Below are 111,355 nucleotides of genomic sequence, written 5' to 3' on the forward strand. Positions count from 1 at the left end.
CTTTGCGCCGCACCGGCGCGGTCATCGCGCGAGGGCGTACGCGCCCTTTCCGTTGGAGATCATTTGCCTATGGTCCCCTACCTCGCGACCGGCACGCAAGAGGGGCACCGCGTTGGTAGGGTCCCCCAGGTCACAGCCTTCCCCTCAGTGCGGAGTCGCAATGATCATTTTTGGTGTGTCGGTCTTCTACATCTTCGGCCTGATCGACACCGGGCAGTTCCACTGCCCGCATTGCGGCGGCGACCGGGAGTACGAGCACCGGACCGCGCGCCGGTTCTTCACGCTCTTCTTCCTGCCGGTGATCCCGCTGGACAAGGTCGGCGAGATCGTCAAGTGCAAGACCTGCGGCACCAAGTTCGACCCCATCGTGCTGCGCCGGGCGACCACCGCACAGCTCGCCAGCGCGCTTCCGGCGGGCATGCGCGCCGCCGCCGCGCTGGTGCTCCGCGCCGGCGGCGCCAACGACGCCGCGATCCGTGCCGCGGTCAACGCGGTCCACGAAGCCGGGGAGCCGGGCTACGACGCGACGCAGTTGATGGCCGACGCCCAGCAGCCCACCGAGCTCGCTGTCGAGCCGCTGCGCGGCCTGGCCGCCAACTTCACCCAGGACGCGTGCGAGCGCCAGTTGGCCAACGCGGTCCGGGTCGCCCTGGCCGACGGCCCGATCAACGCGTCGGAGCGCGAGGCGATCGGCTGGATCGCCGGGCAGCTCGGCATGACCCCGGCCCACGCGACCGGCGTCATCTCCACGGTCGAGCAGTCGATCAACCGCTAGCTACAGGTCGCGCACCTCGATCACCCGCGTCGTCGGGGCGGCCTCGCCGATCGCTTCGCGGTGGGCGAGCCGCTCCGGGTCGACCATGAAGGACTCGATGCCCGCGCGCGACGTGAAACGGATCAGGTGCACCTCGGTCGTGCCGTCGGTGCCTCGGGTCCGGCGTTCGAGCGTGCCGCCGTGCCGGCCGAGCAGGGCCAGCACCGCGTCCTCGTAGCGCTGGCCGGTCTCGGCGTGGTCGTCGACGAACTCGACGAGGGCGGCCAGCAGCACGCCGGTCCCGGGGCGCTCCAACCAGACCTCCCCGGGCCAGCCGGGCTGGTCGGCGTCCTGGTCGTGGTGGTGTGCGAAGCCGTGGCGTGCGTAGAAGGCGGCGGCGCGGTCGTTGCCTGCCAGGTAGGACAGCCGCACCGGGCGCCCGCCGGCCCGCTCGACCAGCGCGGACAGCAGCGCCGAGCCCGCTCCCGTGCCCTGCGCGGAGGGCCGCACGTAGAGCTTCCAGAGGATCGGCACCGGACCGCGCAGGTCCACGTTGCCGACCCCGACCACCTCGTCGCCCTCCGCCGCGACGAGTGAGACGGTTGCCTCCAGCGAGCGCGTGATGGCCTCCGGCGACCACCATGTCGCCAGGCCGTGTGCGATGTAGTCCTGACCGGCGAACGCGTACGTCGCCGGCCACGTCTCGTGGCCGACCGCGATGATCGCGGCGACGTCGTCGAGCCTGGCCTCTCTGATCTCCATAACGACCCAGCCTGCGGCACCGGCCGGGTCAGATCAACAGCCCGCCCGTGGCGCGGATGTTCTGGCCGGTGATCCAGCCCGCGTCCGCGTGGTCAGGAACGCCACCACCGCGGCCACGTCGTCGGGCCGGCCGAGCCGCCCGAGCGCGGACCACGTGGCCGACTCCGCCAGCTCCTCCGCGCTGTTGTGGGCCCGCAGCAGATCGGTGTCGGTGGCGCCCGGCGAGACCGTGTTGACGGTGATCCCGCGCGGGCCCAACTCGCGCGCCGCCACCGCCGTCACCTGCTCGAGCGCGGCCTTGCTCGCGCAGTAGAGGACGTTGCCCGGAGCCGGCACGATCGTGTTGATGGTGGAGATGTTGACGATCCGGCCGCCGTCGCGCAGCAGCGTGGAGCCGCGCGCGATGGCCAGCAGCGGGACCTTCGTGTTGGCCGTCATCGCCCGGTCGAAGTCTTCGGCGGTGACGTCGGCGATCGCCGCGGGCACGATCAGGCCCACGTTGTTGACGAGGATGTCCAGTCCATCATGGACAGGCGCGAACATCGCGTCCAGGCAGGAGACGTCGGTCTGGTCGGCCCGCACCGCGACCGCGCCCGGGCAGCGCGCGACCACCTCGTCAGCGGCCGCCTTGTCCTTCTGGTAGGTGAAGACGACGCGGTGGCCGGCCGAGGCCAGCCGCTCGACGATGGCCCGGCCGATGCCACGGGAGCCGCCGGTGACGAGTGCGGTGGAGGTCATGTCCGGGCACGTTACGCACCGGACAGCGGCTGGTATTGAACGATTGCGCACAGCTGCGCGGGGGTCAGCCCGGCCAGCGTCCGCGCGGCGCGGGTGAAGTGTGGCTGGTCGGCATAGCCGGCGGCGGTCGCCGCGCCGGCCGGGCCGGCACCGTCGGCGAGCAGGTTGAGCGCGGCCTGGAAGCGGAACACGCGCGCCAAGGTGGCCGGCGACAGCCCGATCTCCCGGCGGAAGCCGACCTCCAGCGCCCGCCGGCTGACGCCGAGCCGATCGGCGAGCGTGCCGACCGGGATCGGCGGACCCTGGAGCCTTCGCCAGGCGGCCTCGACGAACGGTGCTGGCCCGGGATCGCCCAGCCGGCTCAGCAGGACCTCGTCGAGCAGCGCGAAGCGGGCCGGCCACGTCGGCGCCGCCGCCAGCCGTTCGGCGAGCGGGGCCGCCCGCGGCCCGAGCACGTCGTGCCAGTCGACGATCTGTCCGGCGAGCGCGCTCATCGGGAGTCCGAACAGGACGGACACGCCGGCGGGTGTCAGCCCGACGCCGACGCCGACGCCCCAGGTCGTCGGCCCGTCGACCGCCGCGTCGGCGCGTGGTCCGCTGAACAGGGTGAACGAGCCGTCGAACGAGATCACGAGGGTCGCCGAGGGGACGGGAAGCAGGCGGTGCGCGACCGGCCCGCCGTCGTGCGACGCGAATCCGCCGTAGCAGAGCACGTACGGCCGCAGTCGCGGGTCCGGCCGGCCGGCAGCCGCACGGCACGCCGCGGCGGGCGGGTGCAACGGCACCGAATGAATCAGCGGCACCGATCCATCATCGCCGAGCCTCCAGCGCGTACGCCACGGCCGAACCGAGGTTGTCCGCGGTCCCCTGGGCCCAGGCCTCGGGGTGCAGGCGGGCGTCCAGCTCGGGTCCGCCGCCGTCCGGCCACGCCGGCACGTACGCCCGCATCCAGGCGGCGCCCGTGACGGTCTGCAGCTTGCGGGCCGCGGCGACCAACCGGACCGCCCGTTGCGTCGCGCCGGTTCGGGCCGCGAGGTTGGCCATCGCCTCCAGGAACAGGCCTGCCCCGGCCTCGTCGCCGACCTGGGCCGAGACGCGCAGGCCGGACTCCAGGGAGGTGGCCGCGGTATCCGCGTCGCCGCCGGCGAGCGCCGCGACGGCCAGGCTGTAGAGCGCGACGACCTCGCCGAGATGGTCGTTGGTCTTGCGGGCCAGCCGCAGGCCGTCGGCGAACTGTGCGGTGGCGGCCGCGAAGTCGCCTTCGCCGAGCGGCACCAGGCCGAGCCGGGTGTAGTAGAGCGCGATCATCCACTCTTCGCCGAGTCGCTCGCTGATCTGGCGGGTCTCCTCCAGCAGCTCGCGGGCCAGGTCGTAGTCGCCGCGGGCGAGGGCGAGCTGACCCAGCATGCCGGCCGTCCGCGCGGTGGCGTCCTCGTCGCCGATCTCGCGCAGCAGCGGCAGGGCCCGTTCGAGCTGCATCCGGCCCCGGACGAGCTGCCCGGTGATGAACGACATCGCGCCGTCGCCGAAGATCAGGCGCGCGTACGCCTTCGGGGACAGCGCGTCCGCCTTCTCCAGCACCCGTTCGATGTTGCGCGCACCCTCGTCGCTGCGGCCGCGCAGCCACCACAGCGCCCAGACCACCCAGCCCAGCCGGACCGCGTCCTCGAGCTGGTCGGTGTCGATGAACCAGGTCATCGCCGCGCGCAGGTTGTCCTGCTCGCCCTCGAGCAAGTTGAGCGACTCGGGGTTGGCCGCCGTGCGGCCCAGCGGCGGAGAGGTGCGCTCGGCGAACTCCAGGAAGTGCCGGGCGTGCCGGTCGTGGGTGTCCTTCCAGTCGCCGAAGTCCCGAAGCTGCTCGAGGGCGAAGTCGCGGATGATGCCGAGCATGGTGAACCGCGGCTCGCGGTCGCCCGTCTCCTGCTTGACCAGGCTGCTCTCGACCAGCGAGGTGAGCGCGTCCAGGCCGGCGTAGCGCGCCGGCACCCCGGCGACGGCGCGGGCGGCGTCGAGGTCGAAACCGCCGGCGAACACGCCGAGTCGGGCGAACAGCTCCTGCTCGCGCCGGGGGAGCAACTGGTAGCTCCAGGCGATGGCGTCGCGCAGCGTGCGCTGGCGGGTGGGCAGGTCGCGGGCGCCACCGGTCAGCGTGCCGAGCCGGCTGGTCAGGCGGTTGAGTAGGGCCTGCGGGGTGAGCACCCTGACCTTGGCGGCGGCGAGCTCGACGGCCAGCGGCAGGCCGTCGAGCCGGCGGACGATCTCGGCGATCGCCACCGCGTTCTCCGGGCTGACGGCGAAGTCGGCCTTGACCGCGCGGGCGCGTTCGACGAACAGGCGGGCCGCGCCGTCGCGGCGGACCGCCGCCGTCGGGTCCTCGTTCAGCGTCGGGACGGGCAGCGGCGGCACGGTGAAGACGTGCTCACCGGTCAGCCGGAGCGGGACCCGGCTGGTCGCCAGGATCGTGACGCCGGACGCGGCGCTGAGCACGGCACCCAGCACGGGTGAGGCCTCCGCGACGTGCTCCATGTTGTCGACGACCAGCAAGAGCGAGCGGTTGCGCAGGTAGGTGACGAGGTCGTCGATCGGGGGACGGTTCGGCACGGTACGCAGCCCGAGCGACTGCGCCAGCGCGGCGGGCACCAGGTCGGGGTCGGTGACCGCGGACAGGTCGACGAACCGCACGCCGTCGGCGAAGGTGTCGCGCAGCTCGGAGCCGAGCTCCATCGCCAGCCGGGTCTTGCCCACACCGCCCGGGCCGATCAGCGTGACCAGCCGCACGTCCCGGTCGGTGAGCAGTTCGCGCAGCGCGTGCTGTTCGCCGGTGCGGCCGAGCAGCGGGTTCGGCGGGATGGGCAGCTCGTCGCGGGGCAGCGGCTCCGGCTCGGCCTGCTGGGCGGGCCGCGGGTTGAACCGCTCGGTGAGCAGCAGCGCGATGTCCTCGCCGACCACCCGGCGCAGCTCGTCCGCCGAGTGGAAGTGCCGGTAGCTGACCCGGGCGTCGTCCCGGATCCGGTCGAGCAGCGCGGTCAGCCGGGGGTCGCGGTTCGGCGCCGGTGACTTGACGTAGATCAGCTTCGGCAGGTGCCCGGACATCCGGTACTCGTCCTCGAGCCCGGAGATGCTGGCGTCGGGACCGAGCCAGCCGTAGCTCTCCCAGTAGACGCCGATGAAGAGCTGGCTCTGCTCCAGGTACGCGCGGTAGACGTCGCGCGGCGCGTGCGGGCGGGCGCCCAACTCGAACATCACCGGGACCAGGCGCATCCGGGAGATGGCGTCCCGGACGGCGAGCCGCTCAGGCTCGAGCTCTTCCAGCGTCGACGAGACGAAGACCCGCAACCGGCGGTCCGGTGTGTGGATCACGTTGCGCGCAGCGGACACAGGCTCGCCTGAGCTTGCCATGAAAAACCATCACTTCCCCCCGTACGGTCACCGAAGGTACCTGCCGTGACCGCCAATTCGTAGAACGGTCCTGGGGGATCACGCGTGAGAGCGCTCCCATAACGATATGGGAACGCTCCCATCGATTGGTATTGACGTCGGCGAAACCTGTCGGCAATCTCGTGGGAGCGCTCCCGGGAAATGGTGGAACACGACGCATCCGGGTTTCGCCGACCAACCCCACCACTTGCATCTCCTGACCTGAGAGGGGTCCTGGATGAGCGTCAGCGGACGCGGAAGCAAGCTGGTCGCGCTCGCCGCAGTTACCGCACTCGTGCTCGGAGTCACTGCCTGCGGCAGCGACGACGGCGACAGCGGCACCACTGCCGGCGGCAAGCCCGACAAGCTGGTCCTCGAGACCTTCAGCGAGTTCGGCTACGACGAGCTGGTCAAGCAGTACGAGAAGGACACCGGCATCAAGGTTGAGCTGCGCAAGACCGCCCAGCTCAACGAATACCGTCCCAAGATCGTGCGCAGCCTGGCCACCGGCAAGGGCATCGCCGACGTCGTCGCGCTGGAAGAGGGCATCCTCAACGAGTTCAAGACCAACCCGGCCAACTGGGCCGACCTGACGCCGCTCGTCAAGGACCACAGCACCGAATACCTGCCGTGGAAGTGGGAGCTCGGAAAGGCCGGCGACGGCCGGCTGATCGGCCTGCCCACCGACGTCGGCAGCCTCGCGGTCTGCTACCGCACCGACCTGTTCAAGGAGGCCGGCCTGCCGGTCGAGCGGGACGCGGTCACGGCGCTCTGGCCGGACTGGCCGGCGTTCATCGAGACCGGCAAGAAGTACCGCGACAAGACCGGCAAGGGCCTGCTCGACTCGGTCACCACCGCGTCCAGCGCGATCACCATGCAGATCGGCGGTGACATCTTCTACGACGCCGAGAACAACATCGTCGCTGACAAGAGCGCGTCGGTGAAGCAGGCGTGGGACATCTCGCTGCAGATGGTCGACGCCAACATCACCGCGAAGACGGCCACCTGGTCGCCGGAGTGGAGCGCGGGCTTCAAGCAGGGCACGTTCGCGGCGACGTTCTGTCCTTCGTGGATGCTCGGCATCGTGCAGGACAACTCCGGCCCGGAGAACAAGGGCAAGTGGGACGTCGCCGGTGTGCCCGGTGGCTCCGGCAACTGGGGTGGCTCGTGGCTCGCTGTGCCTGAACGAGGGAAGCACAAGGCCGAGGCCGCCAAGCTCGCCGAGTACCTGACCAGCGCCACGAGCCAGGTGGCGGCATTCAAGCTCAAGGGCCCACTGCCGACCAACCTGGAAGCGCTGAAGAACCCGGACTTCCAGTCGTACACGAACCCGTACTTCAGTGACGCACCGACGGGCAAGATCTTCGGCGGCAGCGTCGAGGGCATCAAGCCCGTCCACCTCGGCCCGAAGCACCAGGCCGTGAAGGAACAGGCCATGGAGCCCGCGTTGCGGGCGTACGAGAACGGCGAGGCGAACGCCAAGGCCGCCTGGGACCAGTTCATCAAGGACGCCGCGACACAGGGCGCCTTCTGACGGATCCCGACCGGAAGGGCCCTTCTGTGCGAAGGGCCCTTCCGCACGGTCGCCCGGGTTCGAAGGTCCAGAAAGGACACGTCCATGGCTCTCGCCACGCCAGCACGCCCGGCGGCGCCCGCACAGACGGGGCCGCCCCGGCACCGGACCACCGGCAGCGCCAAGCGCGCCCGCTGGGACATGAAGTACTCGCCGTACCTCTACATCGCCCCGTTCTTCATCGTGTTCGGCATCTTCGGGCTCTACCCGATGGTCAAGACCGCCTGGATGTCCCTGCACGACTGGGACCTGATCGGCGAACACACCTTCATCGGCTTCGACAACTACGTCGAGCTGATGAAGGACGACTACTTCTGGAACGCGCTCGTCAACACGCTCGGCATCTTCGTCGTCGCGACGGTCCCGCAGCTCATCCTCGCGCTGTTCCTCGCCAACCTGCTCAACCGCACCCGGCTGCGGGGCAAGACGTTCTTCCGGATGGCCATCTTCGTACCCAACATCACCTCGGTGGCGGCGGTGGCGATCGTCTTCGGGATGCTCTTCCAGCGTGACTTCGGCGTCGTCAACTGGCTGCTGAGCTTCGCCGGTGTCGACGCGATCGACTGGGACGCGCAGCGGTGGAGCTCGTGGACCGCGATCGCGTTCATGGTCGACTGGCGGTGGACCGGCTACAACGCGCTGATCCTGCTGGCCGGCATGCAGGCGATCCCGCGCGACCTCTACGAGGCGGCGGCGCTCGACGGCGCCAACCACTGGCGGCAGTTCTGGCGGATCACCCTGCCGATGCTCACGCCCACGTTCGTCTTCGTCGTGCTGCTGTCGACGATCGGCGGCCTGCAGCTCTTCACCGAGCCGCTGCTGTTCGGCAACGGCAACATGCGCGGTGGCACGCAGCGGGAGTTCCAGACGCTCGCCATGTACATGTATGAGAAGGGCATCAACAGCTTGAACACAGCCGGATACGGAGCCGCGATCGCCTGGGCTCTCTTCGTGCTGATCGGCATCATCGCCGCGATCAACCTGGCCGTCGTCCGCCGTACCGTGAAGTGAGGGAGCCCACGATGGTCGCGGCCTCCGCCCGCCTGTGGAAGACCAGCCCGCTGACGTACATCGCGCTGGTCATCGCCGTTCTGGCGTCGATCTACCCGTTCTACTACATGTTCGTCATCGCCACCCGCAGCCTGGACGCCATCAACTCGGTGCCGCCGCCCTTCACACCGGGCGAGGCGTTCGGCGCGAACTTCCAGCGGGTGCTCGACAACGAGAACGCCAACTTCTTCAAGGGCGTCATCAACTCGGTCATCGTGTCGACGGTCGTGACCGTCGCGGTCGTGCTGACCGGCACACTGGCCGGGTTCGCCTTCGCCAAGCTGCGGTTCCGCGGCCGCAACGGGCTGCTGCTCGCCATCGTCGTGACGATGATGGTGCCGACCCAGCTCGGGCTGATTCCGCTCTGGTCGATGATGCAGGACCTGGGCTGGTACGACACGCTGTACGCCGTCACGGTGCCGTTCCTGGTCAGTGCCTTCGGCGTGTTCATGATGCGTCAGTACGCGACCCAGGCCGTCTCGGACGAGCTGATCGAGGCCGCACGCGTCGACGGGTGCAGCACGTTCCGGATCTACTGGAACGTCGTGCTGCCCGCGTTGCGTCCGGCGGCCGCGGTGCTCGGCCTGCTCACCTTCATGGACACCTGGAACCAGTTCCTCTGGCCCTTCGCCGCGCTGACCAACGAGAACCCCACACTCCAGGTCTCGCTGGCGTTCCTGTCCTACGCCTACTACACCGACTACTCGCAGGTCTTCGCCGCGACCGCGGTCGGCACCGTCCCCCTGTTGCTCGTGTTCATTCTCTTCGGCCGTCAGATCGTCGGCGGCATCATGGAAGGCGCCGTCAAGTCGTGACCACGTTCCCGCCGGACTTCCTCTGGGGCGCCGCCACCGCGGCCTATCAGATCGAAGGAGCGGCCACGGAGGACGGGCGTACGCCCTCGATCTGGGACACCTTCAGCCACACCCCGGGCCGCACCGCGGGCGGCGACACGGGCGACGTCGCGTGCGACCACTACCACCGGTACCGCGACGACGTGAAGGTGATGGCCGACCTGGGGCTGCGCTCCTACCGGTTCTCGCTGTCGTGGCCGCGGATCCAGCCGGGCGGCACCGGCCCGGGCAGCCAACGGGGTCTGGACTTCTACCGGGGCCTCGTCGACGAGCTCTTGGAGAACGGCATCGAGCCGTGGGTGACGCTCTACCACTGGGACCTGCCGCAGGAGCTGGAGGACGCGGGCGGTTGGCCGTCCCGCGACACGGCGCGCCGGTTCGCCGACTACGCGGCGCTGGCCCACGAGGCGCTCGGCGACCGGGTGAAGTTCTGGACGACGTTCAACGAGCCGTGGTGCTCGGCCTTCCTGGGCTACGGCTCGGGAGCGCACGCACCGGGTCGCACCGACCCGGCCGACTCGGTGCGGGCCGCGCACCATCTGCTGCTCGGGCACGGGCTGGCGCTCCAAGCTGTCGAGTCGGCCGGGATCACGCTCAACCTCTACGCGATCTCGCCGGCGTCGTCGTCCGACGCCGACCTCGACGCGGCTCGGCGGATCGACGGGCTGGCCAACCGGATCTTCCTCGACCCGCTGTTGCGCGGTGCGTACCCGGCGGACGTCGTTGCCGACCTGGCCGAGGTGAGCGACATGTCCCACGTACGCGATGGGGATCTGTCGATCATCTCTTCGCCGTTGTCCGTGCTCGGCGTCAACTACTACAGCCGGCACGTGGTCGGGGGACCCGTTGGCGGGGTCGAGCCGTCGCCCTACTGGCGGAAGCAGACCTGTTGGCCCGGCAGCGAGGATGTCCGGTTCGTCACCCGTGGGTACCCGGTAACCGATATGAACTGGGAGATCGACGCGCCCGGTCTGGTCGAGACGCTGACCAGGTTGCACGCGGAGTATCCGGCGGTGCCGCTGTACGTGACGGAGAACGGTGCCGCGTTCGTCGACGAAGTGGTCGACGGCGAGGTGTCCGACCCCCAGCGGGTGGCGTACTTCGACGCCCATCTGCGCGCCTGCCACGAGGCGATCGCCGCCGGGGTGGACCTGCGGGGCTACTTCGCCTGGTCGCTGATGGATAATTTCGAATGGGCGTGGGGCTACACGAAGCGTTTTGGCATGATCCATGTCGATTACGCGACGCAGCTCCGCACGCCGAAGACGAGCGCCAGGTGGTACGCCGACGTGATCCGACGTAACGGACTGGCCGCAGAATAAGGCCGCCTGCGGAGGAGTAAACGATGACGACCCAACGAACCCGGTCTCTAGGCCGGCCGACCCTCGACGCGGTTGCCGCGCGGGCCGGGGTCGGCCGTGGCACCGTCTCCCGGGTCGTCAACGGCTCGCCGCAGGTCAGCCCGGAAGCGCGGGCGGCGGTGCAGGCAGCGATCGCCGAACTCGGCTACGTGCCCAACCGCGCTGCCCGCGCCCTGGTCACCCAGCGCACCGACTCGGTCGCCCTGGTGGTCTCGGAGTCGGAGGAGCGTGTCTTCGGCGAGCCGTTCTTCGCGGCCATCGTGCGCGGCGTGAGCTCGGGCCTGCTCGACACGTCGATGCAGCTCTGGCTGGCGATGGCGCAGTCGCCGGCCGAGCGCGAGCGGATCGAGCACCACCTGACCAACCAGCACATCGACGGCGTGCTGCTGCTGTCGCTGCACGACGCCGACCCGCTGCCCACCCTGCTGGAGCAGCGCGGCCTGCCGGCGGTGCTGGGCGGCCGCCCGGCCCGGATGCTCCAGCCCGACGCCCAAGAGGCGTACTACGTCGACGTCGACAACGCCGGCGGTGCCCGGCAGGCGGTCGAATATCTGTTCGGCCGTGGCCGCCGCCGGATCGCCACGATCGCCGGCCCGCAGGACATGGGCGCGGGCGTCACCCGCCTGGCCGGCTATCGCGAGGCGGTCGCGGCCACCGGCGCCCAGGTCGACGAGAAGCTCATCGCCTACGGCGACTTCAGCGAGGCCAGCGGCACCGCGGCGATGCGCCGGCTGCTCGAGGACCACCCGACCCTCGACGCGGTCTTCGCCGCTTCGGACCTGATGGCGTACGGGGCGGTGCGCGCCCTTCAGGAGGCCGGCCGTCGGGTGCCGGAGGAGGTGTCGGTGGTCGGCTTCGACGACGCCCCGATCGCCCGCCAGGCGAACCCGGCGCTGACCACGGTGCACCAGCCGATCGAGGAGATGGGCCGCGAGATGGCCCGGCTGCTCGTCGCCCGCATCCGCCGCGAGGAGATCACCCAGCCGCACGTCGTGCTCGACACCTGGCTCGTCGAACGCGAGAGCGCCTAGGGTTCTTGGACGTGATCAACGTCCGCGAGTACGACCCGGCCTGGCCCACTTACGCGCAGCGCGCTCTCGACGAGGTGCTGGGCGTGCTGCCCGGCCTGCTGACGGCGATCGAGCACATCGGCAGCACGGCGGTGCCGGGGTTGGCCGCCAAGCCGGTGATCGACCTGATGGCCGCGACGGAGTCGCTGTCCGCGGTGGTGTCGGCGTCGGACGCGCTCGCCGCGATCGGCTACCAGCGGATCGAGCCGAGCATGCCTGGGCGGCTGTTCTACCGCCGGGAGGGCGAGCCGGTCGCGTACCACCTGCACATCGTGACGGCGGCTTCCTGGGACACGCGCAACCAGCGGATCCTGCGTGACCACCTGCGCGAGCATCCGGAAGACCGGGAATCCTACGGCCGACTCAAACACGACCTGGCCGCCACGGACGGCGACGCCTACACCCGAGCCAAAACCGCCCTGATCCAGCGCCTGGTCGACAAAGCCCGCACCGCCCGCAGCCTGCCGTTGGTGGACGTCTGGGAGGAGTGATCTCAGAACCGCAGGGCGGCGGCGAGGCGGTGGATGATCGCCTCCTCCGTGGCGTTGGCGACGTCGTCCGGTGGGGCGTGTTCGGTGATGGCCGCGCCGACCACGTTGTCGATGCCCGCGAGCAGGTCGGCCAGCCGGTCCGGCGTGACACCGTCCGGTTCCGGGTAGCCGACCGAGGCGAACGTGGTCGGCTCCAGCACGTCGAGGTCGACGTGCACGTACACGGGGCCGGTGAGGCCCTCGACCGCGTGTTCCAGATCGGCCACGCCGTAGCCGCGGATGCCGGAGCTCCGCAGGTAGGCGTGCTCGCTGCGGTCTCCGGCCCGGACGCCGGCGATGACCACCTGCTCGGGGCGCAGCGGGTCGGCCGGGACCAGCGGATCCGGGCCGTCGCCGAGCAGCGTGCGCAGCACCATTCCGTGGAACGAGCCCGACGGCAGGGTGCGCGGTGTGTAGAGGTCCGGATGCGCGTCGAACCAGAGCACGGTGAGATCGTCGCCGTAGCGGGCGCGCGCCGCGGCGATCGGCGCCAGGTCGACGCCGCATTCGCCGCCGGCGGTGAGCACCGGGCCGTCGATGCCGGCCAGCGCAGTTCGGGTCAGCGCCAGGTTGTCGACGAGCACATCGAGCGCACGTACGCCCTGGTCGAACTCGCCCGGGTCCGCCCGGACCGGCACCGTGACCACGGCGTCTGCCGAGACCTGCGCCGCCGTGCGGTGCGCACCCACTGCCAACCGACGCGCGCCCGCGGCACTCGACCCCTGCCACTGCGGCACGCACAATGCCGTCACCATCCAGCGACGCTACCGCGAACCTACGTTTCTCTCGGCAGGTCGAGCGCGGCCAGCCGGGTCAGCACGCCGACGACGTGCGCGAGGTCGTGCCAGACGTAGACGCCCTCGTCCGGGTCGCGGCTCAGCAGCTCACGAACGGACTCGACGTCATCGACGAGATCCCCGACGGTGACCTTCGGGGGTGCGTCATCGAACCGGTAGGCCTCGCCCGGTGAGACCGTCCAGTAGACGCCTTCCGCCAGGTCGACGTCCGGCCCGTGCTGTCGCTCGACCTCGGTCAGCAGCAGGTCGAGCGCGGACCTCAGGTCTGCGACGGACACGACGGGCGTCACATCTGGGCTCGCCATTCGTCGGCCAGCATCGCGAAGTCGAGCTCTGTGCTCCATTCGCCCTTGAACCATTCGCTGTGCACCAGGCGGGCCTCCTGGCGCAGGCCCAGGCGGCGCAGGACCTTGGCCGACGGCTCGTTGCGTTCGTCGATGCGGCCGACGACGCGGTGCAGGCCCAGGTCCTCGAAGGCCAGTCGGAGCAGGGCGCGGGCGGCTTCCGTCGCGTACCCGTTGCCCTCGAAGTCGGGGTTGATCACGTAGCCGATCTCGCCGCTGCGGTGGGTGCGGCTGTGGAAGAACAGGACGACGTCGCCGACGAGTTGGCCGGTTTCGGCCAGCTCCGCGCCCAGCGCCAGCACCTGGCCCTCGTCGGTCAGCGAGGTGAGGGCCCACTGCGAGGCCAGCCGGTCGGCGATCACCTCGCGGTCCATCGGGGCGAAGGGCACGTAGCGGCAGACGTCCGGCCGGCTTCGGTAGGCCAGCAGCGCATCGGTGTCGTCGGCGGTCAGCGGGCGCAGCAGCAGGCGCTCCGTCCGCACCGGGTAGGTCGGGTGCAGCTCGAGCTTCGGTTCATCCAGCACCAGGCCATGGTGCCAAGCCCGAACCGGGCTCGCATCCTCGATACCGTCGTCGTCCGGTACCGCCTGAAATTCTCTTATGTGCGGGGAAACCGCGCTCCTGGCAGACTTCGGCCGATGCTTGACGAAAGCGTTCCGGCCAACGAGACCACCGTCCCGCTGCTGCCCTGCCTCGCGCCCGACGAGACGCTGGCGTTCTGGCGGGCCCTGGGGTTCGTGACGATCTGGGAGCAGCACAAGCCGTACCTCTATCTGGCGTTCCGGTGGCGCGGCGTCCAACTGCACTACGGGCGGGCGGCCAGCGGCGTGGACCCGGCCGAGGAGACCACCGGCGGTGCGCTGGTGATGGTCGACGAGGTCGCGCCGTACCACGCGGAGTTCGCCGCCGCGATGCGCAGAGCACACGGCAAGGTGCTGGCTAAGGGGCTGCCCAGGATCACCCGCTACCGGGCCGGTGCCTCGCGGTTCACGATCATGGACCCGTCCGGCAACTCGATCGTCTTCATCCAGCGTGACGAGCCCGCGGAGCTCGAGTACGGCGGCGACAAGGCACTGCAGGGGCTTGCCCGGGTGCTGGACAACGCACGGATCCTGCGCGAGTTCAAGGAGGACGACAAGGCCGCGTTCCGGGCGCTGAACTCCGGGTTGCGCCGCCACGGCGACAGCGCGTCGAGCCTCGAGAAGGCGACCGCGCTGGCCCAGCTCGTCGAGCTGTCGACGGTGCTGGACGAGCCGGTGGCGCAATGGGGCGCGCGGCTGCGAGAGCTCGAACTGAGCCCAGCGGAGAGAAAAAGCGTGAGGTCGGCCGTCGCCGACCCCACGCTGCTCGACGGGTGGCTCAGTTAAGCGACCACTTGCGCAGTTCGCGGCGGGCCAGGGACGCGCGGTGCACCTCGTCCGGACCGTCCGCGAGGCGCAGCGTGCGGGCCGAGGTCCAGAGCGCCGCGAGCGGGGTGTCCTGGCTGACGCCGGCCGCGCCGTGCGCCTGGATCGACTTGTCGATCACCCACTCGGCCATCGACGGCGTCGCGATCTTGATCGCCTGGATCTCGGTGTGCGCGCCCTTGTTGCCGACGGTGTCCATCAGCCACGCGGTCTTCAGCACCAGCAGGCGGGCCTGCTCGATCCGCACCCGGGACTCGGCGATCCAGTCGCGCACCACGCCCTGCTCGGACAACGGCTTGCCGAACGCCGCACGTGACGCCACCCGGCCGCAGAGCAGTTCGAGTGCCCGCTCCGCCATGCCGATCAGCCGCATGCAGTGGTGGATCCGGCCGGGGCCGAGGCGGGCCTGGGCGATGCCGAAGCCGTCACCCTCCGCGGCGATCAGATTGTCCGCGGGTACGCGTACCCCCTCGAAGGAGATCTCCGCGTGCCCGCCGTGCGTGCCGTCGGTGAAGCCGAAGACCGTCATGCCGCGCTTGACCGTCACACCCGGGGTGTCGCGCGGGACGAGGATCATGCTCTGCTGCTTGTGGCGCTCGGCCGACGGGTCCGTCTTGCCCATCACGATGAAGATCTCGCAGCGGGGGTCCATCGCGCCCGACGACCACCACTTGCGGCCGTCGATCACGTAGGAGTCGCCGTCGCGCCGGATGGTCGTGGCGATGTTGGTCGCGTCGGACGAGGCCACGTCGGGCTCGGTCATGCAGAACGCCGAGCGGATCGTGCCGTCCAGCAGCGGGCTGAGCCAGCGGGCCTGCTGTTCCGGCGACCCGAACTCGGCCAGCAACTCCATGTTGCCGGTGTCGGGCGCGGCGCAGTTGAGCGCCTCGGGCGCCAGGTGCGGACTGTGGCCCAGCAGTTCGGCCAGCGGCGCGTACTGCAAGTTTGTCAGGCCGGCGCCGTGTGACCCGGGCAGGAACAGGTTCCACAGGCCGCGCCGGCGGGCCTCGGCTTTGAGGTCTTCCATGACCGGCGGCCGGGTCCACGGGTTCTCGGCCTGCTCGACCTGGGCCGTGAAGACCGCCTCGGCCGGGTAGACCTGCTCGATCAGGAAGTCGTTGACCGCCTCGTGCAGTTCGCCGGTGCGTTGATCGAACCCGAAGTCCATCAGCCCTCCACGGATGCGAGTGCGGCGAGCCCGTGCGCGGTGAGCGGAGCGGCCATGTCGGCGAACCGCTCGAAACCCTCGCCAACGGTCTGGCCGAGTGTGAATCGGTAGTAGATCCCTTCGGCGATCACGGCCAGCTTGAAGCAGCCGAGCGCCACGTGCCAGTCGAGGGGGCCGACGTCGACGCCGCCGGCCGCCACGTACCGATCGATCAGGTCGGCCCCGATCGGGAAGCCGGCGCGCGGGCCGATCCCGTCGGAGACGACGCCCGCGGCGCCGGCCGCGGCGGCACCGCCGAGCACGTCCCAGTAGGTCAGCAGCAGGCCCAGGTCGGTCAGCGGGTCGCCGAGCGTGGCCATCTCCCAGTCGAGCACCGCGTGGATGGCGCTGCCGTCCGGCGCGACGATCAGGTTGTCGAGCCGGTAGTCGCCGTGCACGATCGCGCCCGGCCCGATGGGCTCCGGGATGGTCGCGGCCAGCCGGTCACGCAGGGCGTCCACATCGGGCAGCGGGCGGCTGCGGGACTTGTCGAGCTGACCGCTCCACCGCCGGACCTGGCGGGCCAGGAAGCCGTCGGGGTGGCCGAAGTCGCCGAGACCGACCTCGTCGGGCTTGACGGTGTGCAGCGCGGCGAGCGTGTCCATCATCGCGAACGCGAGGTCGCGGCGGCGCTCGGCGCCCAGCGGGTCGGTCTGCGTGTGGCTGCGGAAGACCGCGCCGTCGACGCGGCGCATCAGATAGAACGGTGCGCCGATCACCGTCTCGTCAGGACAGAACCGGATCGTCTCGGGTACGGGAACCGGCGTCGACGCCAGCGCGGAGATCACCCGGAACTCCCGGCCCATGTCGTGCGCGGTGGCCAGCACGTGGCCCAGCGGTGGCCGGCGCAGCACGAGGTCCTCGCCGGCCGCGACCACGTGATAGGTCAGGTTCGATCGACCGCCGGGAATCAGCGTCGCGGACACCGGGGTGCCCAGGTAGCCGGACAGACTACGCAGATCGAGCCCAGCCGGCCCCTCCTCGGTCATCTGAACAGTTGAGGGCACGCCGTTCACGGTGTCAAGCCGAGGTTGTTGCGGGCGGGACATGGCTCGGCAACAGGGACGAAATGGTCAGCCGGCAGTCTTGTGTGTGCAAGGCAAGCACGGTAGTGCGAGCGAGGGAGACGGGATGTTGTTGCGGTTGCGGGTGACCCTTCCCGACCGGCCCGGGGCGCTCGGCCAGGTGGCGCGCACGCTAGGCGTCTCCGGTGCCGACATCGTCCAGGTCGTCGTGCTGGAACGGATGGGTGGCCGCGCCGTCGACGACTTCACCGTCGTCTGGCCGGGCAGCAACCGGCTGGAGCGGCTGCGGGCCGGGCTCGGTGCGATCCCGGGCGTGCACGTCGACGGCATCTGGCGGGCGATCGGCGCGCCCACCACCAGCGGCCACGACGCCGAGCTGCTCGGCCAACTCGCCGCCAACCCGGCCGACGGCCTGGCCACCCTGGTAGACGCCGTACCGGGGTTGCTGGCTGCCGACTGGGCCGCCGCCGCAGTGGTGCCGGCCGACTGGGCGGCCCGGGCCGGTTCGGCTCCGGGTGCGGCCCCGGCGGTCGCCTGCGCGAGCTGGCGGACGCCGGAGCCGCCGCCGCTCCCGGAGATCACCCCGCTGCGGGCCCGACCTCTGGACGGACCACAGGGCATGCGGTACGCGGCCGCACCGTTCGGCCGCGCCGGCCTGGTGCTGGTGACCGCCCGGGGCGAGGGCGAAGAACTGCCCGCGGCCGCGTTCCACATCAGCGAGGTCGACCGGCTGGCCCAGCTCGTCCGGGCCGCCGCCGCGATCCTCGGCGACCGGCTCGACCTGGTGGCCGCGCCGCCGGTCACCGCCTAGCAATCGGAAGGAGGACGGCATGACATTTTGGCGGATCCGCGCGACGGTCGACGACCGTCCGGGCTTCCTCTCCGTGCTGACCGCGAGCCTCGCGCTCAAGGCGGTCAACATCCTCGCCGTCCAGGTGCACACCACCGAGGCCGGCGCCGTCGACGAGTTCCTGGTCGACGCACCACACGTGATGACCGAGGCCGACCTGCGCGCCGCGGTCGAGCGGGGCCGCGGCCGGGACGCCTGGATCGCGCCGGCCGAGGCGCAGGGCCTGGCCGACCAGCCGACCCGGGCATTCGGCCTCGCGGCCCGGCTGGTCCGCGACCCGGACGCGCTCGGCGACGCCCTCCGGTCGTTGCTCGACGCCGACACGGTCACCTGGCGGCCGGCCGGACCGAGCCGTGCCGGCATGCGCACCGACGCGATGGTGCTGCCCGACCCGACCGGCGGCCGCTATGACGTGCTCAGGGCGGAACCCGACTTCACCCCGGCCGAGTACGCACGAGCGCAGGCGCTGGTCGACGTGGCGGCCGCGGCGGCAGCGCGGTCGGCCGACACCGCCACGCTGCTGTTGCCCGACGGAGCGGAGCTCACGCTGCGACCGGCGACGCCGGACGACCTGCCGGCCTTGGTGGCGATGCACGAGCGCTGCTCGGCGGGCACGCGGCGGCGCCGGTACCTGACCGGCGACGGCGTGCCCGGCCCAGCACAGTTCGGCCGGCTGCTCGACCCGAACCGGGTGCGGACCCTGCTCGCGGCCGTGCCGGGGGTCACGTCCGTGGATACCGTCGTCGCGATGGCCAACCTGGTCGTGGAAGGCTCACTGGCGGAGCTGTCAGTGGTCGTCGAGGACGGTTGGCAGCGCAGGGGTGTCGGCACGGCGCTGGTGCGGCGGGCGTTGGCCCACGCCGAGCGGCTCGGCTGCGCGGCGGTGCTGGCCCACACGACCGCGGACAACGTGGCCATGGAACGCACGCTGCGGCGGCTCGGCCACCCGGCGCCGGTGCGGCGCGACGGTGCGGTCGCGAGCACGACGGTGGCCCTGCGAGATGGAACTTCGGCGTCGACCTGACGTCGAGAGATGCTCCGACGGAACCGGTACTGGTGCAGGACCGGGTACGACGGGGGTAGGGGATGGGTCAGGGTCCCTTCCCGTGGGACGGCGGGAAGGGACCCCACATCGCGGGCGCGATGCCGATTCGGCATCGCGCCCGCGTGGCGCTTTTCAGCAGGCTCTGTTCACGCATAAAAAAGGGGGCGGATGCGCCCACATCCGCCCCCTCGTGTCCTCCGCTGCGCGTAGTCGCGCGCGGCTCCACGGACAGCGCTGAGTTTAATGCCCGATAACACCTATGCGTCCCGGCCGAAAGGCCAAAGGCGCTGGTACCACCGTGTGACCGCGACCGCCGGTGTGGCGCCGGGTTACGCCGTCCCGGTTCTTGCCCGCACGCGTAACAAAGGCACACCGAACGCAGCGGGGCGGAAATCGGGCGCACGAATGGGTGATCTCGGATTAGCCTTTCAGGAATGACGACGTTGACCGGCGCGCTGGTGCTCCTCCGGCCCGCGACCGATGCCGACATCGCGCCGCTGGCGGTGATCCGGTCGGCCCCCGAGGTCACCCGCTGGTGGGGTGACGAAGAGGACTACCCGGCGGCGGTCGCCGAAGACCTCGAACGCACCTTCGTCATCGAGGTCGGCGGCCGCATGGTCGGCGCCGTGCAGACCTACGAGGAAGACGACCCCATGTACCGGCATGCCGGCATGGACATCTACCTCGAACCGTCCTCGTACGGCCGGGGCATCGGCACCGACGCGGTCCGCACGATGGCCCGGCACCTGATCAACACCGTCGGCCACCACCGCCTGGTGATCGACCCGGCTGCCAACAACGCGGCCGCGATCCGGGCGTACGAGAAGGTGGGCTTCCAACGCGTCGGCGTGCTGCGCCGCTACGAGCGGGGTCCGGACGGCACCTTCCACGACGGGCTGCTGCTCGACCTGCTGCACGACGACCTGATCGACTGAGATCCGGTGCCAGCTTTTGACCCGGCTCCCCGGGTTGTGGTGAAGTGCGCGGCGTGAGCGACGCGTGGACCGGCCCGGTTCTGGTCACCGGCACCGACAGCGGGGTGGGCAAGACCATCCTGACCGCGGCCGTCGCCGTGGCCGCGCAGTCCGCCGGGCTGCGAGTGGCCGTGATCAAGCCGGGTCAGACGGGCGCCGTGGTCGGCCAACCGTCCGACGTGGACACGGTCCGCCTGCTGGCCGCGCCCGCGACGGCCCGCTCCCTGGCGTCCTACTCCGAGCCGCTGGCGCCGCTGACCGCGGCCCGGATCGCGCAGGAGGAGCCGCTCGAGCTCTACGCCGTGGTCGACGCGGTCCGCGCGGAGGTCGAGAAACACGACGTGGTGCTGGTCGACGGCGCCGGCGGCCTGCTGGTGCCGATGGGGCTGCGCCCGTCCGGCGAGCCGTGGACGATGGCCGACCTGGCCGTGTCGCTGGGCGCACCGGCGGTCGTGGTGGCCCGGGCCGGTTCGGGCACGCTCAACCACATCGCACTGACCCTGGAGGCGCTGTCCCGACGGGCGGTGACGGCCGGCGTGGTGCTCGGCGCCTGGCCGGCCGAGCCGGAGCTGGCGCACTGGTCCAACCTGACCGATCTGGTCGACAACCTGGTCGGCGTGCTGCCCGACGGCGCCGGCTCGATGGAACCGGGGGTGTTCGGCCGCTCCGCGCCCGGCTGGCTCACCCCGACCCTGCACGGGGTGCTCGACGACTGGCGCGCCTGGGCGGAGAACATCGACTGATGACCGACCTTGCCGACGCGTTCGTCCGGCTCCACGCCCGCCTGGCGCCGGTGCCGCTGACCCCGGAGATCGTGCTGCACCAGGCCGACGAGCCGATCGGGCTCTGGGAGCTGACCGAGGGCCAGTTCCGCAGCGAGCAGCCGCCGCCGTTCTGGGCCTTCGCCTGGGCCGGCGGTCAGGGGCTGGCCCGTTACGTGCTGGACAACCCGTCGGTGGTGGCCGGGCGCCGCGTGCTCGACGTGGCCTGCGGCTCGGGCCTGGTCGGCATCGCCGCGGCGCTGTCGGGCGCCGCCTCCGTCCGCGCCGTCGACATCGACCCGCTGTCGATCGCGGCGGTCAGCGTCAACGCGGCCGCCAACGGGGTGACGGTGACCGCCGACCTGGCCGACATCCTCGACGGCCCGGCCGACGCCGACGTGGTCCTCGCCGGCGACGTCTTCTACAGCCAGGCGTTCGCCACCCGGATGTTCGGCTTCCTCCGCCGGGCTCGCAAGGCCGGCGCGGACGCCTACGCGGGCGACCCGGGCCGCGCCTTCCGCCCGGGCGCCGCCGGCACGGAGGTCGCCTCCTACGAGGTCCCCACCACCATGGCCCTGGAGAGCGTCACCACAAAACAGACCTCGGTCTGGCGCCTGCCCTAGGCGGATGGCCTGATCAAGCGGATGCCGTTGACCGGGGCGCGGACCATGGACATGAGCGCGGCCGGAGCCTCGTCGAGGGTCAGGTTGTCCGTGACGAGCTCGTCCGGGCGCAGGGTGCCGGCTTCGATGAGGCGGAGCATCTCCGGGTACGCGTGTGCCGGCATGCCGTGGCTGCCGAGCAGCTCCAGTTCGTAGGCGATCACCCGGTCCATCGGCAGCGCCGGGCGGCCGGTCACCGCCGGCAGCAGGCCCACCTGGATGTGTCGGCCTCGGCGGCGCAGGCACTCGATCGAGGTGACGCAGGTGACCGACGAGCCGAGCGCGTCGAGCGACAGGTGGGCGCCGCCACCGGTGCGGTCGCGGACCGCGGCCGCCACGTCGGCGGGGCCGCCGGTGATCGCGGAGGCGTCGATGACCTCGGCGGCGCCGGCGCGGGCGGCCAACTCCAGGGCGCGCGGTGCGATGTCGACGGCGACCACGCGGGCTCCCGCCGCGGCGGCGACCATGACGGCGGACAGGCCGACGCCGCCGCAGCCGTGCACTGCCACCCACTCGCCGGGCGCGACGCGTCCCTGGTGGACCACCGCGCGGAAGGCGGTGCCGAACCGGCAGCCGAGGCTGACCGCGGCGGCGTCGCTGACGGTGTCGGGCAGCTTCACCACGTTGACGTCGGCGTGCTCGATCGCCACCAGGTCCGCGAATGAACCCCAGCGGGTGAAGCCCGGCTGGCTCTGGTTCTCGCACACCTGCTGATCGCCGGCCAGGCAGCTCGGGCAGCGCCCGCACGCGCAGATGAACGGCACCGTGACGCGGTCGCCGGGGTGCCAGCGGGTCACGCCCGTGCCGATCTCGGTGATCACGCCGGTGAACTCGTGGCCCGGCACGTGCGGCGTCACGATGTCGGGGTCGTGGCCCCGCCAGCCGTGCCAGTCGCTGCGGCACAGCCCGGTCACGGACACCCTGATCACCGCACCGCCCGGCGGCGGTGCCGGGTCGGGCACCTCGCACACCTGGGGCGGGGACCCGAAAGCTTCGTAGTACACGGCACGCACGCGGTCAGGTTACGCCGCCGAAATCCACCTCGGGTTACGACCAAAGGCAGCAATAAGCTTGTCCTGCGATGGGGCATTGGTCGGCACCTCGACCGCCTCGGCGATGGCGCCGCTGTCGCGGTAGCCGTCCTCGTTCGCCGGGAACCAGGCCGCCACCTCGCGGACCAGGTCGTCGTCCAGCTCACGGTCCTGGTCGGTCGCGGACGCGATGTCCCAGCCGTGCACGACGTGGTCGGCGAGCAGTTGCCGGACGTACTCCTCGGCCGGTGTCATGCCGAACGACAACTCCACGGTGCGGGACAACGCACCCGGCGCGCGCACCGCCGCCACCGACTCGGCCGAGGCGGCCTGGGCCGCGCCGACCGGGTCCGCGCCGAGCAGGTCACCCTCGAACCTGCTGCCGACCGAGCCCAGGCTGGCGCCGTTGATCAGCGGCACCGACCAGCGGTCCTCGTAGACGAGGTGGTTGACCAGGTCACGCACGGTCCAGTCGGTGCACGGCGTGGGCGCCGACCACTGGTCGGGTCGGATCCGCGCCACCTGGTCGGCGAACCCGCGCAGCGCCCGCTGGTACGCGACGGTGAGCTCCATGAGGCCGATTCTGCTGCCGGGCGCCGCGCCGGGTAGGCGGATCGGCGAACTCAGACACTCAGGTGGCGTACGCGCTCCCAGGCGGGATCGGCCCGCACCGTCATCTTGACCTTGCCTTCGCGCCACGACGACACGATCGGCTCCAGCACGTCGGCCGCGTTCGGCCGCTCGGCGTAGAGGTGGTAGGTCCGGGTGCCGTCGGAGGTCTCGTGCGCGACCAGGATCGGGCCATCGGCGTACGCGAAGATCCGGTCCTCGAGCTCGTGCAGCGCGGCCAATGAGCCCTCCGCCGGCAGACCCGCCTCGGTCGTGTCCCGGAACGGCACCACCAACTCGACATGCGTGTCGGCGGCCGGCCAGCGGGCGGCCTTCAGCGGAACCTGGACGGTGGCGATCAACGGCCGGCCCCGCCGCTCGCCGCTCAGCAGCGCCCACTGCCCGGACAGCTCCGCCGCCCGGGAGTTGACGAGCTCGGCCAGCGCGGTCGCGGTCAGTGCCGGCGCCGGCCCGGTCGTCGCGTCGATCGCGCCGACCCAGATCTCCACACCGTCCTCGCCGAGCAGCCAGTCGAGCGCGAGGAACGTCACCTGGAGCCGGCCCTCCTCGGGCAGGTCGGCGAAGGCCGGGTGCCACACCCGCACGTCGACGGCGTGGTCACCGACGTCGGCGGCGAACCGCAGCGCGGTCAGGTCGAGCATGTGCCCGTCGAACTGGAGTTGGGCCTCCAGCGCCTTCGGGCTCGGTTGCCGCGCGGAGGCGTACCCGAAAGTGTCGTCGGGTTCCGGACTGGCTCGGCGCCAGCGTTCCGCGGTGGCCCGCAGCGACCGGTCGGCGTTGGACGTCACCACCAGCAGGTGCCGCGACCGGGTGCCGGCGCTGAACTCCCAACCCAGGCCCGCGTCGATCGCCGAGACGAGCCGGTTGATGTCGTCGACCACGCCACCGTCCCAGCGGCCGTCGGCGATCGCCTTCTCCACCTCGGGCCGGGCGGTCGTCCACCACGACCAGAACGCCTCGATCGCGGCCGCCTGGCCGTCCATCTTCTGCCGCCGCTTGAAGATCACGCCGGACCTTATCGCGGACGAAGTGCGCCGCGTGCCCCCCAAGCGACCAGGGCGCCGACCGCGACGACGCCGACCGCGCAGGCGCCTGCGACGAGGAGACCGTCGGGCGTGCCGAGCACCGGTTCGAGCGCCGTGCCGGCCAGCGCCGAGCCGGCCGCGAAGCCCAGGTAGACCGCGGTGTTAGCCCAGGTGAACGCCTCCGCCCGGGACTCGTCGGGTGTCAGTTGGGCCACCAGCGTGAACTCGAGCGTGGTGGTCGGCGCGATGAACAGGCCGGCGAAGAGCAGCAGCACGGCGAGCGACCACAGGTTCTGCTGGAGCAGGATCACGCCGAAGCCGACGACGTTGCCGAGCATGAGGATTCCGTACTGGCGCCACGGCGGGGTGCGGAACGTCCGGCCGGCGTACCAGAGACCACCGGCGATCGAGCCGGCGCTCCACACCGCCACCAGCAGGCCGGCCTGGTCGGCGTGGCCCTCCATGGCCGCGTGAGCGGGGATCGCCACCTCCATCAGGCCGTACGCGACGGAGGCCAGCCCCGCGACGGCCAGCACCACCAGCATCCCGCTCGACCGCACGGGGCTCACCCGGCGGCGCGTGGCCGGTGGTGCGGGCCAGCCCCGGCGCACCGGCGGCGCGGTGGCGAGGCCGATCGAGCCGGCCACGGTGACCGCCGCCGCGACCAGCGTTGCCGCGTACGCGTCGGCCAGCGCGGTGATGAGGCCGACCAGCGCGGGGCCGACCACATAGGTCAGCTCGATCGCGATGGCGTCCAGCGCGAAGGCGGTGTGCACGTGCTTCGGTGCGATGCGCGGCAGGACGGCCCGGGTGACGGGGTCGATCGGCGGGTTGACCGCGCCGGCCAGCCCGGCCAGCAGGATCGCCGTCCACGCGGGAGCGCCGGCCCGCAGCGCCAGCACCAACGCGACCAGCAGCGCCGCCTGGACCACACCGCACCAGACCAGCACGCCGACGGCCCAGCCGCGGTCGGCCAGCCGGCCCAGCACCGGGCCGACCAGCGCGGTCAGGGCCGAGTTGGCGGCCGTGGCCAGGCCGGCGGCACCGTACGAGCCGGTGCCCGCCGCGACCACCAGCACGAACAGCAGCGTGAGCATGCCGATCGGCAGCCGGCCGACCAGGGACGGCACGGCGATCCGGACGACACCGGGGGTGCGGAGCAGGTCGCGGTAGCGACGTAGGGCGTGACCCACTCCCGCTCAGCCGGCGAGGTTACGCAGTTGCAGCAGCTCGTCGACGGCGCTGTCGAGCAGGTCGCCGGGGTGGTCACGGAGGATCCGGGGGGTGGCCAGGAGCGTGTCGTGCCGGCCGGGCGGGCCGGCCAGCACGGGCCAGAGGCCGACGTTCGCGCAGTCCTCGGCCGCCTCCGCCGCCCAGCCGGGCGGGTCCACCATGGAGACGAAGGCGCCGTTGTCGACCGACAGGATCAGGTGGCTGGCCACCAGCGCCGTGGTCAGGGCGACCTCGTGGCCGTCGGCGCCGGCCCGGGTGCGGTTCTCCACCCAGACCCGCAGCCGCAGCGCCGGGCGGGGTGCCGGCACGGGCTGGGCGCTCACGTTGAGCATCGCGCACAGCGGTCGTCGGTGCCGGACCACCTGGCCGACCAGGGCGCGGCGGGCGTCGTGCAGCTCCGTGCGGTCGAAACCGCCGGGCACCCGGATCGTGTGCCGTGCCCCGGCGCCGCACAGCGTCGCCTCGTCGACGTCGAAGAGGATCTCGTGCTCGACGGGCTCGTCACAGGACGCGATCGCGCTGCCGTCGACGCCGAGCGAGCCCACCGGCTTGAACCGTCCGCGGTCGGGCAGCCAGCGGTAGACGGTGCGGCGCTGCACCTGCAGAAACCGTAGGAGCACGCGCAGCCGTACGCCCGGTTCGGCCTCGATCAGGCACTCGGTCTGCGCGGTGGCCGACAGTGACTCGTCGCCGGCCGCGAGATCCGCGGGCATCAACATGCCGAACTGCCACCGGTTGGGATCCCGGTGGCTGGTCGCCCGGTAGGGGCGGAGCACCGGACCGGCACGGAGGACCGTGTCGGCGACGATTCGCGCCGCGTCGATGTCCATGAGCGCTGCTGCACCTCGGCTTCTTTGCTGGGCCTGGAGCTGGCGGATCCCACGGGGCAGCGCGTGGCGGTGCTGACGTCATCGGGCAAAAGCGATCATGTCGCCGTTTTGGCCAGCATATGCCCGGTACGGCTTGCCGCTCAAGGCCGCTGTCCCGTGTCGCCCGGACGGCCGTTCACTCGCATGGATGACCAGCGCTGTCACCGCTTGCGGCACTCCGTGAAGCCGCGAAAACTAACCCTTCGCCCCCAACATTCGTGGAAGGCGGCGATGGCTGTGAGTGCGCCCGACGACCTGTCGAGTGACCGCACCGCCGAGCGGGCATGGATCTGTGCCCGCCGGATCCGTGAGCGCCGGCGCCAGCTAGACCTGACCCAGTCCGATCTGGCCGACCTGCTGGCCCGGCGGGGCCTCGCGCTCACCAACCGCACGGTGAGCGCGATGGAGAACGGCCGCAGACTCGACCTGGGCAAGCTGCCGGATCTCGCCGGGGCCCTGACCTGCTCGGTCACCTACCTGCTGGGGCTGACCCGCGACCCGACCCGCTGGGATCCGGACTAGAACACGACCACCTGCCGGGTCGTGGTGGCGGCGGCGAGTGTGTCGAAGCCGGTGTTGATCTCGTCGAGCCGCAGCCGCCCACCGAGCAGCAGGTCGGCCGGGAGCAGCCCGGCCCGGTAGAGGGCGATGTAGCGCGGGATGTCCCGGCGGGGCACGGCGCCGCCCAGATATGACCCGCGCAGGGTGCGTTCCTCGGCCACCAGGGAGACCGCCGGGATCGACAGGATCTGCCGGGGATCCGGCAGCCCGACCGTGACCGTGGTGCCGCCGCGCCGGGTGGCCGCATAGGCCGTGGCGAGCACCGCGGCGCTGCCGACCGCCTCGATCGCGACCTCGGCACCGCCGTGGGTGAGGTCGCGTATCGCGTCGACAGTGTCCGGACCGCCGGTCAGCGTGTGGGTGGCGCCGGCGGCCATGGCGACGGCGTGCTTGGCGGTCACCGGGTCGACGGCGATGACCGGATGGCAACCGGCGGCCCGGGCGCCCATCACCGCCGCGAGGCCGATGCCCCCGAGGCCGAACACCGCCGCGGCGGTGCCGGTCCGGGCCCGTGCGGTGTTGACGACCGCGCCGACGCCGGTGAGCAGGGCACAGCCGAACAGTGCCGCCCGGTCCAGCGGCAGCGACCGGTCGACCGGCACGAGCGACTCCGCCGCCGCGACCGTGTACTCGCTGAACGCGGAGACGCCGAGATGATGGTGCACCTCGCGACCGGCCCGCCGGAACGGCCGTTGCCCGCGCAGCAACGTGCCGGCGGTGTTGGCCGCGGCACCGGGCTCGCACAACGCCGGCCGCCCGGACTGGCACGGCGGGCAGCCACCGCAGGCGGGCACGAACGCGAACACGACGTGGTCGTCGACGCGCACACCGCGTGTGTCCGGGCCGACCTCGACCACCACGCCGGCGGCCTCGTGACCGAGCACCATCGGCAGCGGTCGTGGTCGGGAGCCGTCGATCACCGACAGGTCGGAGTGGCAGAGGCCGGCGGCGCGGACGCGGACGAGCACCTCGCCGGTGCCGGGTGGGCGCAACTCGAGATCGCCGACGGTCAGCGGTCGGCTGTGCGCGTAGGGCCCGGGTCGGCCGCTTTCCTCCAGGACGGCCGCGCGGGTCGTGATCACAGTGGGCAACTACTGCGCATGGCCACCGCCAGTGGATGGAACGACATTTCATTTGGACGCTAGGCAGGACATCGTTCCATGTCAACAGGTCGCGCGTGGGTTCCGTCGACGGCCGACAATCCCTTGTGGACGCTCGGAATCCAACTCTTGACAGAGCATTGTCCGCCGCGAATGATCCCGGGTCACAACATGAAACGAAGTTCCATTCGACTCGGTCGTGCTCTCTATCTCCGCTCACCTGGGGGCAGCAATGCGCCGTGTTATACCGCTTCTAGCCATTGCCACGCTGCTGGTCGCCGCCGGTGGCTGCGGCAACGACAGCAAGTCCGGCGATGCCGGTGATGCCCGGTCCAAGACCCTTGTCTACGGGGTCAATCTCAAGTCCCAGGGTCCGTGGGACCCCCACGTGGGTGCCGTCGGCCTCGACCGTGTGGTGAACCGGGCCGCCTACGACACCCTCGTCGCGTACGCCGGCACGGACTACGCCAAGGTCGTCCCCGACCTGGCCAAGGAGTGGACCGTCGCGCCCGACGCGAAGACGTTCACCTTCACCCTCGACCCCGCGGCCACGTTCGCCACGGGCCGCACCGTCACCGCCGAGGACGTGCGGTGGAGCTTCACCCGGTTGAAGAATCTCGCCGGGCCGCCGTCCTATCTGGCCGGCCCCATCGAGTCGGTCACCGCGCCGGACCCGGCCACCGTGGTCGTCACGCTGAAGAGCCCTGATGTCTCGTTCCTGCGGCAGTTCGTCGACGGAAATTTCTCGGTGCTCGACAAGGAGACCGCTACCGCGAACGGCGCCACCGACGCTGCCGACGCGGCGAAAACCGACACCGCGACCAACTGGCTTTCGGCCAACAGCGCCGGGTCGGGGCCGTACAAGATCGAATCCTGGAGTGCCGGCTCCCGGTTGGTGATGGTGAAGAATCCGAAGGCCTGGCGTCCGACGGCGTTCTTCGAAAAGATCATCCTGCAGGACGTGCCGACGCCGGACGCGCAGCTCGCGGCCTTGAAGCGCGGCGAGATCGACCTGACCCAGGCACTCGGGAAGAGCCTGCTGGAGCCGCTCGAGTCGGAGAGCCGGCTGCAGGTCGCCGGATCGCCCGGCCTCACCTGGTTCCTGCTCGGCATGACCCGCGCGCCGAAGACCGACCCCAACCTGGCCAAGCAGCAGGTCCAGGAGGCGATCCACCACGCGCTCGACTACGAGGGCATCGGCCAGCTCGCCGCCGGCGTGCAGCAGTGGTACGGGATGATCCCGCCGTTCATTCCCGGCGGGGTGGCCGAGCAGGAAGCGCCGAAGCAGGACGTCGACAAGGCCAAGCAGCTGCTCGCCGCCGCCGGACTCAGCGGCGGCTTCGACACCGAACTGTGCACCACGACCTCGACCGATCACCAGCCGTCCGCACTCGACCTCGCCCAGAAGGTGCAGGCCGACCTGAAGAACGTGGGCATCCGGGTCAAGATCGATGGCCAGGAGAACTCAGCGTTCCTGACCAAGTACCGGGCCGCCGAGTGCAAGATGGTGCTCACCATCGACGGGCCGGCCTTCCCGGATCCCTCGCACATCGTGCCCTACCTGCCTGACGGCGCCCGGGCGCTGCGGATGGGCTGGTCGAGCGAGAACCCTGGCTGGGACGGCGCCGGCTATTCGGCGGCGGCCAAGGAGGCACTGACCCAGACCGACGAGACGCGACGGGTCCAGCTCTGGCACGACATCGCGGCGGGGATGAACACCGACGGGCCGTGGGTCGGCCTCGCCTCGGTGCCCTACAGCTTCGCCGCCGACGCCCGGATCAAGGGCCTCGACCAGGCCACCAACCAGGTCACGTTGCTGGACATCGCGGCGCTGCGCCGTGACTGACCAGGTGGTCACCCCGGCGCCGCCGGACGGGGCGGCCGCCGACACCCGGCGCCCGCTTCGTCGCGGGCGCCGGGGTGGCCGCCGCCGGTCGATCACCCGCAGGCTGGTCACGCTGCCGTTCCTCCTGCTCGGCATGACCTTGCTGATGTTCCTGATCAGCAGGTTCCTGCCCGCCGACCCCGCCGTCGCGTTCCTCGGCAACAACGGGGCCGACAACCAGCAGGCCGTCGACGCGTTCAACGCCAAGTACGGCCTCGACCGCCCGCTGTGGGAGCAGTACTGGATCTACCTGGATCGGCTCCTGCACGGCGACCTCGGCACCTCGATCTCCACCAGCCGCCCGGTTGCGGACGAACTCGCCGCCGCCTTCCCGGCGACGCTGGAGCTCGCCGTGGCCGCCCTGCTGGTCTCGCTGCTCATCGGCATCCCGCTCGGCATCCTGGCCGCGGCCCGCCGCTCCTCGCTGTTGGACCGGCTCACCGGTGGGTTCACCCTGCTCGGGGTGTCGATGCCGCCGTTCGTGTTGGCCCTGCTCGCGCTCCAGGTGCTCTACCTGCGGCTCGGCTGGGTGGCCGGGCCGGGCCGGCTGGACCCCTTCCTCGACCCGCCACCAACGGTCACCGGCGTCATGACGGTCGACGCCCTGTTGGCCGGGCAGCCGGCCGTCGCGCTCGACGTGCTGCACCACCTGGTGCTGCCGGCAGTGGTGCTGGGGATCATCCACGGCGCCTTCTTCGCGCGGGTGGTGCGCTCCACGATGGTCGACGCCCTGCGCGGCGACTTCGTGCGGACCGCCCGGGGCAAGGGCCTCCCCGGGCGGCTGATCGTCGGCCGGCACGCGTTCCGTTTCGCGCTCATCCCGACGCTGAGCCTGGTCGGCCTCACCTTCGGCGAGCTCTTCGCGGGCGCCATCACGGTGGAGACCATCACCGGCTGGCCCGGCGTCGGGCGCTACATGTACAACGCCGCGACCAAGCTGGACTTTCCGGCCGTGATGGCCGGCACGTTGCTGATCGGCGTCGCGTACGTGCTGGTGAACCTCGTCGTCGACCTGCTGTACGGGGTCGCGGACCCGCGGGTGGAGGAGGCGTCATGACGCGCACGGTCGAATCGGCACCGGGGCTGCGGCTGCTGCGCCCGGTCTCGCCCGGCCAGTGGGTGGGCTTGTCGATCATCGCGGTCTGGATCCTGCTCGCGATCCTCGCACCGCTGGTCAGCGCCGACCCGCTGGCGCAGGAGACCGCCGAGCGCCTGTCGGCGCCGAGCCTCGCCCATCCGTTCGGCACCGACCAGCTAGGCCGCGACGTGCTGAGCAGGGTGCTGCACGGCGGGCGGGCCACGCTGCCCATCGGTGTCACGATCGTTCTGTTGGCCACCCTGGTCGGCGTGCCCCTGGGCGCGCTGGCGGGTTTCGTCCGTGGCTGGCTCGACGAGGCCGTGATGCGGTTGGCCGACCTGTTGTTCGCGCTGCCGGCCCTGGTGCTCGCGCTGGCCATCGCGGCGGCCCTCGGGCCGAGCGTCAGCAGTGCGGTCATAGCGATCGCGGCCGTCATGTGGCCCCGCTACGCCCGGTTGGCCCGTGGCCAGGTGCTCACCCTTCGCCAGCGCGAGTTCGTGCTCGCCGATCGCGCGACCGGTGCGTCACCCGCGCAGGTGCTGTGGCAGACCGTGCTGCCGAACGCGGCACCCGTGGTCACCCTGGTCGCCGTGCTCGACCTGGGCACCGCGACGTTGGCGGGCGCCACGTTGAGCTTCCTCGGCCTGGGCGTCCAGCCGCCGACACCGGAGTGGGGCGCGATGGTCTCCACCGCCGTGCAGACGCCGGAGGCCTGGTGGGCGAGCCTGTTCCCCGGCTTCGCCCTGGTCTCCTTCGTGGTGGCGGTCAACCTCTACGGCCAGGTGTTCGACCGGAAAGGGCTGGGCCGATGACAACCGAGCCGTTGCTGCGGATCAGCGAGTTGACCGTGGACTTCCCCGGCGGGGTGCGCGCCGCCCGCGGTGTCAGTCTCGACGTCCACGCGGGCGAGACGCTCGCCGTGGTCGGCGAGAGCGGTTCCGGCAAGAGCGTCACCGCCCTGTCGGTGCTCCGGCTGCTGCCCGAGGAGGCCCGGGTGACCGCGGGGGTGATCGAGTTCGACGGCGTCGATCTGCTCAGCTGTCCGCCCCGGCGGCTCAACGAGTTGCGCGGCGGAGCGATCGGGATGGTCTACCAGGACCCGCTGACCGCGTTGAACCCGGTGCTCCCGATCGGCCGGCAGATCGAGGAGGCGATCCAGCGCCATCTCGGGCTGCGCCGGCGGGCGGCCACCCGACGCGCCGCGGAGCTGTTGGACCTGGTCGGCATTCCGCAGGCGGCGCGCCGCCTGCGGGACTATCCGCACCAGTTCAGCGGGGGGATGCGCCAGCGGGTGGTGATCGCCATGTCGATCAGCTGCGACCCGCGCCTGATCATCGCGGACGAGCCCACGACCGCGCTCGACGTCACCATGCAGGCGCAGATCCTGCACCTGCTCCGCCGGCTCCGCGACGACCTCGGCACCAGCCTGATGGTGATCAGCCACGACGTGGGCGTCGTGGCCGGGCTGGCCGACCGGGTCGCCATCATGTACGCGGGCCGGGTCGTCGAGAGTGGCTCGGCAGCGGACGTGATCGGTGCGCCGAACCACCCGTACGGTCGTGGATTGCTCGCCTCCGTGCCCCGCCTGGACGCGCGGGCCCGCACCCGGTTCGCCGCGATACCGGGCACTCCACCCGATCCGACCGCGCTGCCGGACGGTTGCGCCTTCGCGCCGCGCTGCCGGCACGTAGTCGACCGGTGCCGGGATGCGGATCCACCGCTGCTCGACGCCCACGGCGGCCGGCTCGTCGCCTGCTGGCGCCATGCCGAACTGGCCGAAGTGACACCGGAGCCCGCGGGAGGTGCCCGATGACCACCGAGGACCCGTTGCTGTACGTCCGCGGGGCGGCCGTCTCCTACCGGACCCGGGCCGGCACGGTGACCGCCGTCGACGGGGTCGACCTCACCGTGCGGCGCGGCGAGATCGTCGCTCTGGTCGGCGAGAGCGGGTGCGGGAAGAGCTCACTCGGCCGGGCCGTCCTCCGGCTGGAGCCGTTGGTCGGTGGCGAGGTGCGGTTCGGCGGCGTCGACCTCGGCACGTTGTCCGGCGCCCCGCTGCGGCAGGTCCGGCGCCGGTTGCAGATGGTGTTCCAGGACCCGCAGTCCTCGCTGGACCCGCGGCGCACCGTCGGAGCGATCGTCGAGCGGCCGCTGCGGGTGCACCGCGTCGGCACACCGGCGCAGCGGCGCGAGAAGGTGGCGATGACGCTGGACCTCGTCGGGCTCGGCACCCGTTATCTCGACCGCTATCCCGCCGCGCTCAGCGGCGGGCAGCGCCAGCGGGTCGGCATCGCCCGGGCCCTGGTCCTCGACCCCGACCTGCTGGTCTGCGACGAGCCGGTGAGCGCCCTGGACGTCTCGATCCAGGCACAGATCCTCGAGCTCCTGCTCGACCTGCGCGAGCGGCTCGGCCTCGCTCTGCTGTTCATCGCGCACGACCTGGCGGTGGTGCGACACCTCGCCGACCAGGTCGCGGTGATGTACCTCGGCCGGATCGTGGAGCGGGGCTCGGTGGACGAGATGTTCGCGCGGCCGAGGCATCCGTACACCCAGGCGCTGCTGTCCGCCGCCCCGGTGCCCGACGTCGCGGTGGAGCGGGCGCGCACCCTGCCGCTGGCGACCGGTGACCTGCCGGACCCGCTGTCCCCGCCCTCAGGCTGCGCGTTCCGCACGCGCTGCCCGCACGCCCGGCCGGTGTGCGCCGAGGTCAGCCCGGCGTTGGTCAACGATGTCGCCTGCCACCGGCAGGACGAGCTGCCGCCGTTCGTCAGCCATGCCAGCCACACTGGAGGATGAAATGGTCGAGCCGCCCGTGGTCACCGTCTTCGATCCCTTGCCGCACTTCACCTACCGCGAGGAGCGGGCGATCCTGGAGGCGGGCGGGGCCCGGCTGGTCGTCCCGGCCGACGAATCCGAGGCGAGGGCCGCGATCGCCGACGCCGATGTCGTCGTGGTGACCGGCCGGCGGCGGTTCACCGCGGTCGACGTCGCCGCCCTCACCCGGTGCGTCGGCGTGCAGACCTCGAGCGTCGGTGCCGACTACGTCGATCCGAGCCTGCACGATCGCGGCATCCCGCTGCGGACGGCGGCCGGCTACTGCACCGAGGAGGTCAGCGACCACGCGATCGCGTTGCTGCTCGCGGCCTGGCGGCGGATCCCGATGCTCGACCGTGCCGGGTGGACCGGAAGCGCTGCGCTCACCGCGCCGCTGCGGCGCCTCCGCGGACGTACGGTCGGCGTCGTCGGCCTGGGGCGGATCGGCCGTGCGGTCGTCGCGAAGGCGCGCGGGCTCGGCCTCGATCCGCTCGGGCACGACCCGTTCCTGACCGCCGCCGAGGTCGCGCCCACGCCGCTGCTCGAGCTCGACGCGCTGATCGCCGCGGCGGACGCCGTGGTGTTGTGCGCGCCGGCGACGTCCGCGTCCCAGCACCTGCTCGATGCCCGCCGGCTCGCGTTGGCGCGGCCTGGCCTGGTCCTGGTCAACGTGGCCCGCGGCGCGCTCGTCGACGAGGCGGCGCTGGTGGCCGCGCTGGACAGCGGTCAGGTCGCCGTGGCCGCGCTCGACGTGCGGGCGACCGAGCCGCCGCCGGACGACGACCCGCTTGCCGGGCGGCCCGACACGATCCTCACGCCGCACGCGGCGGCGAGCTCCGTCGAGGCGGTCTCGGAGCTGCACGAGTGGACGGCGCGCGGCGCGCTCGACCTGCTGCGCGCGGCGGGACGGGGGTAGCCGCGAGTGAATCTCACGTGTGTCGCAACGCGGGCGGCTGGCGCGGCCCACTGATACTGGCTCCATGATGGGCAAGTCGCACGCGCTCTCGGGCGCGGTTGGTTGGTTGGGCGGGTGTGCCGGGCTGGTCGCGGCCGGGCATCCGGTGGCGCCACTGTCGATCGTGGCCGGTGCCGCCGTCGCGTCCGGCTTCGCGCTGTTGCCCGACATCGACCACCCGAGCTCGACGGTCTCCCGCACCCTCGGCCCGATCACCCGGCTGATCTCCCAGGGTGTCTCCGCCGGCGCGGCGGCGTTCGGCAAGGCCACCTGTGACCACTGTGAACGCCGGCCCGGCCAGGGTGGACACCGGTTGGTCACGCACACCGTGCCCTTCGCGATCCTGGTCTTCCTGCTCACGGCGCTGGCCGGCCGGTACGGGGGCGTGACCGCCAGCATCGTGATCGTCGGCTTCGCGGTCTGGCTGGCGACCCACTCCGCGCTGCGGTCGCACACCCGCGCCGAGATCGTCGACGCGCTGATCCCGGGTCAGGTGCGTGGCAAGCGGGCCCGGAAGTTCACGGCGGCGCTCGGCTCGATCATCGCGGCCACCGCGATCGCGTTCGCGGTGCACCACTTCGCCGAGCCGGGTGCGAGCTGGTGGTGGGTGGGCATCGCGGCCGGTTGGGGCACGCTGGCCCACACACTGGGGGACTCGATCACCCACTGGGGCAGCCCGCTGTTCTGGCCGGCCAGGATCCGCGGCTGCACCTGGCGCACGGTGGGCACGCCGAAGTGGATGCGGTTCCGGGCCGGCGGCCCGGTGGAGCGGTGGCTGATGGTCCCGGGCATGGCGCTGATCGGCCTGGGCGCGGCCTATCTGCTGCTGGCGCCGGTGGCCCGGGGCTATTTCGGGTAGCTCGCGCCGTTGAAGTTGACGCGCAGCGTGTAGAGCGACGTCGTGGCGGTGATGAACAGGTGGTTGAGCTTGGGGCCGCCGAACGTGAAGTTGCTGACGATCTCGGGCACCAACAGCTTGCCGAGCAGGTCGCCCTCGGGTGAGAAGCAGTGCAGGCCGTCGTGGGCGGCGGCCCAGACCCGACCCTTGGCGTCGACCCGCAGCCCGTCGAACGAGCCGTTGTCGCACGTGGCGAACACCTCGCCGGCCATCAGGTTGGTGCTGTCGGCGACGGTGAACTTCCGGATGTGCTTGAGCCGCGTGTCGGCGATGTAGAGGGTCTGCTCGTCGGGGCTGAACGCCAACCCGTTGGGGCGCTCGAAGTCTTCGGCGGCGACCCGCACCTCGCCCGACGGGTCGACCCGGTAGACGTGGCAGCCGTCGATCTCGGGCTCGGCCTGGTGCCCCTCGTAGTCGGTGGTGATGCCGTAGCTCGGGTCGGTGAACCAGACCGTGCCGTCGGCCCGCTCGACCACGTCGTTCGGGCTGTTGAACCGCTTGCTGCGGTAACGCTCGGCGAGCACGGTGATGGTGCCGTCGGGCTCGGTGCGGGTCACCCGGCGGTTGCCCTGCTCGCAACTGATCAGCCGGCCGGCCCGGTCGACCGTGTTGCCGTTGATGTAGCTCGCCGGCTGCCGCAGCACACCGACCGCGCCGGTGGTCTCGTCCCAGCGCAGCACGCGGTCGTTGGGGATGTCGCTGAAGACCAGGTAACGCCCGGCGGGGAAGTAGGCCGGACCCTCCAGCCAACGGCCGTCGCCGAACAGCCGCTCCAGGAACGCGTCGCCGTCGGTGCGGCCGAACCGCTCGTCGAGGGACTCGAAGCGAGCCGGGACCCGATCAACAACCCGCCGGACGTCGTGTGGCGTTAGCATAAGCAGACCGTATCCTGTTCGGTGTTAGTTGTGAACGGCCGGATAGAAGTCGGACTCTGGATGGATCAGGCGGATGCCATTCTGCTCGCCGAGTTGCAGCGCGACGCGGCGCAGCCCTACACCGCGCTGGCCGCTGCCGCCGGCTTGTCAACGGCGGCGACCCATGAGCGGGTACGCAAGCTGCGCGAACGCGGTGTCATCCGGCGCACCACGATCGAGGTCGACCCGGCGGCGGTCGGCAACCCGGTGCTCGCGTTCGTGCTGGTCCGCAGCGAGCGCTGGGTCGGCGACGAGGACACCCGGGCCGCCCTCGCGGCGATCGAGGAGATCGAGGAAGCCCACGTGATCGCCGGCACCGCGTCGCTGCTGGTCAAGATCCGCACGGCGGGCACCACGGAGCTTCAGGACGTGCTCCGCCGGCTGCACGAGGTGGGCAGCACAGAGACAATCGTGGTGCTGGAGTCGTTCTTCGCACGCCCCGTCCGCATCACCCGCCCCTAGCTGGCCGGAAGTGGGGGTGTGCGGGGGTCCCCGCCTGAAATGCTGAAATCATGGCAGAAAATGGGGTACGTCCGCCTGAGCCCTCTCCCGACGGTCACGAGCAGAACGGCCGTGGCAACGGGCACCGCGAGACTCCCATCGCGCACCACGACGACGTGTTCCTCGACATCCCCAAGCTCGAGGTGGACAAGATCGAGATCGACGTGGCCAACCTGCGGGCGCGGGTCTCGCTCAACGCCGAGGTACTCAGCCTGCTGAGGCTCAACGTCGGCGTCGACGCGGCGATCGACCAGGTCCACGTGAGCATCCAGGGTGTGGAGGCGCAGGCGCAGCTCAAGGTCCGCCTGGAGAACGTCGCCCACATCATCGACCGCGTGCTGACCACGCTCGACAACAACCCGGAGATCATCAAGCCGCTGATCGAGGGCGCCGGCCAGGCGGTCGGCGCCGTCGGCCGAGGCACCGGCGACGCCGTGCGGGAGGTCGGCGGTGGCGCGGGCGGGGCGGTACGGGAGGTCGGCGCGGGCGCGGGCGGCGCGGTGCGGGAGGTAGGCGCAGGCGCCGGCGGCGCGGTCCGGGACGTGGGCGTCGGCGCGGGCGAGGCGGTGCGGGACGTCGGCGGTGGCGCGGGCGAGGCGGTGCGGGACGTGGGCGTCGGCGCGGGCGGCGCGGTGCGGGACGTCGGCGGTGGCGCGGGCGAGGCGGTGCGGGACGTGGGCGTCGGCGCGGGCGGCGCGGTGCGGGACGTCGGCGGCGGTGCCGGCGAAGCTACCCGCGACGTGGGTCGGGGTGCGGGCGAGGCGACGCGCGAGGTCGGCGGCGGTGCGGGTGAGGCCACCCGCGACGTGGGCCGCGGTGCGGGCGAGGCCACCCGCGACGTGGGCCGCGGTGCGGGCGAGGCGACGCGCGAGGTCGCTGGCGGCGCGGGCGAAGCGGTGCGGGACGTCGGTGGCGGTGCCACCGGAGCGACCCGCGACGCAGGCGGCGGTGTCGGCAGCTTCAGCGACTCGGTTGGCGAGGGCGCCGGCGACGCGGTCCGGGACGTGGGTTCGGGCGCAGGCAAGGCGACCGGCGAGGTCGCTGACACTGCTGGCAAGGCAGCCGGCGATGTCGGCGGGACCGCGGGGAAGACGGCCGGGGGAGTCGGTGAGGCCGCTGGCGGTGCGACCGGCGATGTCGCCGGGACCGCGGGGAAGACGGCCGGGGGAGTCGGTGAGGCCGCTAGTGGTGCGACCGGCGACGTCGCCGGGACCGCGGCGAAGGCGGTGGATGGCGTCGGTGAGACCGTCGGCGACCGCTCGGTCGGGGAGAGCGCCGACGCGGATGACCTCGGCGCACGGGCGCGGGAGGCTGGTAAGCAGGTGACGGATCACGCTGCGGAGGCCGAGTCCGGCGACGGCGACGACCCCGACATCTCCGCACAGTCGACGGTGGCGGCCGAGCACGAGGAAGAGCGGGAGCGGCCCGACAACGGCAACGGACGTCCCCGGCCGCGGCCGGGACTGCCCAAGCGTAAGCCCCGACGCTGGTAGCGCCGGGGCCCGGGACGGCGCGGGCTATGCCTTGGCGCCGGCCTTCTCCTTCTCCTTGCTGCTCTTCTCGTCCTCGTCGGACGCGTCCGGCTCGTCGGCCTTGCCCTCGGGCTCGGCGCCCTTGTCGGCCTTGCCTTCGGGCTGCTCGGCGCCCTCGTCGGCATCCTGGTCGTCGGAGCCGCCGTCCTGCTGCACCACCTGGCTGTCGCGGATCTCGCCGCGCCAGCCCTTCACGTCGTCCGGGTTGAGGATCGTCTCGCGCATCACGTGCCGGACGAAGTGCTTGAGCTCCAGGCGGGCCCGGCGACCCGGCGCGCGCCAGAGGTTGCCGGTCTGCTCCATGAAGCCCTGCGGGTGATATTCCAGGACCACCAGGATCCGGGTGAGGTCCGGCGTGACCTCATGGAAGGTGACGGTGCCGTCGACGGATCCCTTGTCACCCTTGGAGGTCCAGACGATCCGCTCGTCCGGCACCTGCTCGGTGATCGTCGACTCCCAGGTGCGGTGCGACCAGAAGACCTGGGCCTTCCACTTCATCTTCTCTTCGGACTCCTGGTCGATGTCCTCGACCTTCTTCATGAAGCTCGGGAACGTCTTGAACTCGGTCCACTGGTTGTAGGCGACCGTCACCGGCACGCCCACCTCGATCGACTCGACGATGTTGGTGACCTTGAGCGAGTTCTTCCCGCCGCTCTGCTTGCCACCGCCCTTGCCGAACGCCTGCTTGACCTCTTCCTTGCCCCCGGTCATCCCGGCGCCCAACGCCGCCTTCACCGGGGAGTCGCCCTTCTGCAGGCTCTCCATGCCCTTGGCCAGCGCCGCCTGGCGGGGGCCGCCTCCCTCGCCGCCGGACGCGGACTCGGTGAGCCTGTCCGTCAGGTCGCTCACCTTCTCGTTGACCGTGGCCTTCGCGCGGTCGGCCACCGCTCCGGCGATGTCCTTCAGTCCTTCGACCAGCTTCCCGCTGATCGTGCCACTGCCGTTTCCGTTTGAACTCTGGCTCACTTGTCATCCCCTCCGGAGCTGCCCTGTCGCATCGCCGCGGCCCGCTCGGCGAGCCGCTCGCCGATCCGGTCCGCGGACTTCGTGACAGCGCCGATCGCGGCCGTCCGGCCAGCGCCGCCGAGCTTGCCCAACAGCCCCGACTTACCGCCGCCGCCGCTCTGGTCGCTCTCGCCGCTGCCGCCGCCGCGCATCAGGCGTCCGCCCGCGGCACCGGCGGCCAGCAGGGCGGCGGCCCGCAGCTTGTGCGACCGACCCAGCACGTAACCGGCGCCGATCGCCAGCGCGGCACTCCCACCTGGCTTCATGATGTTGCCTCCGTCTTCACGTCATCCCAGAGGGCGTACCCGTGATCCATCCGGCAAAACCAATTAGCGGCTTTTGTCGGTTACGGGAATGTTGAGGCGACGGGGTACCGTGCGCGGGTGCCGCGTACCGCCGTCGTCTTCGACCTGTTCAACACGCTCGTGCCGGGCGCCGACAAAGCTCGCGACCGGGGGATCGAGGAGATGGCCGAGGTCGTCGGCGTCGATCCGGCGGCGTTCGTCCGGGCATTTCACGAGAGCTGGCCGGACCGGCTCGTCCGCTGGGACCCGGCCGAGACGGTCCGCATCCTGGCCGCGCGGCTCGGCGCGCACCCGTCGGACGCCGCCGTGGCCGAGGCCGTCCGGATCCGGTGCGAACTCGGCGCGCGGCTGCTCGCCGACGTCAAGCCGTCCACCCTCCACACGCTCGACGCGTTGCGGGCCAGCGGGTTTCGACTGGCCGTGCTGAGCAACACCACGGCCGAGACCACCGACCTGTGGCCGGCGACCGCGCTGGCCGAGCGGTTCGACGCCGCCGTCTTCTCACCCGAAGTAGGGGTGGCCAAGCCGGATCCGCGGATCTACGAGGCCGCCGCCGACCGGCTGGGCGTACGCACGCGCGACTGCTGGTTCGTCGGTGACGGCGCCGACGGCGAGCTCGCGGGCGCGGCGGCGGTGGGCATGGCGGTGATCCGGACGACCGAGTTCCAGGACACCGACCCGACCTGGCCGGGGGAGCGCATCGCCGAGCTCGCCGAGTTGGCCACGGGGCTTTACAGGAACAGTTAACAGTCCTAATAATTGGGCATCCATCGATATGTGGAGGCCCGAATGCGTCGTACCAGATCGATCGTCATGGGTGTGGTCGCGGTCCTGGCCGCGGCCGGCGGCGCCGTCGCGGTCGCCGGCAGCGCCGCTGCAGCCGGGCCCACGGCCACCTTCACCAAGGTGTCCGACTGGGGTTCCGGGTGGGAAGGGCGCTACACGGTCGCCAACGGCGGCACGAGCGCGATGACATCGTGGACGGTCGCCTTCGACCTGCCGGCCGGTGCCAACATCAACACCTTCTGGGACGCGGACCTGACGCGGTCCGGGCAGCGGTTCACGTTCCGCAACAAGTCGTGGAACGGCTCCGTGGCGCCCGGTGCCTCGGTCTCCTTCGGTTTCAACGGGTCCGGCACCGCGACGCCGGCCAACTGCACGCTCAACGGCGCCTCCTGCGGCGGTGGTGGGCCGACCACGCCACCGACCAGCAACCCGCCGACCTCCAACCCGCCTAACCCGACCGTCCCGGGCGCACCCGGCACACCGGGCATCACCGGCACGACGAGCAGCTCCATCTCGTTGAGCTGGGCCGCCGCCTCCGGCACCGTCACCGGCTACCGGGTGTACGAGGGCAGCACCGTGCGCGCCACCGTCACCGGCACCAGCGCCACGATCAGCGGGCTCGGCGCCAGCACCACGCATACCTACACCGTCGGGGCGTACAACAGCGTCGGTGAAGGCCCGCGCAGCGCGAGCGTGACCGGCACGACCGGAACGACCACCCCGCCGCCGACCGGGCTGCCGAAGCACGCGCTGATCGGCTACCTGCACGCCAGCTTCGCCAACGGCTCGGGCTACCTGCGGATGGCCGACGTCCCGGCCGACTGGGACATCATCAACCTGGCCTTCGGCGAGCCGACCAGCGTCACCTCCGGCGACATCCGGTTCCAGCTCTGCCCGGCCGCCGAGTGCCCGGGCGTCGAGACCGAGGCCGAGTTCATCGCCGCGATCCGGGCCAAGCAGGCGGCCGGCAAGAAGGTGCTCATCTCGATCGGCGGCCAGAACGGCCAGGTGCAGCTCACCACGACCGCCGCCCGCGACCGCTTCGTGAGCTCGGTCGCCGCCATCATCGACCGGTACGGCCTCGACGGGCTGGACATCGACTTCGAGGGGCACTCGCTGTCGCTGAACACCGGCGACACCGACTTCCGCAACCCGACCACGCCGGTGATCGTCAACCTGATCTCCGCGGTGCGGACCCTGAAGCAGCGGTACGGCTCCCGCTTCGTGCTCACGATGGCGCCCGAGACGTTCTTCGTGCAGTTGGGCTATCAGTACTACGGCTCCGGGCCGTGGGGCGGGCAGGACCCGCGCGCCGGCTCGTACCTGCCGGTGATCCACGCCCTGCGCGACGACATCACCGTGCTGCACGTGCAGGACTACAACTCCGGGCCGATCATGGGGTTGGACAACCAGTACCACAACATGGGCGGCGCGGACTTCCACATCGCGATGACCGACATGCTGCTGGCCGGCTTCCCGGTCGCGGGCAACACGGCCAACGTGTTCCCGGCGCTCCGCGAGGACCAGGTGGCGTTCGGCGCGCCGTCGTCGGTGAGCGCGGGCAACGGCTACGTGGGGCCGGCGGGCGTGCAGCAGGCCGTCAACTGCCTGGTCAGGGGGCAGAACTGCGGCGGCTACACCCCGCGCAGCGGCACCAACCCCAACTTCCGGGGACTGATGACCTGGTCGATCAACTGGGACCGGTTCTACAACTGGGAGTTCCGGCTCAACCACGAGCCGTTCCTGAACTCCTTGCCCTAGCTCACTGTTCACCCAACCCGCGCTCAGGAAACACGTGGTGTTCTCCGCCTTCGGTGATCTTGACCGACGGCACGCCAAAATCAGGAGGACACCACATGGGAACCCACCATGGGCACCACCACCACCACGACGAGGTCGAGATCAGCGGCAGTGACCTGCCCGCCGCTCTCGACCTGTCGACCCCCGACGAGGAACTGCGTCCGGCGGACCGGAGCCGGCGCACGTTCCTTCGTCGGGCCGGCCTGCTCGGCGCGGGCGTAGCCGCCGCCGGGGCGTTCGCGGGCGCCGGCCTTGACGCCGGCGCGGCCGCCGCGCACGGCAAGGACGACGACAAGCACGACGACCACAACCACGACGAGGGCGGCAGCTTCAAGTGGCTCGCCGGTGACCACCACATCCACACGCACTACAGCGACGACGGCCTCTACCGGGTGATCGACCAGGTGCAGCACGGCCGGGCGTACGGCCTGGACTGGATGGTCATCACCGACCACGGCAGCAACGCGCACGCCAAGATCGGTGTCGACAAGGTCAACCCGGAGATCCTCGCGGCCCGCGAGGCGTTCAAGGACACCCTGGTCTTCCAGGGCCTCGAGTGGAACATCCCGGCCGCCGAGCACGGCACCGTGTTCGTGCACCCGGGCAAGAACGAGCTCTCGGTGCTCAAGCAGTTCGAGAACGACTACGACGCGAACGTCAACGGCACCGGGGCGTCGACCCCGGGCAACGAGGCGCTCGCGATCGCCGGCCTCAACTTCCTGACCGACGCGGTCAAGCGCCGCAAGGTCGAGCACGCGCTGTTCCTGGCCAACCACCCGGCCCGCAACGGCATCGACTCGCCGCACGAGATCCGTGGCTGGCGCGACGCGGCCCCGGGCATCGCGATCGGCATGGAGGGCGCACCGGGTCACCAGGCCGGCGGCATCTCCAAGGACAACGGCGGACCGGGCGCGGCCCGCGGCTCGTACGGCAACAGCCCGTCGGCGAACTCGTTCCCGTACCCGCTGGAGAGCTACCGCACCTGGGGCGGCTTCGACTGGTTCACCGCGACCGTCGGTGGCCTCTGGGACAGCCTGCTCGCCGAGGGCAAGCCGTGGTGGATCACCGCGAACTCGGACGCGCACACCGTGTTCCTGGAGACGGCGGTCCGGGGCAACAAGGACTTCAACGAGCTGGGCTACTGGGCCGACCCGGTGCACGGCGGCAAGGTCACCAGCACCTACGTCGACTTCTTCCCCGGCTACTACAGCAAGACGCACGTCGGCGCGGCGAACGACTCGTACCTCGCGGTGATGGACGGCCTGCGCCTCGGCCGGGTCTGGGTGGACCACGGCGGCCTGCTCGCCGGGCTCGACATGCGGGTCCGCAAGGCCGGCGACCGCTCGAAGGACGGCGGCACCCCGCTCGGCGGCACCATCAGCGTCAAGAAGGGCACCGCGCTGGAGCTGGTCGTCTCGATCGACCTGGCCACGCTGCCCAACTGGGCGCAGTTCGTGCCGAAGCTGTCCCGGGTCGACGTCATCACCGGCAAGGTGACCGGCAAGCCGCAGGACAAGGACATCTTCACCGCCCCGAACACCCGGGTGGAGAAGTCGTTCGAGGTCGGCACCGGCCAGAAGAAGGTCACGTTCACCTACGCCCTCGGCCGCGCCGACCACTCGTACTACGTGCGGGTCCGAGGCACCGACGGCAACCGCACGGCGCCGGGCTACCTCGGCACCTCGGTCGACCCGCACGGCCCGGCGATCGACGTGGTCGGCAACTCCGACCCGTGGTCCGACCTGTGGTTCTACACCAACCCCATCTGGGTCGAGACCCACTAATGAGTGACGAGGACTTTGCAGTCCTCCCGCAGGTGGAGGCCGCTGGCCTCCACCTGCGGTCCGGTCTCGTCGGATTCGACCGCGGCGACAGCGATGTGCGGGCGGCGGAGCACTGGTTCGCCGAGCTGCTCGGCGACCAACGGGACCGCGTCGTCGCCTGCACCCACCTGTTGCGCGTGCCGAGCCCGCACGTGGCGTTCAGCATCGCGCTGCCGTCGGGGGTCGAGGTGGACCTGCCACCCGTCCCCGACGGCCTCGCGGCCGCGGCGGCCCTGGCCCGGGAGGAACACCTCTCGGGCCAGGGCGGCCGGGCGTTCGCCTATCCCGGGCGCGACGCCTGCGTCGGCGTGCTGAGCGTCGCGGAGCTCCTGTCGCGCAGCGCGATCGAGCGGGTCACGGTGATGGGCGGAGCGCCCGCTGCTGCGGACACGTTGATCGAGACCCGCGACCACGTGCGTCCCTTGTGGATGGCGGGCAAGTTGACCCTGGTCACCCTGCCGCACACGGACGGCAGGATCGCCCCGTTCGAGATGCCCGAAGAGATCCCCTGCTGCGCTTTGCACTAGCTCTATCCACCGATCGGTTGATCGGAAGAATCCACCGCGACCGGCCGCCGGAGCGCTAGCTGGTCGGTGCCCGTCCGGCGTTCCCGCGCCGAGGCTTAGTGGCATGACAGCGGTGATCGAAGTGCAGGAGTTACACAAGAGGTACGGCGACAAGGTCGCCGTCGACGACGTCTCCTTCCGGGTCGAGGAGGGGGAGATATTCGGGATCCTCGGGTCGAACGGCGCCGGGAAGACCACCACGGTCGAGTGCGTCGAAGGGCTGCGCCGGGCCGACCGGGGCACGATCCGGGTGTTCGGGCTCGACCCGGTGCGCGACCGCGCCGAGCTGACCCAGCGGCTCGGCGTCCAGCTCCAGGGTGCCCACCTGCCCGAGAAGCTCCGGGTCGGCGAGGCGCTCGAGCTCTACCGGTCCTTCTACCGGCGCCCGGCCGATCCGGCGACGCTGATGGCGGCGCTGGGGCTCGACGGCATCCGGCAGACCCGGTTCGGCAAGCTCTCCGGCGGCCAGCAGCAGCGGCTCTCGATCGCGCTGGCGCTGATCGGCAACCCAAGGGTCGCGGTGCTCGACGAGCTCACCACCGGGCTCGACCCGCGCGCCCGGCGGGAGACCTGGCGGCTGATCGAGGACGTCCGGGCCGGCGGGGTCACGATCCTGCTGGTCACCCACTTCATGGACGAGGCCGAGCGCCTCTGCGACCGGGTCGCCGTGATCGATGCCGGCCGCGTGGTGGCCCTTGACACTCCGGCCGCACTGACCAAGCGGGCCGCCGCCGACCTCGGCGCCCCGCGGGCCACGCTGGAGGACGCCTTCGTGGCGCTGACCGGGGAGAACGCCGATGTCCACTGACACCCTGCGGCGGCTCACCGCCACCGAGTTCACCCTGTTCCTGCGCGACAAGATCGGGCCGATCTTCGGCGTGCTGTTCCCGACCACTCTGCTGTGCGTGTTCGGCAACATCGACTTCTTCACCGATCCGGCCAACGGCGTCGACGGGCAGCCGCTGCTGTACACGTACACGCCGATCCTGGTGGGTTTCGTGATCGCGATGTTGGCCCTGAACACCCTCCCGCCGACGCTGGCGAGCTACCGGGAGCAGGGCGTGCTGCGCCGGCTACGCACCACCCCGGTCGGCCCGGCCCAGGTCCTCGGCGCCCAGTTCGCGATCTGCCTCGGCACGGCGCTGGTCTCGGTCGTGCTGCTGCTCGCGGTGGCGCGACTCGGGTTCGACGTGCCGCTGCCCCGGCAACCGGTGGCGTTCGCGCTCAGTGCGGTGCTCGCCGCCTTGGCCCTGATCGGCGTCGCGGTGCTGGTCGCCGCGGTCACCCCGACCGCGAAGGCGGCCAACGCGATCGGGTCCGTGCTGTTCTACGTGCTGATGTTCTTCGCCGGGCTGTGGTTGCCGATCGAGGCCATGCCGCCCGCGCTGCGCCACGTGAGCGAGGCCACACCCCTGGGCGCGGCCGTCCAGGCGCTGGCCGACTCCACGGAGGGCCACTGGCCGCCGGCCTGGCGGCTGCTGCTGCTCGCCGGGTACGTGGTGGTGACCGCGCTACTCGGTGTCCGCCTCTTCCGGTGGGAGTAGGTTCCAACAATGCCGAACGCCATGCCGTGGGAGGACGTCGAAACCCGCGAGATGCGCTGGGTCCCGTACGCCAACGTCGCCCCGTACGTGCTCCTGGCGATCCTGGCCGGCATCAGCCCGCTGCTGGCCGACTCGGCCCGCGACACGCTGCTGATCACCGGGCTGTGCGTGCTGGCCGCCGTTTGGGTGCTGTGCCTCTACACCCTGCGGCCGGCCTGGCGCGTACGCCCGGTCCTGATGGCGGTGTTCTTCGTCGGGTTCCTGGCGATCCTGCTGACCCTCGTCGTGATCGCGCCCTGGTTCGGGTTCCTGACGCCGGCCGGCTACTTCTTCGCGTTCGGTGTGCTGCGGTGGCCGTGGCGGGTCCCTGGGGTCGCCGCGGTCGCCGTGGCGGCCGGCATCGCCCAGGCCTCCGGCATCACGTTCGACTCCGGGCAGGGAGTCATCTGGTACGCGGCCATCATTCTGATCAATGCGGTGCCGATGTGCGCGTACGCCTGGATCGACTGGACCAGCGACCAGGAGCGGGAGGAACGCCGGCGCGCGTTGACCGAGCTGAGCGAGGCCAACGCGCGGCTGGAGGCCACGCTAACCGAGAACGCCGCCCTGCACGAACGCCTGCTGACCCAGGCCCGGGAGGCCGGCGTCCACGACGAGCGGCAGCGGATGGCCGGGGAGATCCACGACACCCTGGCGCAGGGGCTGACCGGCATCATCACCCAACTCCAGGCGGCCGAGCAGGCGGCCGCGGAGGCCGACCGGTGGCGGCGGCACCTGTCCGCCGCCACCGACCTGGCCCGGGAGAGCCTGCGGGAGGCCCGCCGGTCGGTGCACGCGCTGCGCCCCGAGCCGTTGCGTGATGCGAGGCTGGCCGGCGCACTGGCCGGGGTCGCCCAGAGTTGGTCGCGCCGGCACGGCATCGCGGTCGAGGTGACCACGACCGGCACCGAGCGGCCGATGTCGCAGGAGGCGGAGCTGGCGCTGTTGCGTACCGCCCAGGAGGCCCTGGCCAACGTCGCGGCGCATGCCGGCGCCCGGCGCGTCGGCCTGACACTGTCCTATCTGGACGAATCGGTGGCGCTCGACGTGCGGGACGACGGGTGTGGGTTCGACCCGGCGCTGCCACCGGTGTCGGCCGGCGGCTACGGCCTGGTCGCGATGCGGCAGCGGATCGAGGGGCTGTCGGGGACCCTGCAGGTCGAGTCCGAGCCACGGTCCGGCACGGCGATCTCGGCGGCGGTGCCGGCATGATCACGCTGCTGGTCGTCGACGACCACCCGGTCGTACGCAATGGTCTGTCGGGCATGTTCGCCAGTGACCCGGACTTCGAGGTGGTCGGCGAGGCCGGCGACGGCGACGAGGCGGTGCGGCTGGCCCGGGCGCTGCGGCCCGACGTGATCCTGATGGACCTGCGGATGCCTGGCACCGACGGGGTCACCGCGATCGCCTCGCTTTCCAGGCTCGGTGTCGAGAGTCGGGTGCTGGTGCTGACGACGTACGACACCGACAGCTACGTGGTGCCGGCGATCGAGGCGGGAGCGACCGGCTACCTGCTCAAGGACGCACCGCGCGACGAGTTGCTGCGGGCGGTGCGGGCGGCGGCGCGGGGCGAGTCGGTGTTGGCGCCCGCGGTGGCCGGCCGGCTGATGAACCGGGTCCGCGCACCCGGCGCGGGGCCGCTCAGCCAGCGCGAGCTGCAGGTGCTCGAGCTCGTCGCGGCCGGGAAGAACAACCGGGAGGCGGCGGCCACGCTGTTCATCAGCGAGGCGACCGTCAAGACGCACCTGCTCAACATCTACGCCAAGCTCGGCGTGGGGGATCGGGCGGCCGCGGTGGCGGAGGCGTTCCACCGCGGCCTGCTTACGCCCAAGGGGTAGTCAGGTCGGTGCGTCGCCGCCTCCTGGGGGAGAGGCGACGGCGCACCCGGTGGTCGCTCGGCTTTGCGGAGAGAAGCGACCGCCGACAATGGGTACGAGCGGCGGTCGCGTGGGGTTCATCCGGCTTAGTAACTGAAGGTCGTAGCTCCCTCGTCGCCGATCCACTCCCACATCGGCACCGTGCCGCCGATGTCGGCGTTGTCGATCAGGTCGCCCTTGTCGAGCTTGCGGGCGTCGAAGCAGATCGGGCAGACGAGCAGCTTGCCGCCCGCCGCCGCGTACCGCCGGGTCAGGTCGGCCAGCGGCGGGCAGCCGTCACAGGCCACGCCGACCGCGATGCCGTCCAGGGCCAGCCGGGTGGCCTCTTTGGTCAGGAACATCAGCGTCGGGCGGCCCGACTCGGCGGCACCGACCGCGACCAGGAACGCGACGGTGACCTTCTCCGGGTCTTCCAGGCCGGTGGTCAGGCTGACAACGGCTTTACCAGGCATTTCTTCCTCCTCGGTGTGGTTCTGGCTACACGCTAGGCAGCCGGACCGTCCGAGGAATGGGGAGAAATCCCTAACTTGTGTGCGCGGGCCGCCGCCTGGCCCCGGCTGGTCACACCGAGCCGGGCCAGCACGGCCGACACGTGGTGGTCGACGGTCTTCGGCGCCAGCCGCAGTCGCAGCGCGATGTCGGCGTTCGACATCCCGTCGGCGATCAGCCGGAGCACCTCGGCCTGGCGCGCGGTCAGACCGGCCGGGTGGTCGGCGGTCGTCTTCCTCGGACCCCGGGGAATCTTTTCGATGCCTCGTTGGCGCAGGTCGGCGCGCAGCCAGGCGGCCGCCTGCGTGGCGCCCAGCGCGTCGAGGCCGCGGACCGCTTCCGTGGCCGCCGTCCGGTCGCCCAGTCCGAGTGACTCGATTCGCAGAAACTGGCCGCCACGCCCTTCCCATTCTGCGGCGGCTTGACGCCAGTCGCCTTCGATCATCCGGCGGTACGCGGTGAGCGCGTCGGCAGGCGCATGGGCACCGCCGCCCGCCTGCCAGAGCCGGAACGCCAACTCTCCACTGTGGGGAGCGGCGTGCTGCCCGGTCGCGCGGTCGAGGGCAGCGCGCACCTCCTCGGCCGCTCGCTCCGGCTCGCCGTACCACCGGAAGTGTTCGGCTCGTGCGCTCTTGGTCGGGGCGACCCATTGCATCTCGCGGGCCGGACCCGCGTGGCGGTCGGCCTCGTCGAGGTGCGCGCGGGCGCTTTCTCGCTCGCCGCGGGCGCCGTGGATGCGGCCGAGGACGACCAGCGCCGGCACCCGACCGACGCCACCCTGCGCGGGGAGGCGCAACGACTCCTCGGCGTCGGCCAGCGCGCCGGGCCAGTCGCCGGACTGGAGCTTGACCCCGGCCCGGGTGCCCAGCAGACATTGCAGGTAGCCGTCGAGATCCTGGTCCCGGGCGTACGCGACGGCCCGGTCGAGCGCCGGCCCGGCGTCGGTGAACCGGGCCTGTTCGGCGAGCCCGCCCGCGAGGTTGAGCAGCGCCCTGGTCGCGTGGTCCGCATATTTGTGTGCGGCCGCCTGTGAGTGCGCCTGCTCCAGGGTCTCCTGACCGCCGGGACGTTCGAGCTGCATCTGCGAGCTGCCCACGTTGATCGCGGCGTGGATCGCGGTCTCGTCGTCGCCGAACTCCTCCGCGAGGCTCCGGGCCTTTTCGCCCAGCTCGATCGCGCCGACGAAGTCGTAGTCGAGCATCCGCAGCTGCGACAGGTTGCTGTAGGCCATCGCCAGCTCCCGGCCGGGCTTTTCGGCAGCCAACACCGCGACGGCGTGGTCAGCCGCCGTGCGGGACTCCGCCGAGTCGCCCGCCCACCAGGCGATCCGGGACAGCCAACGCCAGCCGGCGCCGAGGGGTTCCGGATCGCCGAGCTGTTGCCGGATCGCGATCGCCTCGCGTCGGGGGGCCAGGCCGTCCTTGGCGGTCCCGGCGAGGTAAGCCGCGACCGAGTAGCGCTCCAGCAGTTCGGCGCGTTGGGCCGGCGGCAGCCGGTCGGCGTGCGCGGCGGCGGCCCGGTAGTGGTCGGCCGCTTCGCGCCGGGCACCCTGCCTGGCGGCCGCCGCTGCGGCGATCCGGCCCCAGCGCAGCACCGCGTCGGCGTCGCCGGCGCCTCTCGCGTGGTGGACGAGCCGGCCGGGGTCGGCACCGTCGTGCTCCGTCAGGGCCGCCAGCGCGATCGCGTGCAGCGCGGCGCGCTGCCGTGGGGCGAGGGAGTCTTCGACGGCCGTGCGCAGCAGCTCGTGCCGGTAGGCGACGCCGTCGTCCGTCGGCACCAGGACGCCGGCGGCCACGCAGGAGTCGATCTGGTCGTCGCGGCCGACGAGCAGTGCTTTGTCGGCCCTTCCCGGCACGACGGCGACGAGCCGGGCCAGGTCGCCGGCCGCTTCCGGCAGCGCACGGATGCGGTCGAGGATCAGGCCGCGTACGGTGTCCGGCGCCCGGTCGCCGGCCGCGCCGAGCAGTTCGGTGAGCAGCAGGGGGTTGCCGCCGGTCAGGGCGAGCACGGTTTGGGCGTCTCGGCCGGCCTTCGCGGCTTCTTGCTCCACCCGAGCTGCGGACAGCACGGCGAGGTTGATCCGGGTGCCGCGCAGGGCGGCGATCACCCGGTGCAGGGGGTGTCCGGCGCCCACCTCGTCGTCGCGGTAGGTGACCACGAGCAGTGCCCTTTGCTGGCCCATCCGGCGGCCGAGCAGCACCAGCAGGTCGAGGGTCGCCTCGTCGGCCCAGTGCGCGTCCTCGACGACGAGAACTTTTCTGACCACCGGGTGGTCGAGATCGTCGAGCAGGGCGGCGAGGAGCTCCTCCGGGGGCGCGCCGGCCTTGAGCCGGTCGGCCAGCGGGCCGCCGGTGTGGCGGGCGATGTCGTGCACGGGACCGAGCGCCCGCGGGGTGACCAGCGGGTCGCACCATCCCCAGTGGAACCTGACGCGGCCGCCGGCGCGGCGGGCGAACTCGCCCACCAGCGCGGACTTGCCTACGCCGGCCTCACCCGCGACCAGCGCGACGCGGCCGCCGGTCGCGCTGGACCGCAGCAGGTCGTCGAGCACGGCCAGCGGGGCGGCCCGCTCCCACAGCTCCACCTGCCGATTTTCCCACCGCGGGGCGTGGTCGGTCATCCACCGTCCCGGTCCTCCACGAGTTGCAGGAGGCCGTGCGTGAACCAGAGTCGCTTGTTGGCCGTCTCCACCAGCCAGCGGGCCGGCACGTCGGGATCTCTCTGGCGCGCGTCGGGCCAGCGGTCCAGGGTGTCGGCTACCACGCAGGACCAGGGCTCGGGTGCCTCGGGCAGGACCGGCCGCGGTGCGTCCTTGGCGCGGACCAGGGTGCCGTCGATGACCACGTTGGCGGCGCCGATGATCGCCTGCCAGCGCAGGTCGGGCCAGAGCGGCAGCCGCCAGTGGAGGACGGTCGCGGTGACGTCGCCGACGCGTACCGCCTCCTGGTGGTCCTCCGGTCCCAGCACCGCGTGCAGCAGATCCAGTCCGCGCGGCGCTCGTGCCGAGTGGAGCATCGTCTGCCAGCGGTTGAACGCGTTGAGGTAGTCGGCCTTGGTGGCGCCGAGCCGGGTGTACGCGTCCTTGACCAGCTCAGGCTGGTAGTCGGCCATCCGCCTCAGCAGCGTGAGAGCGAACTCGCGGCGCGCGAACCCGTACACCCGGTCGACGCTACTAGCTGGTCAAACAGAAGGGGTGGCCCTCCGGGTCGGTGAGCACCACCCACGTGTCGCCGGGTTGGAAATCGGGCTTGCCGGCGCCGAGCTGTAGTGCGCGCTCGACGCCTTTCGCCAGGTCGGGGACGCTGAAGTCGAGGTGGGCGTGCTTGGCCGGGTCGGGCCAGCCCGGCCCCTGGTAGTCGGCGACGCGCTGGAAGCCGAGCTTCGGGCCGTTCTTGTTTTCGAGGTAGTGGAAGTCATCGTCCTGGTAGCCGGGAGCCCAGCCGGTGAGCTCGGCGTAGAAGCCGGCCAGCTTGGCGGGGTCGGCGGTGTCGATGACGATCGCGGCGAGGTTCATGCGTCCCAGCGTGCTGCCGTGGGTGGCCTGCGGGCTTGAAAATCCTTGCCCATTCTTGTCGTACGGCCGTCGTAGCGTGCTCACATGCAGACGGGGCGCACGCTGGCCACGGGGCCGGGTTTCACGGTGGGGGTGGTGACCTGCACCGACGACCACGCGGGTTGGTCGCCGGTGGAGTCGACCCGCGCGCACGCCGTTGTGCTGCCCCGCCGGGGCCTGTTCCGCCGCATGGTCGACGGGGTGGGCGTCGACCTGGACCCGACCGTGGGCTACCTGTCTGTGCCGGCGGCGGAGGAGCGCTTCGCCCATCCCCACGGCGGCGACGTGTGCACGGCTCTCTCGGTGTCCGCCGCGCTGTGGCGGAGCGTGGCGGGTGATCGGCGGTCGCGGTCCGCGATCTATGTCGACGGGCGCCTCGACCTGGCCCATCGCCGCTTGCTCCGGGCGGCGTCGGGTTTTGACCGCGACTATCGGCTGGTGGAGTCGCTGGTCGCGCTGCTCGGGCTGGTGGCGTCCCGGTCGTCGGCTGCGCCGGTGCCGGCCGCCGGTTTGGGGTCGGCCGCCGACCGCCTGTTGGTGGCGCGCGCCCGTGCGGCGATCGCCGCCGACGACCCGGCGGCGCGCGGGCTGCTGCCGCTGGCTGGGTTTCTGTCCGCGTCGCCTTATCGGTTGAGTCGCGTGTTCAGCCGGGAGATGGGGGTGTCCTTGACCCACTACCGCAACCGGGTGCGGGTCGGCCGCGCCCTCGATCGCCTGTCCGGGGGCGACACCGACGGCGCGCGCCTGGCGTCGGACCTGGGCTTCGCCGACCAGGCCCACCTATGCCGCACCATCCGCACGCACGTCGGCCACACCCCCACGGAGGTCCGCATGCTGCTAACCCACTAGCAGCCCGACGCGGCTACGGCATGCTGCTCGCCGACCGGCTGGTCCGCGACCGCAAGCTACGCGTCGAGCCGCCTCGACCGTGCCGAACCGGCGGCGCAGGCAGCCCATAGGTCGCTACAGGCGAAGCCAAAGCCGGTGGCGCAGCCAAGGCCGCCAGCAGGGCTGGATGGTGCCGCAAGGTGACAGCCAATCCGTGCCCGCGGTCCGAGCGAAACGGGATCGCCGATTCCGGCCCGAGATCATCTCGGCGCTGTCCGTCGGTGCTTCGGTTATGGCGTTGGCTGTGTTGCCGGCGTGGGGCTCAGGCGGCGGGTGACGACGTGGAGGGCGTAAAGGGCGTAGCCGACCAGGCAGGCGGCCAGGATCGGGTGCACGAGCAGCGCGAGCAGGCCGGCAAGGCCGATCACGCCCGCCGAGGCGGCGACCATGCCTGGCCCGGCGCCGGCGGCGGCCTTCGCCGCCGATCGCCAGGCTGCCGCGCTTGCGGCGGTGCCGAAAGGCGCCTCCGCCGACCCGTCGTTGCCCGTGTTCGCTGGCGGGGCGGTGAGCGCGTTCGGGGTTGACACCGCGACCGTTGCGGCGAGACCTCCGCCGAGGGCGACCAGCGCGAGCGCGGCGTAGCCGCACGCCGCCGCGGCGATCACGGCGGTCAACCCGACCACGACCGCACCCCCAGGCACACGGCCGTTGGAGACGGCGGCGAGATCGACGGTGACCAACCACGCCGCCGCCAACACGGCCGCGGTCGCCAGCGCGCCGGGGAGCAGGGTGCGCCGGAAGACGCGCCAGCACGTACGCGGACCTGGCCAGCGGTCGTGGGTCAGGAACTCGTGCACCGCGAAGCTGGCGGTGGCGAACGCCGCGCCGGTCGTGAGGACCGGCAGCGACGTCGCCACCATCAGTAGGCCGAGCACCGCTACGTCGGTGGCGACGCGTACGGTGTCGCGCCAGTCGGGTTTCATCCCTTGATGCCGCTCGTGTTGATTCCTTCTACCAGTAGGCGTTGGAAGGCCACGAAGAACAAGAAGACCGGCACCAGCGACAGCAGCGACATCGCGAACATCGGGCCGACCGCGCTCTCGCTGGTCGAGTCGATGAACAGCGTCAGTGCCACCGGGACCGTGTAGTCCTGCAGGTCCGACAAGAAGACCAACTGCCGGAAGAAGTCGTTCCAGGTCCAGATGAACGAGAAGATCGCTGTGGTGACCAGAGCCGGGCGGCTCAGGGGCACGATCACGTGGGCGAACACCGTGTACGGCGACGCCCCGTCGATCTTCGCGGCCTCGTCCAGTTCGTAGGGGATGCCGCGCATGAACTGGACCATCAGGAAGACGAAGAACGCCTCCGTGGCCAGGAACTGTGGCACCAGCAGCGGCAGGTAGGGCCAGTCGCCGCCGACCCAACCTAACTGCTTGAACAGCACGTACTGCGGGATGATCAGGACGTGGCCCGGCAGCAGGAGCGTGCCGATCATGACCGCGAACCAGACCTTGCGCATCCGGAACCGCAAGCGCGCGAATGCGTACGCCGCCAGCAGGCACGAGACCGCGTTGCCGACGACGGTCAACAGAGCGACCATCGCGCTGTTGGCGAAGAACCGGCCGAAGCTCACGTCGAAGTTCTGCCACCCGTCGCGGAAGTTCGCGGGCGTAAAAACATCGGGCCACAGGCCGATGTTCGTCGCGATCTCCTCGCGCGACTTGAACGACGTGCCCAGCATCCACACCAGGGGATAGAGCACGACGGCCAGGATGAGCACCAGGACCACCAAACGCCAAAAGCGCCTACTCATCAGCGGTCCTCACCGTCGGCGTAGTGGACCCAGAACCGGCCCGTGCTGAACAGCAGCACCGTGATCAGCGCGATCGCCACCAGGAACACCCACGCCAGCGCCGACGCGTAGCCCATCCGTAGCTCGGTGAAGCCCTTGATGTAGAGGTTCAGCGTGTACATGAGGGTCGAGTCGACCGGGCCCCCGGTGCCGTTCGACAGCACGAACGCCGACGTGAAGCCCTGGAAGCCGTTGATCGTCTCCAGCACCAGGTTGAAGAAGATGACCGGTGAGAGCATCGGCAGCGTGACAGCCCGGAACTGCCGCCACGGCCCCGCCCCGTCCACGGACGCCGCCTCGTAAAGCTCGACCGGGATCTGCTTCAGCCCGGCCAGGAAGATCACCATCGGCGCGCCGAACTGCCAGATGGCCAACGCCATCAGGGTCTCCAGAGCCCAGCGGGGATCGTTGACCCACGGCGCCCCCTCGATGCCGAACACACTCAACAGCGAGTTGAAGGCGCCGTCGCGGTTGAACATGTTGACCCAGACGATCGCCAGCGCGACGCTGCCGCCCAGCAGCGACGGCAGATAGAACAGGCCCCGGAACAGGCCGACGCCGCGGAACGCGCGGTTGAGCAGCAGGGCCACGCCGAGCGCGGCGGCCAGCTTCAGCGGCACCGCGACCAGGGCGAAGGTGATCGTGACCCGCACGGCGTGCCAGAAGGACGCGTCCGCGGTGAACATCTCGCGGTAGTTGTCGAGACCGATCCACTCGACCGCGGAGAAGTCGGAGAGCGCGTCGTAGTTGGTAAAAGAGAGATAGAGCGAGAGCAGCATCGGGACGGCCGTGATGCCCATGAGCCCGAGCAGCCACGGTGACAGGAAGACGTACCCGGCGATGTTCTCTCGACGGCGCGGGCCACCCCGGCCCCGCCGACTGGCGGGACCGGGGGAGGCGGAGCCGGCAGGCGGTGCCGCCGGCGGCGCGGTGCTGATGGCCAACGGTCAGGCCTGTCCGATCGCGGCCTGGGCGACGGCGAAGTACGCCTTGGCGGCCTCGGCGGGCGTCTGGCGACCGAACTGCACCTCTTCGGCGGCCTTGATCAGCTCGGCGCGCACCTTGCTGTGCCCCTTGAGCGGCACCTGAGGCGACGCCCCGAACTTCGCGCCCAGCTCGGTCTGCACCGTGATGGCGACCTTCATGTTGGGGTCGGACACGCTATCCGACACCGACTTGCGAATGTCCAGGTTGGACGGCAGGCCACGGTCGGTGCCGAGCACCGCCGCCGCCTCGGGGTCGTTCGACAGGAAGTTGATGACATCGACCGCGATGTCCTTCTTGTCACTGCCCCGGAACACCGAGAAGTACATGGACGCCCGCGCCCACTGCGCACTCGGGTCACCCGGGTACGCGATCACGCCGAGCTCGTCCTTGGTGTTCTTCTTCAGCTCCGGCATCTGGTTGGCCCACACCCAGGAGGTGCCCGCCTTGCCGGTGACCACGAGCTGCTTGCTGATGTCGGTGACGTTGCCCTCGTGGATCACGTCGGCGGTCGGGGTGGCACCGCGGTCGCGGGCGCCCTTCCACAGCTCGAACCAGCCGGCCACGTCCTGCTCGGTGAAGCCGAGCGCCTTGTCCTTGTAGAGGTCCTTGCCCTGCTGGCGCAGCCACACCCAGAACGCCTTGTAGTCGGCGCTCGGGTCCTGCGTGCCGGGCACCTTGGCGGTCTTGGAGACGTTCTCCGCCCAGGTGATGAAGTCGGCCCAGGTCATGCCGGTGGTCGGCGCGGGCAGCTTGTTCTTGTCGAGCAGCGTCTTGTTGAACACCAAGCCCTGGGTGTTCTCGCCGAAGGCGACGCCGGCCAGCTTGCCGTCGACGATGCCGTAGTTCACCAGGCTCTCGGGGAACTTGGAGACGTCGAGCTTGCCACCGTCCTTATAGGACGTGAGGTCCAGCGTGACGTTCCGCGACGCGTACTCCGTGAGGTAGTTGTCGTCGATCTGGAAGAGGTCGGGAGCGTCGCCGCCGGCGGTCAGGGTCGCCAGCTTGTCGAAGTAGCCCTGGTTCGCTTGCCAGGTCTTCTTGAAGGTCACGTTGGGGTGCTTCTTGGTGTAGAGCGCCAGCGCGTCCTCGGTCAGCTTCGCGCGGCCCTCCGCGCCCCACCAGAAGATGGAGAGTTCGACCGGCTTGTTGGGGTCGGCGGCGGAATCGCCGCCATCGTCACCGCAGGCCGCGGCGGCCAGCGCGAGGGGAATGGTGACCAGGGCCGCGAGCAGGCGTCGCCGCAGGCCAGGCCCCGAAAAGGCGGTACGGTGGTGGCGCGTGGTCGGCTCGACCGCACGCGAAGATGGTGCGCGGTGCATGTGCGCTCACTCCTTGGCGTAGGAGGCGACCTCTTCGGGGGCGGTGGCGACCACGCCGCCCGGGTCCGCATGGCTGTGCGGACCCGGGCCCGGCCCCGTCGAGTCGCGGATGACCAGCTCGGTCTGAAGGGTTATCTGTGCGGTGGTGCGACGGTCGTCGCCGTGCGCGAGGAGCATGTCGACGGCCGCCCGTCCGGCGGCGGCGGTTGGAGTCGCCACCGTCGTCAGCTTGGGGCGGGTGAGGCGGCTCAGCGCGATGTCGTCGATGCCGACCACGCTGATGTCTTCCGGGACGTTCCGGCCCAGGATGGACAGGCCCTCGATCAGGCCGATGGCCATGAGGTCGTTGTAGGCGAGGACGGCGGTGACGCCGGCGCGCACGATCTGCTCGGCGACGGCCATGCCACCGTCTTCGGTGGGTTGGTTGGGCCCGATGACGGCCAGGTCGGCGTCGTTGGCCCGGGCGGCCGACATCGCCGACCGGCGGATCTCCCGACTGGTCCACGACCCGCGTGGGCCGGCGACCAGGGCGATCTGCCGGTGACCGAGCCGGCTGAGGTGGTCGATGGCGAGCCGGGCGCCCTGCGCCACGTCCATCACCACGGTCGGCAGGCCGGTGAGCTGGCGGTTGACCACCACCAGCGGCACCTCGCGGCTGAGCTGCTCGATCAGGCTGTTACTCATCCGCGGGCTGCACAGCAGGACCCCGTCGACCTGCTTGGCCAGCGCGCGGACCAGTCCTTCTTCGACGCTCGCGTCCTCGTTGGTGTCGGTCACGAAGATGTGGTAGTCCCGTTGCCTGGCCTGGCTCTCCGCCGCTTTGATCAGTGGCGGGAAGAAGGGGTTGGCGATGTCGGCCACGATCAGGCCGATGTTGTGCGTGCGCCCGGTGATCAGCGCCCGGGCCGCCCGGTTGGGGCGGTAGCCGAGGTGTTCGGCACAGGCCAGCACCCGGCTGCGGGTCTCCGGGTTGACCAGGTGCGGCGCCGAGAACGTGCGAGAGACCGTGGAGATGTGCACCCCGGACTCACGGGCGACGTCGCGGATCGTGGCTGGCACGAAGAACCCCTTCACCGGGAATGTGGTGGCCGTCACTCAAGTGCGCCAATTAATGCAAACGGTTGCGTGGCTGTCAACGGTCTGTTGTTGCGACTCGGTTGCGGGCGCGTTCCCAACCACCGGCAAAAACCAAGATAACGGACAAGACATTGACGGGTACGAGGGGAGCATGCTTAGTTTCCTGCAAACGTTTGCACTCCGAAAAGGAGTTGGTCGATGTCTGACGGACGACGTCGCTACGCGTTGGTCGGCGCCGGAGCACGGGCCGGGATGTTCCTGCGCGCCCTCGCCACAGGCCATGCCGACCGCGCCGTCGTGGTGGCCCTGGCAGACGTCAACCACACCCGGATGGCGGCGCACAACGGCTGGCTCGAGGAGCTCGGCGCCGGCCCGGCGAAGACCTACGACGCCGCCGACTTCGCGAAGATGCTGGTCGAAGAGCGCGTCGACGAGGTGCTGGTCACCACCGTCGACGCGACCCATGCCGACTACATCGTGGCGGCCTTGCACCAGGGCTGCGACGTGATCACCGAGAAGCCGATGACGACCGACGCCGACGGTTGCCGGCGCATCCTGGCCGCGGTGGAAGCGAGCGGCCGCCGGGTCCGGGTGGCGTTCAACTACCGCTACAACCCGTTGCACGAGGCGGTCAAGAACGAGATCGGCCAGCTCGGCGAGATCGGCTCCGTCCACTTCGAGTGGTTGCTGGACGTGCGGCACGGCGCCGACTACTTCCGCCGCTGGCACCGCGACGCGGCCAACTCCGGCGGCCTGCTGGTGCACAAGTCCGGCCACCACTTCGACCTGGTCAACTGGTGGCTCGACGCGACACCGGCCACCGTCTACGCGCAGGGCCGGCAGTTCTTCTACGGCCCCGAGGGGCGCCGACACGGGTACGCCCGCGACTACGCCCGGGGGCAGGAAGCGCCGGAGGACGATCCGTTCGCCCTGCGACTCGCCGACAACCCGCAGCTACGCGCGCTCTACCTCGACGCCGAGGAGGAGGACGGCTACCTGCGCGACCAGAACGTCTTCGCGCCGGGCGTCACCATCGACGACGACCTGGCCGTGCTCGTGCGTTACTCCACCGGGGCGACGATGACCTACCACCTCACGGCGTACGCGCCATGGGAGGGTTATCGGGTCATGGTCAACGGCAGTCGTGGCCGGCTGGAGCTTGAGGTGGTCGAGAGCGACCACGTCAGCCCGGCCGGTGCGAGCGAGGTCAAGGGCGCCGCCGTCCACGGCGAGGTCGCCGCGGCCGAGCACGGACACGCCCAGCTGACCGTGCACCCCTACTGGGCGCCGCCCCGCGAAGTCGCGGTCGAAGGCTATGCCCGCGGCGGTCACGGCGGCGCCGACGCCCGGATGACCGGCGTGCTCTTCGGCGGCAAAGACGACCCGATGGACCGCTCCGCCACCGCCCGCGACGGCGCCCTCGCGCTGCTGACCGGGCTGGCCGCCAACCGCTCGATGGCGACTGGCGCTCCAGTGACCGCCACCGACCTGCTCGATCCGACCTGACCGCGAGGGAGTTCATGTCCGACCTGCTGTTTCCGGCCGAGCCGGGTCAACGGGCGATCGCCCGCGAGCTCTACGGGCTCGCCCGCGACCTGCCGCTGATCTCGCCGCACGGCCATGTGGACCCCGCCGTCCTGGCCGACGACGAGCCGTTCCCCGACCCCGCCCGGCTGATCATCGTGCCGGACCACTACCTGACCCGGATGCTGCTCAGCCAGGGCATCCCGCCCGCCCGACTCGGCGTGCCGAGCCGCACCGGCGAGCCGAGCGAGGCCGACGGCCGCGCGATCTGGCGCCTGTTCGCCGAGCACTGGCACCTGTTCCGCGGCACACCGTCGCGGCTGTGGCTGGAGCGCACGTTCGAGACCGTCTTCGGCGTCACGACCCGGCTGTCGCCGCAGACCGCCGACGAGGTGTACGACGCGCTGGCCGAGAAGCTGGCCCAGCCGGAGTTCCGGCCGCGGGCGTTGTTCGAGCGCTTCAACATCGAGGTGCTGGCCACGACCGAGTCGCCGCTGGACGAGCTCGCGGCACACGCGAAGCTGGCGGCGGACGGCTGGGGCGGGCGGGGCGGCCGGGTCGTCACCACCTTCCGCCCCGACGACGTGGTCGACATGGAGTTCGAGGGCTGGGCCGAACGCGTGGGCCGGCTCGGTGAGCTGGCCGGCGAGGACACCGGCACCTACCTGGGCTACCTGGCCGCGCTGCGGTCCCGCCGCGAGGCGTTCATCGCCGCCGGTGCGACCTCCAGCGACCACGGCCACCCGACCGCCCGCACGCTGTGCCTCAGTGCGGCGGAGGCGGCGAGCCTGTTCGAGAAGGGCCTGCGCGGCGAGGCGGACGCGACCGACGCCGAGACGTTCCGTGCGCACATGCTGGTCGAGTTCGCCCGGATGTCCATCGAGGACGGTCTGGTGATGCAGCTCCACCCGGGTGCGGTGCGCAACCACAACCGGTGGCTGCACGCGACGCACGGCCGTGATGTGGGCGGCGACATCCCGCAGGCGACGGAGTACCTGCACGCGCTGACCCCGCTGCTCGACGCGTACGGCAACGACCCGCGACTGCGGGTGGTCGTCTACACCCTCGACGAGTACACGTTCAGCCGCGAGCTCGCGCCGATCGCCGGTGGCTACGCCGCGATCTACCTCGGCGCGCCGTGGTGGTTCCTGGACTCGCCGGAGGTGCTGCGCCGCTTCCGCGAGGCGGTAACCGAGAGCGCCGGCTTCTACAACACCGCCGGCTTCGTCGACGACACCCGGGCGTTCTGCTCGATCCCGGTGCGGCACGACGTGTTCCGCCGGGTCGACGCGGGCTTCCTCGCCCGCCTCGTCTCCGAGCACCGGCTGCCCTTCGACGAGGCGGCCGAGACCATCGTCGACCTCGCGTACCGCCTGCCCAAACGGGTGTTCCGCTTGGAGGGTGACAAGTGACCACGATCCGCGCCGTAGAGGTGCACGACGTGCGGTTCCCGACCGCGGCGGCGGGCGACGGCTCCGACGCCATCAACAGGGGCGACTACTCAGCGACCTATGTGGAGCTGCTGATCGACGGGCCGTTGGTCGGCGCCGGCTTCACGTTCACCAACGGCCGGGGCAACGAGATCACCTGCGCCGCGGTCCGCGCGCTGGCGCCGCAGGTCGTCGGCCGCTCGCTCGAGGAGATCGCCGCCGAGCCGGTGGCGTTCTGGCGGTCGCTGACCGCGGATCCGCAGCTTCGCTGGTTGGGCCCGGAGAAGGGCGTCATCCACATGGCGACCGGGGCGGTGGTCAACGCGGTCTGGGACCTGCGGGCCAAGGCGGCCGGCCTGCCGCTCTGGCAGTTGCTGGCCGAGTTGTCGACCGAGGAGCTCGTCGCCAACGTCGACTTCCACCACATCACCGACGCGCTGACGCCCGACGCCGCCGCGGCCATTCTCGACAAGGGCCGGCACGGGTACGCCGAGCGGCTGGCCCAGGTGCGCAGCGAGGGCTTCCCGTCGTACACCACCTCGGTGGGCTGGCTGGGCTACCCGGACGACAAGGTCCGGGACCTGACCCGGGCCGCGTACGCCGAGGGTTGGCGGGCGATGAAGATGAAGGTCGGCGGCGACCTCGAGGACGACGTCCGGCGGGCCAGGATCATCCGCGCGGAGATCGGCCCGGACGCGCTGCTGATGATGGACGCGAACCAGGTCTGGGACGTCGACCAGGCGATCGCCGCGATGGAACGGCTCGTCGAGGTCGACCCGTACTGGATCGAGGAGCCGACCCACGCCGACGACGTGCTCGGCCACGCCCGCATCCAGCGCGCGGTCGCGCCGGTCCGGGTGGCGACCGGCGAGGTCGCGGCCAACCGGGTGATCTTCAAGCAGTTACTCCAGGCCGACGCGATCGGTGTCATGCAGATCGACGCGTGCCGGGTCGGCGGCGTCAACGAGGTGCTCGCGGAACTGTTGCTGGCGGCCAAGTTCGGCGTGCCGGTCTGCCCGCACGCCGGCGGCGTCGGACTCTGCGAGCTCGTGCAGCACCTCGCCTTCTTCGACTACCTGCGGGTCGGCACGTCGCTGGACGGCCGGATGGTGGAGTACGTCGACCACCTGCACGAGCACTTCGTCGACCCCGTGCGCACCCGCGGCGGGCGCTACCTGCTGCCCACCGAACCCGGCTACAGCGCCACGATGAAGGCCTCGTCGGTCGCCGAGTTCTCGTTCCCGGAAGGACCGGTGTGGCGATGACTCCGCGACTCGGACTCGACACGCTGCGCCGGCTGCCCGCCGAGAGCCGACCACTGGTGCGGCCGGGGACGGTGCCCGTCGGCATCGTGCACATCGGGCTCGGCGCTTTCTTCCGCGCCCACCAGGCCGTCTACACCGAGGAGGCCGTGGCCGCCGCCGGCGGCGACTGGGGGATCGTCGGCGTGGCACCACGCTCGGCCGACGTGGTGGCCGCCCTGAAGGAGCAGGACAACCTCTACAGCGTCACCGAGATGTCCGCGGGAGGCGCCCGGGCCAAGGTGATCGGTGCCCTGGCCGGCGCCCAGGTGGCCGCCACCGACCCGGAGCGGGTGGTCGCACGGCTGGCCGACCCCGCCGTCCGGGTGGTCACGCTGTGCGTCACCGAGAAGGGCTACAAGCTCGACCCGGCGACGGGGCAGTTGCTCGACGACCCGGCGTTGACCGCCGACCTGCTCGGCGACGGCTCGCCCACCACCGTTCCCGGGCTGCTGGTCCGCGGACTGCTCGCTCGGGCCCGGGCCGACGCCGGGCCCATCGCAGTCGTCAGTTGCGACAACTTCTCGGCCAACGGCCGCCGGGTGCGTGGCATGTTGGCCGCCGCGTACGCCATGGCCGGGCACGACGACGCCTGGCTGCGGGCCAACGTGAGCTGCCCCGGCACGATGGTCGACCGGATCGTCCCGGCGTCGACGGACGCGACCCGGGCGGCCGCCGCGGCGCTGCTCGGTGTGCGCGACGAGGTGGCGCTGGCCGGCGAGCCGTACCGCCAATGGGTCATCGAGGACGACTTTCCCGGCGGGCGGCCCGCCTGGGAGTTGGCCGGAGCGGTGCTCACCGACGACGCCGGTCCATGGGAGCGGCTCAAGCTGCGGGCGCTCAACGGCGTGCACTCCGGGATGGCCTATCTCGGCGCGCTCGCCGGGCGTGAGACCATCGTGGACGCGTACCGGATGCCGGGTCTGGTCGACGCGATGCGCCGGTTCGTGGCCGAGGACATCGCGCCCAGCTTCACCCCGCCGGACGGCGTCTCGGTCGTCGACTACGGCGAGCAGTCGCTGGCGCGGTTCGCCAACCCGGCCATCGCCCACCGCACCACCCAGGTCGCCATGGACGGCTCGCAGAAGCTGCCACAGCGGGTGCTGGAGACGATCCGCGACCGCCGTGCGGCGGGTGGGGAGCCGCGCTGGGGAGCGTTGGTGGTGGCGGCCTGGATGCGCTACGCCCGTGGCGTCGCCGACGACGGCCGGCCGCTGCACCTCGACGACCCGCTCGCCGACCGGATCCGCGCGGCGATCGCCGCCGCCCCGGACAGCCCAGAGGGCCTCGCCGGTGCGCTGTTCGGCCTGACCGAGGTCTTCCCCGCGGAGCTCGCGGCCGACGAGACCGTCCGCACGCTGGTGGTCGACTGGTTGACCGAGTTCGACAAACATGGGGTGGAGTCCACTCTGGCCGGTGTGGGATGACCCGAGTCGCGCTCGTCGGTGCCAACGGCCACGGCCGCTGGCACCGACGCCGGCTGGCGCACCGGCACGACATCACGTTCGTGGGCATCGCCGAGCCGAACCCGGTCGACCCCGACCCGCCCGTGCCGCCGGGCACGCCGGTGTTCCCGAACCACCGCGACCTGCTCGCCGCGACCCGGCCCGACGTCGTGGTGATCTGCACGCCGCCGGGCACCCACCTGCCGATCGCGCTGGACGCCCTGGCCGCCGGTTGCGACCTGCTGCTGGAGAAACCGCCGCTGCTGTCGCTGGCCGACCACGACCTGCTGTCGGCCGCGCTGGCCGAGTCCGGTCGGTCCTGCCAGGTGGGCTTCCAGGCGCTCGGCTCGGCCGCGCTCGACGAGTTGCGGGCGGCGATCGCCGCCGGCGCGTTGGGCACGGTCACCGGCATCGCCGCGGTGGCCTCCTGGCAGCGCGACGACGCCTACTACGCGCGGTCGCCGTGGGTGGGCCGCCGGGGCGTCGACGGCGCGCTGACCAACCCGCTCGCCCACGCGGTGATGCAGGCCCTCGCCGTCGCGCCGGCGACACCAGGACTGCTCGAGGTGGAGCGCTACCGGACCCGGCCGATCGAGAGTGACGACACGGCCGTGATGAGACTGACTGTCCAGGGTGGGCCGATCGTGGTCGTGGCGGTCACGTTGGCGGGTGAGGAGTTCATCGCCGGCGAGCTCACGGTCACCGGCACGCGGGGGAGCGCGACGCTGGAGTACCCGACCGACCGTCTGCGGCTGCCCGGCGACGCCGGGCCACGCGAGGTGCCCGGCCGGGTCGACCTGCTCGACAACCTGCTCGCGCACCGCGCCGACCGGTCCGGCGTGCGGCTGCGGGCAGCACTGTCGGCCACCGCGGGCTTCACCGCGGTGGTCGAGGCACTCGGCGCGGCGCCCCTGCCGACCGCGCTCGGCGACGACCTCGTCGCCGACATCGGCACCGGACCGGGGCGCATCCGCTCGATCCGCGGCATCAACGCGGTGCTCCGCCGGGCGGCCGAAGGGCTCGCGCTGCCATCGGAGCTCGGCGTGCCGTGGGCCGGGCCGCCACACACGGAAAACCGAATGCAAACAACGGGGTCAGTCGCCCACCAGAAATAGGGCTAATAGGTAGCCTACTCGACCGTTCCGACGGCCGAGCCATTCGTTATTGCCGCCTTTCTCTGCAACATAACTGCACATCGATGGCATTGACACTCATAACAATCAATACCTATCTTTCAGAATAGGTATCCGGATTGTGATCGGAGTGTCTCAATGCGATTTCGAGGTCTCGCCGCCAGTGTGGCCGGCGTGCTTGTCATCGCCGTCGCGGCACCCGCCGCGGCGGCATCACCGCCGCTGAGCGAGCGGCTGGCCAGGCAGGTTCTGTCCGCCGGCGACGGTTGGGCGGCCGAGGGCGCCGGCACCACCGGCGGCGCCGCCGCCGCACCGGAAAACGTATTCCAGGTCGACACGCGCGACGAGCTCGCCGCCGCCGTAGCGGGCACCGCACCGGCGATCGTCATCGTCCGCGGCACCATCCGCGGAAACGCCGACCCGGCCGGCGCCGCGGTTTCCTGCGCACAGTTCGCGGACCCGGCGTACACGCTGGACGCGTTTCTGAGTGCCTATGACCCGGCGGTCTGGGGCCGGGTCGCGCCGAGCGGTCCGCTGGAGGAGGCGCGGGCGCGCTCGGCCGCCAACCAGAGCGCCCGGGTGCGGGTCAACGTCGGCTCCAACAAGACCATCGTCGGGCTGGGCGGTGCCCGGCTCAACGGCGTCTTCCTCCGGCTCGACGGCAGCTCCAACGTGATCATCCGGAACCTCACGCACGAAGACAGCCGCGACTGCTTCCCCGTCTGGTCGCCGACCGACGGCGCGACCGGCAACTGGAACGCGGCGTACGACAACATCTGGGTCCGGAACTCGAACCACATCTGGGTCGACCACAACACGTTCACCGACGCCGACAACCCGGACTCGGCGCAGCCGCTGCACTTCGGGCGGCCATACCAGGTGCACGACGGGCAGGTCGACATCACCAACGGCAGCAACTACGTGACGGTGTCCTACAACCGGTTCACCAACCACGACAAGACGATGCTGATCGGCTCGACCAACACACCGGGTGCCGACGTCGGTGCGCTCAAGGTGACCGTGCACCACAACGAGTTCGAGGGCAGCGTCCAGCGCGCGCCGCGGGTGCGGTTCGGCCAGGTCGACGTCTACAACAACCTCTACCGGGTGCCGGTCGACGACCCGTACGAGTACAGCTTTGGCGTCGGCGTGCAGTCCGCCATCTACGCGGAGAACAACTACGTCGCGTTCGGCGCGGACGTGCCGCCGGACTCGTTCGTCTTCGACTGGGGCGGCACGGTGCTGACCGAGAAGGGCACCTGGGCGCGGTCCGGCCGGTCGCTGCCCCGACCCGTCAACCTGCTCGCCGCCTACAACGCGACCCACGACCCTGACATCGCGCCGGACGCCGGCTGGACGCCCAGCCTGCGTGCCGGTCACGTGCTGCCCGCACCGGCCGCCGCGCTCGTGGTCGAGCTGTGCGCGGGAGCGGGGAGGATCCGATGAGACGACGCCTGACCGTCCTCGCCGCGGCGGCCGTGCTGGCCCTGCCGCTCAGTGTGGTCGGCATGAACCTGGCCCACGCCGAGACCTTGTTCGGCGACACCTTCGACGACGGCAACGCCGACGGCTGGTCGAAGTCGGGCGGGAGCTGGTCGGTGGTGGGCGGCGCCTACCGCCAGTCGAGCACCGGCGCCAACGCGAAGGCGGTCGCCGGCAGCACGTCCTGGACGGACTACACGGTCAGCGCGCGGGTCACGCCGACCGCGTTCGGTGCCAGCGGGCGGTCAGTCGGCGTGGCCGCCCGCGTCCAGACCTCCACCAACTACTACGCCCTGGTGCTCACCGGCGGTGGGTCGGCGCAGCTCCAGCGGGTCTCCGGCGGCGGGATCACCGCGCTGGGCACGGCCGTGGTCGGCGTGACCCCAGGGACGACGTACACCTTGAGCCTGCGGGTCGCCGGTGGCGCGCTGAGTGGCTCGGTGAACGGTGCGACCGTGGTCAGCGCGACGGACAGCACCTTCGGCTCCGGCCGGATCGGCCTGGTCGCCTCCTACGCCAGTGTGAGCTTCGACAACGTGTCGGTCGACACCGGCGCCGGACCGGACCCTGACCCGACCACGCCGCCGCCGACCGACCCGCCGCCCGCCGGCACCTGCCGGGTCAGCGGCACCGCGAGCGGCTTCGCCACGGGGACCACCGGTGGCGCCGGCGGGCCGACGGTCGCGGTCGACACGGCGGCCGACCTACTCGCCGCGATCGCCCGGTCCGGGCCGGTCACCATCTGTGTGAGCGGCACGATCACGCTGCCGGCCGGCATGTACGACGTGGCCAGCGACAAATCCGTCGTCGGGGTGGGCAGCACCGCGGGCATCACGGGTGGCGGCCTCAACATCGGCGGGCCGGTCTCCGACGTCACCTCGCCGCCGGCCGACGCCGTGCACAACGTCATCATCCAGAACCTGTCGTTCCGCAACGCCAGCGACGACTCGATCAACGTGCAGATGTTCGCGCACCACATCTGGATCGACCACAACGACCTGGCGCAGGGGTACGACGGGCTGATCGACATCAAGCGTGGATCGTCCTATGTGACCGTGTCGTGGAACCACACCCACCACCACACGAAGAACATGCTGCTGGGGCACGACGACGCCAACGGCGCGCAGGACGTGGGCCGGCTGAAGGTCAGCTACCACCACAACTGGTTCGACGCGACGCCGCAGCGCAACCCGCGAGCGCGGTTCGGCGAGCCGGTGCACGTCTACAACAACTACTTCTTCTACAACACCGACACCGGGGTGGCGTGCCAGGCCGACGCCGGCTGTGTGGTGGAGGCCAACTACTTCGAGAACGTCGAGGAGCCGGTGACCAACACGTACGCCGGCCCGCGTGGGCGCTGTGTCGCGCGCGGCAACGTCTTCGCCGGCGAGTCCGGCGCGGCGGACTGCTCCGGCAGCGTGCAGGAGCCCAGCGCGTACTACGCGTACACCCTCGATGACGCTTCGGCGGTCAAAGCGCTCGTGACCGCCGGGGCCGGGGTCGGCAAGGTCTGATCCCGGCAACGGGGTGCGGGAGGCGTTCTCAGCCCGGGTCTCCCGCACCTTCAGAGATCGACAAGTATCGATCAAAGGAGGATCCGTGTCACCCCCCAACTCAGCCTGGCGATCACGTCGTCGCGGCCTGCTGCTGGCCCTCGGGGCCGCAGTCGCCGCCGCGGCGCTGGTCCTCGGCATGACCAGCGGAGCCAGCGCGGCCACGCTGTTCTCCGACGACTTCGAGGACGGCAACTCGTCCGGGTGGACGACGAACGGGGGAAGCTGGTCGGTCACCGCCGACGGCTCCCGCGTGCTCCGCCAAAGCAGCACCAGCAGCGACGCCCGGGCTCTCGCGGGCACGGCGAGCTGGACCGACTACGCCGTGCAGGCCCGGGTGAGACCGGTGGCCTTCAACGGCAGCAACCGCTTCGTCGCGGTGCTCGCCCGGGTGCAGAGCAGCACCAGCTACTACTACCTGGCCCTGCGGTCCAACAACACCGTCGAGCTCAAGAAGCTCGTCGGTGGATCGTCGACCACATTGGACACCGCCTCCGTCGGCGTGAGCGCGGGCTCCTTCTACACGTTGCGGCTGGAGGTCGCCGGCTCGACATTGCGCGGTTACGTCAACGGCGCTCTGCTCGCCGAGGCCAGCGACAGCCAGTGGAGCAGCGGGCGGGTCGGCGTGGCCACGTTCTACACCAGCGCCAGCTTCGACGACGTGGCGGTGACCACGGGTGGTGGCACGGAGCCGACGCCTACGCCGACGGCGACGCCCACGACCGAGCCCACCAACCCGCCGCAGCCCAACGCCGCCGACGGTTGGGCCTCCGTGAACGCCTGGGGCCAGAACGGCACCAGTGGCGGCGCGGGCGGTCCCACCGTGACCGTCACCAGCGCGTCGGCGTTCCTGTCGGCGATCGCGCAGTCCGGTCCGCGGGTCATCCAGGTGCAGGGGATGCTCACGCTGCCCGGTCCGATGCACGACGTGACCTCCGACAAGACGATCGTCGGGCTCGGCTCGGGATCCGGCCTCACCGGCGGTGGCCTGAACATCGGCCTGCCCATCGACGACGACATCACGGCACCGCCGACCGATGCGGTGCACAACGTCATCGTCCGGAACCTGAACTTCCGGGGCTGGCCCGACGACGCCATCAACGTGCAGATGTTCAGCCACCACGTGTGGATCGACCACAACACGTGGACGACCGGCACGGACGGCGGCGTCGACATCAAGCGTGGCTCGTCCTACGTCACCGTGTCCTACAACCACGCCGACGGCACCGACAAGAACATGCTGCTCGGTCACGACGACGAGAACAGCGCGCAGGACATCGGCCGGCTGAAGGTGAGCTACCACCACAACTGGTTCGACGACACCAACCAGCGCAACCCGCGCGTCCGGTTCGGTGACCAGGTGCACGTCTACAACAACTACTACAACGACACCGGCAACTACGGCGTCGCGTCGACGGAGAACGCCGGCGTGATCGTCGAGGGCAACGCCTTCGTGAACGTCGACGACCCATTCCACCTCGGCGAGGCCTCGTCAGGTCCCGGTCGGATCGTGGCCCGGAACAACTGCTTCACCAACTCGGGTACGGGCGAAGCCGGCGGCAGTGTGTCCGCCGTGCCGTACTCGTACACCCTGCTGCCCTGCGCCCAGGTGCAGTCGACCGTGTCCGCGCAAGCCGGCGCCGGCCGGATCTGAGGAGGAACTCATGAGCAGAACGGCACGCCGGGGCTTGCTCGCGGTCGTCGCGGGCGCCCTCGCCGCAATCGTGGTCGCGTTCGGGTTGGGCGGTGTCGCGCAGGCGGCGACGCTCTTCTCGGACGACTTCAACGACAGCTCCGCCGACGGCTGGTCGAAGTCCGGCGGCGACTGGTCGGTGGTCAGCGACGGATCGCCGACGTTCACCCAGTCGAAGACCGACAGCGAGCTGGCCCGCCAGTTCGCCGGGTCGACGAGTTGGACGGCGTACTCGGTGCAGGCCCGGGTCAAGCCGCTGGCGTTCAGCGGCAGCAACCGGTTCGTGGCCCTGGCCTCCCGCTCGTCGTCGGCCACCAAGATGTACCGGCTGGCCCTGACCAACGCCAACCGCGCCGAGCTTCAGGCGGTCGACGGCTCGTCGGTCACGGTGATCGGCTCGGCGTCGCTGACCGTGTCGACCGGCACCTGGTACACCCTGCGGATCGACGCCAACGGCAGCACGATTTCGGGCTTCGTCAACGGCACCCGGATCGCCTCGGGCAGCAACAGCGCGCACAGCGCCGGCCGGGTCGGCCTGGTGACCGTGTTCGCGTCCGCGCGCTTCGACGACGTGGTGGTCAGCACGGACGGCTCGGTGCCGCCCACCGGCAACCCGACGAACCCTCCTACGAGCAATCCGCCCACCACCGGGCCGACTACCCCGCCACAGACCGGGCTGGTCGGTTGGGCCACCCAGGGCGGCGGCACGAACGGTGGCGGCAGCGCGTCCGCGACCACGGTGACGAGCTCGTCGGCCCTGTCCAGTGCGGTGTCCGGGTCGACGGCCCGGGTCGTCCGGGTCTCGGGCACGATCTCGTGCTCGGGGATGATCTCGGTCGGGTCGAACAAGACGATCCTCGGCAACTCGGGTGCGACGATCGCCGGCTGCGGGCTCAACGTGTCCAACGCCAGCAACGTGATCATCCGCAACATCTCGTTCCGGGACTGGGACGACGACGCGATCAACGTCCAGTACTCGACCCGGGTGTGGGTGGACCACAACAGCTTCACCAACGGGTACGACGGCGCGGTGGACGTCAAGCGTGCGTCGGACTACGTGACCATCTCCTGGAACCGGGTGTACGGCCACGACAAGTCCATGCTGCTCGGACACAGCGACGACAACGCCGGTGAGGATGTCGGGCACCTGCGGGTGACCTATCACCACAACTGGTTCGACGGTTCCGGCACGCGGCACCCGCGGGTGCGGTTCGGCAACCCGGTGCACGTCTACAACAACTACTACAACGGCAACGAGTACGGCGTCGCGTCCACGATGGACGCTGGCGTGCTGGTCGAGGGCAACTACTTCGAGAACGTCGACGAGCCGACCCTGGTCGGGTACGCGGACTCGGACCCGGGCGACCTCGTGCAGCGCAACAACGTGTTCGTCGGCTCCGGCTCGCCGCAGAGCGCTGGCAGCACGAACAGCATTCCGTACTCGTACCAGCTCGACAACGCCAGCGGCGTCAAGTCGAGCGTGACCTCGGGCGCCGGCGCCGGCCGGATCTCCGTCTGACCGAACCAGGTGCCGGGGTGGCTTACGCACGGGCCACCCCGGCACCGCCTTTCTTGGGGAGGAAGCATGCGAACCCAGTTCCGGCTCGCGGCTCTTGCCGGCGCAACGGCTCTCGCGTTGGCCGTCGTCGTCGCACTGAACGCGCCCGCCTCGGCCGCCACCCTGTTCGGCGACGACTTCGCCGACGGCAACGCGTCCGGCTGGTCCACCTCCGGCGGCTCGTGGTCGGTGTCCGGCGCCGCCTATCGGCAGTCGAGCACCGGCGCGGACGCCAAGGCGCTGGCCGGCTCGACGTCATGGACCGACTACGCGGTGCGGGCCCGGGTCCAGCCCGTCGCGTTCGGCTCTTCGGCGCGCTCGGTCGGCGTCGTCGCGCGGGCCCAGAACACCACCACGTTCTACTCGCTGGTGTTGGTGGGTGCCGGGCGGGTGGAGCTGCGCCGGGTGTCCGGCGGCGGCGTCACCGTGCTCGCCTCGGCGCCTGCCACCGTTACTCCGGGCGGTTGGCACGAGCTGACCCTCACGGTCGCCGGGTCCGCGTTGCGTGGGGCGCTCGGTGGTCAGACGCTGGTCACCGCCACGGACGGCACGTTCACGGGCGGCCGGGTCGGGCTCGTCGCGTCGTACGCCAGCGCGGTGTTCGACGACGTCGCCGTGTTCACCGGCAGCGGGCCTGATCCTTCGCCAACTGGCCCTACCTCGACTCCCGGGCCGCCGCCGCTGCCTGGCTCGCCGGACGGCTTCGCCAGCGTCGCGGGCCTTGGACTGTCCGGCACCACCGGCGGCGCGGCCGGGCCTACGGTCACGGTCAACACCGCCGCTTCGCTGGCTTCGTACGCGGGCGCCCCGACCCCGTACACGATCCTGGTCTCGGGTCGGATCTCGATCTCCGGCATGGTGACCGTGGTGGCCGACAAGTCCATCGTCGGTGTGGGCAGCTCGGCCGAGCTCGCCGGTGGTGGGCTGCAACTCGGCACGACGACGCGGCCCGGCAACAACGTGATCATTCGGAACATCCGGTTCAGCGGGGCCTCCGACGACTCGATCAGCGTCACCAACTCCGCGCATCACGTCTGGATCGACCACAACGAGTTCCTGCCGGCGTACGACGGTTCCGTCGACGTCAAGCGGCAGTCGACCTTCGTCACCATCTCCTGGAACCGCTTCACGGGCACGGACAAGTCGGCGCTGCTCGGCCACTCCGACTCGTACCCGGCGGATGTGGGCTATCTGAAGGTGACCTACCACCACAACCTGTTCGACGGCTCGAACCAGCGGCATCCCCGGGCACGTTTCGGCGAGCCGGTGCACGTCTACAACAACTACTACCGAAACATCGGCCTGTACGGCGTCGCGTCGACCGAGAACGCCGGCGTCGTGGTCGAGGGCAACTACTTCGAGAACGTCGCCTTTCCGTGCTACTCGGTCGGTGGTTATGCGGAGAGCGGGCCCGGCCGGCTGGTGCAGCGTTTGAACGCGTTCGTGGGGTCCGGTCTGTGTGAGGCCGGGGGAGCGGTGCAGGAGCCGTCCGCCTACTACTCCTACTCGTTGAGTCCCGCCTCGTCGGTGCCGTCCGCGGTGACGGCCGGCGCGGGTGTCGGGAGGTTGTGATGCGGCTTCGGGTGCTGTTCACCGCGCTGCTGTTGGCGGTGGTCGGTGTCGCCGTGGTCTCGCGCTCGGCCAGCGCGGCCCCGCTGTTGAGCGACGACTTCGCCGACGGCAACGCGTCCGGCTGGAGCACGTCGGGCGGCTCCTGGGCCGTGTCCGGCGGCGCCTATCGGCAGACCGGGCAGAGCAGCGACGCCCGGTCCCGGGTCGGTGCGGTCGGCTGGACCGACTACACCGTGCGGGTGCGGGTCACTCCGGCCGCGTTCAACGGGAGCAACCGGTTCGTCGCCTTGCTGGCCCGGGCGCAGTCGGCGACGAGCTACTACTACGTCGCGCTGCGGTCGAACAACACTGTCGAGCTCAAGCGGTTGGTGAACGGGGCTGCGACGACCCTCGACACGGCTTCTCTGGCCGTGTCCTTGGGGCGGTCCTACACGGTCGCCTTGACGGTGGCCGGTTCGAGCCTGTCCGCCACGGTAGACGGGGTGGCGCTGCTGTCGGCTTCTGACAACCGGTTCACGGCGGGGCAGGCTGGGGTGGCGACCTACTATGCGGCCTCCGCCTTTGACGACGTGGTGATCGAGGCGGCCGTTAGCGGCCCGCCTACCGCTTCCCCGACCCCGACGCCGACCACGCCGCCGCCCTCGGGTTCGGGTTCGGCGGACGGGTTCGCGTCGGTGCCGGCGCTCGGGCTGTCCGGGACGACCGGTGGCGCCGGCGGGCCGACGGTCACCGTCGACACCAGCACCGAGTTGCTCGAGGCGATCGACACCGTCGGGCCGATGACGATCCAGGTGGCCGGGCGGATCGCGATCACCAGCAAGCAGGGCGTGCGGCCGAACAAGACGATCGTCGGTGTCGGCTCGTCGCCCACGATCGCCGGCGGCGGGTTCGACTTCTACCGGTCGTCGAACGTCATCGTCCGCAACCTCACGTTCGTCGACGCCGAGGACGACGCCATCAACGTGGGCCAGGAGTCGCACCACGTCTGGATCGACCACAACACGTTCGTCTCGCCGGTCGACGGGTCGATCGACATCGTCCGCGGTGCCGACTACGTGACGGTGTCGTGGAACCACTTCGCGGCCACCGACAAGAGCATGCTGATCAGCCACTCCGACGGGGCCGCCTCGACCGACGTCGGGCACCTGAAGGTGACCATCCACCACAACTTCTTCGACCGGTCCCGCCAGCGCCATCCGCGGGTGCGGTTCGGCGAGCCGGTGCACGTCTACAACAACTACTTCCTCGACAACGAGCTCTACGGCGTGGCGTCGACGATGAACGGCGGCGTGCTCGTCGAGGGCAACTACTTCTCGGGTGTGCCGTTCCCGTGCTTCTCGGCCAGCGGGTACGCGGACAGCGGGCCGGGCCGGCTGGTCCAGCGCGACAACGTGCTCACCGGCTCCGGACCGTGCGAGGTCGCCGGCTCGGTCGTGGAGCCGCGCACCTATTACCCGTACACGATGGACAGTGCCACCACCGTGCCCGCGCGGGTTGCCGCGGGGGCCGGTGCCGGGAAGCTCTAGATCGCCGTTCCCCGTGGCGACTTGAACAGCGGCGCCGCCTCGTCGACATAGCCCTTCTGCCCGCGCCGCAACGCACTTGCCGCGATGCGGACGAGGTCGATGTTGACGCCGGCGGCGCCGCTCGGGTCGTGCACCTTCAGCTTCACGTCGAGGCTGACGGTGGTCTCGCCCCAGCCCTGCGCCTCGAGGTTGAGGTGCGCGACCTTCTGCGACCCGAGCTGCGGCAGATAGCCGAGCGGCGCCAACTGCACTTTGTCGGCCGTCGAAAGGGCGTTGAGCTTGGACTGCTTCTTGGTGTTCGGGTTCTCGACCAGGTTGCGGAAGTCCTCGGTGCCGCCCAGGTTGACCTGGTACGAGCTGACCAGCGTGAGCCCCCGCTCGGCCAGCAGCCGCAGCAGCGTGTCGTGCAGGATCGAGGTGCCGAACTGGCTGGTCAGGTCGTCGCCGAGCAGCGGGAGGCCGGCTTTTAAGAAACTGTCGACCTCCGCCGGGTGCCGGGCCACCGGGTCCGACGTGGTGTTGACGAACGCGACGCCGGCCTCGCGGGCGGCCTGCGCGTAGGCGACGGCCGTTTCCGGCCGACCACTCGGCGCGGAGTACAGCAGCACCTCGGCTCCCGCCAACGCTTTGGCCACGCGGTCCACCTCGGTCGCGTCCTTCAGGCCCTTGGTGACGGCGACCTCCGCCTTCGGCAGATCGCAGTCGAGCCGAGGGAAGTTGTTCGGCGGCAGGAAGATCGCCTCGGTCAGGTCCTTGCCGACCTTCTCGGGCGAGGTCGCGAATGCCGCCACGATGTCGACATCACCCACCCCGAGCCCGTCGATCGTCGGCCGCCGCACACCACCGAGGCTCCCGGTCTGGCGATAGAAGGCGATCCCCTGCACCAGCGCGGACGTGTTGTTACCGACACCGACGACCGCGACCCGCACTGGTTTGATCATGGACCCGAGGCTACCTGCTCCCGCGTGAGAGCACCGTCCGCGACAAGAACGGTGATGCGTCTGGAGAGCGGTGCTTCCGGCGTGACCAGCAGCGGATGGTCGAAGGCCAGAGCCGCACACACACCCGGATAGATGCCGGTCCGCACGAACCACCGGTCGTCGCCGTCGAGCCCTCGGAACACCAGCGTGTACGGCCCGGGCCCGGTCAACGCCAACCACGGCGCGGCGCTGCCGTTGACCTGCTCCTCGCTGTCGGCATCTTCGGTGAAGGTGTGCGTCTCGCCGGGCGCGGCCCGCCAGAAGAACCCGCCGTAGCCGGCACCATCCGGCCGCCCGTTGGTGGCCGGGCTGCCCAGCGACACCGGCCGCGCCGCGGACAAAGTGAAGTCGATGGCGAGTTCCCAGCCGTGTGGGGCCTTCTTCGCGCTGAGCCGCCGCTTCTCGGTCAGCAGCACCGCGCCGTCCTTGTCTCGCCACTCCATGGTGTTGCCCAGGCTCTGGCCGGCGGGGACCTCACCGCCGGTGGGCGGCACCGAGCCGCCCTGATCGCGCCACTTCATGCTGTTGCGCACGCCGTTGTCGGTGGGCAGCCAGCCGGTGTGCACGATCTCGCCGTGGTCGTCGAGCCAGGTGTAGCCCCGATCCCGAACATAGGTGCGCCCGCCCCACAGGTTGGCGCCGCCGACGTCCTGCATGGCAACCGAGACACCCAGATGCCAGATGTGGTCATCGGGTGCGAAGTCCGTGACCGCCGTGCCGCCCAACGTGCGCACCGGATGCAGATAAGGCCGCGGCCCCTGGATCAGGTCGACCCCCGGGCGGACCACATACGACGCGACTGCGACGCCGTCGACGGTGAGCTCGGTCATCCTTCGACTGCCTCCCGGTAGCCACGCGGTGTGCGCACCGGAAGCGGACATGGCCGTGGCCCCTGGATCAGGTCGACCTTCGGATCGGACGCGACTGCGACGCCGTCGGCGGTGAGCTCCGTCATCCCTCGACCGTCTCGCGGTAGCCGCGCAGTGCCGCGTCGAGTACTTCGTCGCCCGGCCGTGCCCAGACCTCGGCCGAGAACACCTCGACCTCGATCGGGCCCGTGTAGCCGGCTGTGTCGACCGCGCGGCGGAATCGGCGGTTGTCGACGCAGCCGTCGCCCGGTAGCCCTCGGCCCAGCAGTACGCCGGCCGGTAGGGGCGTGACCCAGTCGGCGACCTGGAAGCAGGCGATCCGGTGCTGGCGGCCGGCTCGCTCGATCTGCGCCCAGACCTGGTCGTCCCACCACAGGTGGTAGGTGTCGACCACCACGCCGACCGCGTCGACCGGGTGTGGTGCGGCCAGGTCTAGTGCCTGGCCGAGGGTGGACACTACGCAGCGGTCGGCGGCGAACATGGGGTGCAGCGGCTCGATGGCGAGGCGGATGCCGGCCGCCTGCGCGTGCGGCACCAGCCGGCCGATCGCCTCACCTACGTGGGCGCGGGCAGCGTCGAGGTCGCGACTGCCCTCGGGAAGGCCGCCGGAGACCAGCACCAGCACCGGCGCGCCGAGAGCGGCCGCCTCGTCGATGGCGCGGTGGTTGTCGTCCTCCCAGCCGGGATCCGCGAAGAAGCCGCCACGGCACAGCGAGGTGACCTTGACCCCCGCGTCTCGCGTCAGCGTTGCCGCCTTGTCGAGACCGAAGGCGGCGACCTCCTCCCGCCACAGGCCGACCTGGTGCACTCCGGCGCGGACGCAACCAGCGACCAGGTCGGGCAGCGGCCAGTGCTTGGTGGTGGCCGAGTTGAGCGCGAACCTGGTCATTGGGCCACCCCTGCCGTCGTGAGCCAGGCCCGCGCGCGGGCTGCGGCGAGATCGGCGTCGGGGAGCACGCCCGCCGCGTCCGCCAGCCGGATCAGCGCGGCCAGGTGCAGTGGCGACCGCCCGTTCTGGAGGCCACCGACCATCGTGAAATGCGTCTGGTGGCCGGCCAGCCAGGCGAGGAACACGATGCCGGTCTTGTAGTAGAAGGTGGGCTTGCCGAAGACGTGCCGGGCCAGTGGCACCGTCGGCGCGAAGATCTCGTCGTAGCCGGTCTCGTCGCCCGTGTCCAGCGCCCGCAGCGCGGCCGCCGCCGGTGCCGCTATCGCGGCGAAGATGCCCAGCAGCGCGTCCGAGTAGCCTTCCGCGTCGCCCTTGATGAGCTGTGGGTAGTGGAAGTCGTCGCCGGTGTAGAGGCGGACGCCTTCGGGGAGCCTCCGCCGCAGGTCGACCTCGAAGTCCGCGTCCAGCAGCGACACCTTGATGCCGTCGACCTTCGCGGTGTGCGCCCCGATGAGGTTGAGCACGGTGGCGACCGGGTCTGAGCCCCAGTAGCCCGCCAGCGCCGGGTCGAACATCTCGCCGAGCCAGTGCAGCACGACCGGCCCGTCGGCCTGCCGCAGCAGTTCGCCGTAGACGTCGAGGTAGTCGTCGGCATGCCGGGCGGTGGCGGCGAGGTGGCGGCTGCACATCAGCACCGGCGTCGCGCCCGCGTCCTGCACATCGGCGAGCTGTTCCTGGTAGGCCTTGCGCACCTCGTCCAGGCCGACCGGCCCAGGTGGAAGCTGGTCGGTGGCGACGCCCGCGACGATCGGCCCGGCCGCCTCGCGGGTGCTGCGCCGGATCAGCTCGCGGGTCGCGGCGTAGTCGAGGCCCATGCCGCGCTGCGCGGTGTCCATCGCCTCAGCCACGCCGAAGCCGTGCGACCACAGGTGGTGGCGGAAGGCGAGCGTGGCCTCCCAGTCGAGGGCGGCCGGCATCCCCGGGGTGTTGTCGGCCAGCGGGTCAGCGACCACGTGCGCGGCGGCGTACGCGATGCGGCTGGTGAATGGCTCTTTCGTGAACTCCGCTCCGGCGCCGGTGAAGGTGAACGGGCCGTCGGGCAGGACGACGGTGGTCACGCGCCCAGCTCCGGGACCTCGATCCGCCGCCCTTCGCGGGCCGCCTGTGCGCCTAGCTCGGCGAGCTGCACGCCGCGGGCTCCGGCCCAGAGATCCCAGGTGTACGGCTCGTCCTCCACCACGTGCCGCAGGAACAGCTCCCACTGCTCCTGGAAGCCGTTGCGGAACTCCTCGTTGTCGGGGACGACCTGCCACTGCTCGCGGAATTGCTCGGTGGCCGGCAGGTCGGGGTTCCAGACCGGCTTGGGCGTGGTCGACCGGTGCTGGATCCGGCAGTTGCGCAGGCCGGCGACCGCGCTGCCCTCGGTGCCGTCGACCTGGAACTCCACGAGCTCGTCGCGGTAGACCCGGACCGCCCACGAGGAGTTGATCTGCGCGACGACGCCGCCGTCGAGCTCGAAGATGCCGTACGCCGCGTCGTCGGCCGTCGCCTCGTAGGGCTGGCCGGACTCGTCCCAGCGGCGGGGGATGTGGGTGGTGACGTGCGCGGTGACAGCCCGGACGGGCGCGAAGATCTGCTCCAGCACGTAGTGCCAGTGCGGGAACATGTCGACGGTGATGCCGCCGCCGTCGGCCGTGCGGTAGTTCCACGATGGACGTTGGGCGGGCTGCCAGTCGCCCTCGAAGACCCAGTAGCCGAACTCACCGCGGATGCTCAGGATGCGGCCGAAGAAGCCGCCCTTGACCAGCCGGTCGAGCTTGCGCAGGCCCGGCAGGAAGAGCTTGTCCTGCACGACGCCGTGTTTCACGCCCGCCGCGTCGGCCAGGCGGGCTAGCTCGACCGCGCCGGCCAGGTCGCCGGCGGTCGGCTTCTCGGTGTAGATGTGCTTGCCGGCCGCCACGGCGGCGCGGATCGCCTTCTCGCGGACGTTGGTCACCTGCGCGTCGAAGTAGATCTCGACGTCGGGGCGGGCCAGCGCCGCGCCCAGGTCGGTGGTCCATTCGGTCAGGCCGTGCCGGTCGGCGATGGCCCGCAGCCGGGCGTCGTCGCGCCCGACCAGGATGGGCTCGGGCCAGAGCAGCGTGCCGTCCCGCAGGGGGAGGCCACCGCCCTCGCGGATCGCGAGCAGTGAGCGGACCAGATGCTGGCGGTAGCCCATCCGGCCGGTCACCCCGTTGAGGACGATCCCGATGGTTCTGCGATCCACGACCTTGACCTCCCCAGGTAAGCGCTTTCCTGGGCAACGTATCCATCGGGATGGGTTGAGGCAAGGGCTTTCCCGTATGATCTCGACGTGGCCACGCTGGACGACGTCGCGCGCCGGGCGGGCGTCTCGACGGCGACCGCATCGCGCATCATCAACGGGAGCAGCAAGCCGGTCAGCGCCGCCCTGCGCGACCGGGTCGAGGCCGCCGTCGCTGACCTGCACTACGTGCCCAACGCGCATGCCCGCCAGCTCGCCGGGTCCGGTCGCACCGCGGTCGGTGTGGTCGTCCACGACGTCTCCGACCCCTACTTCGCCGAGATCACCCGCGGCCTGCAACGGGTCGCCACCACCGACGGCCGGCTCGTGATCATCTGCAACACCTACCGGGACCCGGCCCGCGAACTCGACTACGTGGAGTTGCTCCGCGCCCACCAGGTGGCGGCGATGGTGCTGGCCGGCTCGGGCTACCACGACGTGGCCTTCGCTCGTTCGCTGCGTGGCAAGCTGCGCGCCTATGAGCTGAGCGGCGGGCGGGTCGCGGTGATCGGCCGGCACGACCGCACCGGCGACGCGGTGGTCCCCGACAACGAGGCCGGCGGTTTCATGGCGGGGGAGCACCTCTACGCCCTGGGCCACCGCGAGATCGGGGTCATCGCCGGCCCGCGCAATCTCACTACGACCACGGACCGGCTGACCGGCATCCGCCGTGCCGCCCGTGCGCACGGCCGCCCGTCCCCGAAGGTCGTCTATGCGGACTTCGACCGCGACAGCGGGGCCGCCGCGACCGGAGACCTGTTGTCGGCCCATCCCCGGCTGACCGCGATCGCGGCCCTCAACGACTCGATGGCGGTCGGCGCCCTGGCCTTCCTGCGCGACGTCGACCGCCGCATCAGCGTGATCGGCTTCGACGACATGCCGATCGCCCGCGACGTGACACCCGCACTGACGACGATCCGGCTGCCGCTGGCCGATATGGGCGCCCAGGCGATGTCGCTCGCGCTGTCGCCGGCGTCGCCGGACCCGCGGGTGGAGCGGGTGCCGGCGTCATTGGTCGAGCGCGCCAGCACTTTCCCGCCCTAGGCTGATCCAGTAACGGCGTACCTTCACCTCGCCCGTGTCCCTGATGCCTTCGAGCACGCCGCCGTTGCGCTCGATCGTGCGGGCCGAGGCGATGTTGTCCTCCAGACAGGGGATCAGGACGCGGTCCAGGCCCAGGGTGGTGCGGGCCTCGCGCAGCATCTCGGCCAGCGCCCAGGACGCCAGCCCACGGCGGCGCGCCGACGGGCGGATGCCGTAGCCGATCTGGCCCAGGTCGTCGTCGTACACGTGGCGCAGGGCGATCCCGCCGAGCACCTTGCCGTCCTCGACGATCCAGCGGGGTGTGGCGTGCTGCTGTTCCGGGCACGGGGTGCCGGCCGCGTGGGTGCCGCGGAGGCGCTCACCCACCCAGGCGGCGAAGCCCTCGGGGGAGTGCACGTCGTCGTCGGCGCCGAGGCCGAAGCCGTCCTCGTGCGCGCCCGGGCCCCACTCGTCGCGGCAGTCGACGAAGGCGGCGTGCAGTCGGGTGGTCGGTGCGATCAGCTCAGGCATGGCGGACACGCTAGGCGCGGCCCGTCGTGTTGACGAGCCGCGCCGTTTCGTCGCCAGGTGGTTCGGAGTGCGCCCGTTCAGGGGAGTACGAGCCAACTTCGTCGCGCCGTCACGGCGTACACGGGAGCCCTTCGTTGGCTGGTTTCTGGGGCTCACCCAGGCTTGGCTGAGACGCTCGTTAAGAGGCTGTGGTGACCTGCGTCACGTCAGCCCGCGATGAAGTTGCGGACCTGGGTCAGCACGCCCGTGTTGGTGAGGTAGCCGAGGTGGGTCACGCAGCCCGCGTTGGTGTTGGTCGCACCGGTCAACCGCGTGCTCGTGTACGGGAGGATGACGCCGTCGCAGGCGGAGTACCAGGTGCGATAGCTGGCGCTGCCCGGCGTCTCGTCACCGGCAGATTCGCATGGGCAACCTCCGGGGTGCGGGGGGACCTGTGCGGCGCATTCTGCGAACTACGTCGATCCCCGCGCATCGGCAAGATTGCCGGTTGTGCCTACTGGCCGATGCGGCCGTCGATCTGCTCGCGCAGCAGGTCGACGTGGCCCATGTGGCGGCCGTACTCCCAGACCATGCCGACCATGGCCTCCCGCAGCGACATCGCTCCGCCGCCCGTGCCGTGCTGGTTCAGCGGGTCGTCGCCCGTGCCGTCGAGATTCGGTGCGTCCGCGACGAACCGGGTCGCGAAGTCGACCTCCGCGCGCCAGGCGTCCCAGGCCTCCGCGACGACCTGCGGGTCGGCTACGGCACCGTCGAAGTCGCCGTCGCGGTTGGTGTCCGAGACGTAGAGCCGGGGCACGTCCTGGGCCGCCATCGTCTTGCGGAACGTGGCCCGCTCGACCTCGGCCAGATGCCGCACCATTCCGAGGAGTGACATGGTCGACGGCTCGACGGACCGCCGGGCCATAGCCTCGGCGTCGAGCCCTTCGCATTTCATCTCCAGCGTGAGGCGGGCGGACCGGAGGGCCTCGACCAGGGTGGTGCGCTCGTCGCCCAACGTGGGCCCGTGCTCACGCGGATCGTCGTCGGAGGGCTTGCCGTCAGCGGTGAACATGTCGGCGCGTCGACTGGTAGCCATGGCCGCATCATCGAGGCCGCGGTCGATCGCGGACAACCCATTTGTTGGCGAGGAGGGTTTAGGTTGCTGTCCATGGGTCGTTCGCTACGGGTCCTGTGCGTCGCACTCGCCGCCGCGTTGGGTGTCGCCTGCGACTCGGGCGACGAGCGTGCGCCGTTGCCGCCGGCTCAGGCCGCCGAGCTCGCGACCTTCGTGGTCGACGTCTTCGAGAACGACCCCGCGGCGGCGTCCGCGTTGATGTCGCACGGGCCGTTGGTGTGCGTCGCGGAGCCCTTCGGTGCGGACCCAGCCATCGTCTACGCCGCGCTCTTCTGCGTGGTGCGGGAAGCCGGCGTCGCGTTCGACGACAGCTCAGGTGTCAGCACGGTGGTCGCGGTCCACCGCGCGAGCCCCGTCAGGGTGGAGCTCCCCGGCGACGGAGCGGCCCACCAGCCGGACATCGAGCGGATCTTCCCGGAGGACCTTCGTGAGCGCGCGTTCGAGGGCTACCGCGACCCACGCGCGGCCGAGCGGGAACTCGCCGCCCGCTTCGCGGCGCAGAACCGCTAGCTCAGATCGGGCTCAGCTCGGACCCTGACGGCACGTGCTCGCGGGCCGGCTCCGGGACGGCGGGGCGGGGTTCGTACGCGGCGACGCCGCCACCGCGCCGCTTGGCCACGTACATGGCGATGTCCGCGGTTCGCAGCAGTTCGCCCGAGCCCGCGTCGGCGTCGGCGAGATGCGTGCCGGACACGCCGATGCTGACGCCGAGCCGGATCTGCTTGTCGCCCAGGTGGGACGGGCAGGTCACCGCGACGTGGATGCGCCAGGCCAGGTCGGCGGCCTCGGCCAGGGTGGCGCCGGGCAGCAGGATCGCGAACTCGTCGCCGCCCAGCCGGGCCAGCACCTGCTGCGGGGCCAGCACGACCTTGATGCGGTCGGCCGTCTGGGCCAGCACCTGGTCGCCGGCGGCGTGGCCGATGCTGTCGTTGACCTCTTTGAAGCCGTCGAGGTCGAGCAGCAGCAGCGTGGCCGGGGTCGCCAGCGCGTCCAGGTGCTCGTAGAGCGCCCGCCGGTTCGGCAGCCCGGTCAGATCATCGGTGCGGGCCTGGTGGTGTACGTCGCGCAGGTCGCGCAACTCCCGGAACGTCAGGCTGGCTCGGCCGAGCGCCGCCAGCACGCAGGCCGCGGCCAGCGTCGTGCTCAGCGCCGGTAGTCGGCCGGACTGGCCCACGGCCAGCAGCAGCACGCTGCTGACCGCGAAGAACGCGGGCACGGCGAGAGTCGCCCAGCCCACGATGGTTGGCGTGGTCGCCGCGTCGGACCGACGGCGAGGGGTTGCCGCCACGGGGGCGAACGCCAGCAGGACCGGCAGCGCGAGGGAGAGCACCACCAGCGAGCCGGGTTCGGCGAGCGTGCCGCCGGCGTGACCGAGCATCGCGAGGCCGTCCGCGATGGCGGCCGCGCCGAACGCGGCGACCACGAGCACATGGGTGCGGTGCAACCGGCGGCCGCCGAGGCTGCCACCGATGACCACCAAAAGGATCAGGACCAGATAGACCAGGACACCGGCCAGGTGTACGCCGAAGCGTCCGTTGCTGTCCCGACCGGGCGCGCCGAGGGAGGCCAGCGAGGCGATGCCCAGACCGGCGACGACCCCGTCGAACCAGACGCCGCTGTTGAAGACCGGGCGGTCCGAGCGCAGCAGCAGGCCGACGAACAGGTAGAGCAGCACGAAGCCGAGCACCGCGAGCGCGTCGCTGGTCGACGTGTGGATGGGCTCGCCCCGATCCGCGGGTGAGAGGGCGGCCCATCCGGTGCCGACGAAGAAGGTGGTCATCGCGGCGCCGGCCGCGGCCCAGGTCGCCCGCTGGACGCCGCCGCACCGCGCGCGCCGCAAGCAGATGGCGGCGCAGGCCGCGTACGGGACCGGCACCAGGACGGCGGCGAGCGGGCTCGGTGCCCCGGCCACGACCAGCAGCGCGATCAGCAGCAGGGTGGCGCCGGCGGTGATGCGGAGCGCCTGGTCCACGCGGGGGCCGGGCGACTCAGGCATCCGGCCACCACCATCGCGGGACATATCGAGCATCTTCCTCGCGTGCACGGCCATGTCGCAAGAGCAAATGCACGTGCAAATGCGCCTAGTCCCAACCCGCGCGGGATGACCCGTACGGCATCACCTGCGAATGTGGACATTCCACACGGGAACGCTGAGCGTACGTGCATCTTCCCGTGAGAATGCACGTGCATTAGGCTCCCGATCGCGGGAAGGACCCCCGCGACCCCAACCGTCGAAGGTGGACATGAAGATCAAAAATGGCGTCGCCGCGACCGACCTCGGCGCCGTGACCTGGGTGAAGAGCCGCCGCAGCGGAGCGCAGGGCAACTGCGTCGAGCTGGCCCGGCTGGCCGACGGTGCGGTCGCGGTGCGCAACTCGCGGGACCCCGAGGGCCCGGCCCTGGTCTTCACCCCGGCGGAGATGACCGCCCTCTTCCAGGGCGTACGTGACGGAGAGTTCGACCACTTCATCGGGTAGACGCATGATGGACCGGTAATCAAGGGGTCACGTAGGCTACCCGCGATCTCGTCGATGCGACCCTCGGCGAGCGTGCGCCGAACTCGAGGGACGATATGACCGCGCCGGACGCCGCCGTTGGCCCCACGGCCAGACGGATCGTCGTGGGTGCGCAACTACGGCGGCTCCGCGAGGCAGCCGGTGTGTCCAGAGAGGACGCTGGCTACCACGTACGCGGCTCGGCGTCGAAGATTTCCCGTATGGAGCTGGGCCGGGTCGGCTTCAAGGAACGCGACATCGCGGACCTGCTAACGCTTTACGGCGTCCTCGACGAGGCCCAGCGCGAGCCCTTGCTGGCGCTGGCCCGCGACTCGCGCTCGGACGGTTGGTGGCACCGCTACGACGACGTGCTGGAGAGCTGGTTCGGCACGTACGTCGGGCTGGAAGAGGCGGCCACCACGATCCGCGCGTACGAGGTGCAGTTCGTGCCGGGCCTGCTCCAGACAGCCGAATACGCGCGCGGCGTGGTCGTATCCGGCCTGCCCGAAACGGCTCCGGCCGAAGTGGACCGTCGGGTCAAGCTCCGCCTTGAACGCCAACGAATCCTGGACCGGGTCCCACCGGCCACCTACTGGGTGGTGATGGACGAGGCGGCCCTGCGCCGACCTGTTGGTGGGCGGGCCGTGATGCAGGGTCAGCTCAAGCATCTGCTCGAGCTCAGCGAACGGCCCAACATCACGCTGCAGGTGATGCCCCTGCGGCGGGGGACGCACACGGCCGATGGCGGGTCGTTCAGCATGTTGCGGTTCGCGGACCCGGACATCCCTGACATCGTCTATGTGGAGCAGCTTGTGAGCGCTCTGTACATGGACAAGCCGGAGCACGTCGAACGGTATCGGCAGGCGATGGAGCGGCTGACGGTCGCGGCACTGTCGCCCGCGGACACAACAGACTTCCTGACCAAGCTACGGATCTCGGGCTGACCGGTACGGCGGTGCCGCACTCGGTACTACTGGGTGAGCGGCCCTGACAATCCGGTCGACCGGGCCGTGGGGGACCAGGTCCACGCGGTCTTCCGTGCATCGCCGACGCGGCCTGACTCGCGAGCGTTTTTCGTTGGGCGGTGAGTCATCTCGCCGGACCAGGTGTCAGGAGGTTCCTCGACGTCGGCAGCGGCGCGGTGCCGTACCAGTGCGCAGCCCAGAGGAGATCGGCGCGTCCTTGACGGGCTCGGAGCTGGTCCAAGCCGAGCGTGGTGCCGTTACGAGCTGGCGGCCGGGCGGGGTGCCGGCCTACGTGGACGACCACTGAGCATGGCCCGCAAGACGTAATCAGCGATTCGCTCTTGGGCTCGGCGTCACCGCACACGATCAAACATTGTGCAGCCTTGCGCGAGCCCTATAGGCCAAGCGAAGACACCGGCCGAGGTCGGTCAACCTCGCCGTTTTCTCGCCGAGGCCGGCTGCACCCGACTCGTGGCCTTCACCGCTGTCGCCTTGCCTCGGCGCCGAACGAATCTGGCGTAGCGAAAACTCGGTTCGCTCGCTATAGTTTTTCTATAGCATTGTCCTCGTCTAGCATGGAGCATGAGCGATGCCACTTGTAGACATCGACCAAGTCACCCACGATCGGCTTCGTTTCGCAGCAGGGCTGCTCGACATGACGGTCCCGGAGTTGATCAGCCATCTGACGACAACGTTCGACGGCAAACAAGCCACGCCGCCCCCGCCACCACCACCAACCCTGCCGAACGTCCTCGAGGAGGACGAAGAGGTCGCGGTTCATGTGATCTATAAGAAGACACGTGTTGACGGAATCTTCAACAAGGCCAACCACGAGCTGCGTATCACCAAAGGACCGCTCGCAGGACGGACGTTCTCGTCGCCCAGCAATGCTGCGATCGCTGTCGTGGAGAAGCTCAACCCCGCCCGGGAGTTCTCCAATACGAACGGCAGGACATTCTGGCTCGTGACGGCCACCGGCCGAACGCTGAGATCAATTATTGGCCAGCGATGAGTCCCGACCGTATCGACCCGGCATTGACGCCGGCGCCAACCACCGTGGACCGACTCCCGTCAAGGTCAGTTGGCGGCCTGCGTCGTCCGGGTCATCCCGACCGAATCTCGCTCAGTTGGGTCCTCGGGCCCTGGTCTCGCTAGCTGCGACAACAGGTGCGCGGAAGCTCGGGCCGCGGTGGATGTCCATCGCATCCACGTGATTGCGGTGGAAGGCCCGAGGATCTCGACGCCTGATGCGCGCCGAGGCCTGAATGGCGATCGCCGTCACCGCCCTTGTCAAATCGCCCTGCGCCCCTACTGGAGCCGTCGAAGGCGAGACTTTCAGGCCGCGCTGCTCCGCCTCGTGGGCAGCGCACAGCCCGCATTCCGCGCGAGTTGTAGAATGGACTTGTGGGTCCAAAAACCGGAATCGCGGGTACGGAGCGGCCGTTGACTCGGAAAGGGGTCGCGACCCGGCAGCGGATCGTCGAAGGGGCGGCCGCCGAGATCCGGGAGCGCGGCGCTGTGGCCACGACCCTTGACGACGTGCGCGCCCGCACCGGCACCAGCAAAGGGCAGCTCTTCCACTACTTCCCGGACGGCAAGGACGAACTGCTGCTCGCGGTCGCCCGGCACGAGTCGGAACGGGTCCTCTCCGACCAGCAGCCACAGCTCGGCGACCTGACTTCCTGGCCCGCCTGGCAGGCCTGGCGTGAACGGGTCGTCGCGAAATATCTCTCCCAGGGCACCGAATGTCCCCTCAACAGCCTGATGTCCCAGCTCGGCCGCGGCACTCCCGGCGCCCGGGCGGTGACCTCCGAGCTCATCACCCAATGGCAGTGGGAGATCGCCAACGGGATCCGGCACATGCAGGGCATCGGCGAGGTCGACGGCGACCTGGACGCCGACCGGTCCGCGGCCGCGCTCCTTGCCGGCATCCAGGGCGGCGTCGCTGTGATGCTCGCGACCGGTCGGATCGAGCACCTGGAGGCAGCCCTCGACATCGGCATCGAGGGCCTCCGGCGCCGCTGAGCTTTGGACTGGCTTTGGACTTGCGGGTCCATTTTTCCCGAGCCACGGTTGCCGGCATGAATGACTACTACCTGCTGGGCCGCTCGGGACTCCGGGTGAGTCGACTGGCCCTGGGCACGATGAACTTCGGTGTCGCGGGCTTCCATGCCGCTTACGGGAAAACCGAGGCGGAGGCCGAGCCGATCTTCCGGCGTTACCTCGAGGCCGGCGGCAACCTCATCGACACCGCGGACTTCTACACCGCGGGCGAGAGCGAGACCATCCTCGGGAAACTGATGACATCCGCGGGCGCACGCGATCGCCTGGTGTTGACCAGCAAGTTCACCAACACCGTCGACCCGACGGACCCGAACGCCGGCGGGAACGGGCGTAAGCACATGATCCGCGCCGTCGAGGCGTCGCTGAAGCGGCTCGGGACCGACTACCTCGACCTGTACCTGCTGCACACCTGGGACCGCATCACGCCCGTCGAGGAGGTCGTGCGGACCTTCGACGACCTGGTCCGCGCCGGCAAGATTCGCTACGCGGGGCTGTCCGACGTGCCCGCCTGGTACGCCGCCCGCGCGCAGACCTTCGCCGAGGCCAACGCGCTGACGCCGATGATCACCGTGCAGTTGCCGTACTCGCTGGTGGCTCGCGACATCGAGGCCGAGTTCACCGCGATGGCGCAGACCCTCGGCATGGGCCTGACCGCGTGGAGCCCGATCGGCGGCGGCCTGCTCACCGGCAAGTACCGCCGATCCGCCGAGGGTCTGGCCGGTCCGGGCCGGATGGCGGCGGGCGGGGGCGCCGAACGCCCGGTGAGCGAGCGCGACTGGCGGATCGTCGAGGAACTCGAGAAGGTGGCGGCCGAACTGGGCCGCAGCATGGCTCAGGTAGCGGTCAACTGGGCGGCCACCCAGCCGGCGGTCGGCTCGGTCATCGTCGGCGCGAGCAGCGTGGCCCAGCTCGACAGCAACCTCGGCGCGCTCGACTTCGAGATCCCGGCGGACGCCCGCGCCCGCCTCGACCAGGTGAGCGCACCGACGTTCGGCCTGCCGTACCCAATGTTCACGCCCGAGTACCAGTCCTGGATCGTCAGCCCGGGCCTCGGAATCGGCGACAAGCCGGCGGGCTACCAACCTCCAGTGTGGAACGCGGCGGCCTGAGCGAGCCGGGGGGCCGGTGAAGGCCCCCCGACCGCGACACCTCAGGAGCTGCAGGTGTTGAGCATCGTCTGCAGTGAGGACTTCTCGGTCGACTGCAGGCGTAGGCCCCAGTAGTACTTGCTGGCGATCCACATCTTCGCGTACGTGCAGCGGTAGGCGGTCCGCGACGGCTGCCAGGTCGACGGGTCCTGGTCGCCCTTGGACTGGTTGACGTTGTCGGTCACGGCGATGAGCTGCGGCCGGGACAGGTCGTTGGCGAACTGCTGGCGGCGGGCGGTGGTCCAGCTACTCGCACCGGAGCGCCACGCCTCGGAGAGCGGCACGACGTGGTCGATGTCGACGTCCGCGGCGTTGGTCCAGGTGGCGCCGTCGTACGGGCTGTACCAGCTCCCCGAGGTGGCGGCGCAGGAGCTGTTGACCACGACGTTGCTGCCGTCTCGGCGGAGCACCGTCTCGCGGGTGTTGCAGGCGCCGGAGATGGTGATCCAGTGCGGGAACAGGTCCCGGGAGTAGCCGCTCGACGAACCTTCCGCGGCCACGGTAAGGGCGTTGAGCTGGGACTGGGCGCTGGCCTTCGACGGGATGCCGGGCGGGGTCGCGTTGGCCGGGGTGGCCGTCAGGGTGGCGACGGCGACCGCGGTCAGGATCGCCGCGGTCAGGGTGCGCCGGCGGGATCGGAACATGATGCCTCCAATGGGGGTACGGAGACATCGATAATCAACGATGACGGTGACCGTGTGATAGAGGTGAGGTGAACCGATCAACTCTTCCGGACGACCCGCTCGCCCTGGCCGGGCTTCCAGATCGTGATGGTCAGCTCGCCGTCGTCGATGGTGACCGACGACGCACTGCTGAGCTCGGCGACATAGAACGGGTCGAACTCCTGGCCGCGCAGGTCGAAGCCGTTCTCCGCGAACAGCGCGTCGGCGAACCGCTGGTGTAGCGCCCGGTCCTGGTCGTTGCGGACCGCGCCGAACAGCTTGACGTCGCCGTCGCCGACGTGCGGGTCCGCTGTGGCCGTGTGCAGGCAGAAACGCCCGTCCCGGGCCAGGTCGGCGAACTTCGTGGTGTGCGGCATGCCGACCAGCAGCAGCCGGCCCTCGAAGACCCGCGGCTCGATCGGGCTGATCCGCGGCGAACCGTCGGCCCGGACGGTGGCGAGCAGGCACAGGTTGCCGGTCGCGGCGTGCCGCCGCTGGAAGATCTCGGAGACGCGGGGCGCTTCCTCGACGAAATCCTGCCAGGTGGCCATGACCGCACATCCTACGGTGGCCAGCCGGTTGCCGGCCGGCCACCGTGGAGTGACCGTCAGTCGACGGTGGGCGGTGCGGTCCGGGCTGCTTCCTTCAGGGCCGCGGCGGCATCGGCGTACGGGTTGTAGGTGTAGGCGCGGGACACGCCACCGGGGATCGTGAAGTACTCGGCGACGAGCTTCGCCGGGTCGCTGGCGAGCTCGCCCCGGCCGGGCAGGTCGTTGCCGTCGTCCCAGCCCCAGGGCGCGTTGGCCGAGTTGGCGGAGCAGCCCCAGGTGCCCGAGCCGCAGCCGCCGGAGGTGTCGCCGGCGAAGGTGCCGAGGCTGGCGAACAGGCTCGCGTTGGCCCGCTGCGCCCACAGGCCGCCGGCCGCGAAGATGTCGACCACCTTGTAGCGGACGTCGCGGTCGTTGCCGCCCGCTGGCTCCTCCGCCACAGTGGACGGATAGTGGATGAGGCCGTCACAGTTGATGGCGTACTGCGGAAACGCCTTGAGGCCGTGTCCCTGTGCCTCCTGAGCGGTCACGGGATGCGTGAACGCGTCGTGCGGTGAGGCCTGGAGCTGGAGCGTGCCGTCGACCGACTCGCGGCCGCTGGTCCAGGTGCTGCCCGCCGGCGTGTACGAGTAGAAGTCGCTGTGCGCGACGGTGACCGCGCCGCGCAGCACGCCGTAGGTCGAGCCGTCACGTTCGATGGCGAGCAGCACGCCTTCGCCGTCGTTCTCGTGCTCCGTCTCGAAGAACGGGTGGTCGGTCCAGTCGCGGGGGTGGAAGAACAGGTAGGTGAGGTACCAGTGCGTGCTGGTCTCGACCACCGAGTAGTAGGCGTGTGCCGGCAAGGCCGCAGTGGCGGCCCGGTCCCAGTTGTCACGTCCGTCGAGGTTGCCGTCGAAGTCGATCGCCGTGAGGTAGTCGGACCGCCCGCCGAGCGCGTGGCTGCCGGTGGCGTCGACGTCCTGGTGGTGGATGGGCGCCCAGCGCAGCGCGAGCTCCGCCCGGCTGACCGCGGCGTGGGCCGGTGTGGCCAGCACGGTGGCGCCCAGTGCCAGTGCCGCGAGGGCGGCGAGGAACCTGTTCCTGACGAGCATGTTGTTGCTCCCGCGTCCGAAGTGGTGGGTCCACCACGGATCCTGCTGGGCGCAGGCGTCCGGCCGGCGACATAAAGATAGACGATTCTCAACGTCCTTGCGACGCGGACCCGGCTCGCGCGAAGCGCGTTTGCGCGCGGGAGCAAACGGTCGTGCCCCCGACGAACGCGCGTGACAAGGAAGGGCCCCTTGTTAACGCTTTCCGCATAGGAAGGGTCCCTTACTAACGCGGGCTCAGATCTAGCGTCTGATTCTGCGTCGGAGTGAACGGGCACTGTCGTCGAGCTGCCGGCGAATGACCGAGGGTGTGAAGCGGCGCAGTGGGCGGACCGGCTCGGGGCGGGGGCGGGTGATCGCGGGCGAGACCGACTCGGTGTCCGGGTCCAGGTCGTTGATCAAGCGGTCGATGTGGCCGACGAGTGCGCCGTTGACGCGCCAGATCGCCGGCTCGGTCTTGGCGTCCTCCTGGAGTTGGAACGTGGTCTCGTCGCGGAGGAAGCGGGCCCGTTGCAGCGCGTGCCGCAGCGGTTCCGGGCTCGGTGGTGCCGCGGTGACGTCTGAGGCGATCACGATCCCGAACGCGAAGATCGCGTCGGCGATCGCGTCGAGCAGGCGTGACAGGCTGAGCGCCACCCACGGGCCGGGCGGGTGCGCGGCGGCCTCGCCGGAGCGGCGGTCGAGCAGCGCGCGGGCCAGGCCACGCACGGAGATCGCCGAGAACTCCAGCGCGGTGAGGCCGGGGCGCATGGTGACCGGGATGTGCGCGGTGCGGGTGGCGCGCGGGTTGAGCCGCACGCTGTCCTCCGCCTGAGCCAGGGCGTCGCGGGCCTTGCTGATCAACGCTTCCACGCTGCGGGCACGGCGCAGCCCCTCGGCGGCCCGTTCGGCCGTCCAGTCGGACTGCACCCAGCCCGCCATGTCCCGCAACTGTTTACCGATGTCGGCGGCGAGCGCGCCGATGGCGTTGCCCGCGGGCTGCACATAGACCCGCGGCAGGGCGACACTCACCAGCACAGCGACGGCGGCCCCGACCAGGGTCTCGTAGACCCGTTCCATCCCGACGTTCGTGCTGCCCGCGACGGCGAGCACGAGCATCGCGGAGATCGGCACTTCCAAGGCGTGATCACCGAGCCGCAGCGCGTACGCGATGGTCATCGACGCGGCCACAGTGACGCCCAGGCTCCACCAGTGCAGGCCGAACACGCTGGAGAGCACCACGGCAAGCAGTACGCCGGCGATCACACTGCCGATTCGCTCCCAACCGGAGCGAATGCTCTTGATCGGGGAGACCTGGACGACCAGGAGGGCAGTCAGCGCGGCGACGATCGGGGGCTCGGTGCCCGGGAGCCCTTCCGCCAGGGCGAACGCCAGGACCGTGGCGAGCACGACCTTGATCGTCCGGAGGCCTGGGACAGGCTCCTGCCCGCGGATCTTGGCCCACAGGCGGCGCTTGCGGGACGCGGTGGGCGCGATGTCCTCGGGCTCGGCCGGGGCCAGCAGGTCACCGGTGATCCGGACGCCTTCGGTCGCGATCCGGCGTGCCTTAGCCGTGGGTCGCGCGACCGCGCCCGAACGTCCGTGCCGCGAGCCCCTCGACATAGCCCTCCCGACCAGCCGCTACAACTGATCGAGTTTACCGGCGGGGCCCCTCTCCCGCTCCGTGCCCGCGGGAGAGAGGCCCCTGAGATGCGGACTGCCGGAGGCTCAGCCGCAGTGGTCCGGTGCTGTCCAACGGTACGGTCCGTGGCAGAGTGACGCAAGAAGCTTATCGATGCGTTGCAAGAACCGAACTGCACTTGCGTTCTGGAATGCGCGGGGTGGTCGTTGCGTTGCAGAAGCTGCACGTCAACGAACGGGAAGAAGGCTCCAAATGAAGGTCCGAACCTCGCTACGCTCCCTGGCCCGCAAGCCCGGCGCGAAGATCGTCCGGCGACGCGGCCGGATCATGGTGCTCAACCGGAAGAACCCGCGTTTCAGCGGCCGTCAGGGCTGATTTTCCTCCCCACGAACAACGTGCGCGGCGGGCGGCCCTCCGAGGTTTCCTCGGTGACCGCCTCCGCCACGAAACCTTTCTCCCGCAACAGCTTTAGCCACATTGCTGTCCTAAATAGACCCGTCTCGTGCGTCTCGTTGACCGCAGTGGTCCGGCCGTCGGTGTCGCGAAGCAGGAACGCGTACGCGGTCAGGGTCGTGGTGTCGTGCGGGTCGGGGTCGTAGGACCAACTCAGGTAGCGCGCACCGCGACCGTCGGGCGCGTCAATGCCGCCGTGGTCGGTCTCGGGCTCGAAGGTCTCTTTGGTCGCGTCCGGGACGAACAGGGCACGCCCACCGGGCTTCGTGTGTACGAACGCGGTCTCGATCGCCCTTCGTAGGTCGGCCTCGGTGGTCATGTACTCGATCGCGTCATGCACGAAGACGGCGTCGAACTGGTCATCGAGGCGCAGGGTGCGCATGTCGCCCTGAAGGTGCGGCAGCTCTGGGTTGATCTTCTTCGACTCGGCGAGCATCGCTGGCTCGAGGTCGACGAGCGTGAGGGCGAAGTGCGCCTTCAGGTGTACGGCGTTGTGTCCGCCGCCGCTGCCGAGCTCGAGGACGGTGGGACGGGTGTTGTCGTCGCTAGGTCGGCGGTCGTTGCCGGCTTGGCGGGCGTCGCTGGGTCGGCCGTCGTCGCTCGCTTGGTGGTTGCCGCCGGCTCGGTGATTGCCGCTAGCTTGGCCGTCGCCGCGGGCCTGGCGGCCGCCGCTGTCGCTGTCGCGGAGAAGCGTGGCCGCGAAGGCGGCCTCCTCGGCGTAGTCGGAGGCCGGCGAGATCAGCGGCCACCAAGGGGCCAGATCTTGGTAAAACCGATGCCCGCTCACACCCCAATTGTCGGCCCCGTGTCACCCCGTTTTTGGGGTGCCGGGTTTGTCCGGTTGGTCGCTTCGACGCGCCCGGGGTACCCCGAGTTGGCATGTGCCGGGAGGCTCGGCTAAAGTTCTCATCCGTCGCCAGAAATACCCAGCGACATGCGGACGTAGCGCAGTTGGTAGCGCATCACCTTGCCAAGGTGAGGGTCGCGGGTTCGAGTCCCGTCGTCCGCTCGGCACGTTGACGGAAGAACACCGCGGTGGAGTGGCCGAGAGGCGAGGCAACGGCCTGCAAAGCCGTCTACACGGGTTCAAATCCCGTCTCCACCTCGCGAGATCAATAGCACGGGCGATTGGCGCAGTGGGAGCGCGCTTCCTTGACACGGAAGAGGTCACTGGTTCAAACCCAGTATCGCCCACCAGCTCAGGGGCCACATCCATCGATGGATGTGGCCCCTATTGCTGTCTGCCCGTCTATCTGCGCGTCTATGTCCCCGAAACCGTCGCGTCGCCCGCGAAGATCCGATCCATGGCGACCGCGCCGTTGAGCAACACCGGGCGCAGTTGGTGGCGGTAGACCGCCTCCGTTACCCGCGTTCCGGCATGTCCACACAGCTCCGCGATTTCCTCCAGGGACACCCCGTTGTCCGACAGCAGCGACACGAAGCTGTGCCGCAGCTCACGGGGAGTCCATGCCTTCGGGTCGATTCCTGCGGCCTTGACGACTCGCCGAAACCCACGCCGGACGTTGGCAGCGTCCAACTCGGTGCCGACGCGGGATGCGAAGACGAGCCCGGTCTCCTGCCACGCCGTCTCGGCTCGCTCCCGTGCCTCCTCTTGCGCCCGCTGGTGCTCGCGGAGCGCGGCCACGCCACGCAGCGGGAGCGCGAGCGTTCGGCGCGACTTCTTCGTCTTGGTGTCGCCATGCTCGCGCACCGAATGCCATACCTCGATCGAGGGTGGCACGGGGTGATCGGCGTCCGGTCGACCGTCGAGGTCCACGTGATCCCAGATGAGCGCGCGGAGCTCCTCTGTACGTGCACCCACCACCAGCGAGATCACGATGTAGGCGTTGAGTGGCGTGCCCTCGGCCGCGTTGAGCACCGCCCGTGCTTGGTCGAAGGTAAGAGACTTCGACGGGCGCCCTGTCTGACCCTTCGGCACGCCGCAGAGCGCGGCCACGTTGCGCTTGACTTTGTCCCGCGCCATCGCCCGATCGAGCGCCCGACTTAGGCACTCGTGTAACCGCTGCACGGTGCTGGTGCTCAGAGTCGCGGCCTTCGTTGCAAGCCACTTGTCTACGTCTTCGGCGCTTAGTTCATGGCGCCTGTTGGGATCGCGGAGCTTGCGGGCGCCAAGGTCAGGGATGATGTGTCCGCGGCACAGGTAGCCGTACTTGTCGATCGTGCTCCTAGCCCTGCCGGGCAGGCCGTATGTGAGCCAGTCACTCATCGCGTCGGCCACGGTGTAGTGCTGCGGCGCTATCGCGAGTCCGTCTTCGTGGTCGCGCATGACCTCTTTGAGTTTGGCCTTCGCTTCGGTCTTCGTCTTCCCGCTTCCGCTGCGGTAGATGCGCTTGCCTGCGGGTGTGTAGCCGATCGTGACTTCGGCGATCCAGCGTTGTCGGGCTTCACTCCAGTACAGGGCACCGTCGCCCTTGCTGCGTCGCGCGGTCATCAGGCGGCCTGCCCGATGCTCTCGTTCTCAAGCAGCGCCACGTATTCGGTGATCGCTCGTGCGGGGATGCGTCGGGCGGCGCCTTCCCGGACAGATCGAAGCCGTCCGCTGCGAAGGAGTTCGTAGATGACGGTGCGGCTGAGACTGAGGATCGCCGCCGCTTCCCGGACCGTGTACAGGGCCTTGGTTGACATCCTGAGTGCCTTCCTGAGCGTGTCCGTGTGATGTGGAGGGTCGGTCGTGCGAGTCGGTAGGTTGCGCTAGAGCGGCCCGCTGAGAGCGCCGTGGAGCCAAGATTTGGGGTGGGTGAGGGTAGGGCCATGGGCGAATGCGTCTCTGTGGCTCTCAGCGGGCCGCGGTGAAGGCGGTTTGATCGTTTGGTGCCCGTGGCGGGTCGCCGGTTGGCGGGGTAAGCCGTCCCAGCCGTCCCAGCCGTCCCCGTGCAGGTCAGCCCCGGGACGGCTTTTTGAGTGGGACGGCTTAAGCCGTCCCAGCGGCGTTTTCGGCGGGGGGCGGGGGCATCTCATCGAGGCCGGGCAGCTGCGGGCCGGGCACCGTCCGCAGGTGCCGTACCGGAGCGGTGTGCTCGGCGACGACCGCCGCGGGCGCGGGGCAGTACCGATGCCACGCGTCGGTGAAGTCGTCGCGTCGGTAACCCTTGGCCTGCCCGTGAGGTGGCCCGAACCGGATGTTCTGCGAGGTGATCCCGTACTCGCGGAGCAGGGTGCCAAGCCGCATCGCAGTCAAGCCGGTCCCGCCATAGTCAGCCCACGGCGCTTCAGGGTCGGCTTTGAGCCGCTCGATCAGCGCCGACGTCGGCAAAGCGGAGTGTTCGCCGAACGCGGCGCGGCAGTCGGTGAGCAGCTGGATGCGGTCGGATGAGGCACTGTCCCCGTCCCGCTCGGCGGTCAGCGTCTCCGCGGCGTGCCGGCCCCGATCGGGCCACTCGCCCCCGGCGAGGTCAGCCACGGCGATGAGCGGTTCCCACGTGTCCGCGGCCCGGTCCTCTAGCGGCATGTCCGGCTCAGCGCGTTCGAGCCGCGCCAGGTTCGCCCGTAGCCACAGATCAAGGCTGTCGGCGAGGTGCTTGAGGGCCGGTCCGTCGCGGCGCTGCCGGTATGGGGCCACGTTCTCCCCGGGTGCCCGGCGTCGCATCCGCACGATCACGGCCCGGTCCTCGATGGTGTCGGGCATGGCCCCGATCCCGGCGAGCGCGGCCATGGCGAAGGTGGGGATGCGTTCGAGTCGGTTGCGGGCGTGGTCCCACCGGATCGTGTACCGGTTGCGTTGATGTCCGGCATTCAGGAGCCCGCGGAGGTCTTCGTTGCCCTCACCTGCTTTCGGCCCGAACACAGTGTCTGCCTCATCGAGCAGGATCGTGGGCGGGTCGTCGGTGCCGATCGACCGATACACGGCCGCGGTGCTGGCATTGACGGTGATTAGCGGGTTGCGGCAAGTGGCTTCTACCACGTCGAGCAGCCGGGATTTGCCGCACCGCTTCTCGGGTGCGCGGATCACCAACCGCGGGGCGTACGCCCATGCGGGTACGGCGTGGGTGGCTGCGATCCACAGGGTGACGGCGTCGGTGGCCTCGGGTGAGGGCAGCACGACGTATCGGGTCAGGGTGTCGTGGAGTTGGTCAAGGATGGTGGTGCCGTTCGGTGCGGTTGGTTCGGTCATGCGGCGATCCCTTCTGTGCCAACGGATTCGTCACGGAATCCGCCGCGTATGGCGGCGCGGGTGTCGCGGTCGGTCTGCCCCGCGTTGCGGCCCGCTTCGTAGAGCGCGGCGTAGCCGTCCGGCTCGGTGATGGCCCCGGCGGCGACCATCCGGGCGACCCCGCGGGCGGCGCCGTAGAGGGTGGTTCGGCGGGTGCCTTCGGGGGCGCGGGCGACCGCGGCGAGGTGTGCGGCGAGTAGCGCGGGCGGGGATGAGATGCCCCCCGCCCCGGGGTTTTGGGCCGGTGGGACGGCTTGAGCCGTCCCACTGAAAAAGCCGTCCCGGGGCTGACCTGCGACGGGACGGCTGGGACGGCTGGGACGGCTTACCCCCACGGAACCGTCCGCGGGTCGGCACCGCTCGATCAACGCCGCGGGCATGGGCGCGGTCGGCCGGTCACCGAGCCACCGGTACGGCTGGCCGGTCCGCGGGTGGATCGAGGGTGGGGCGACGACATAGCCGCCGTCGGCTTTGAGATCCACACCGGGCAGTCCGGCGACCTTCGCGGCGAGCGGCCCGCCGGGGTGGGTGTAGTAGAGGTGCCAGCCGCCGCTACCGGTCCGTACTGCCCGGGTAGGCGGCATCACGTCGAGGTCGATGCGCCCGCCGTTGCGCGGGTCGATGTCGACCACGGCGACCCCGGCGACGGTCCCGGTGCGGATGGCGAGCAGACCGAGGGGGACGGCGTCGAGGATGGCCGCGATCCGGTCGGGGTCGCGGGTGGCTGCGTAGAAGCCGTGACAGGTCAGGTGTCCGCATCCCGCGGGGTCGTGGGCCGGGTCGTCTTCGACCTTCGGGCAGTCCGGGCAGTTGGCCACGGGTCGTTTCGAGCGGCCGAGCATGAATACCGGCATGCCTTGATCAGCTATGTCGAGTGCGGCGGCGAGCAGGGTCAGCGTGTCGGACACGATTCCTCCCGGCTGGTAGGCGGACCGGGCCGCCCCGCACGCGGCGCACTGGCGGCGCTCGGTGCGGTAGCGGCGGCCGGTCGCGCGTCCGGTGACGGTGGTTGCGCAGATGTGCGGGTACGGCTCGTGGATCGGCACGGGCCGGCCGGTGACGTAGCTCGCACCGATCCACACGCCGTTGCCGGTCATGGCCTAGAACGGCGGCTCGTCATCGGATCCCGTGTGCCCAGCGGCGCCCGCGGGCGAGGCGACCGACCACGGGTCGTCGTCGCTGGCGGCCGTGCGGGTCGGTCGCTGCGAGTCGCCCGCGGCGGTGTGGCCGGCGGCGCGGTCCATCTTGCGAACGGTGGCGGTGGCGGACCGCAGAGACGGGCCGATTTCGTCGGCTTCCAGCTCGATCACGGTGCGCTTGTTGCCCTCGCGGGTCTCGTAGGTGCGCTGGCGCAGCCGACCGGTCACGATGACCCGCGACCCGCGGGACAGGGACTCGGCGGCGTTCTCCGCGGCCTGCCGCCAGATCGAGCACGACAGGAACAGCGGCTCTCCGTCGCGCCACTCGTTGCTCTGCCGGTCGAGGTGCCGGGGCGTCGAGGCGATCCGGAAGCGGGCGACCGCGGCGCCGGACGGGGTGAACCGCAGTTCGGGATCGTCGGTCAGGTTGCCGATCACGGTGATGGTGGGTTCGCCACTCATGGCGTGGTGTCCTTTCTAGACATGGAAGTCTGGCTATGCGGCTGTCTTGTGCTGTGCAGTGCGCGCAGCTGCGAGAAGGACGGCCCGCCAGTGCAGGGCGTAGGCCAGGCAGTTAGCGCAGTTGCGATGCCGGCCAGCCCGAACGCACTCCGGCAGGGCGGGACGGCGGAGTTTGCGGGCGGTGTCTGACCACGCCAGCGAGTCAGCGGAGGTCAGGAGGTGCCCGTGGGCGATCAGTCCGAGGGTTTTGAATCCGAACCCGTGCAGACGTCGCACCCCGCGGCGGTGCAAGGCGGCAAGGATGCGGCCTGCCTCGGCGGTGCCCTGCCGGCGGCAGATTGACCCCACGCCGACCAGCGGCGCCGTGGTGAGGTCCACGCCGATCAGCGACCAATACAGGTCGACACAGCGCAGGTAGGCGTCTTCGGTGTCGCCTTGTACGACTGGCATCCAGTTCAGATCTGGCGCGAGGTCACACAGTTGCGCGTAATTGAGGACGGTGCGCCGTTGGTGCTCTTCCACAGACAGGCCGGTGCCAGCGAATACGACCGGCCCGATCCGCCCGCCGTTGATCACGATGGGTTCGCACATCCAGTCTTGCGGCGCGGGCCACAACAGGCGGCCGACTTCATCGCGGTACCGGCGGACCCGCGCCACGTAGGCGCGCGGAGGGACGGTCCATCGGCCGTACTGCTGAAGCTCGGTGAAACCACCAGAATCCAGCGCCCACGGCGCAGCTGCGCGAGGCAGCGTCTTGTAGACGCGTAGCCGTCGGTCCGAGACGAACAACGGCACCCCCGCTTTGCCCAACCAGCCCGGCTGATGAGTGCCAAGCAGGAACAGGGGACGGCCGGCCATCAGGCGACCCGCTTACGGGCTGCGTCCCGCTGAATGGCGGCGAAGTAGTTGAAGATCCGGCGCCCGGTTCGCAGCCGGAGACCGGACGCGTGGCAGCGCCGGCAGGGGCGGAGCCGTCGGGTGATCAGGTGCGGGTGTGCGCCGACGCCGCGGCAGCGCGCGCACCGCCCGAACGGCTTGACCCAACACACCAGGATGTAACAGAGGGTGACTGCGGCGAGCGTGGCGAGGTAGCCCACGGATGGCCTCCTGGGGCGGTTTCAGGGGTGATTTCGAGGGGCGGCTACCCGCGACCTGCGAAAATGTCGGCAGGTCGCGGGTAGCGCGGGAGGTAGCGGGGTGGGTAGCGGCGGCGCTACCGGGGCCGGTGTCGCTACCCCGCCCGCTACTTCTACGGTCAGTGACCGTCCGTGCCGTCCGCGGTGTCGCGGTCGGCGATCAGTGCCCGTACGTCGGTGACCTTGTAGCCCTTGAGGTTGCGGCCGGAGATCTTCACGTCGACCGACGCGACGCCGCGGGCGCGGGCCAACTCGGACAGCGCTTCCGGGGTCATGGCGGGGTAGGCGTCCGGCCACCGCTCGGTAAGCGCCGCGGCGGCCGGTGCCCAGTGCTGCCCGTTGCGGCCGGCCACGGCGAGCAGGTCGGCGAGCAGATCCCGCGCCGTGGCAAGCTGTTCGTCGGCCGCGCCGACCGGCTGACCGCCGCGCAGCGCGGTCGCCCGCGCCACGATCCGGGCCACCGCGTCCGCGTCAGGGTAGTGCCCGCGGACCGCGGTCGGCTCGGCGAGGCCGGTCAGGACACCCCAACCGGCGTCGACCACCGGGCGGTAGACGGTGCCGGTGATCCCGCGCTTGTAGGCGCCGGTCCCGAGGATCATGTCGTTGGCGACCTGATCAGGCACGGCCAGACACCAGCGGATGCCGATGTTGCGGGTGATCCCGGTCGGAAGCGAGTCCTTGTCCGGGATTTGGGTGATGATCACCAGCGTGATCCCGAGCGCCCGGCCCCGCTTGGCGAGGCGCTCCGCGGCGTTCGCAGCGTCCTTGCCGACCACCGGGTCACCGAACAGCTCATGCGCCTCATCGATGGTGATCACGATCGGGTGCAGGCCGGAACCTGGCTTGCGGGCCAACTCCGGAGTCACCTTCCGTTCGGGCGCCTCACCCCGTAGGTACGCTTCCTTGATCCGCTTACCGCGGCGCTCGGCTTCCGCCAAGCCCCAGGTCAGGACAGCGAGGCCAGTTGCGAAGTCCTCATCGGACAGTCCGCACACGTACGTCGAGCAGAGCGCGGCCACATCGAGGAAATCGCCGGTGCCCTTGTACTCCAGAATCTTGATCTCGACGGTGGGATCGAGCATGGCAATCGTGACGATCGCGCGACCGGCGAACGACTTGCCGGAGCCAGGGCGCCCGCCAATCAAGAAGTTCTGAAAGGCGAGCTGCGTGCACACAGCGCGCTGCCGCTCGTCCGTGCCGAACTCCTCCAGCTCGAAGTACGACGTGCGGGCGGTCGGGGAGTCCAGGCCCCACTTGGGTTTGCCCATCTTGGAAGACGGCTGGTAGCCGACCCACAGGTCTACCTGCCCGGCATGTTCTGGGCCGGGCGCGGGCCAGACCTGATCGACGGGCAGACGCAGCGCCGACGACAGCGAGCCGCGGCGCTCCAAGACCTTGACCGCTTCCAGACCCGCGGGCAGGTTCACCCGGGCCAGCCAGCCCGGCCCGTCACGGTGGATACCCGGGTGCACGAACGAGATCGAGCCGGGTTCCTTCATGACCGAGAACCCCAGCGACGTGAACGCCGCACGGACCATCTCCGCGGTCAGCTTCGTGAACCGCGGCCCGTTCGCCACCCGGTCCGTGATCGGCTTGTCAGCCGGTCGACCGACCCGCGCGAGCACCAGCACCAGCGCGGCGAGCGCGGCGTAAGCCATGGGCGGCGTCACGAAACCCGTGCCACGCAGGACCAACAGGGCCACGATGAGCGCCACGAGTCCGGCAGCCAGTGCCCACCAACGGCCGCGGGCCTCGCGGCTGCGGGTGCGGTTGAGCGCCTGCCACGTGTGGGCGTCGTTGGTGGTTGCGGCGTGCTGACGCAGCCGCCAGTTGCCGTCTTCCGCGGTGGCCCAGTGCAGCAGACGCCCGACCACCCGCAACCCGCCAAGCGGCGCGTAGAACGCCATCTTGGCGGCGTACTTCGGGCTACGGGTGGCGTGGAAGGCGAGGGTGTAGCCGGTCAGGTTGGCGACCGCGCGGAGCACCTGGCGGCGCTGGTTGCCGCGCAGCCACGCCGGGATGATCGGCGTGCGCGGCCGGACGTTGCCGGAGGTGACATCGGCCCACGCGGTGGTCAGCGGTACGTCGAGACGTTCGGCGGGCCGGTCGTCCAGGTCGACCGGAACACCCTCGATGACCGGGCCAACCGGGCGCGTCTCGGCGTCGGTATCGGCGGCCGGGTCAGCGTCGGGGTTGGCGCGGGTGGACGGGATGACCAGGTGTAGCCGGGGCCGGTCGTCGTCGTCTGGCCACGCGGTGGTGGTCGGGGCTTCACTCATCGCGGTCACTTCCCTTCTACGCGCTGGATGAGCAGGTCAAGACGGGTGTGCAGGGCCGGCAGCAACTTGCGGGCCGGTATGGTCGGTTCGGTCATCTCGGCGTCGATGAACCGGGCAGTCGCGGCCACCCCGCCGATCAGCTCGGCGAGGGTGCGACGCAGGAACGCCACGAGGTGCTCCAGCCGGGCCACGTACGAGGTCAGCCGGCTGACCTCGGCTTGCAGCGCGGGGCACCGCCCGCAGGTCTCGGCCATGCCTCAGCCCTCCGTGGTGCCGGTGGCGCCGGGCCAGCGAGTGGCAACCAGCGACGTGCATAGCTCGGCGTTGGTGTCGATGGCCCACGGCTCGGTGGGCCGTAGGCTCCGGTCGGCCAATGCCACGGCGACGGCGGCTAGCTGGTCGTCGTCCGGCGGTCCTGACGGGTCGCGGGTGGCGGGCAGGGCCACCCAGTCGACCCCTTGCGTGTAGGCGATTCGCAGTACACAGCTGCCGTCCGCGTCACGGGCGATCGTGGCCCGCAGCGGGCGACCGAGCCAGAACATGCGCCGCGGCCTGTAGCGGGCCAGCGCGGCGCGGAGAACGTGCAGGGGTGACAGCATGTAGTCCTCTCCCGAGGTCGGTTGGCTGAGGGATGCAGGGCCGGCGGCGCGGCGCGGGTTTCCAGGCCAGGGGCCGCGCCGCCGGGCGGTGCTAGTCGTTGTCGGCGTGGAGCAGGTGAGCGAGTGCGGCGCCCATGCCGAGCACCGCGACGGGCAGGCAGGCGACCGCGGTGGTGATCCACCACGGAGCGACGGTCAGGCCGGCGGCGCTCATCAGGTGGTAGGCGACCTGCCCGGCAGCGCCGAAGATCAGGGAGCCGATCGCGGACCACTTCGCGAACCGGCGGGCGACCGCGGGGGCGCGGCCGGACAGCCACACCCACAGCGCGTACGCGGCGTAGGTCTCGACACCGATCGGGAGCGTGATCGCGGTGTTGAGCTTGACGCCGTCGGCGATGCCGGGCAGCGGGTGTACGACACCGAACCCGGCAAGCTCGCCGAGCTCCACCCACCCGGACCAGATGGCCACGAACGCGGGCAGGGCCAGCAGCAGCACCGGCCACGCCACCGGCCGACGCGCGGCCCGGGTCGCCGCGGGCGCCGCGGTGGCGATCTTCGCGTCCGGGTGTCCGTCAACCGCCACCTGCGGCTCCCGGTGACGACCGTTCAGCGGCGCGGCGACCGCGGAACCCACCTCCCGGAACATGTCCACCGCGGAGTAGCCGGCCGGACCCACCAGGTAGCCCTTGCGCGCCCGGTCCACCGCGAAACCGCGATCAAGCGCCGCGGCGTGACCGTTCGTCGGCGCCGGGTCGGCGGGGGCCGGGCCGATCGGCTCCGGGTAGGTGTAGACCGGACCGGCGGGCGGCGCCGGGGGCGGGGTGGGCTTGGCCCGTCGGGCGGGCTTGGCGTTCAGTAGCTCGATCAGCGCGGTTGCCTTCGGTGCGCCGATCCGGAATTCCTTCATCAACTGGTTGCGGGTCGGCGTCGCGCCGAGTCGGGCGGTCAGTGCCTTCGCGTCTGGGAGCAAGCTCTCCGCGGATCGCGGGTAAGCCGAAGCGGGAGCGGTCATTTCACGATCTCCAATCGACCGGAAGAGGGGGTCAGTGTTTGCGGTGTAGGGCAAGCGCGGCGATGCCGAAGGCAACGGCGGCGATGCCGTTGAGCACGTTGTCGCCGACGGTCCACGCCAGTACGGCGTTGACGGCACTGAGAGCGGCGCACAGATGCCACAGACGCATGTCGGTGCCTCTCAGTGCTTGCAGCCGGGGCAGTGCAGGCCGGGGCAGCACACGCCTGCGCGGCCTAGCGACAGCCAGAGCAGGGAGAGCAGAACGAGCACACCGACGACCGCGGGCCACACCGCGGCGAGCGCGGCCACGAACTTGACCAGCGCCCACACCGCCGCGGTCGCTGCGGTGCCCGCGGCGGTCATACCGGCCGCGACGGGCCAGCGGCGCCGGACCACCCGCATCGGGCGGGTCGCGGCGTGTACCGCCTTGCGGGGCCGGGGGGACAGGATGCGTACGTGCACCCACACCCGCGTGGCGTCGTCGGGGACCTGCCGCGGCATGGTCATGGTGATGAGTCGCCCGCTTGTGCGTAGCGTCGCGACCGCGGCGGCGACCTCGGTCGGGGTACCAGAGATCCGGCGGTCGATCGTGAACGGCGTCACCCGCGGGCGCGGGTCGGTCGGGGCTAGTTGGGTCATGCTGCGGGGGCTCATTTCTTGGCCCCCTTGCACGTCTTGAGGTGCTCGCGCATCGCGCGTTCGAGTCCCTCGACGGTGATGCCGCGGGGACTGACGAGCCGCCCGCACTTTTCACAGGAATAGAGGGTCATGCGGTCATCTCCGAGGGTGCGCAATCAAGGCACTCGCCGAGCGAGCGCGGGATGTAGTACGGCCGCTCGCAGCGGCACGAGGGGCAGATACGACGGGCGCGAAGCGCCCGACTGATTGCCTGCCGCTGACGCGGCGTCGCGACCCGCTTCGGGCGGGCCAGGTCAACGCGGTACAGGTACGCGACACGGACGCCTCCGACACCGGCCCACATCACTTGTGCGGCAACGGTTTGACCGCCGGGCGCTAAGCCATCGGCGCGGAGCTGTCGGCGGGTGGCGTAGCCGGGCGGGGCGCCGCGCCACCAGTAAGTCGGGATGCCATACCGCGCGCCGTCCGGGTCATGGAAGGCGGCGCGGACGCGGGCCATCAGGCCACGCGCCCCGGACCGGACTCGGTACGGGTCACTTCCGCAGCTGCGCGGATGACGCGAGCGGCGGCCCGTCGCAAGCGCCGCCAGTCCAGCGGTGACGGGCCGCCGCGGTCGGCGTTGTTAAGCGCGGTGATCTCGGCGTCGAGAACCGCCAACTCGGCATCGATCAACGGCCACTCGACCTCGATCGCGGCCAGATCAGCGGCCGACGGTTCATCGGGGACCTCGGCGGGGGCAAGATGATTCCTCACGGAAACCTCCGAAAATGAGTCAGGAAAGGGGCAGGGGCGCGGCAACGAACAGCCGCCGTCGCCATCTGGCGAGAAGTCAGATCTCGGCCCCGCCGGAGCGGAGGCCGGCGGCACGGAACCTCAGCCGTGCACGGCAACCTTTTCGGGGAGGCGCGACCCCGTGGAGTTCTCAAAGAACAGGCGGCGGGCGGTCCGTCGGCGCGCGGCGCGTGAGTGCTCCGCGTTCCCCGGGTTCCGTCAGCCCGTCTAGCCAGTACGTACTGTCTAGACAGTGGTGCTGGCATGAAGGTGCCAGATGTTTGATGCGGATGTCAAGGGTTCTGCCTACACTGTCTAGACAGCGAAGATCGGCTAAGGGGGACGGAATGCCGGTGACCAGGCAAGGCAGGACATCCGTGTGGTCGCAAATCGCAGAGGATCTGCGGGCGAAGATCACGGATGGCACGCTGCCGACGGACGCCCGGCTACCCAGCGAGGCGGAGCTAACCGCCGAGTACGGCGTCGCGCGTGCGACCGTCCGGCAGGCTCTTACCGCTCTAGTGAACGAAGGCCTGATCGTTCCAAGGGCGCCACGGGGCTACTTCGTCCGCCATCGACAGCCGCTCTACTACCGTCCGCAGACCGAATTCCGACCTCAGCCGAGGACTCCGGAGATGGACCGCTTCATGGCAGACCACTCGGCAGAGGGGCGCGAACCGCGGCAGTCCATCGACGTATCCATCGTGTCGCCGCCAGCCGAGGTAGCGACACGGCTCCGCCTGGAGGATGGAGAGCTGGCGGTCGTTCGTCGGCGGGTTCGCTACCTCGATGGCGAGCCGTACAACACGAACGATAGTTACTTCCCTTTGGCACTGGTGCAGGACACCGAGATCATGCGTCCATTGGACATTGCGCGCGGAGCTAATGAGGTTCTGGCAGAGCAAGGGCACAAGCAGGTGCGTGCGCTGGACGAAATCTACGTTCGAATGCCCACGCCGGACGAGGCCCGGCGGTTAGATCTAGGTCCAGGCACGCCCGTCGCATGCCACGTCTGCACTGGTCTTACCGTAGATGGGAAGCCGGTTCGCGTTGTGTTGAACATCCTTCCAGGGGATCGGCACGTCATCGTGTTTGAACGTGAGGGAATGGAATCAGCACCAGAATGAATGAGATTCAAATAAGGGTCGCAAAACTGGACGATGTAGATAGGTTGGTGAGCATGTACGAAGCGGCCCGAAAGTGGCTTGCCAGCATTGGGTCTGATCAGTGGGCTGCCAACACTCCTGAGCGTATCCGCCCAAAGATCGTCTATTCCGTTCAGAGGCGCGAATGCTTCGTGGCTGTTGTTGAGGGCACGATTGTCGGAACCGTTACTATCGACGACGCAGCCGACCCAGAGTTTTGGAGTCCTGAGGAGTCATCCGACAAGGCTCTCTACTTGCACCGAATGGTCGTTGCCGAAAGCGCCCGCAGAAAGAGTGTTGGGCAAGCGATGCTAAAAATGGCGACGACGCTCGCGGCATCTCGCGGTTGTCGGTGGCTGCGATTGGATGCCTGGCGAACGAACACGAAGCTTCATCGATACTATGAAGATCAAGGATTCGCTCATGTTCGGACGGTAGATCTATCTCATAGGGGATCCGGTGCGTTGTTCCAAACCCCAGTTCACCAGTCATAAGCTGTCGAGCAGCGCAAGCCGGGCAGCGACCGAGTCGGTATTTGCACCCCCACATTGCCGAGCAAGCGACGTGGGGCCGCCTAAGGGGCAAACGTGAGTCAGCAAGTCGAGCAACTCAATCGGCCTAGATCGACGAGCCTATCCATCCCGGAGATCGTTGCGCGGACCCTTTCCGGAGAGGTCCGCGTGCCCAACTTTCAACGGGGGTTCGTGTGGGACGATAGGGATGTTAGAGATCTTTTCGACAGCGTGTGGCGCGGGTTCCCGCTTGGCACGCTCCTGCTGTGGCGCAGTTCAGCAGATGCCGGAGAGGTGAAGCTCGGCCCATTGTCGATCCCTGTTCCAGCAAGGCATGATGCACTCTGGGTGGTAGATGGGCAGCAGCGCATTACATCTTTGGTGGCCACACTGCGACCTAAACTGTATGAGTACGATCGGCGATTTGACGTATATTTCGACCTTCGGCGAGGGCGGTTTCACACAGGGACTGGGCGGACACCGCCGCCTACCTGGCTTCCTCTTTCTCAAGCGCTGGAGACGCGGTCGCTCCTTTCATGGCTTAGGGAGCACACCGCTGAGTTGGAACCTGAAGACTTCGACAGCGCCGACGCTCTTGGCGCTGCCTTGCGCGAGTATCAGGTGCCTGCATACATCGTTACCAGCGAAGACGATTATCTTCTTCGTAATATCTTTGATCGTGTTAACTCCGCCGGTAAGCCCATTGGAAGAACTGAGATCTTTCACGCGCTGTTTGCAAGCGAGACGGAGCCTGGAAGCCCAGAAACCGTGGTCAACAGCCTCGATCGTAGGCTGGGCTTCGGGCGAATTGAGCCAGCGCGAGTCTTGCAAAGCCTGCTCGCCATCCGGGGCGGCAACGTACAGCGAGACCTACGCGATGAGTTTGAACGAGGCGAAGACGTATCGGATTGGTATTCCGAAACAGAAGAGGCGCTGGCGCTGGCGATTAGATACCTCCGAGATGAAGGCATCCCTCATCTCACTTTGATGCCTTCTACTCTGCCCCTACCGGTCCTGGCCGCCTTCTTCTACCTGCACCCGGACCCTGATCCATGGACGCGCCGTCTGCTTGGGCGGTGGTTGTGGCGAGGGTGGGCACACGGATTCGGCAGTCGAGGACAAACCCCTGCGCTCCGGCAAGCCATCTACTCGGTCAATCCCAAGAAGGGTGACGCCAGCCAAGCCCCGGCGGAGGACGACGCTGCGCTGAGCCTGATTGCTACGGTGCCTGTTGGCCCGCTTCAGCAACTTCGGCTTGACCCATTCAGGACGGAGTCAGCGGCGGCCCGACTTGCACTACTTGCATTGGCCTCTCTTCGCCCACTCGCTCCGGATGGGTCCGAGGTAAAGGTAACCTCCGCATTTGAGGAACACGGTGTTGGCGCGGTGACCGAGATTGTCCGTGGGCGGCGTGGTGAGGTTGGCGCACGCGGCCTATGGCCGGTAGGTCTGCGGCCACCTACGGGCGAGGAAAGTTCCGCGGTCCTCAAGAGCCACGCTATTACGAATCGGTCCGTCAAATTTCTTCGGGACCGAAAGATTGACGATTTCGTTAAGACGCGCGGTGCCTTCATCGAGAGTCTAGTGAGAAATTTTGTCAACACGCGCATGGAGGAGAAAGCCCTTAACCGGCGGTCCCTCTCTAGCCTCATTGTGCCGGACGAAGAGTAGATCATGAACATTCAAAGGCAAGTTGCCCTGGTGCAAATCATGTCGCCGGTAGGCGAGTGGGTCAACGTTGGGTTCTTGCGGAACCAAAATGAATTCACGCGTTTTGAGTACGCGCCTGGATACTGGAACGACCCCAACCGGCCTATCCTGGGGCAGGTTTTCGAAGAACGTGGCCGAGATTGGATGCCCAGTCAAAGGGTGGCGCTGCCAACCTGGTTTTCACATCTTCTGCCAGAAGGCTATTTGCGGCACGCGGTTTCGGCCGCCATCGGCGGAAAGCCCCAACGCGAATTTCCGATGCTCATAAGGTTAGGTGAGAGCGATCTTCCTGGAGCCGTTCGCGTCCTTCTGTCGGACGAAGAAGATGACTCAATCCCGGACGTCGAGGATTTCCATACCCACGAGGAAGAACAGGATGATGAAGAGGCCGTACTAAAATTCAGCCTCGCTGGGGTCCAACCAAAGTTTTCTGTGATGCTGGATCCGGTTAAGGGATTGACGATTCCGGCGAGAGGACAAGCTGGTGACTTTATCGTCAAACTCCCTGACGGCCGTCCTGGATTCGAGCGAGTTCCCGAAGCCGAATTGGCTGCACTTACTCTGGCCAAAGAGGCGGGAATCACGGTCCCCAGTGCTTTCTTGTGCGACGTATCAGAGATATCGGGCCTGCCGGAGTGGGCCAGGTCCCACCCAGGGAAGGCGTTAGCGATCAGGCGCTTCGACCGTCTGCTAGACGGAGGGCGCGTGCATGCTGAGGTGCTCGCACAAGTTCTTGATGTCCCAACCGCAAACGAACGTCTCAAATACACGCGCGCAAACTTCGAGACGATTGCCAGCGTGGTCGACGCACTCTGCGGTGCCGACAGCGCACTTGAGGTGATCGATCGTATCGTACTCAATGTCTTGGTAGGCAACGGTGACGCCCACCTCAAAAACTGGGCTGTGATCTATCCGGACGGTGTTACGCCGGAGTTAAGCCCCGCTTTCGACATCTTGCCGACAGTCCTGTACATCAAGGACGATAACCTGGGTGTGAAGCTCAACAACTCAAGGTCGTTTACCGACGTCAGCCGCAGGAGTTTCGATCGATTGGCGGATCGTGTAGGGCTAAGCCGCTCCGAAGTGGATGAGCGGGTTGCCGAGACTGTGAGCGCCGTCGAGATGGGTTGGTCGGTGCTCGGTGAGTTTCTGGACCTAAAAAGTTACAATCGACTCACTGCATGGCGCAACAAGCTTCCTTTGTTTCAGTCGTTTCGGAGTTAGGCGTCGTCGCGCTGCTCTCGGGCATGGCGAATGCTCGGAGACGATCGAGCACGCATAGTCAGCTTTGATCTAATCTCGGTTCTGCTACGGGAAAAGATCGTTGGTCGGGCCGGCGGCCTCAGGGGGACCCTATCCGCTAGGTCGTCGATCTTCCGGTGAAGCCCGTTGAGCGCCTTATAGACGTGCTGCCACTCATCGAACCACTTTCCTGGTTCGCCTTCTTGTGCGCGCCGGATGCTGTTATGCAGCTTCAGAAACTGAAGGGCCAACTGGTCCCAATATGGTGAGTCTGGGTTGACCCGGCTTATTCGCCTCAGCAAAATTCGCACCTCTGCCATTCGTTCGGCTAGAGCCTCGTCAGCAGTTCGCGCGCCTTCTATTGTCGCTGTCAGGAATTCTCGGTTCAGCGTCTCGTCGTGCTCTGCGGTTTGCAAGAACGACCTGGCCATCAACGCGTTGTGGCCGGACCGGTCGGCCGTCGCAACCGCCAGCGACACCTTTTCCGCTACGGCCGAGTAGATGGCGTCAACATCGTTCTCCCATCGTTCACGGCCACGGGTGCGACGTTGCACCCACGGCACTATCAGGAGCTGAATCGCAAAAGTGCCCGCAAGCGTGACTCCGCCGCCGAGCAGGACCGCCCAGACGTTCACAGTGGCCGATCGTAGCGGCAGTCGTAATGCACGCGCTGCTTCTCTTCTGTGGATCGACCCGGCAGCCTTCGTTGTGGTCTCGTACGCCATGTACGTGTACGTCCAGCGGGTTCTGCAGGCCCAGCCTGGCCTGCGTGTCGAGCGCTGGTGGACGCTTCCGGGTGGGAGGTCCCAGACCGCGAAAGCGTGGGGCGGTAGTAGGGGGCGCCAGGCCCGCTGAGCGTCAAACTGCGCGTCAATCGATGCGAACGTTGCCGGACGCGTGCGGACACTGACGGACGCTCCGACCTAGCTCATGGCCGCTATGAGTGGAGGTCCATCGATTGTGTCGGATGCTTGACACGGAAGAGGTCACTGGTTCAAACCCAGTATCGCCCACCAGTTAGAGCAGTAGGTCAGAGCCGGTTTCCTCGGAACGAGGGACCGGTTCTTTTCCGTTGCAGGGCACCCCGGGAGAAATCTGGGAGATGACCTTCGCGACGTCTTCGGGGACCGTCGCGAGGCGGGCTGTTCAGCACTGCCACCGGCGACCCGGCACGGGGCTTGCGCCCGCTCCCTTAGAGGGGTCTGCTCGGCTTGCCCGGCTCGACGGCAGACGGGCGCTGCGTAACACCCACGGTGGCCGGCGTCGCCCAGCGGATCTTCCCGGCCCGGAGCCCGTGGCCCCCCGCCGGGGGCGCAGTAGCCGGGACCCTAGGTGGCCCCGCAGCAACTCCCAGACGCGCCCGCGGGGACCAGGCCGCGCCCCACGGACGGCTGCCCCATCGCTCCAGCCGCGGCGCTGGCGTGCCCGCCGCGTGCGGCAGCTAAGCGGGCTGGTGCGCGCCCTGGGGGCGGCGCGTGCGGCCCGCTTCGGGCCGCCTTGAACCATCCCGCGC

Annotated in this window: 111 protein-coding genes, 3 tRNA genes and 1 pseudogene (1 of these 115 only partly in view); 58 read left to right on the forward strand and 57 right to left on the reverse strand. The window is 70.2% G+C overall.

The annotated features are described in order from the left end of the window. Positions 1-25, reverse strand: partial view of a DUF6745 domain-containing protein gene (locus BLV39_RS20680; RefSeq protein WP_090795045.1) — the 5' portion only. 800 nt of this gene lie to the left of the window's left edge; the window shows 25 of its 825 coding nt (coding positions 1-25); the start codon lies at positions 23-25; its stop codon lies off the left edge, out of view. Between the two features lie 135 nt (positions 26-160). Here BLV39_RS20680 and BLV39_RS20685 point away from each other — a divergent pair, with 135 nt between their 5' ends. Beyond that, positions 161-775, forward strand: a complete 615-nt coding sequence (locus tag BLV39_RS20685) for a TerB family tellurite resistance protein (RefSeq protein ID WP_090795048.1) — start codon at positions 161-163, stop codon at positions 773-775. Here the strand turns inward: BLV39_RS20685 and BLV39_RS20690 are convergent, their stop codons facing one another. The 4 genes from BLV39_RS20690 to BLV39_RS20705 are packed head-to-tail and all read right to left on the reverse strand — an operon-like array spanning position 776 to position 5,632. Then, on the reverse strand, positions 776-1,516 hold the full coding sequence (locus BLV39_RS20690; RefSeq protein ID WP_090795051.1) for a GNAT family N-acetyltransferase: 741 nt from the start codon (positions 1,514-1,516) through the stop codon (positions 776-778). Positions 1,517-1,549: 33 nt separating this feature from the next. Next, positions 1,550-2,254: an SDR family oxidoreductase gene (locus tag BLV39_RS20695; protein WP_239083813.1), complete on the reverse strand. Its 705-nt coding sequence runs from the start codon at positions 2,252-2,254 to the stop codon at positions 1,550-1,552. An 11-nt stretch (positions 2,255-2,265) separates the two neighbouring features. Continuing rightward, positions 2,266-3,057, reverse strand: a complete 792-nt coding sequence (locus BLV39_RS20700) for an AraC family transcriptional regulator (RefSeq protein WP_090795055.1) — start codon at positions 3,055-3,057, stop codon at positions 2,266-2,268. Between the two features lie 7 nt (positions 3,058-3,064). After that, complete coding sequence (locus BLV39_RS20705) at positions 3,065-5,632, reverse strand: DUF4062 domain-containing protein (RefSeq protein ID WP_176984997.1); 2,568 nt, start codon at positions 5,630-5,632, stop codon at positions 3,065-3,067. Positions 5,633-5,909: 277 nt separating this feature from the next. On the opposite strand from BLV39_RS20705, the gene BLV39_RS20710 reads away from it, so the two are divergent. From BLV39_RS20710 to BLV39_RS20735, 6 genes are all read left to right on the forward strand, one after another. After that, positions 5,910-7,205, forward strand: coding sequence for an ABC transporter substrate-binding protein (locus BLV39_RS20710; RefSeq protein WP_090795063.1), 1,296 nt, complete (start codon positions 5,910-5,912; stop codon positions 7,203-7,205). 84 nt (positions 7,206-7,289) lie between these two features. Beyond that, positions 7,290-8,255: a carbohydrate ABC transporter permease gene (locus BLV39_RS20715; RefSeq protein ID WP_090795066.1), complete on the forward strand. Its 966-nt coding sequence runs from the start codon at positions 7,290-7,292 to the stop codon at positions 8,253-8,255. Positions 8,256-8,266: 11 nt separating this feature from the next. Further along, positions 8,267-9,109, forward strand: coding sequence for a carbohydrate ABC transporter permease (locus BLV39_RS20720; RefSeq protein WP_090795069.1), 843 nt, complete (start codon positions 8,267-8,269; stop codon positions 9,107-9,109). Beyond that, positions 9,106-10,470, forward strand: coding sequence for a GH1 family beta-glucosidase (locus BLV39_RS20725; protein WP_090795073.1), 1,365 nt, complete (start codon positions 9,106-9,108; stop codon positions 10,468-10,470). Before BLV39_RS20720 ends, BLV39_RS20725 begins: the two co-directional genes overlap by 4 nt. A 23-nt stretch (positions 10,471-10,493) precedes the next feature. Continuing rightward, a complete protein-coding gene (locus BLV39_RS20730) occupies positions 10,494-11,540 on the forward strand; it encodes a LacI family DNA-binding transcriptional regulator (RefSeq protein WP_090795077.1) in 1,047 nt (348 codons plus the stop codon). 11 nt (positions 11,541-11,551) lie between these two features. Then, complete coding sequence (locus tag BLV39_RS20735) at positions 11,552-12,070, forward strand: GrpB family protein (RefSeq protein ID WP_204082841.1); 519 nt, start codon at positions 11,552-11,554, stop codon at positions 12,068-12,070. A gap of 2 nt (positions 12,071-12,072) precedes the next feature. Here the strand turns inward: BLV39_RS20735 and BLV39_RS20740 are convergent, their stop codons facing one another. From BLV39_RS20740 to BLV39_RS20750, 3 genes are read right to left on the reverse strand one after another with little or no spacing between them, the layout of a single operon-like run. Next, positions 12,073-12,864 carry an arginase family protein gene (locus BLV39_RS20740; protein WP_090795086.1) on the reverse strand — a complete coding sequence of 264 codons (792 nt, stop codon included), beginning with the start codon at positions 12,862-12,864 and terminating at the stop codon, positions 12,073-12,075. Positions 12,865-12,884: 20 nt separating this feature from the next. Beyond that, a complete protein-coding gene (locus tag BLV39_RS20745) occupies positions 12,885-13,184 on the reverse strand; it encodes a hypothetical protein (protein WP_143049824.1) in 300 nt (99 codons plus the stop codon). A gap of 8 nt (positions 13,185-13,192) precedes the next feature. Beyond that, the gene (locus tag BLV39_RS20750) at positions 13,193-13,774 is read right to left on the reverse strand and encodes a GNAT family N-acetyltransferase (protein ID WP_239083812.1); all 582 of its coding nucleotides are present in this window, start codon (positions 13,772-13,774) and stop codon (positions 13,193-13,195) included. A 114-nt stretch (positions 13,775-13,888) separates the two neighbouring features. Here BLV39_RS20750 and BLV39_RS20755 point away from each other — a divergent pair, with 114 nt between their 5' ends. Then, positions 13,889-14,617 (forward strand): VOC family protein, encoded by a 729-nt coding sequence (locus BLV39_RS20755; RefSeq protein WP_090795092.1) that lies wholly within the window; start codon positions 13,889-13,891, stop codon positions 14,615-14,617. On the opposite strand, the gene BLV39_RS20760 is transcribed toward BLV39_RS20755, so the two are convergent. Beyond that, positions 14,610-15,824: an acyl-CoA dehydrogenase family protein gene (locus BLV39_RS20760; RefSeq protein ID WP_090795096.1), complete on the reverse strand. Its 1,215-nt coding sequence runs from the start codon at positions 15,822-15,824 to the stop codon at positions 14,610-14,612. The genes BLV39_RS20755 and BLV39_RS20760 overlap by 8 nt on opposite strands. Next, positions 15,824-16,852 carry a phosphotransferase family protein gene (locus tag BLV39_RS20765; protein ID WP_090795099.1) on the reverse strand — a complete coding sequence of 343 codons (1,029 nt, stop codon included), beginning with the start codon at positions 16,850-16,852 and terminating at the stop codon, positions 15,824-15,826. The genes BLV39_RS20760 and BLV39_RS20765 overlap by 1 nt, the downstream gene beginning before the upstream one ends. 142 nt (positions 16,853-16,994) lie before the next feature. Here BLV39_RS20765 and BLV39_RS20770 point away from each other — a divergent pair, with 142 nt between their 5' ends. The 5 genes from BLV39_RS20770 (at position 16,995) to BLV39_RS20790 (ending at position 21,141) form a co-directional block, all read left to right on the forward strand. Beyond that, the gene (locus BLV39_RS20770; protein WP_090795102.1) at positions 16,995-17,699 is read left to right on the forward strand and encodes an ACT domain-containing protein; all 705 of its coding nucleotides are present in this window, start codon (positions 16,995-16,997) and stop codon (positions 17,697-17,699) included. Positions 17,700-17,718: 19 nt separating this feature from the next. Next, the gene (locus tag BLV39_RS20775; RefSeq protein ID WP_090795105.1) at positions 17,719-18,762 is read left to right on the forward strand and encodes a GNAT family N-acetyltransferase; all 1,044 of its coding nucleotides are present in this window, start codon (positions 17,719-17,721) and stop codon (positions 18,760-18,762) included. 455 nt (positions 18,763-19,217) lie between these two features. Next, the gene (locus BLV39_RS20780; RefSeq protein ID WP_090795108.1) at positions 19,218-19,718 is read left to right on the forward strand and encodes a GNAT family N-acetyltransferase; all 501 of its coding nucleotides are present in this window, start codon (positions 19,218-19,220) and stop codon (positions 19,716-19,718) included. Between the two features lie 44 nt (positions 19,719-19,762). After that, a complete protein-coding gene (bioD, locus tag BLV39_RS20785; protein ID WP_090795111.1) occupies positions 19,763-20,500 on the forward strand; it encodes a dethiobiotin synthase in 738 nt (245 codons plus the stop codon). Then, complete coding sequence (locus tag BLV39_RS20790) at positions 20,500-21,141, forward strand: class I SAM-dependent methyltransferase (protein ID WP_090795114.1); 642 nt, start codon at positions 20,500-20,502, stop codon at positions 21,139-21,141. Before bioD ends, BLV39_RS20790 begins: the two co-directional genes overlap by 1 nt. On the opposite strand, the gene BLV39_RS20795 is transcribed toward BLV39_RS20790, so the two are convergent. Genes BLV39_RS20795 through BLV39_RS20815 form a run of 5 tightly spaced genes read right to left on the reverse strand, consistent with a single transcriptional unit; the run spans position 21,138 to position 25,929 of the window. Then, positions 21,138-22,193, reverse strand: coding sequence for a zinc-dependent alcohol dehydrogenase family protein (locus BLV39_RS20795; RefSeq protein WP_090795117.1), 1,056 nt, complete (start codon positions 22,191-22,193; stop codon positions 21,138-21,140). The two genes, BLV39_RS20790 and BLV39_RS20795, sit on opposite strands and share 4 nt — an antisense overlap. 9 nt (positions 22,194-22,202) lie before the next feature. After that, positions 22,203-22,784 (reverse strand): TIGR03086 family metal-binding protein, encoded by a 582-nt coding sequence (locus tag BLV39_RS20800; protein ID WP_090795119.1) that lies wholly within the window; start codon positions 22,782-22,784, stop codon positions 22,203-22,205. A 50-nt stretch (positions 22,785-22,834) separates the two neighbouring features. Beyond that, on the reverse strand, positions 22,835-23,848 hold the full coding sequence (locus tag BLV39_RS20805; protein ID WP_090795120.1) for a DUF695 domain-containing protein: 1,014 nt from the start codon (positions 23,846-23,848) through the stop codon (positions 22,835-22,837). Positions 23,849-23,856: 8 nt separating this feature from the next. After that, positions 23,857-25,059 (reverse strand): MFS transporter, encoded by a 1,203-nt coding sequence (locus tag BLV39_RS20810; RefSeq protein ID WP_090795121.1) that lies wholly within the window; start codon positions 25,057-25,059, stop codon positions 23,857-23,859. Positions 25,060-25,065: 6 nt separating this feature from the next. Then, on the reverse strand, positions 25,066-25,929 hold the full coding sequence (locus tag BLV39_RS20815; protein ID WP_090795124.1) for a hypothetical protein: 864 nt from the start codon (positions 25,927-25,929) through the stop codon (positions 25,066-25,068). A gap of 270 nt (positions 25,930-26,199) precedes the next feature. Between BLV39_RS20815 and BLV39_RS20820 the strand changes: the two genes are divergently transcribed. After that, the gene (locus BLV39_RS20820) at positions 26,200-26,490 is read left to right on the forward strand and encodes a helix-turn-helix domain-containing protein (protein WP_176984998.1); all 291 of its coding nucleotides are present in this window, start codon (positions 26,200-26,202) and stop codon (positions 26,488-26,490) included. Here the strand turns inward: BLV39_RS20820 and BLV39_RS20825 are convergent. Further along, positions 26,487-27,611, reverse strand: coding sequence for a zinc-binding dehydrogenase (locus BLV39_RS20825; protein ID WP_218137083.1), 1,125 nt, complete (start codon positions 27,609-27,611; stop codon positions 26,487-26,489). The genes BLV39_RS20820 and BLV39_RS20825 overlap by 4 nt on opposite strands. A 217-nt stretch (positions 27,612-27,828) precedes the next feature. On the opposite strand from BLV39_RS20825, the gene BLV39_RS20830 reads away from it, so the two are divergent. The 7 genes from BLV39_RS20830 to BLV39_RS20860 all read left to right on the forward strand — a co-directional run bounded on the left by BLV39_RS20830 (position 27,829) and on the right by BLV39_RS20860 (position 35,220). Beyond that, positions 27,829-29,475, forward strand: a complete 1,647-nt coding sequence (locus BLV39_RS20830; RefSeq protein ID WP_143049825.1) for an ABC transporter substrate-binding protein — start codon at positions 27,829-27,831, stop codon at positions 29,473-29,475. Then, positions 29,468-30,571 (forward strand): ABC transporter permease, encoded by a 1,104-nt coding sequence (locus BLV39_RS20835; RefSeq protein WP_204082840.1) that lies wholly within the window; start codon positions 29,468-29,470, stop codon positions 30,569-30,571. Before BLV39_RS20830 ends, BLV39_RS20835 begins: the two co-directional genes overlap by 8 nt. Next, complete coding sequence (locus BLV39_RS20840) at positions 30,568-31,404, forward strand: ABC transporter permease (protein ID WP_090795139.1); 837 nt, start codon at positions 30,568-30,570, stop codon at positions 31,402-31,404. The genes BLV39_RS20835 and BLV39_RS20840 overlap by 4 nt, the downstream gene beginning before the upstream one ends. Beyond that, positions 31,401-32,405, forward strand: a complete 1,005-nt coding sequence (locus BLV39_RS20845) for an ABC transporter ATP-binding protein (RefSeq protein ID WP_090795141.1) — start codon at positions 31,401-31,403, stop codon at positions 32,403-32,405. Before BLV39_RS20840 ends, BLV39_RS20845 begins: the two co-directional genes overlap by 4 nt. Next, positions 32,402-33,388, forward strand: coding sequence for an ABC transporter ATP-binding protein (locus BLV39_RS20850; RefSeq protein WP_090795145.1), 987 nt, complete (start codon positions 32,402-32,404; stop codon positions 33,386-33,388). The genes BLV39_RS20845 and BLV39_RS20850 overlap by 4 nt, the downstream gene beginning before the upstream one ends. A 1-nt stretch (position 33,389) precedes the next feature. Next, positions 33,390-34,322 carry an NAD(P)-dependent oxidoreductase gene (locus BLV39_RS20855; RefSeq protein ID WP_176984999.1) on the forward strand — a complete coding sequence of 311 codons (933 nt, stop codon included), beginning with the start codon at positions 33,390-33,392 and terminating at the stop codon, positions 34,320-34,322. 64 nt (positions 34,323-34,386) lie between these two features. Further along, the gene (locus BLV39_RS20860) at positions 34,387-35,220 is read left to right on the forward strand and encodes a metal-dependent hydrolase (RefSeq protein ID WP_090795151.1); all 834 of its coding nucleotides are present in this window, start codon (positions 34,387-34,389) and stop codon (positions 35,218-35,220) included. Here BLV39_RS20860 and BLV39_RS20865 read toward each other — a convergent pair. After that, on the reverse strand, positions 35,208-36,134 hold the full coding sequence (locus BLV39_RS20865) for an SMP-30/gluconolactonase/LRE family protein (protein WP_090795153.1): 927 nt from the start codon (positions 36,132-36,134) through the stop codon (positions 35,208-35,210). The genes BLV39_RS20860 and BLV39_RS20865 overlap by 13 nt on opposite strands. Positions 36,135-36,194: 60 nt before the next feature. On the opposite strand from BLV39_RS20865, the gene BLV39_RS20870 reads away from it, so the two are divergent. Both BLV39_RS20870 and BLV39_RS44255 read left to right on the forward strand, forming a co-directional pair. Then, the gene (locus BLV39_RS20870; protein ID WP_090795157.1) at positions 36,195-36,635 is read left to right on the forward strand and encodes an Lrp/AsnC family transcriptional regulator; all 441 of its coding nucleotides are present in this window, start codon (positions 36,195-36,197) and stop codon (positions 36,633-36,635) included. Positions 36,636-36,685: 50 nt separating this feature from the next. Further along, on the forward strand, positions 36,686-38,167 hold the full coding sequence (locus BLV39_RS44255) for a TrbL/VirB6 family protein (protein ID WP_176985000.1): 1,482 nt from the start codon (positions 36,686-36,688) through the stop codon (positions 38,165-38,167). 24 nt (positions 38,168-38,191) lie between these two features. Here BLV39_RS44255 and BLV39_RS20880 read toward each other — a convergent pair whose 3' ends face one another. Then, complete coding sequence (locus tag BLV39_RS20880; RefSeq protein WP_090795165.1) at positions 38,192-39,172, reverse strand: SRPBCC family protein; 981 nt, start codon at positions 39,170-39,172, stop codon at positions 38,192-38,194. Next, positions 39,169-39,477 carry a hypothetical protein gene (locus BLV39_RS20885; RefSeq protein WP_090795169.1) on the reverse strand — a complete coding sequence of 103 codons (309 nt, stop codon included), beginning with the start codon at positions 39,475-39,477 and terminating at the stop codon, positions 39,169-39,171. The genes BLV39_RS20880 and BLV39_RS20885 overlap by 4 nt, the downstream gene beginning before the upstream one ends. A 117-nt stretch (positions 39,478-39,594) precedes the next feature. Here BLV39_RS20885 and BLV39_RS20890 point away from each other — a divergent pair, with 117 nt between their 5' ends. From BLV39_RS20890 to BLV39_RS20935, 8 genes and pseudogenes are all read left to right on the forward strand, one after another. Continuing rightward, positions 39,595-40,263, forward strand: a complete 669-nt coding sequence (locus BLV39_RS20890) for an HAD family hydrolase (protein WP_090795172.1) — start codon at positions 39,595-39,597, stop codon at positions 40,261-40,263. A gap of 42 nt (positions 40,264-40,305) precedes the next feature. Further along, entirely contained in the window at positions 40,306-42,063 is a 1,758-nt protein-coding gene (locus tag BLV39_RS44260; RefSeq protein ID WP_090795177.1) for a chitinase, read from the forward strand. Between the two features lie 95 nt (positions 42,064-42,158). Next, on the forward strand, positions 42,159-43,886 hold the full coding sequence (locus BLV39_RS20910) for a PHP domain-containing protein (RefSeq protein WP_176985001.1): 1,728 nt from the start codon (positions 42,159-42,161) through the stop codon (positions 43,884-43,886). Then, the gene (locus BLV39_RS20915; RefSeq protein WP_143049826.1) at positions 43,886-44,452 is read left to right on the forward strand and encodes a hypothetical protein; all 567 of its coding nucleotides are present in this window, start codon (positions 43,886-43,888) and stop codon (positions 44,450-44,452) included. Before BLV39_RS20910 ends, BLV39_RS20915 begins: the two co-directional genes overlap by 1 nt. 103 nt (positions 44,453-44,555) lie before the next feature. Then, positions 44,556-45,266: pseudogene (locus tag BLV39_RS20920) on the forward strand (ABC transporter ATP-binding protein); the annotation flags it as partial. A 22-nt stretch (positions 45,267-45,288) separates the two neighbouring features. Further along, positions 45,289-46,035, forward strand: a complete 747-nt coding sequence (locus tag BLV39_RS20925) for an ABC transporter permease (protein ID WP_239083811.1) — start codon at positions 45,289-45,291, stop codon at positions 46,033-46,035. A 9-nt stretch (positions 46,036-46,044) separates the two neighbouring features. Next, entirely contained in the window at positions 46,045-47,286 is a 1,242-nt protein-coding gene (locus BLV39_RS20930) for a sensor histidine kinase (protein WP_239083810.1), read from the forward strand. Further along, positions 47,283-47,912: a response regulator gene (locus BLV39_RS20935; protein WP_090795198.1), complete on the forward strand. Its 630-nt coding sequence runs from the start codon at positions 47,283-47,285 to the stop codon at positions 47,910-47,912. Before BLV39_RS20930 ends, BLV39_RS20935 begins: the two co-directional genes overlap by 4 nt. Positions 47,913-48,037: 125 nt before the next feature. Here the strand turns inward: BLV39_RS20935 and BLV39_RS20940 are convergent, their stop codons facing one another. From BLV39_RS20940 to BLV39_RS20955, 4 genes are read right to left on the reverse strand one after another with little or no spacing between them, the layout of a single operon-like run. Further along, complete coding sequence (locus BLV39_RS20940; protein WP_090795203.1) at positions 48,038-48,403, reverse strand: DsrE family protein; 366 nt, start codon at positions 48,401-48,403, stop codon at positions 48,038-48,040. A gap of 32 nt (positions 48,404-48,435) precedes the next feature. Continuing rightward, on the reverse strand, positions 48,436-51,060 hold the full coding sequence (locus BLV39_RS20945) for an AAA family ATPase (protein WP_090795206.1): 2,625 nt from the start codon (positions 51,058-51,060) through the stop codon (positions 48,436-48,438). Beyond that, positions 51,057-51,599 (reverse strand): hypothetical protein, encoded by a 543-nt coding sequence (locus BLV39_RS20950; protein WP_090795211.1) that lies wholly within the window; start codon positions 51,597-51,599, stop codon positions 51,057-51,059. Before BLV39_RS20950 ends, BLV39_RS20945 begins: the two co-directional genes overlap by 4 nt. Positions 51,600-51,612: 13 nt before the next feature. Continuing rightward, the gene (locus tag BLV39_RS20955) at positions 51,613-51,954 is read right to left on the reverse strand and encodes a VOC family protein (protein ID WP_090795216.1); all 342 of its coding nucleotides are present in this window, start codon (positions 51,952-51,954) and stop codon (positions 51,613-51,615) included. An 84-nt stretch (positions 51,955-52,038) separates the two neighbouring features. On the opposite strand from BLV39_RS20955, the gene BLV39_RS20960 reads away from it, so the two are divergent. Then, on the forward strand, positions 52,039-52,842 hold the full coding sequence (locus tag BLV39_RS20960; protein ID WP_090795220.1) for a helix-turn-helix domain-containing protein: 804 nt from the start codon (positions 52,039-52,041) through the stop codon (positions 52,840-52,842). A gap of 269 nt (positions 52,843-53,111) precedes the next feature. Here the strand turns inward: BLV39_RS20960 and BLV39_RS20965 are convergent, their stop codons facing one another. Genes BLV39_RS20965 through BLV39_RS20985 form a run of 5 tightly spaced genes read right to left on the reverse strand, consistent with a single transcriptional unit; the run spans position 53,112 to position 58,038 of the window. After that, the gene (locus tag BLV39_RS20965; protein WP_090795225.1) at positions 53,112-53,804 is read right to left on the reverse strand and encodes a hypothetical protein; all 693 of its coding nucleotides are present in this window, start codon (positions 53,802-53,804) and stop codon (positions 53,112-53,114) included. After that, positions 53,801-54,634, reverse strand: coding sequence for a carbohydrate ABC transporter permease (locus BLV39_RS20970; protein WP_090795230.1), 834 nt, complete (start codon positions 54,632-54,634; stop codon positions 53,801-53,803). The genes BLV39_RS20965 and BLV39_RS20970 overlap by 4 nt, the downstream gene beginning before the upstream one ends. Then, the gene (locus BLV39_RS20975; RefSeq protein ID WP_090795234.1) at positions 54,634-55,617 is read right to left on the reverse strand and encodes a carbohydrate ABC transporter permease; all 984 of its coding nucleotides are present in this window, start codon (positions 55,615-55,617) and stop codon (positions 54,634-54,636) included. Before BLV39_RS20975 ends, BLV39_RS20970 begins: the two co-directional genes overlap by 1 nt. A gap of 3 nt (positions 55,618-55,620) precedes the next feature. After that, on the reverse strand, positions 55,621-56,979 hold the full coding sequence (locus BLV39_RS20980; protein WP_090795239.1) for an ABC transporter substrate-binding protein: 1,359 nt from the start codon (positions 56,977-56,979) through the stop codon (positions 55,621-55,623). Between the two features lie 6 nt (positions 56,980-56,985). Then, positions 56,986-58,038, reverse strand: coding sequence for a LacI family DNA-binding transcriptional regulator (locus BLV39_RS20985; protein WP_090797620.1), 1,053 nt, complete (start codon positions 58,036-58,038; stop codon positions 56,986-56,988). A gap of 216 nt (positions 58,039-58,254) precedes the next feature. On the opposite strand from BLV39_RS20985, the gene BLV39_RS20990 reads away from it, so the two are divergent. The 11 genes from BLV39_RS20990 (at position 58,255) to BLV39_RS44270 (ending at position 74,273) form a co-directional block, all read left to right on the forward strand. Next, positions 58,255-59,562 (forward strand): Gfo/Idh/MocA family protein, encoded by a 1,308-nt coding sequence (locus BLV39_RS20990; RefSeq protein WP_090795244.1) that lies wholly within the window; start codon positions 58,255-58,257, stop codon positions 59,560-59,562. 14 nt (positions 59,563-59,576) lie between these two features. After that, on the forward strand, positions 59,577-60,992 hold the full coding sequence (gene uxaC, locus BLV39_RS20995) for a glucuronate isomerase (RefSeq protein ID WP_090795248.1): 1,416 nt from the start codon (positions 59,577-59,579) through the stop codon (positions 60,990-60,992). After that, the gene (locus tag BLV39_RS21000; RefSeq protein WP_090795250.1) at positions 60,989-62,275 is read left to right on the forward strand and encodes an enolase C-terminal domain-like protein; all 1,287 of its coding nucleotides are present in this window, start codon (positions 60,989-60,991) and stop codon (positions 62,273-62,275) included. The genes uxaC and BLV39_RS21000 overlap by 4 nt, the downstream gene beginning before the upstream one ends. After that, entirely contained in the window at positions 62,266-63,738 is a 1,473-nt protein-coding gene (locus BLV39_RS21005) for a mannitol dehydrogenase family protein (RefSeq protein ID WP_090795253.1), read from the forward strand. Before BLV39_RS21000 ends, BLV39_RS21005 begins: the two co-directional genes overlap by 10 nt. Then, complete coding sequence (locus BLV39_RS21010) at positions 63,735-64,871, forward strand: Gfo/Idh/MocA family protein (RefSeq protein WP_090795255.1); 1,137 nt, start codon at positions 63,735-63,737, stop codon at positions 64,869-64,871. The genes BLV39_RS21005 and BLV39_RS21010 overlap by 4 nt, the downstream gene beginning before the upstream one ends. A gap of 192 nt (positions 64,872-65,063) precedes the next feature. Continuing rightward, entirely contained in the window at positions 65,064-66,335 is a 1,272-nt protein-coding gene (locus BLV39_RS21015) for a pectate lyase family protein (protein ID WP_342342466.1), read from the forward strand. Then, complete coding sequence (locus BLV39_RS21020; protein ID WP_090795261.1) at positions 66,332-67,885, forward strand: pectate lyase family protein; 1,554 nt, start codon at positions 66,332-66,334, stop codon at positions 67,883-67,885. Before BLV39_RS21015 ends, BLV39_RS21020 begins: the two co-directional genes overlap by 4 nt. A gap of 85 nt (positions 67,886-67,970) precedes the next feature. Further along, positions 67,971-69,578, forward strand: a complete 1,608-nt coding sequence (locus BLV39_RS21025) for a pectate lyase family protein (protein ID WP_239083809.1) — start codon at positions 67,971-67,973, stop codon at positions 69,576-69,578. Between the two features lie 10 nt (positions 69,579-69,588). Further along, complete coding sequence (locus tag BLV39_RS42420; RefSeq protein WP_143049827.1) at positions 69,589-71,136, forward strand: pectate lyase family protein; 1,548 nt, start codon at positions 69,589-69,591, stop codon at positions 71,134-71,136. 66 nt (positions 71,137-71,202) lie between these two features. Continuing rightward, complete coding sequence (locus BLV39_RS44265; RefSeq protein ID WP_239083808.1) at positions 71,203-72,747, forward strand: pectate lyase family protein; 1,545 nt, start codon at positions 71,203-71,205, stop codon at positions 72,745-72,747. After that, positions 72,747-74,273, forward strand: coding sequence for a pectate lyase family protein (locus BLV39_RS44270; protein ID WP_239083807.1), 1,527 nt, complete (start codon positions 72,747-72,749; stop codon positions 74,271-74,273). Before BLV39_RS44265 ends, BLV39_RS44270 begins: the two co-directional genes overlap by 1 nt. Here the strand turns inward: BLV39_RS44270 and BLV39_RS21045 are convergent. The 5 genes from BLV39_RS21045 to BLV39_RS21065 form a co-directional block, all read right to left on the reverse strand. After that, entirely contained in the window at positions 74,270-75,214 is a 945-nt protein-coding gene (locus BLV39_RS21045; RefSeq protein WP_090795264.1) for an inositol-3-phosphate synthase, read from the reverse strand. The genes BLV39_RS44270 and BLV39_RS21045 overlap by 4 nt on opposite strands. Then, positions 75,211-76,083, reverse strand: coding sequence for a DUF6807 domain-containing protein (locus BLV39_RS21050; RefSeq protein WP_090795266.1), 873 nt, complete (start codon positions 76,081-76,083; stop codon positions 75,211-75,213). The genes BLV39_RS21045 and BLV39_RS21050 overlap by 4 nt, the downstream gene beginning before the upstream one ends. 121 nt (positions 76,084-76,204) lie before the next feature. Next, positions 76,205-77,011 carry a sugar phosphate isomerase/epimerase family protein gene (locus BLV39_RS21055; protein ID WP_090795269.1) on the reverse strand — a complete coding sequence of 269 codons (807 nt, stop codon included), beginning with the start codon at positions 77,009-77,011 and terminating at the stop codon, positions 76,205-76,207. Continuing rightward, complete coding sequence (locus tag BLV39_RS21060) at positions 77,008-78,129, reverse strand: dihydrodipicolinate synthase family protein (RefSeq protein WP_090795273.1); 1,122 nt, start codon at positions 78,127-78,129, stop codon at positions 77,008-77,010. The genes BLV39_RS21055 and BLV39_RS21060 overlap by 4 nt, the downstream gene beginning before the upstream one ends. Then, positions 78,126-79,277, reverse strand: coding sequence for a Gfo/Idh/MocA family protein (locus BLV39_RS21065; protein ID WP_090795277.1), 1,152 nt, complete (start codon positions 79,275-79,277; stop codon positions 78,126-78,128). Before BLV39_RS21065 ends, BLV39_RS21060 begins: the two co-directional genes overlap by 4 nt. Before the next feature lie 87 nt (positions 79,278-79,364). Here BLV39_RS21065 and BLV39_RS21070 point away from each other — a divergent pair, with 87 nt between their 5' ends. Further along, a complete protein-coding gene (locus BLV39_RS21070) occupies positions 79,365-80,357 on the forward strand; it encodes a LacI family DNA-binding transcriptional regulator (RefSeq protein ID WP_090795281.1) in 993 nt (330 codons plus the stop codon). Here the strand turns inward: BLV39_RS21070 and BLV39_RS21075 are convergent. Then, positions 80,322-80,867, reverse strand: a complete 546-nt coding sequence (locus tag BLV39_RS21075) for a GNAT family N-acetyltransferase (protein WP_090795284.1) — start codon at positions 80,865-80,867, stop codon at positions 80,322-80,324. The genes BLV39_RS21070 and BLV39_RS21075 overlap by 36 nt on opposite strands. 493 nt (positions 80,868-81,360) lie before the next feature. Further along, positions 81,361-81,942 carry a DinB family protein gene (locus BLV39_RS21085; RefSeq protein WP_090797633.1) on the reverse strand — a complete coding sequence of 194 codons (582 nt, stop codon included), beginning with the start codon at positions 81,940-81,942 and terminating at the stop codon, positions 81,361-81,363. Between the two features lie 72 nt (positions 81,943-82,014). Between BLV39_RS21085 and BLV39_RS21090 the strand changes: the two genes are divergently transcribed. Further along, entirely contained in the window at positions 82,015-82,491 is a 477-nt protein-coding gene (locus tag BLV39_RS21090) for a hypothetical protein (protein ID WP_090795290.1), read from the forward strand. 1 nt (position 82,492) lies between these two features. On the opposite strand, the gene BLV39_RS21095 is transcribed toward BLV39_RS21090, so the two are convergent. After that, positions 82,493-83,977, reverse strand: coding sequence for a GGDEF domain-containing protein (locus BLV39_RS21095; protein ID WP_143049828.1), 1,485 nt, complete (start codon positions 83,975-83,977; stop codon positions 82,493-82,495). A gap of 247 nt (positions 83,978-84,224) precedes the next feature. Here BLV39_RS21095 and BLV39_RS21100 point away from each other — a divergent pair, with 247 nt between their 5' ends. The 5 genes from BLV39_RS21100 (at position 84,225) to BLV39_RS21115 (ending at position 88,614) form a co-directional block, all read left to right on the forward strand. Further along, a complete protein-coding gene (locus tag BLV39_RS21100) occupies positions 84,225-84,458 on the forward strand; it encodes a DUF397 domain-containing protein (protein ID WP_090795299.1) in 234 nt (77 codons plus the stop codon). A 95-nt stretch (positions 84,459-84,553) separates the two neighbouring features. After that, positions 84,554-85,420 carry a helix-turn-helix domain-containing protein gene (locus BLV39_RS21105; RefSeq protein WP_090795303.1) on the forward strand — a complete coding sequence of 289 codons (867 nt, stop codon included), beginning with the start codon at positions 84,554-84,556 and terminating at the stop codon, positions 85,418-85,420. Between the two features lie 610 nt (positions 85,421-86,030). Further along, positions 86,031-86,453, forward strand: coding sequence for a DUF4357 domain-containing protein (locus BLV39_RS42425; protein WP_143049829.1), 423 nt, complete (start codon positions 86,031-86,033; stop codon positions 86,451-86,453). A gap of 431 nt (positions 86,454-86,884) precedes the next feature. Next, positions 86,885-87,466, forward strand: a complete 582-nt coding sequence (locus BLV39_RS21110; protein WP_239083806.1) for a TetR/AcrR family transcriptional regulator — start codon at positions 86,885-86,887, stop codon at positions 87,464-87,466. A 56-nt stretch (positions 87,467-87,522) separates the two neighbouring features. After that, positions 87,523-88,614 (forward strand): aldo/keto reductase, encoded by a 1,092-nt coding sequence (locus BLV39_RS21115; RefSeq protein ID WP_090795307.1) that lies wholly within the window; start codon positions 87,523-87,525, stop codon positions 88,612-88,614. A 41-nt stretch (positions 88,615-88,655) separates the two neighbouring features. Here BLV39_RS21115 and BLV39_RS21120 read toward each other — a convergent pair whose 3' ends face one another. From BLV39_RS21120 to BLV39_RS21135, 4 genes are all read right to left on the reverse strand, one after another. Continuing rightward, positions 88,656-89,297, reverse strand: a complete 642-nt coding sequence (locus BLV39_RS21120) for an HNH endonuclease family protein (RefSeq protein ID WP_090795310.1) — start codon at positions 89,295-89,297, stop codon at positions 88,656-88,658. Positions 89,298-89,374: 77 nt separating this feature from the next. Further along, positions 89,375-89,866, reverse strand: a complete 492-nt coding sequence (locus tag BLV39_RS21125) for a pyridoxamine 5'-phosphate oxidase family protein (protein WP_090795313.1) — start codon at positions 89,864-89,866, stop codon at positions 89,375-89,377. Between the two features lie 56 nt (positions 89,867-89,922). Beyond that, complete coding sequence (locus BLV39_RS21130) at positions 89,923-90,954, reverse strand: hypothetical protein (RefSeq protein ID WP_090795316.1); 1,032 nt, start codon at positions 90,952-90,954, stop codon at positions 89,923-89,925. Between the two features lie 240 nt (positions 90,955-91,194). After that, complete coding sequence (locus BLV39_RS21135; RefSeq protein WP_090795320.1) at positions 91,195-92,553, reverse strand: FUSC family protein; 1,359 nt, start codon at positions 92,551-92,553, stop codon at positions 91,195-91,197. A 271-nt stretch (positions 92,554-92,824) separates the two neighbouring features. Between BLV39_RS21135 and rpmJ the strand changes: the two genes are divergently transcribed. Further along, positions 92,825-92,947, forward strand: coding sequence for a 50S ribosomal protein L36 (gene rpmJ / locus BLV39_RS21140; RefSeq protein ID WP_089248164.1), 123 nt, complete (start codon positions 92,825-92,827; stop codon positions 92,945-92,947). Here rpmJ and BLV39_RS21145 read toward each other — a convergent pair. Next, on the reverse strand, positions 92,928-93,812 hold the full coding sequence (locus BLV39_RS21145) for a class I SAM-dependent methyltransferase (protein WP_090795323.1): 885 nt from the start codon (positions 93,810-93,812) through the stop codon (positions 92,928-92,930). The two genes, rpmJ and BLV39_RS21145, sit on opposite strands and share 20 nt — an antisense overlap. A gap of 149 nt (positions 93,813-93,961) precedes the next feature. On the opposite strand from BLV39_RS21145, the gene BLV39_RS21150 reads away from it, so the two are divergent. The 3 genes from BLV39_RS21150 (at position 93,962) to BLV39_RS21160 (ending at position 94,222) form a co-directional block, all read left to right on the forward strand. Next, positions 93,962-94,034, forward strand: a tRNA-Gly gene (locus tag BLV39_RS21150). Positions 94,035-94,059: 25 nt separating this feature from the next. Beyond that, a tRNA-Cys gene (locus BLV39_RS21155) sits at positions 94,060-94,130 on the forward strand. A gap of 17 nt (positions 94,131-94,147) precedes the next feature. After that, positions 94,148-94,222 (forward strand) — tRNA-Val (locus BLV39_RS21160). 64 nt (positions 94,223-94,286) lie between these two features. On the opposite strand, the gene BLV39_RS21165 is transcribed toward BLV39_RS21160, so the two are convergent. The 15 genes from BLV39_RS21165 to BLV39_RS21230 form a co-directional block, all read right to left on the reverse strand. Further along, entirely contained in the window at positions 94,287-95,477 is a 1,191-nt protein-coding gene (locus BLV39_RS21165; protein ID WP_090795328.1) for a site-specific integrase, read from the reverse strand. Beyond that, positions 95,477-95,671 carry a helix-turn-helix domain-containing protein gene (locus BLV39_RS21170; RefSeq protein WP_090795332.1) on the reverse strand — a complete coding sequence of 65 codons (195 nt, stop codon included), beginning with the start codon at positions 95,669-95,671 and terminating at the stop codon, positions 95,477-95,479. The genes BLV39_RS21165 and BLV39_RS21170 overlap by 1 nt, the downstream gene beginning before the upstream one ends. 286 nt (positions 95,672-95,957) lie before the next feature. Then, complete coding sequence (locus tag BLV39_RS21175; RefSeq protein WP_373315381.1) at positions 95,958-97,085, reverse strand: DUF3631 domain-containing protein; 1,128 nt, start codon at positions 97,083-97,085, stop codon at positions 95,958-95,960. Positions 97,086-97,153: 68 nt separating this feature from the next. Beyond that, on the reverse strand, positions 97,154-98,293 hold the full coding sequence (locus BLV39_RS21180) for a bifunctional DNA primase/polymerase (RefSeq protein WP_090795336.1): 1,140 nt from the start codon (positions 98,291-98,293) through the stop codon (positions 97,154-97,156). A gap of 3 nt (positions 98,294-98,296) precedes the next feature. Next, entirely contained in the window at positions 98,297-98,797 is a 501-nt protein-coding gene (locus tag BLV39_RS21185) for a single-stranded DNA-binding protein (RefSeq protein WP_090795340.1), read from the reverse strand. Positions 98,798-98,830: 33 nt separating this feature from the next. Beyond that, complete coding sequence (locus BLV39_RS21190; RefSeq protein ID WP_090795350.1) at positions 98,831-99,655, reverse strand: deazapurine DNA modification protein DpdA family protein; 825 nt, start codon at positions 99,653-99,655, stop codon at positions 98,831-98,833. Beyond that, complete coding sequence (locus tag BLV39_RS21195) at positions 99,655-99,894, reverse strand: hypothetical protein (protein WP_090795354.1); 240 nt, start codon at positions 99,892-99,894, stop codon at positions 99,655-99,657. Before BLV39_RS21195 ends, BLV39_RS21190 begins: the two co-directional genes overlap by 1 nt. A gap of 158 nt (positions 99,895-100,052) precedes the next feature. After that, positions 100,053-102,212 carry an FtsK/SpoIIIE domain-containing protein gene (locus BLV39_RS21200; RefSeq protein ID WP_204082839.1) on the reverse strand — a complete coding sequence of 720 codons (2,160 nt, stop codon included), beginning with the start codon at positions 102,210-102,212 and terminating at the stop codon, positions 100,053-100,055. Positions 102,213-102,217: 5 nt separating this feature from the next. Further along, positions 102,218-102,466, reverse strand: coding sequence for a hypothetical protein (locus BLV39_RS21205; RefSeq protein ID WP_090795359.1), 249 nt, complete (start codon positions 102,464-102,466; stop codon positions 102,218-102,220). Positions 102,467-102,469: 3 nt separating this feature from the next. Beyond that, positions 102,470-102,811 (reverse strand): hypothetical protein, encoded by a 342-nt coding sequence (locus tag BLV39_RS21210; protein WP_090795365.1) that lies wholly within the window; start codon positions 102,809-102,811, stop codon positions 102,470-102,472. Positions 102,812-102,902: 91 nt separating this feature from the next. Further along, positions 102,903-103,823 carry a hypothetical protein gene (locus BLV39_RS21215; protein ID WP_090795370.1) on the reverse strand — a complete coding sequence of 307 codons (921 nt, stop codon included), beginning with the start codon at positions 103,821-103,823 and terminating at the stop codon, positions 102,903-102,905. 31 nt (positions 103,824-103,854) lie between these two features. Further along, positions 103,855-103,992, reverse strand: a complete 138-nt coding sequence (locus BLV39_RS43085) for a hypothetical protein (RefSeq protein ID WP_176985004.1) — start codon at positions 103,990-103,992, stop codon at positions 103,855-103,857. 11 nt (positions 103,993-104,003) lie between these two features. Then, positions 104,004-104,462, reverse strand: a complete 459-nt coding sequence (locus tag BLV39_RS21220) for a hypothetical protein (protein ID WP_090795375.1) — start codon at positions 104,460-104,462, stop codon at positions 104,004-104,006. Positions 104,463-104,589: 127 nt separating this feature from the next. After that, positions 104,590-104,961 (reverse strand): RRQRL motif-containing zinc-binding protein, encoded by a 372-nt coding sequence (locus BLV39_RS44275; RefSeq protein ID WP_090795385.1) that lies wholly within the window; start codon positions 104,959-104,961, stop codon positions 104,590-104,592. Next, positions 104,961-105,215, reverse strand: a complete 255-nt coding sequence (locus tag BLV39_RS21230) for a DUF6284 family protein (RefSeq protein ID WP_090795389.1) — start codon at positions 105,213-105,215, stop codon at positions 104,961-104,963. Before BLV39_RS21230 ends, BLV39_RS44275 begins: the two co-directional genes overlap by 1 nt. A 365-nt stretch (positions 105,216-105,580) precedes the next feature. Between BLV39_RS21230 and BLV39_RS21235 the strand changes: the two genes are divergently transcribed. From BLV39_RS21235 to BLV39_RS21250, 4 genes are all read left to right on the forward strand, one after another. After that, a complete protein-coding gene (locus BLV39_RS21235; protein WP_090795393.1) occupies positions 105,581-106,360 on the forward strand; it encodes a GntR family transcriptional regulator in 780 nt (259 codons plus the stop codon). A 53-nt stretch (positions 106,361-106,413) separates the two neighbouring features. Next, on the forward strand, positions 106,414-106,872 hold the full coding sequence (locus tag BLV39_RS21240) for a GNAT family N-acetyltransferase (protein WP_218137091.1): 459 nt from the start codon (positions 106,414-106,416) through the stop codon (positions 106,870-106,872). A gap of 93 nt (positions 106,873-106,965) precedes the next feature. Then, complete coding sequence (locus BLV39_RS21245; protein WP_090795400.1) at positions 106,966-108,561, forward strand: DUF262 domain-containing protein; 1,596 nt, start codon at positions 106,966-106,968, stop codon at positions 108,559-108,561. A gap of 3 nt (positions 108,562-108,564) precedes the next feature. After that, positions 108,565-109,824 (forward strand): type II toxin-antitoxin system HipA family toxin, encoded by a 1,260-nt coding sequence (locus BLV39_RS21250; protein ID WP_090795404.1) that lies wholly within the window; start codon positions 108,565-108,567, stop codon positions 109,822-109,824. On the opposite strand, the gene BLV39_RS42430 is transcribed toward BLV39_RS21250, so the two are convergent. After that, positions 109,821-110,477 carry a hypothetical protein gene (locus tag BLV39_RS42430; protein ID WP_143049830.1) on the reverse strand — a complete coding sequence of 219 codons (657 nt, stop codon included), beginning with the start codon at positions 110,475-110,477 and terminating at the stop codon, positions 109,821-109,823. The genes BLV39_RS21250 and BLV39_RS42430 overlap by 4 nt on opposite strands. Between the last annotated feature and the right edge of the window lie 878 nt (positions 110,478-111,355).

The sequence above is a fragment of the Asanoa ishikariensis genome (assembly GCF_900107455.1).
GTDB lineage: Bacteria > Actinomycetota > Actinomycetes > Mycobacteriales > Micromonosporaceae > Asanoa > Asanoa ishikariensis.

Excerpts from the sequence above, each read along its gene's own strand:
- BLV39_RS20685 (WP_090795048.1), top strand. The coding sequence starts at position 161 with ATGATCATTTTTGGTGTGTCGGTCTTCTACATCTTCGGCCTGATCGAC.
- BLV39_RS20690 (WP_090795051.1), bottom strand. The coding sequence starts at position 1,516 with ATGGAGATCAGAGAGGCCAGGCTCGACGACGTCGCCGCGATCATCGCG.
- BLV39_RS20695 (WP_239083813.1), bottom strand. The coding sequence starts at position 2,254 with ATGACCTCCACCGCACTCGTCACCGGCGGCTCCCGTGGCATCGGCCGG.
- BLV39_RS20710 (WP_090795063.1), top strand. The coding sequence starts at position 5,910 with ATGAGCGTCAGCGGACGCGGAAGCAAGCTGGTCGCGCTCGCCGCAGTT.
- BLV39_RS20715 (WP_090795066.1), top strand. The coding sequence starts at position 7,290 with ATGGCTCTCGCCACGCCAGCACGCCCGGCGGCGCCCGCACAGACGGGG.
- BLV39_RS20720 (WP_090795069.1), top strand. The coding sequence starts at position 8,267 with ATGGTCGCGGCCTCCGCCCGCCTGTGGAAGACCAGCCCGCTGACGTAC.
- BLV39_RS20730 (WP_090795077.1), top strand. The coding sequence starts at position 10,494 with ATGACGACCCAACGAACCCGGTCTCTAGGCCGGCCGACCCTCGACGCG.
- BLV39_RS20740 (WP_090795086.1), bottom strand. The coding sequence starts at position 12,864 with ATGGTGACGGCATTGTGCGTGCCGCAGTGGCAGGGGTCGAGTGCCGCG.
- BLV39_RS20755 (WP_090795092.1), top strand. The coding sequence starts at position 13,889 with ATGCTTGACGAAAGCGTTCCGGCCAACGAGACCACCGTCCCGCTGCTG.
- BLV39_RS20760 (WP_090795096.1), bottom strand. The coding sequence starts at position 15,824 with ATGGACTTCGGGTTCGATCAACGCACCGGCGAACTGCACGAGGCGGTC.
- BLV39_RS20765 (WP_090795099.1), bottom strand. The coding sequence starts at position 16,852 with ATGACCGAGGAGGGGCCGGCTGGGCTCGATCTGCGTAGTCTGTCCGGC.
- BLV39_RS20770 (WP_090795102.1), top strand. The coding sequence starts at position 16,995 with ATGTTGTTGCGGTTGCGGGTGACCCTTCCCGACCGGCCCGGGGCGCTC.
- BLV39_RS20775 (WP_090795105.1), top strand. The coding sequence starts at position 17,719 with ATGACATTTTGGCGGATCCGCGCGACGGTCGACGACCGTCCGGGCTTC.
- BLV39_RS20780 (WP_090795108.1), top strand. The coding sequence starts at position 19,218 with ATGACGACGTTGACCGGCGCGCTGGTGCTCCTCCGGCCCGCGACCGAT.
- BLV39_RS20790 (WP_090795114.1), top strand. The coding sequence starts at position 20,500 with ATGACCGACCTTGCCGACGCGTTCGTCCGGCTCCACGCCCGCCTGGCG.
- BLV39_RS20800 (WP_090795119.1), bottom strand. The coding sequence starts at position 22,784 with ATGGAGCTCACCGTCGCGTACCAGCGGGCGCTGCGCGGGTTCGCCGAC.
- BLV39_RS20815 (WP_090795124.1), bottom strand. The coding sequence starts at position 25,929 with ATGGACATCGACGCGGCGCGAATCGTCGCCGACACGGTCCTCCGTGCC.
- BLV39_RS20820 (WP_176984998.1), top strand. The coding sequence starts at position 26,200 with ATGGCTGTGAGTGCGCCCGACGACCTGTCGAGTGACCGCACCGCCGAG.
- BLV39_RS20840 (WP_090795139.1), top strand. The coding sequence starts at position 30,568 with ATGACGCGCACGGTCGAATCGGCACCGGGGCTGCGGCTGCTGCGCCCG.
- BLV39_RS20845 (WP_090795141.1), top strand. The coding sequence starts at position 31,401 with ATGACAACCGAGCCGTTGCTGCGGATCAGCGAGTTGACCGTGGACTTC.
- BLV39_RS20850 (WP_090795145.1), top strand. The coding sequence starts at position 32,402 with ATGACCACCGAGGACCCGTTGCTGTACGTCCGCGGGGCGGCCGTCTCC.
- BLV39_RS20855 (WP_176984999.1), top strand. The coding sequence starts at position 33,390 with ATGGTCGAGCCGCCCGTGGTCACCGTCTTCGATCCCTTGCCGCACTTC.
- BLV39_RS20860 (WP_090795151.1), top strand. The coding sequence starts at position 34,387 with ATGATGGGCAAGTCGCACGCGCTCTCGGGCGCGGTTGGTTGGTTGGGC.
- BLV39_RS20865 (WP_090795153.1), bottom strand. The coding sequence starts at position 36,134 with ATGCTAACGCCACACGACGTCCGGCGGGTTGTTGATCGGGTCCCGGCT.
- BLV39_RS20870 (WP_090795157.1), top strand. The coding sequence starts at position 36,195 with ATGGATCAGGCGGATGCCATTCTGCTCGCCGAGTTGCAGCGCGACGCG.
- BLV39_RS44255 (WP_176985000.1), top strand. The coding sequence starts at position 36,686 with ATGGCAGAAAATGGGGTACGTCCGCCTGAGCCCTCTCCCGACGGTCAC.
- BLV39_RS20885 (WP_090795169.1), bottom strand. The coding sequence starts at position 39,477 with ATGAAGCCAGGTGGGAGTGCCGCGCTGGCGATCGGCGCCGGTTACGTG.
- BLV39_RS44260 (WP_090795177.1), top strand. The coding sequence starts at position 40,306 with ATGCGTCGTACCAGATCGATCGTCATGGGTGTGGTCGCGGTCCTGGCC.
- BLV39_RS20910 (WP_176985001.1), top strand. The coding sequence starts at position 42,159 with ATGGGAACCCACCATGGGCACCACCACCACCACGACGAGGTCGAGATC.
- BLV39_RS20915 (WP_143049826.1), top strand. The coding sequence starts at position 43,886 with ATGAGTGACGAGGACTTTGCAGTCCTCCCGCAGGTGGAGGCCGCTGGC.
- BLV39_RS20925 (WP_239083811.1), top strand. The coding sequence starts at position 45,289 with ATGTCCACTGACACCCTGCGGCGGCTCACCGCCACCGAGTTCACCCTG.
- BLV39_RS20930 (WP_239083810.1), top strand. The coding sequence starts at position 46,045 with ATGCCGAACGCCATGCCGTGGGAGGACGTCGAAACCCGCGAGATGCGC.
- BLV39_RS20935 (WP_090795198.1), top strand. The coding sequence starts at position 47,283 with ATGATCACGCTGCTGGTCGTCGACGACCACCCGGTCGTACGCAATGGT.
- BLV39_RS20940 (WP_090795203.1), bottom strand. The coding sequence starts at position 48,403 with ATGCCTGGTAAAGCCGTTGTCAGCCTGACCACCGGCCTGGAAGACCCG.
- BLV39_RS20945 (WP_090795206.1), bottom strand. The coding sequence starts at position 51,060 with ATGACCGACCACGCCCCGCGGTGGGAAAATCGGCAGGTGGAGCTGTGG.
- BLV39_RS20955 (WP_090795216.1), bottom strand. The coding sequence starts at position 51,954 with ATGAACCTCGCCGCGATCGTCATCGACACCGCCGACCCCGCCAAGCTG.
- BLV39_RS20960 (WP_090795220.1), top strand. The coding sequence starts at position 52,039 with ATGCAGACGGGGCGCACGCTGGCCACGGGGCCGGGTTTCACGGTGGGG.
- BLV39_RS20965 (WP_090795225.1), bottom strand. The coding sequence starts at position 53,804 with ATGAAACCCGACTGGCGCGACACCGTACGCGTCGCCACCGACGTAGCG.
- BLV39_RS20970 (WP_090795230.1), bottom strand. The coding sequence starts at position 54,634 with ATGAGTAGGCGCTTTTGGCGTTTGGTGGTCCTGGTGCTCATCCTGGCC.
- BLV39_RS20980 (WP_090795239.1), bottom strand. The coding sequence starts at position 56,979 with ATGCACCGCGCACCATCTTCGCGTGCGGTCGAGCCGACCACGCGCCAC.
- BLV39_RS20990 (WP_090795244.1), top strand. The coding sequence starts at position 58,255 with ATGTCTGACGGACGACGTCGCTACGCGTTGGTCGGCGCCGGAGCACGG.
- uxaC (WP_090795248.1), top strand. The coding sequence starts at position 59,577 with ATGTCCGACCTGCTGTTTCCGGCCGAGCCGGGTCAACGGGCGATCGCC.
- BLV39_RS21010 (WP_090795255.1), top strand. The coding sequence starts at position 63,735 with ATGACCCGAGTCGCGCTCGTCGGTGCCAACGGCCACGGCCGCTGGCAC.
- BLV39_RS21020 (WP_090795261.1), top strand. The coding sequence starts at position 66,332 with ATGAGACGACGCCTGACCGTCCTCGCCGCGGCGGCCGTGCTGGCCCTG.
- BLV39_RS42420 (WP_143049827.1), top strand. The coding sequence starts at position 69,589 with ATGAGCAGAACGGCACGCCGGGGCTTGCTCGCGGTCGTCGCGGGCGCC.
- BLV39_RS44265 (WP_239083808.1), top strand. The coding sequence starts at position 71,203 with ATGCGAACCCAGTTCCGGCTCGCGGCTCTTGCCGGCGCAACGGCTCTC.
- BLV39_RS44270 (WP_239083807.1), top strand. The coding sequence starts at position 72,747 with ATGCGGCTTCGGGTGCTGTTCACCGCGCTGCTGTTGGCGGTGGTCGGT.
- BLV39_RS21045 (WP_090795264.1), bottom strand. The coding sequence starts at position 75,214 with ATGATCAAACCAGTGCGGGTCGCGGTCGTCGGTGTCGGTAACAACACG.
- BLV39_RS21050 (WP_090795266.1), bottom strand. The coding sequence starts at position 76,083 with ATGACCGAGCTCACCGTCGACGGCGTCGCAGTCGCGTCGTATGTGGTC.
- BLV39_RS21055 (WP_090795269.1), bottom strand. The coding sequence starts at position 77,011 with ATGACCAGGTTCGCGCTCAACTCGGCCACCACCAAGCACTGGCCGCTG.
- BLV39_RS21075 (WP_090795284.1), bottom strand. The coding sequence starts at position 80,867 with ATGCCTGAGCTGATCGCACCGACCACCCGACTGCACGCCGCCTTCGTC.
- BLV39_RS21085 (WP_090797633.1), bottom strand. The coding sequence starts at position 81,942 with ATGGCTACCAGTCGACGCGCCGACATGTTCACCGCTGACGGCAAGCCC.
- BLV39_RS21090 (WP_090795290.1), top strand. The coding sequence starts at position 82,015 with ATGGGTCGTTCGCTACGGGTCCTGTGCGTCGCACTCGCCGCCGCGTTG.
- BLV39_RS21095 (WP_143049828.1), bottom strand. The coding sequence starts at position 83,977 with ATGCCTGAGTCGCCCGGCCCCCGCGTGGACCAGGCGCTCCGCATCACC.
- BLV39_RS21100 (WP_090795299.1), top strand. The coding sequence starts at position 84,225 with ATGAAGATCAAAAATGGCGTCGCCGCGACCGACCTCGGCGCCGTGACC.
- BLV39_RS21105 (WP_090795303.1), top strand. The coding sequence starts at position 84,554 with ATGACCGCGCCGGACGCCGCCGTTGGCCCCACGGCCAGACGGATCGTC.
- BLV39_RS42425 (WP_143049829.1), top strand. The coding sequence starts at position 86,031 with ATGCCACTTGTAGACATCGACCAAGTCACCCACGATCGGCTTCGTTTC.
- BLV39_RS21115 (WP_090795307.1), top strand. The coding sequence starts at position 87,523 with ATGAATGACTACTACCTGCTGGGCCGCTCGGGACTCCGGGTGAGTCGA.
- BLV39_RS21120 (WP_090795310.1), bottom strand. The coding sequence starts at position 89,297 with ATGTTCCGATCCCGCCGGCGCACCCTGACCGCGGCGATCCTGACCGCG.
- BLV39_RS21125 (WP_090795313.1), bottom strand. The coding sequence starts at position 89,866 with ATGGCCACCTGGCAGGATTTCGTCGAGGAAGCGCCCCGCGTCTCCGAG.
- BLV39_RS21130 (WP_090795316.1), bottom strand. The coding sequence starts at position 90,954 with ATGCTCGTCAGGAACAGGTTCCTCGCCGCCCTCGCGGCACTGGCACTG.
- BLV39_RS21135 (WP_090795320.1), bottom strand. The coding sequence starts at position 92,553 with ATGTCGAGGGGCTCGCGGCACGGACGTTCGGGCGCGGTCGCGCGACCC.
- rpmJ (WP_089248164.1), top strand. The coding sequence starts at position 92,825 with ATGAAGGTCCGAACCTCGCTACGCTCCCTGGCCCGCAAGCCCGGCGCG.
- BLV39_RS21165 (WP_090795328.1), bottom strand. The coding sequence starts at position 95,477 with ATGACCGCGCGACGCAGCAAGGGCGACGGTGCCCTGTACTGGAGTGAA.
- BLV39_RS21170 (WP_090795332.1), bottom strand. The coding sequence starts at position 95,671 with ATGTCAACCAAGGCCCTGTACACGGTCCGGGAAGCGGCGGCGATCCTC.
- BLV39_RS21180 (WP_090795336.1), bottom strand. The coding sequence starts at position 98,293 with ATGACCGGCAACGGCGTGTGGATCGGTGCGAGCTACGTCACCGGCCGG.
- BLV39_RS21185 (WP_090795340.1), bottom strand. The coding sequence starts at position 98,797 with ATGAGTGGCGAACCCACCATCACCGTGATCGGCAACCTGACCGACGAT.
- BLV39_RS21190 (WP_090795350.1), bottom strand. The coding sequence starts at position 99,655 with ATGGCCGGCCGTCCCCTGTTCCTGCTTGGCACTCATCAGCCGGGCTGG.
- BLV39_RS21200 (WP_204082839.1), bottom strand. The coding sequence starts at position 102,212 with ATGAGTGAAGCCCCGACCACCACCGCGTGGCCAGACGACGACGACCGG.
- BLV39_RS21205 (WP_090795359.1), bottom strand. The coding sequence starts at position 102,466 with ATGGCCGAGACCTGCGGGCGGTGCCCCGCGCTGCAAGCCGAGGTCAGC.
- BLV39_RS21210 (WP_090795365.1), bottom strand. The coding sequence starts at position 102,811 with ATGCTGTCACCCCTGCACGTTCTCCGCGCCGCGCTGGCCCGCTACAGG.
- BLV39_RS21215 (WP_090795370.1), bottom strand. The coding sequence starts at position 103,823 with ATGACCGCTCCCGCTTCGGCTTACCCGCGATCCGCGGAGAGCTTGCTC.
- BLV39_RS43085 (WP_176985004.1), bottom strand. The coding sequence starts at position 103,992 with ATGCGTCTGTGGCATCTGTGCGCCGCTCTCAGTGCCGTCAACGCCGTA.
- BLV39_RS21220 (WP_090795375.1), bottom strand. The coding sequence starts at position 104,462 with ATGACCCAACTAGCCCCGACCGACCCGCGCCCGCGGGTGACGCCGTTC.
- BLV39_RS44275 (WP_090795385.1), bottom strand. The coding sequence starts at position 104,961 with ATGGCCCGCGTCCGCGCCGCCTTCCATGACCCGGACGGCGCGCGGTAT.
- BLV39_RS21235 (WP_090795393.1), top strand. The coding sequence starts at position 105,581 with ATGCCGGTGACCAGGCAAGGCAGGACATCCGTGTGGTCGCAAATCGCA.
- BLV39_RS21240 (WP_218137091.1), top strand. The coding sequence starts at position 106,414 with ATGTACGAAGCGGCCCGAAAGTGGCTTGCCAGCATTGGGTCTGATCAG.
- BLV39_RS21250 (WP_090795404.1), top strand. The coding sequence starts at position 108,565 with ATGAACATTCAAAGGCAAGTTGCCCTGGTGCAAATCATGTCGCCGGTA.